76 protein-coding genes, 14 pseudogenes and 1 riboswitch are annotated in these 86,176 nt (G+C 59.1%); of the genes and pseudogenes, 49 read left to right on the forward strand and 41 right to left on the reverse strand.

The features are described from left to right. The 6 genes and pseudogenes from CK215_RS24800 to CK215_RS24830 form a co-directional block, all read right to left on the reverse strand. A partial coding sequence (locus CK215_RS24800; protein ID WP_170950377.1) for an amino acid adenylation domain-containing protein occupies nucleotides 1–2,783 on the reverse strand: 2,783 nt, incomplete at its 3' end. Between the two features lie 800 nt (nucleotides 2,784–3,583). Next, entirely contained in the window at nucleotides 3,584–4,231 is a 648-nt protein-coding gene (locus tag CK215_RS24810; protein ID WP_095779850.1) for a 4'-phosphopantetheinyl transferase superfamily protein, read from the reverse strand. 151 nt (nucleotides 4,232–4,382) lie between these two features. After that, a pseudogene (locus CK215_RS24815) lies at nucleotides 4,383–4,557 on the reverse strand (aminocyclopropane-1-carboxylate deaminase/D-cysteine desulfhydrase family protein); the annotation flags it as partial. Between the two features lie 143 nt (nucleotides 4,558–4,700). Beyond that, entirely contained in the window at nucleotides 4,701–5,240 is a 540-nt protein-coding gene (locus tag CK215_RS24820; RefSeq protein ID WP_095779851.1) for a nuclear transport factor 2 family protein, read from the reverse strand. Nucleotides 5,241–5,447: 207 nt separating this feature from the next. Beyond that, nucleotides 5,448–5,693: a ferredoxin gene (locus tag CK215_RS24825; RefSeq protein ID WP_095779911.1), complete on the reverse strand. Its 246-nt coding sequence runs from the start codon at nucleotides 5,691–5,693 to the stop codon at nucleotides 5,448–5,450. 44 nt (nucleotides 5,694–5,737) lie between these two features. Next, complete coding sequence (locus CK215_RS24830) at nucleotides 5,738–6,955, reverse strand: cytochrome P450 (protein WP_095829664.1); 1,218 nt, start codon at nucleotides 6,953–6,955, stop codon at nucleotides 5,738–5,740. Between the two features lie 867 nt (nucleotides 6,956–7,822). Between CK215_RS24830 and CK215_RS24835 the strand changes: the two are divergent. The 3 genes and pseudogenes from CK215_RS24835 to rpoN all read left to right on the forward strand — a co-directional run. Beyond that, a pseudogene (locus CK215_RS24835) lies at nucleotides 7,823–8,045 on the forward strand (transposase); the annotation flags it as partial. Between the two features lie 722 nt (nucleotides 8,046–8,767). Then, nucleotides 8,768–9,316, forward strand: coding sequence for a peroxiredoxin (locus CK215_RS24840; protein WP_095779853.1), 549 nt, complete (start codon nucleotides 8,768–8,770; stop codon nucleotides 9,314–9,316). Nucleotides 9,317–9,380: 64 nt separating this feature from the next. Then, nucleotides 9,381–10,835 carry an RNA polymerase factor sigma-54 gene (gene rpoN, locus CK215_RS24845; RefSeq protein WP_095832501.1) on the forward strand — a complete coding sequence of 485 codons (1,455 nt, stop codon included), beginning with the start codon at nucleotides 9,381–9,383 and terminating at the stop codon, nucleotides 10,833–10,835. Here the strand turns inward: rpoN and CK215_RS24850 are convergent. The 4 genes from CK215_RS24850 to CK215_RS24865 all read right to left on the reverse strand — a co-directional run bounded on the left by CK215_RS24850 (nucleotide 10,832) and on the right by CK215_RS24865 (nucleotide 14,410). Then, on the reverse strand, nucleotides 10,832–11,485 hold the full coding sequence (locus tag CK215_RS24850) for a nitrogen fixation protein NifQ (RefSeq protein ID WP_095779855.1): 654 nt from the start codon (nucleotides 11,483–11,485) through the stop codon (nucleotides 10,832–10,834). The two genes, rpoN and CK215_RS24850, sit on opposite strands and share 4 nt — an antisense overlap. Beyond that, nucleotides 11,482–11,793 carry a ferredoxin III, nif-specific gene (fdxB, locus tag CK215_RS24855; RefSeq protein WP_095779856.1) on the reverse strand — a complete coding sequence of 104 codons (312 nt, stop codon included), beginning with the start codon at nucleotides 11,791–11,793 and terminating at the stop codon, nucleotides 11,482–11,484. Before fdxB ends, CK215_RS24850 begins: the two co-directional genes overlap by 4 nt. Then, entirely contained in the window at nucleotides 11,790–11,987 is a 198-nt protein-coding gene (locus CK215_RS24860; protein WP_095779857.1) for a CCE_0567 family metalloprotein, read from the reverse strand. The genes fdxB and CK215_RS24860 overlap by 4 nt, the downstream gene beginning before the upstream one ends. 530 nt (nucleotides 11,988–12,517) lie before the next feature. Next, complete coding sequence (locus CK215_RS24865) at nucleotides 12,518–14,410, reverse strand: ABC transporter ATP-binding protein (RefSeq protein WP_245322503.1); 1,893 nt, start codon at nucleotides 14,408–14,410, stop codon at nucleotides 12,518–12,520. Here CK215_RS24865 and CK215_RS30910 point away from each other — a divergent pair. From CK215_RS30910 to CK215_RS24925, 13 genes and pseudogenes are all read left to right on the forward strand, one after another. Next, entirely contained in the window at nucleotides 14,382–14,597 is a 216-nt protein-coding gene (locus tag CK215_RS30910) for a hypothetical protein (RefSeq protein ID WP_141245524.1), read from the forward strand. The two genes, CK215_RS24865 and CK215_RS30910, sit on opposite strands and share 29 nt — an antisense overlap. A 506-nt stretch (nucleotides 14,598–15,103) precedes the next feature. Further along, nucleotides 15,104–16,255: pseudogene (nifS, locus tag CK215_RS24870) on the forward strand (cysteine desulfurase NifS); the annotation flags it as partial. Nucleotides 16,256–16,306: 51 nt separating this feature from the next. Then, nucleotides 16,307–16,690 carry a nitrogenase stabilizing/protective protein NifW gene (gene nifW, locus CK215_RS31950; protein ID WP_095779859.1) on the forward strand — a complete coding sequence of 128 codons (384 nt, stop codon included), beginning with the start codon at nucleotides 16,307–16,309 and terminating at the stop codon, nucleotides 16,688–16,690. A 184-nt stretch (nucleotides 16,691–16,874) separates the two neighbouring features. Beyond that, nucleotides 16,875–17,726: an electron transfer flavoprotein subunit beta/FixA family protein gene (locus tag CK215_RS24880; RefSeq protein WP_095809156.1), complete on the forward strand. Its 852-nt coding sequence runs from the start codon at nucleotides 16,875–16,877 to the stop codon at nucleotides 17,724–17,726. 19 nt (nucleotides 17,727–17,745) lie between these two features. Then, nucleotides 17,746–18,852: an electron transfer flavoprotein subunit alpha/FixB family protein gene (locus tag CK215_RS24885; protein WP_095779861.1), complete on the forward strand. Its 1,107-nt coding sequence runs from the start codon at nucleotides 17,746–17,748 to the stop codon at nucleotides 18,850–18,852. A gap of 11 nt (nucleotides 18,853–18,863) precedes the next feature. After that, nucleotides 18,864–20,171: an FAD-dependent oxidoreductase gene (locus CK215_RS24890; RefSeq protein WP_095832502.1), complete on the forward strand. Its 1,308-nt coding sequence runs from the start codon at nucleotides 18,864–18,866 to the stop codon at nucleotides 20,169–20,171. Nucleotides 20,172–20,183: 12 nt separating this feature from the next. Beyond that, the gene (locus CK215_RS24895) at nucleotides 20,184–20,483 is read left to right on the forward strand and encodes a ferredoxin family protein (RefSeq protein ID WP_095779863.1); all 300 of its coding nucleotides are present in this window, start codon (nucleotides 20,184–20,186) and stop codon (nucleotides 20,481–20,483) included. Between the two features lie 143 nt (nucleotides 20,484–20,626). Continuing rightward, complete coding sequence (gene nifA / locus CK215_RS24900) at nucleotides 20,627–22,387, forward strand: nif-specific transcriptional activator NifA (protein ID WP_095832503.1); 1,761 nt, start codon at nucleotides 20,627–20,629, stop codon at nucleotides 22,385–22,387. A gap of 252 nt (nucleotides 22,388–22,639) precedes the next feature. Further along, entirely contained in the window at nucleotides 22,640–24,121 is a 1,482-nt protein-coding gene (gene nifB, locus CK215_RS24905; protein WP_095779865.1) for a nitrogenase cofactor biosynthesis protein NifB, read from the forward strand. Nucleotides 24,122–24,152: 31 nt separating this feature from the next. Next, nucleotides 24,153–24,347 (forward strand): 4Fe-4S binding protein, encoded by a 195-nt coding sequence (locus CK215_RS24910; protein ID WP_095779866.1) that lies wholly within the window; start codon nucleotides 24,153–24,155, stop codon nucleotides 24,345–24,347. An 88-nt stretch (nucleotides 24,348–24,435) separates the two neighbouring features. Beyond that, nucleotides 24,436–24,762, forward strand: coding sequence for a nitrogen fixation protein NifZ (locus CK215_RS24915; RefSeq protein WP_095809154.1), 327 nt, complete (start codon nucleotides 24,436–24,438; stop codon nucleotides 24,760–24,762). Next, nucleotides 24,759–24,971, forward strand: coding sequence for a putative nitrogen fixation protein NifT (nifT, locus tag CK215_RS24920; protein ID WP_067318665.1), 213 nt, complete (start codon nucleotides 24,759–24,761; stop codon nucleotides 24,969–24,971). Before CK215_RS24915 ends, nifT begins: the two co-directional genes overlap by 4 nt. A 40-nt stretch (nucleotides 24,972–25,011) precedes the next feature. Continuing rightward, nucleotides 25,012–25,923 (forward strand): SIR2 family protein, encoded by a 912-nt coding sequence (locus CK215_RS24925; protein ID WP_095809158.1) that lies wholly within the window; start codon nucleotides 25,012–25,014, stop codon nucleotides 25,921–25,923. Nucleotides 25,924–26,385: 462 nt separating this feature from the next. Here the strand turns inward: CK215_RS24925 and CK215_RS24930 are convergent, their stop codons facing one another. The 4 genes and pseudogenes from CK215_RS24930 to CK215_RS24945 form a co-directional block, all read right to left on the reverse strand. After that, the gene (locus CK215_RS24930) at nucleotides 26,386–27,354 is read right to left on the reverse strand and encodes a GDP-L-fucose synthase (RefSeq protein ID WP_095779868.1); all 969 of its coding nucleotides are present in this window, start codon (nucleotides 27,352–27,354) and stop codon (nucleotides 26,386–26,388) included. A gap of 73 nt (nucleotides 27,355–27,427) precedes the next feature. Continuing rightward, nucleotides 27,428–28,528 (reverse strand): GDP-mannose 4,6-dehydratase, encoded by a 1,101-nt coding sequence (gmd, locus tag CK215_RS24935; RefSeq protein WP_095809153.1) that lies wholly within the window; start codon nucleotides 28,526–28,528, stop codon nucleotides 27,428–27,430. A 125-nt stretch (nucleotides 28,529–28,653) separates the two neighbouring features. Beyond that, complete coding sequence (locus CK215_RS24940; RefSeq protein ID WP_095779870.1) at nucleotides 28,654–29,643, reverse strand: nodulation protein NodZ; 990 nt, start codon at nucleotides 29,641–29,643, stop codon at nucleotides 28,654–28,656. Between the two features lie 599 nt (nucleotides 29,644–30,242). Continuing rightward, nucleotides 30,243–30,689 (reverse strand): annotated as a pseudogene (locus CK215_RS24945) (transposase); the annotation flags it as partial. A 62-nt stretch (nucleotides 30,690–30,751) separates the two neighbouring features. Here CK215_RS24945 and CK215_RS24950 point away from each other — a divergent pair. The 10 genes and pseudogenes from CK215_RS24950 (at nucleotide 30,752) to panD (ending at nucleotide 42,059) form a co-directional block, all read left to right on the forward strand. Beyond that, nucleotides 30,752–31,096 (forward strand): hypothetical protein, encoded by a 345-nt coding sequence (locus CK215_RS24950; protein ID WP_067318669.1) that lies wholly within the window; start codon nucleotides 30,752–30,754, stop codon nucleotides 31,094–31,096. A 1-nt stretch (nucleotide 31,097) separates the two neighbouring features. Then, complete coding sequence (locus CK215_RS24955; protein ID WP_067318671.1) at nucleotides 31,098–31,664, forward strand: DNA-binding protein; 567 nt, start codon at nucleotides 31,098–31,100, stop codon at nucleotides 31,662–31,664. A 557-nt stretch (nucleotides 31,665–32,221) separates the two neighbouring features. Beyond that, the gene (locus CK215_RS24960; protein ID WP_095809152.1) at nucleotides 32,222–33,655 is read left to right on the forward strand and encodes a dicarboxylate/amino acid:cation symporter; all 1,434 of its coding nucleotides are present in this window, start codon (nucleotides 32,222–32,224) and stop codon (nucleotides 33,653–33,655) included. A gap of 425 nt (nucleotides 33,656–34,080) precedes the next feature. Continuing rightward, a complete protein-coding gene (locus CK215_RS24970) occupies nucleotides 34,081–35,112 on the forward strand; it encodes a LacI family DNA-binding transcriptional regulator (RefSeq protein WP_095809151.1) in 1,032 nt (343 codons plus the stop codon). A 547-nt stretch (nucleotides 35,113–35,659) separates the two neighbouring features. Then, the gene (gene nifA / locus CK215_RS24975) at nucleotides 35,660–37,402 is read left to right on the forward strand and encodes a nif-specific transcriptional activator NifA (RefSeq protein WP_245418797.1); all 1,743 of its coding nucleotides are present in this window, start codon (nucleotides 35,660–35,662) and stop codon (nucleotides 37,400–37,402) included. Between the two features lie 413 nt (nucleotides 37,403–37,815). Beyond that, complete coding sequence (locus tag CK215_RS24980; RefSeq protein WP_095832504.1) at nucleotides 37,816–38,736, forward strand: hypothetical protein; 921 nt, start codon at nucleotides 37,816–37,818, stop codon at nucleotides 38,734–38,736. A gap of 62 nt (nucleotides 38,737–38,798) precedes the next feature. Beyond that, a complete protein-coding gene (nadA, locus tag CK215_RS24985) occupies nucleotides 38,799–39,773 on the forward strand; it encodes a quinolinate synthase NadA (protein ID WP_095809149.1) in 975 nt (324 codons plus the stop codon). Then, nucleotides 39,770–41,311, forward strand: a complete 1,542-nt coding sequence (locus CK215_RS24990) for an L-aspartate oxidase (protein WP_095779877.1) — start codon at nucleotides 39,770–39,772, stop codon at nucleotides 41,309–41,311. Before nadA ends, CK215_RS24990 begins: the two co-directional genes overlap by 4 nt. A gap of 83 nt (nucleotides 41,312–41,394) precedes the next feature. After that, a pseudogene (locus tag CK215_RS31955) lies at nucleotides 41,395–41,560 on the forward strand (3-oxoacyl-[acyl-carrier-protein] synthase III C-terminal domain-containing protein); the annotation flags it as partial. Between the two features lie 46 nt (nucleotides 41,561–41,606). Next, nucleotides 41,607–42,059, forward strand: a complete 453-nt coding sequence (panD, locus tag CK215_RS25000; protein WP_095796152.1) for an aspartate 1-decarboxylase — start codon at nucleotides 41,607–41,609, stop codon at nucleotides 42,057–42,059. 360 nt (nucleotides 42,060–42,419) lie between these two features. Here the strand turns inward: panD and CK215_RS25005 are convergent, their stop codons facing one another. Both CK215_RS25005 and fabG read right to left on the reverse strand, forming a co-directional pair. Continuing rightward, on the reverse strand, nucleotides 42,420–43,010 hold the full coding sequence (locus tag CK215_RS25005; RefSeq protein WP_095779879.1) for a NodA family N-acyltransferase: 591 nt from the start codon (nucleotides 43,008–43,010) through the stop codon (nucleotides 42,420–42,422). A gap of 480 nt (nucleotides 43,011–43,490) precedes the next feature. Further along, the gene (gene fabG / locus CK215_RS25010) at nucleotides 43,491–44,228 is read right to left on the reverse strand and encodes a 3-oxoacyl-[acyl-carrier-protein] reductase (RefSeq protein WP_095779880.1); all 738 of its coding nucleotides are present in this window, start codon (nucleotides 44,226–44,228) and stop codon (nucleotides 43,491–43,493) included. A gap of 168 nt (nucleotides 44,229–44,396) precedes the next feature. On the opposite strand from fabG, the pseudogene CK215_RS31960 reads away from it, so the two are divergent. Beyond that, a pseudogene (locus tag CK215_RS31960) lies at nucleotides 44,397–44,551 on the forward strand (LysR family transcriptional regulator); the annotation flags it as partial. On the opposite strand, the gene CK215_RS25015 reads toward CK215_RS31960, so the two are convergent. Next, complete coding sequence (locus tag CK215_RS25015) at nucleotides 44,538–45,746, reverse strand: beta-ketoacyl-[acyl-carrier-protein] synthase family protein (protein WP_095779881.1); 1,209 nt, start codon at nucleotides 45,744–45,746, stop codon at nucleotides 44,538–44,540. The pseudogene CK215_RS31960 and the gene CK215_RS25015 sit on opposite strands and share 14 nt — an antisense overlap. Next, nucleotides 45,747–46,025 carry an acyl carrier protein gene (locus CK215_RS25020; RefSeq protein WP_067318693.1) on the reverse strand — a complete coding sequence of 93 codons (279 nt, stop codon included), beginning with the start codon at nucleotides 46,023–46,025 and terminating at the stop codon, nucleotides 45,747–45,749. It lies immediately after the preceding gene. Nucleotides 46,026–46,584: 559 nt separating this feature from the next. On the opposite strand from CK215_RS25020, the gene CK215_RS30915 reads away from it, so the two are divergent. Further along, complete coding sequence (locus CK215_RS30915; RefSeq protein ID WP_141245525.1) at nucleotides 46,585–46,791, forward strand: hypothetical protein; 207 nt, start codon at nucleotides 46,585–46,587, stop codon at nucleotides 46,789–46,791. Between the two features lie 252 nt (nucleotides 46,792–47,043). Here the strand turns inward: CK215_RS30915 and queE are convergent, their stop codons facing one another. The 9 genes and pseudogenes from queE to panB form a co-directional block, all read right to left on the reverse strand. After that, complete coding sequence (queE, locus tag CK215_RS25025) at nucleotides 47,044–47,778, reverse strand: 7-carboxy-7-deazaguanine synthase QueE (protein ID WP_095809148.1); 735 nt, start codon at nucleotides 47,776–47,778, stop codon at nucleotides 47,044–47,046. Continuing rightward, on the reverse strand, nucleotides 47,775–48,131 hold the full coding sequence (gene queD, locus CK215_RS25030; protein ID WP_095779883.1) for a 6-carboxytetrahydropterin synthase QueD: 357 nt from the start codon (nucleotides 48,129–48,131) through the stop codon (nucleotides 47,775–47,777). The genes queE and queD overlap by 4 nt, the downstream gene beginning before the upstream one ends. After that, entirely contained in the window at nucleotides 48,131–48,829 is a 699-nt protein-coding gene (queC, locus tag CK215_RS25035; protein WP_095779884.1) for a 7-cyano-7-deazaguanine synthase QueC, read from the reverse strand. The genes queD and queC overlap by 1 nt, the downstream gene beginning before the upstream one ends. A 545-nt stretch (nucleotides 48,830–49,374) precedes the next feature. Beyond that, complete coding sequence (locus CK215_RS25040; protein WP_095779885.1) at nucleotides 49,375–49,623, reverse strand: helix-turn-helix transcriptional regulator; 249 nt, start codon at nucleotides 49,621–49,623, stop codon at nucleotides 49,375–49,377. A gap of 455 nt (nucleotides 49,624–50,078) precedes the next feature. Beyond that, nucleotides 50,079–50,709: pseudogene (locus CK215_RS25045) on the reverse strand (acyl-homoserine-lactone synthase). A gap of 77 nt (nucleotides 50,710–50,786) precedes the next feature. After that, nucleotides 50,787–51,002, reverse strand: a pseudogene (locus CK215_RS25050) (helix-turn-helix transcriptional regulator); the annotation flags it as partial. Nucleotides 51,003–51,651: 649 nt separating this feature from the next. Next, nucleotides 51,652–51,867, reverse strand: coding sequence for a hypothetical protein (locus tag CK215_RS31420; RefSeq protein ID WP_141247142.1), 216 nt, complete (start codon nucleotides 51,865–51,867; stop codon nucleotides 51,652–51,654). Nucleotides 51,868–51,946: 79 nt separating this feature from the next. Then, nucleotides 51,947–52,705, reverse strand: a pseudogene (locus CK215_RS30920) (pantoate--beta-alanine ligase). A gap of 28 nt (nucleotides 52,706–52,733) precedes the next feature. After that, nucleotides 52,734–53,470 (reverse strand): annotated as a pseudogene (gene panB / locus CK215_RS25065) (3-methyl-2-oxobutanoate hydroxymethyltransferase). 174 nt (nucleotides 53,471–53,644) lie between these two features. On the opposite strand from panB, the gene CK215_RS25070 reads away from it, so the two are divergent. From CK215_RS25070 to CK215_RS25150, 16 genes and pseudogenes are all read left to right on the forward strand, one after another. Further along, nucleotides 53,645–54,613, forward strand: coding sequence for a hypothetical protein (locus CK215_RS25070; protein ID WP_095809145.1), 969 nt, complete (start codon nucleotides 53,645–53,647; stop codon nucleotides 54,611–54,613). 82 nt (nucleotides 54,614–54,695) lie between these two features. Further along, nucleotides 54,696–54,845: pseudogene (locus CK215_RS31965) on the forward strand (quinolinate synthase NadA); the annotation flags it as partial. Nucleotides 54,846–54,997: 152 nt separating this feature from the next. Continuing rightward, the gene (gene nadC / locus CK215_RS25080; protein WP_095779889.1) at nucleotides 54,998–55,876 is read left to right on the forward strand and encodes a carboxylating nicotinate-nucleotide diphosphorylase; all 879 of its coding nucleotides are present in this window, start codon (nucleotides 54,998–55,000) and stop codon (nucleotides 55,874–55,876) included. Between the two features lie 186 nt (nucleotides 55,877–56,062). Then, the gene (bioB, locus tag CK215_RS25085) at nucleotides 56,063–57,043 is read left to right on the forward strand and encodes a biotin synthase BioB (protein WP_095802547.1); all 981 of its coding nucleotides are present in this window, start codon (nucleotides 56,063–56,065) and stop codon (nucleotides 57,041–57,043) included. Beyond that, on the forward strand, nucleotides 57,040–58,179 hold the full coding sequence (locus CK215_RS25090; protein ID WP_095809144.1) for an 8-amino-7-oxononanoate synthase: 1,140 nt from the start codon (nucleotides 57,040–57,042) through the stop codon (nucleotides 58,177–58,179). Before bioB ends, CK215_RS25090 begins: the two co-directional genes overlap by 4 nt. Beyond that, nucleotides 58,176–58,811: a dethiobiotin synthase gene (gene bioD / locus CK215_RS25095; protein WP_095779892.1), complete on the forward strand. Its 636-nt coding sequence runs from the start codon at nucleotides 58,176–58,178 to the stop codon at nucleotides 58,809–58,811. Before CK215_RS25090 ends, bioD begins: the two co-directional genes overlap by 4 nt. Then, the gene (locus tag CK215_RS25100; RefSeq protein WP_095832515.1) at nucleotides 58,811–60,076 is read left to right on the forward strand and encodes an adenosylmethionine--8-amino-7-oxononanoate transaminase; all 1,266 of its coding nucleotides are present in this window, start codon (nucleotides 58,811–58,813) and stop codon (nucleotides 60,074–60,076) included. Before bioD ends, CK215_RS25100 begins: the two co-directional genes overlap by 1 nt. Beyond that, nucleotides 60,073–61,056 carry a beta-ketoacyl-ACP synthase III gene (locus tag CK215_RS25105; RefSeq protein ID WP_095779893.1) on the forward strand — a complete coding sequence of 328 codons (984 nt, stop codon included), beginning with the start codon at nucleotides 60,073–60,075 and terminating at the stop codon, nucleotides 61,054–61,056. Before CK215_RS25100 ends, CK215_RS25105 begins: the two co-directional genes overlap by 4 nt. 350 nt (nucleotides 61,057–61,406) lie before the next feature. Continuing rightward, nucleotides 61,407–63,053 (forward strand): MFS transporter, encoded by a 1,647-nt coding sequence (locus CK215_RS25110; protein ID WP_095779894.1) that lies wholly within the window; start codon nucleotides 61,407–61,409, stop codon nucleotides 63,051–63,053. 196 nt (nucleotides 63,054–63,249) lie between these two features. Further along, nucleotides 63,250–64,244 (forward strand): annotated as a pseudogene (locus CK215_RS25115) (porin); the annotation flags it as partial. Nucleotides 64,245–64,522: 278 nt separating this feature from the next. Beyond that, a riboswitch (TPP riboswitch) is annotated at nucleotides 64,523–64,633 on the forward strand. Nucleotides 64,634–64,830: 197 nt separating this feature from the next. Then, on the forward strand, nucleotides 64,831–65,037 hold the full coding sequence (locus CK215_RS31970) for a hypothetical protein (RefSeq protein WP_245418795.1): 207 nt from the start codon (nucleotides 64,831–64,833) through the stop codon (nucleotides 65,035–65,037). Between the two features lie 57 nt (nucleotides 65,038–65,094). Beyond that, entirely contained in the window at nucleotides 65,095–65,292 is a 198-nt protein-coding gene (locus CK215_RS30925) for a hypothetical protein (protein WP_141245526.1), read from the forward strand. Then, a complete protein-coding gene (locus CK215_RS25130; RefSeq protein ID WP_095832505.1) occupies nucleotides 65,292–65,531 on the forward strand; it encodes an RNA-binding protein in 240 nt (79 codons plus the stop codon). The genes CK215_RS30925 and CK215_RS25130 overlap by 1 nt, the downstream gene beginning before the upstream one ends. A gap of 75 nt (nucleotides 65,532–65,606) precedes the next feature. Further along, entirely contained in the window at nucleotides 65,607–66,149 is a 543-nt protein-coding gene (locus CK215_RS30930) for a hypothetical protein (protein WP_141245527.1), read from the forward strand. Nucleotides 66,150–66,152: 3 nt separating this feature from the next. After that, the gene (locus CK215_RS25145) at nucleotides 66,153–67,271 is read left to right on the forward strand and encodes an XRE family transcriptional regulator (protein WP_095832508.1); all 1,119 of its coding nucleotides are present in this window, start codon (nucleotides 66,153–66,155) and stop codon (nucleotides 67,269–67,271) included. Nucleotides 67,272–67,316: 45 nt separating this feature from the next. Next, nucleotides 67,317–68,213, forward strand: coding sequence for a DDE-type integrase/transposase/recombinase (locus tag CK215_RS25150; RefSeq protein WP_210201689.1), 897 nt, complete (start codon nucleotides 67,317–67,319; stop codon nucleotides 68,211–68,213). Between the two features lie 45 nt (nucleotides 68,214–68,258). On the opposite strand, the gene CK215_RS32315 is transcribed toward CK215_RS25150, so the two are convergent. After that, the gene (locus CK215_RS32315; protein WP_280953088.1) at nucleotides 68,259–68,387 is read right to left on the reverse strand and encodes a hypothetical protein; all 129 of its coding nucleotides are present in this window, start codon (nucleotides 68,385–68,387) and stop codon (nucleotides 68,259–68,261) included. A 27-nt stretch (nucleotides 68,388–68,414) separates the two neighbouring features. Here CK215_RS32315 and CK215_RS25160 point away from each other — a divergent pair. From CK215_RS25160 to CK215_RS25170, 3 genes and pseudogenes are all read left to right on the forward strand, one after another. Continuing rightward, a pseudogene (locus tag CK215_RS25160) lies at nucleotides 68,415–68,943 on the forward strand (phosphomethylpyrimidine synthase ThiC); the annotation flags it as partial. A gap of 563 nt (nucleotides 68,944–69,506) precedes the next feature. Next, nucleotides 69,507–70,259, forward strand: coding sequence for a carbonic anhydrase (locus tag CK215_RS25165; protein ID WP_095832511.1), 753 nt, complete (start codon nucleotides 69,507–69,509; stop codon nucleotides 70,257–70,259). A 157-nt stretch (nucleotides 70,260–70,416) separates the two neighbouring features. Then, entirely contained in the window at nucleotides 70,417–72,924 is a 2,508-nt protein-coding gene (locus CK215_RS25170; RefSeq protein ID WP_095832512.1) for an ATP-binding protein, read from the forward strand. 116 nt (nucleotides 72,925–73,040) lie between these two features. On the opposite strand, the gene virB11 is transcribed toward CK215_RS25170, so the two are convergent. The 12 genes from virB11 to CK215_RS25230 all read right to left on the reverse strand — a co-directional run bounded on the left by virB11 (nucleotide 73,041) and on the right by CK215_RS25230 (nucleotide 82,786). After that, complete coding sequence (virB11, locus tag CK215_RS25175; RefSeq protein WP_095779897.1) at nucleotides 73,041–74,081, reverse strand: P-type DNA transfer ATPase VirB11; 1,041 nt, start codon at nucleotides 74,079–74,081, stop codon at nucleotides 73,041–73,043. Further along, nucleotides 74,065–75,207 carry a type IV secretion system protein VirB10 gene (virB10, locus tag CK215_RS25180; protein WP_095832513.1) on the reverse strand — a complete coding sequence of 381 codons (1,143 nt, stop codon included), beginning with the start codon at nucleotides 75,205–75,207 and terminating at the stop codon, nucleotides 74,065–74,067. The genes virB11 and virB10 overlap by 17 nt, the downstream gene beginning before the upstream one ends. Continuing rightward, nucleotides 75,204–76,085 (reverse strand): TrbG/VirB9 family P-type conjugative transfer protein, encoded by an 882-nt coding sequence (locus CK215_RS25185; protein ID WP_095832514.1) that lies wholly within the window; start codon nucleotides 76,083–76,085, stop codon nucleotides 75,204–75,206. Before CK215_RS25185 ends, virB10 begins: the two co-directional genes overlap by 4 nt. Next, nucleotides 76,082–76,795: a type IV secretion system protein VirB8 gene (locus tag CK215_RS25190; RefSeq protein WP_095779900.1), complete on the reverse strand. Its 714-nt coding sequence runs from the start codon at nucleotides 76,793–76,795 to the stop codon at nucleotides 76,082–76,084. Before CK215_RS25190 ends, CK215_RS25185 begins: the two co-directional genes overlap by 4 nt. After that, nucleotides 76,792–76,950 (reverse strand): type IV secretion system lipoprotein VirB7, encoded by a 159-nt coding sequence (locus tag CK215_RS25195; RefSeq protein ID WP_095779901.1) that lies wholly within the window; start codon nucleotides 76,948–76,950, stop codon nucleotides 76,792–76,794. Before CK215_RS25195 ends, CK215_RS25190 begins: the two co-directional genes overlap by 4 nt. Nucleotides 76,951–76,977: 27 nt before the next feature. Continuing rightward, on the reverse strand, nucleotides 76,978–77,865 hold the full coding sequence (locus CK215_RS25200) for a type IV secretion system protein (RefSeq protein ID WP_095779902.1): 888 nt from the start codon (nucleotides 77,863–77,865) through the stop codon (nucleotides 76,978–76,980). Between the two features lie 58 nt (nucleotides 77,866–77,923). After that, nucleotides 77,924–78,607, reverse strand: a complete 684-nt coding sequence (locus tag CK215_RS25205; RefSeq protein ID WP_095779903.1) for a type IV secretion system protein VirB5 — start codon at nucleotides 78,605–78,607, stop codon at nucleotides 77,924–77,926. 13 nt (nucleotides 78,608–78,620) lie between these two features. After that, a complete protein-coding gene (locus CK215_RS25210) occupies nucleotides 78,621–80,990 on the reverse strand; it encodes a VirB4 family type IV secretion/conjugal transfer ATPase (protein ID WP_095779904.1) in 2,370 nt (789 codons plus the stop codon). After that, nucleotides 80,990–81,322 carry a type IV secretion system protein VirB3 gene (locus tag CK215_RS25215; RefSeq protein ID WP_095779905.1) on the reverse strand — a complete coding sequence of 111 codons (333 nt, stop codon included), beginning with the start codon at nucleotides 81,320–81,322 and terminating at the stop codon, nucleotides 80,990–80,992. The genes CK215_RS25210 and CK215_RS25215 overlap by 1 nt, the downstream gene beginning before the upstream one ends. Then, a complete protein-coding gene (virB2, locus tag CK215_RS25220) occupies nucleotides 81,315–81,620 on the reverse strand; it encodes a pilin major subunit VirB2 (protein ID WP_245322506.1) in 306 nt (101 codons plus the stop codon). The genes CK215_RS25215 and virB2 overlap by 8 nt, the downstream gene beginning before the upstream one ends. A gap of 74 nt (nucleotides 81,621–81,694) precedes the next feature. After that, nucleotides 81,695–82,477: a type IV secretion system lytic transglycosylase VirB1 gene (locus tag CK215_RS25225; protein WP_095779907.1), complete on the reverse strand. Its 783-nt coding sequence runs from the start codon at nucleotides 82,475–82,477 to the stop codon at nucleotides 81,695–81,697. An 87-nt stretch (nucleotides 82,478–82,564) separates the two neighbouring features. Next, on the reverse strand, nucleotides 82,565–82,786 hold the full coding sequence (locus CK215_RS25230) for a hypothetical protein (RefSeq protein WP_095779908.1): 222 nt from the start codon (nucleotides 82,784–82,786) through the stop codon (nucleotides 82,565–82,567). A gap of 690 nt (nucleotides 82,787–83,476) precedes the next feature. Between CK215_RS25230 and CK215_RS25235 the strand changes: the two genes are divergently transcribed. Both CK215_RS25235 and CK215_RS31975 read left to right on the forward strand, forming a co-directional pair. Then, nucleotides 83,477–84,196: a response regulator gene (locus tag CK215_RS25235; RefSeq protein WP_095802551.1), complete on the forward strand. Its 720-nt coding sequence runs from the start codon at nucleotides 83,477–83,479 to the stop codon at nucleotides 84,194–84,196. A 27-nt stretch (nucleotides 84,197–84,223) separates the two neighbouring features. Beyond that, a pseudogene (locus tag CK215_RS31975) lies at nucleotides 84,224–84,710 on the forward strand (ISKra4 family transposase); the annotation flags it as partial. A gap of 106 nt (nucleotides 84,711–84,816) precedes the next feature. Here CK215_RS31975 and CK215_RS25245 read toward each other — a convergent pair. Next, nucleotides 84,817–86,176, reverse strand: a 1,360-nt coding sequence (locus tag CK215_RS25245) for a Ulp1 family isopeptidase (protein WP_245418796.1), incomplete at its 5' end; no start/stop codon positions are given.

The following is an 86,176-nucleotide window of genomic DNA, read 5'->3' on the forward strand; positions in this document are numbered from 1 at the left end:
CCAGCCACAAACGGGCTGGCAATGAAGCGCTCGGCCGTCAGCTCGGGCCGGTTGAGATAGCCGCGCGCCACGCCCGCCCCGCCGATGTAGAGCTCGCCCACCGCCCCGAACGGAACCGGCCTGCCATGAGCATCCAGCAGATAGACCCGCGTGTTCGCGATCGGGCGGCCGATCGGGACATTTAGGGCCTTCTCCTGCATTGGATCCACAGTATAGGTAGCCGCAAATGTTGTCGTCTCGGTCGGACCATAGCAGTGAATGAGACGTACAGGGCCTTCTTCTCTCAGCAACCTTAGGAAGGCGGAGGGGTCATTCCGCTCGCCTCCACAAAGGAGGTATTTAAGTTGTGATAACGTCGGGGCAATCGATGACGTATACTGGTTGAATAACGCTGTTGTCAGAAACAGAGATGTCACTTTCTGACGTTCGAGCGCCTTGGAAAAACTCGATGCATCTAAGACGGTGGTGGCATTCATTACAACCACGCAGCCCCCGTTAAGCAGCGGCGCCCACACTTCAAATGTGCTGGCGTCGAAGGCGGGATTGCCCGCCCAGGCTACACGGTCGCCGGCACCGATTGTCAAATATTCATTATTGATCGCGAGCCGGTTGACAGCACGGTGAGGAACAACAACTCCCTTAGGAAGGCCGGTCGAGCCGGAAGTGTACATCACGTAAGCGGCATCTTCGGGGCTCAATCTCAGCCCAGGATCGGTGCTCAGTTCTGGATCGGCCGCTAATGGCTCAATAGGCACAACAGGGATCGTCACCTCGGCGAGATCAACCCGCTTACTCTCGCTGAGAACCAGGCGTGCAGCACAATCAGCCATCAGCCATTCTTGTCGCGCGAGTGGAACAGCGCGATCGATCGGCACATAAACCGCGCCCGTTTTCAGAATGGCCAACTGCGCCACCACAAGCGTGACGGAGCGGTCCAGTAGTGTCGCAATGCGATCGGCAGGCTTCACCCCAAGCCCGATCAGATGATGCGCCAGCCGGTTGGCGCGAGCATTGAGCTCGTCATAGCTCAGCGCTTCGGCCTCATGCACCAGCGCCACCCTGTCGGGCCCCTGACGCACCTGCGCCTCGAACAGCTCGTGGATGCACTTGTGCGACGGATAGTCCGCTTCCGTCCGGTTCAGCTCCTCCAAAAGGTAAGTCCGCTCCTCGCGCGGCAGCAGCTCGATGCGGCCCACCGGCTGCGCGGCATCGGCCACCACATCAGCCAACAAGGTCTCCAAATGCCGGGTCATGCGATCGATCTGCTCCGGGGCCAATCGATTGGCATCGAAATGCCACCGAAAGCGCCTGTCGATGGCGCAAACCTCGAATGTCACCAGCTCGCCCGGCAGCGCTGCCTCGAATCTGCCGGTCGAAGCTGAGTTGGGACCGACAGAACTGTTTTGTCCCGCAATCGCCACACCAACCGGCCAGGGCCTTTGCGACCGCAGCGCCTCGATATGGCGCAATGGCGGAGACCGACCGACAAGATCGCGCGCAAAGCTGTCGTGCTTGCTGAGATCAGCGATCTCGGCCGCGACTGCCTTGCGTGTTTGCTTGAAGTCCCATGCGGGATCGAGGGTGACTTCCATTGGCACGGCGGAAGCGATAACTGCCCCCGCCGCCTTCACCCTGGCTCGCGCCGGTTTCGGCGCTGGCCTCCATCCCAGTTGAAGATCTATCTGGCCCGAAACGAGGGCCAGATAGATCAGCCATGCCGTAAGCAGGTATTCCACCCCATCGGCAGGGGGAAGCTCCGCCACGGCATTCGACACTTGCCAGGAACTCGACTGCCAGGCCGGCGGCGCATTTGCTGTGCCGGACGACAGGTAAGGCAGCTGCACAGTTTTGAACTGCTCAAGCCGTCGTCCCCAAAAAGCCTCCGAAGGCGCTATTTCTTCGTGGATGGCTGTCAGGCGTCGCGCCTGATCGTCGCTGAGGACAGGAAGGGCATCGCCTTCAGCCAGATCATTGCGGCTGGCGAGTGCTTGTGCCTCCAGCGGCTCACCGTCCAAACTGCCAAACCAGACCTCTACATCGTGCGTAGCCGTCGCCACACGCCAATGGCTCGGATGGATTTCAAGCAGGCGACCTGCCTCAAAGCCCGAGCGGCGAGGCAGCACGTCCAAGCGCCTGACGGCGACAACCTCTTCCGCTACCAGGGCCTTGCACAAACACAATGGATTGGAATGATGCGGCCCAAAATCCAAGGCCCGCGCCATCGCCGACAGATCTTGCGCGGATCGATCCCAGCGCAGAATACCCGCCGCATCTGGCCGCTGGCGCCTGGGAAAATAGCTTCTGTATTCCCGCGCCTGTGGACGGGTAGTGAGCTTGCCCCCCGCCAAGCCACCCAGCAGCTCGCGGAAGCCCTCGACGGCGGCCTCATGACATTTGAGGTTCAGGGTCAGCGCCGTTTCGGTAGGCGCAACCAGCACTTTGCGCTGAACCGCTATATCACCTGGATTAAACCCATCATTGATGCAATGCCAGGTGATGGCATGCTCGCTCTCTTGGGCCAGCAGCGCCCAAGACGTCGCGTGAGTTCCGGCGTAGAGCGGCAAGGGACCATCATGATAGTTGAAAGCACCTTGACTGATCCGTCCCAACACATCGGCCGGCAAGATGAACGGATTGGCAACGGAAAAGAGCCACTTCACCGGCTCGGTCTTGAGGAAGCTCGACAGCTCTTCCACGCTTGACAGGCATGGGAGATTGGCGCGATCCGTCCAGTTGGCGAATGTCGCATCGGCACATAGCACCGCGCGAATATCGTGGCCCATCTCCATAGCCAGCTGCGCACAGCTGATCGCCAGCGTGCCGCCGCCGACAATAACGCTAGAACAAATTGGCCGCGTTGTAGCTTGCAGTCTACCATACCCGCTTGGCTCGCCAGCATCTGTGCGCATCGGAGGAGGTCGACGTACCATTTTCATCCCTCCGCCAATCCATCGAAGCGCATGAACTGCTTCCATCGAAGGCGCCCCGTCCGGCCTACCCCACCGGTCAGAAGCTGCTCGAAAGTTCCGTGCTGAATGCGGATTGAGTTGAGCTGGTAACCTTGCGCGACGAACGACAGCGGCGTCGCGATGGACGCGAAGTGTTTTGGCGGAACCGCACCAAGGAGTGCAGTATCTATGGCAGTGAATGGCATAAGTTGAACAAGCTTTGTATGTCTGTGTTGGGCGGCGCGACCGAGGACCGCCATAGTCCTGCGGATGCTGGTGTCTCATAGCAATCAGCGTGCCACAAACGGTGCAAAGCTTGGTTGAAAGAGCGGAAGAACGAAAGCGCTCACCCGTGTGCGGGGAGTGGTTGACGGCTTGGATAAGACCGCCGGCCGCCGATGCCGGTGATGGGAGACACGCCTAAAACGTTACTGTGGAATGGTGGGGTTTGGTGCTTTCGGGAGGACGCCTTCGATTCGACGGAAACCGGACGTCGGTTTTTGTGGCGCACGTCTGTGGTATCGCCCGATCGGGTGGTTCGAGGCTCACAGGTGAGGCTCTTGAGAGAGCAGACTGGCCATCGAAGGGCTTCATTCCCGCAGGTCCCGCCGGGGGGACCGGTAGTCTCGCGAACTTTACACAAAATCGCTTGAACGGAGGCCACTTTCAGACGACGCACGAGCGCTCAGATAGGCCAAACCCAGGACATTCCTTGATGGAACGAGTTTAACTGAGAAGGAACAATTTGCCTTGGGAACGGCACCTGATCCGGCGCCAATGTCGATTTCAACGTCTTGAAATTCGAGTATTTCATTGTGCGTTGGGCAATACGCTTTGTAAACCGCCTCCTTAAGGACGAAAAGGTCCCGCCGCCGAAGCAGGCGCAGGCCGTACATGCTTCGCTCTTTGGGCGTTGCGATCAAATCGATCAGACCGTCCGGAAGAGGCTCATTTGGTTCAATATCGATACCGAGTGCAGCAATATGTTTCCTGTCTGCGACGGCGGCGGCGGCCACCGTGTCGTGATGGGCCAAAGATCCAATCACGCCATCTGGCCAGATCGGAACACCAAGCCGGGTCTTCAGGATGGGCTTTGGCGAAAACCCCAGTTCGCCAAGCAGCGTTCGAGCGATGATCCTGGCGGAACCACTTCGGCGACGGACCTTCGCAACAGCTCCCCCCAGGGCAGCAATTTCGGAAGGGAACAAGGCATCCTCATCGGCGGGTTGTATCCTACGAAGGCCGATGAGGATCTCCTGTTGAGCAAACGTAATGGTCTCCATTCACTTTGACTCTTTGGCTCCTTAGCTACAATCCAGTCGATTGTCTGACGTGGCAGGCGCCGGCCGAGGAGCAATTCGCGCCCGGCCTGAGCAGGCTCGATTCAATGGATTGCGGCCACCTGTTGCTTGAGGCCTGAAGCCATTCATGACGGTATTCGAGCTTGCGGAGTTCGTTTCCGCCGAACGTCACACCGGAGTTGCAGTCCTCGCGTTTGGCATAGATCTCCACGTTACCGCCCAGATGCTTAGCCCAGCCGGTCGAGCTTCTCGATGGGTGTGGGTCCAAAGGTGAGCGGGTAACGCTCGAATTTTTCCAAACTAGCCACGCAAAACTCGTTCCATACGCTGCTTGGATTGGTGGCCGCGCTCTCCGACCACCTGATAGACGACTGGGTTCCGGGACCGCTCCCGCGATGCGTTTCTCCAGTTGGGAGCCTTGGAAAGCATTGTGGTGACATGCATTGCATTTTCATTTTGATGACAAGCTGCGGCGCTTCCTGAGCGCGTAAACCGGATCATTGGGATGGGCTGTTCCGATCGGTTGCCGCAAGCCGAACCGTTCTGCTTCGGGGACCGCTGCTGGGGTCTGCTCTTCGACCCAATCGTAAACCACGGTCCGTTCGGCAATGCGCCAAACCCCTTCCCTCTTCTGAAACAGATCGCAGTAACGGCCGCAGAGCAGTACCTGGCGTACTTCTCCGTCGTTATCTGGTCCGCGTTGCAGCGCGGTGAAATAGCTTTCGACCACGGCCTCCGCCGGATCGATGAATTCGATCAATACGTTCGTGATCTGGTGGATTAAGCGCGGTCCAGTCTTGAAGACATCAACTGCAAACTCAATGAAGCCCCCGGCTGGGCCACAATAGGCGCCGTGACTGTCATGCGCATCGGGCCAATACGCACTGCGCAGCGCAGCCGCATCCGCGCGGTCCATGCCGCGGCAGTACCGATAAAGGCAGTCGCGGATCGCCTCGCGGTCGTGCAGTCGGGTGATTTTTGCCTGGTCCATCGCTCTGTCGCAAATTCTGAGATTGGGAGGGGCGTTTGTGTCTCTAGGGGCCGTGCAAGGACGATCCGATCGGCAATTGAAGAGCCAGAAAGGAGGCAACTTCATGTGTCGCGCGTGTCATGGAGGTCTGACGCCGGAGAGAATGTAGGCAGGGAAGCGGCCGGACGCCTTGCTGGAGGGTGTGAGGCCACGTCTCGTCGATTCCACCTAAGCTTCGCCAGCTTTTGGTTGAATGGTGCCCGGATCGAACCGCGCGGCGGTTGTGCGGTCGAGTTCTAGCGCACGTTCGGGGCAGGATCGCACGGCGCGTGACGCGAGCAGTTCGTCCCCTTGCGCCACATTGATATCGCCAGGCAGGACGTATCCCTCATCATCAAGCGTGAAAATGCTTGGCGCTTGCGCCGAGCATCGCGCGTGACCCTGGCATTTGGCATTGTGGACGATAATGCGCATAGCGCTGACCTCCATTGTCTTGCCATGGCTCGGGACGGCCATGGTCATGACCAGTCCAGGATCAGATTTTCGATTCCGAACACATGGCCGCCACAGGTGATGGGCGCTGTACCTTCCTTGATCCGGAAGGTCGGAAGGCGCGCCAGCCACTCCTCCAGGCCAATGACAATCTCGCGCCGGGCAAGATGTGAGCCAAGGCAACGGTGGGGACCATAGCCAAAGGCGGCGTGGCGGTTGTGCTCTCGCGCCAGATCGACCGTGTTGGGGGATTCAAATTCTTCCGGGTCGCGATTTGCAATCATCGTGGCGCAGGAAACGTAGTCCCCCTTTCGGATCGGCGCGCCTTCGAAGTCGACATCTTTCGTAGCCACGCGGATCAACTGAATGGGCGGATAGGCCCGCAGCAATTCTTCGGTTGCGAGCAGGATGCGATCTGGTTCGCTGCGCAGCAGTTCCTGATCCTTGAGGTTGCGCGCTAGATAAGCCAGGTCAAAGCCTATAGCTGCTGCCACGGTGTCAAGTCCCGCGACGAAGACAAGCACGCCGATGCCACGGATTTCCGCCTCGGTTAGCCGGCGGCCCTCGACCCGTGCGTGCACGATGAATGTCATGAGATCGTCGGCCGGATCCTTGCGGCGATTGGTTGCAAGTTCATCGATGAAGGCCACAATCTTGCGGGCAGCCACAGGTCGTTCCACTTCGTCGCCGTGGAGCAGATCTTTCGCCCAGCCGACAAATGTATCCAGTCCCTGATCCGGCAACCCCAGAAAGCGGAGGAAGATGCCGACAGTGAACGGAAAGGCAAAATCCTTCATAACGTCGCAGCTGGTGCCTGATGCGGTGATCCCGTCGATCAGGGCGCTCGCTAGCTCACGGACAGCAGGTTCCAGTGCCGTCACACGCTTGGGCGAAAGCAGCGGACTAAGTAGCGAGCGAAAGACGCCATGGGCCGGTGGATCGAGCTCAAGCGGGATCGTCGGCCAGGTTTCGCCCAGTATGGAGGAGAAGATGCTGCGATGGCTGGAGAAGGTATCAGCGTCCTGGAGCACCTTACGCTGGTCTGCGGCGCGGGTGATGACCCAGGTACCCCGGCCATCTTGCGTGTTGTAGGGGGAATAGAAGATCGGAGGCCCGTCATGTGCGCAAGCGACCGCTGCGTGTGGATCCCCGTTGGGCGTTGGTGGCATGCCTGGCGACGTGAACAGGCTGAAGTCCCTCACCATTTCGGGCGGGACATGATCTGGAACCGGGTTGATCGCCATTGGATTTCTCCTGCCGTCTAATCCCTAACTAAGGCCGCGCGGCATGGCATCTTGGCCATCCGGCTAGCTTGCAACCCTCTTGGCCAGACCGCTGCCTGCCCCGCCAAAGAGCGACGAGCAATTAGTCGGAGACGCGGCATTTTCCAGCTTCGACCGGCGAGCCGGAAATAAGCTCTTCTCCACAACGGATTCAGGCCAGTCATCTCTTCAGGATGTCCGTAGCACGGCACGCGAGAGGCGGTGCCCGTCGACATCACTTTCCTCGATTTCCACGAGCGCACGCCATGAGGGCGTGAGCAAACATGCGGGTCGAATCTCATCTCCTCTTCGATCGATGGCCGTTGGCCGTTGCCAGGCGAACTGCGGGTGTCCACGCCAGTCACGCCGGTCGGGCTTTCACAGGCAGTGCCTTGGAGCCGCTCGACGCGGACCCGACATGTTGTGTTCCTTGGCTGCATTGATCGCGATGTCACCCACAACATGAACGCTACGCGGTAGCTGCCGCCGTCTCACGAGAGAGCTTCAAAAGTCGTGCCAGCGGCGCGGAAAGAGCCCTGCAGGAGATTTCTACATATCCTTCAAGGCTTGAACGAATGCGCAGCCGCAAGCTTGGCGGAGCACAGCCGTGTCGCGGACATGACAAAGCCGACAGCAAAGTCGCGGCAGATTCAAAATGCTCCGCGAGTGCACGGCGGTTTCCCGTCACCTCGGGACCGTGCCCGCATCACGCGGGCGCCGTTCAGGAAGATGCACATGGGACCTTGCCAATGGACGTGTTGGGTTTTTTGTAATCATTGTCAATTTCGAAGCTTTGTGGAGAGCGGGGCGTGTCCCATCAGGTGGTGTAGCTCGGCGGTTATGAAGCCGCACTCGACGCATCCGTTCGAGCGTCTCAACGGCGAGATCAAGCGGCGCACCGAGGTCGTCGGAATCTTCCCAAATGACGATGCGATCAGCGCGCCTCGTCGGCGCAATCCTGCTCGAACAGAACGATGAATGGGCAGTGCAGCGGGCCAGATATATGACCCTGGAAACGATCAGCCAGATGAGCGATGATCCCCTGATCAGCCTGCCAGCCGTGGCGCGCTGACCAGCCCGGCCCTTGCCGGGAGAGCACGGCGACCAATGCCGCCAGCCACACCACCCGCGGGACACGATCGGAGAGCGTCGACAGGGCGAAACGCGTAAGCCCCGTCAGCCGTCTCAAACCTGAGAACGAAGGCCACAGGGACCCTCGTCGGGTTAACCCCGATCGACTCCTGTGATCAGCCCCAGATTTCTCCGGTTCTAATTTGAGCCACCTGTTCTCCGCGCCGAGGCCCCCCCTGTCCGACTTCCGACATTTTTGTCCAGCTACGGACAAAAAAGGTTTGAGGCTTGAGCGTATAAAGGGGCTGCGCTCTAGCCAGAGCTCACGATCAGGTGATCGTGGGGGCATTCGGTCCTGGCGAAGGTACGGTCCTGGCCGCTCAAGGCAAAGAGTGTCGCTGCAAAAACCAGTGTGACCCCGGCCTTAAAATCGAATGGCATGGCGCTTGCGTCTTACTCGGCAGAACCCATCACAAGGTGGCCAGGAGTAAGACCATTGCTGACATCGCGACACCCCGTACAAGAGCGTAGTGAAACCGTTCTCGTTGCCGCCGCAAATAGAGACCTCGTTTTCTTCAGCCGCCCGTGCTCGCGAGCGGTTTTGCCACGGCTGATCCAAGGCCGACACTCAAACGCGCGGCGCTCGGCCGAATTGCCGGCCGAGACCGATGCAGTTTCAAGCGAAAAAGCAGCGCCTCAATTTTTACTCCAGGAGCAACATTGATGACCGTCAAAAAAAAGGTTCCTTTCGTCACCTTTCTAACGCGTGTTCGCGATGTTTCAGTCCAAGGGCCAAATCCATACCGTTGGGAAGAAAAGACATCCGACGACTACTTTGTCGGCAAGCGCGTCATACTGTTCTCGCTGCCAGGCGCCTTCACCCCGACCTGCTCGACCTACCAGCTGCCCAACTTCGAAGAGCTCTATGACGAATTTGAGAAGCTGGGAATTGAAGCGATCTACTGCGTCTCCGTCAACGATGCCTTCGTCATGAATGCGTGGGGGAAGGCCTTGGGGCTGCAGAAGGTCGAGCTCCTTCCGGACGGCTCAGGCGAGTTCACGCGCAAGATGGGCATGCTGGTCGCCAAGGATAATCTCGGCTTCGGTATGCGCTCCTGGCGCTACGCCGCTCTGATCAACAATGGCTTGGTGGAGCGGTGGTTCGAGGAGGAAGGTTTTTCTGACAACTGCGAGACCGACCCCTATTGCGTCTCCTCCCCCCAGAACATTCTTGAAACGCTGAAAGCCGCCAAAGCCGAGACGGCTGCATGACCTACGTCTCGAAAATCCCATTGCACAAGGCCAAGGGTCGCTCGGTAGGAGTTTCACGCTAACCATGCAGTCCTCAGCAAGCCTGCTTCAGCGTCAGAAGCAATCGTTGGTTTTGACGCCGCAAATGATGGAGTCCATTCGCCTGTTGCAACTGGCGCATCCCGAACTGCATCAGTTCGTCGATCAGGAAATCGAGAAGAACCCCTTTCTGGAACGGGCATCAGACCAGGCGCCGAAGGACATTCCTTCGATTTCGGCCGGAACCCCGCACATCGGGCCAACGATGGGCGGAGTATCGGATCGGGCCTCGCAGTGGAAATCAATCCGCGGCAAAAACAATGTCGCACCCGGGGGAAACAATGCTCTCGAAAACTACTGCGCCTCCACCGAAACACTGCACGACCATGTCGCTCGTCAGATCGCTCTCAGCGCATTTGCGCCGCTGGAGCGGCGAATAGCTGGCGAGCTTGCCGGTCATCTGGAAGACACCGGATACATTCAGGTGAACCTTTCGGAACTGGCCAGCAGCCTGAATGTCCGGGAGGCTGACGTGGAACGGGTTCTCGGAACTTTGCAGCAGTTCGATCCACCGGGGATTTTTGCGCGAACTCTCAGCGAATGCCTTGAGATACAATTGCGGCAGCTAGACAGGTTCGACCCGGCGATGGCAGCGCTGGTCGCCAATCTTGAAGCGCTAGCGCGACGCGATTTTCAAACATTGAAGCGCCACTGTGGTGTTGATGAAGACGACCTTCTCGACATGTTGCACGAAATCCGCGCGCTCGATCCCAAGCCTGGAAACCGATTCCAATCCGGGGGGCCTGAATCGATCATAGCAGACGTCTTGGTCCTGCCCTCGCCCGGAGGTGGGTGGCAAATCGAACTCAATCCAGACACGCTGCCCAGGCTGCTGATGAACCAGAACTATTTTGCCGAAGTCTCCCGCCTTAGCGCCCAAAATTCCAAAGACCAGTCATTTCTCAACGAATGCCTCCAAAAAGCGAACTGGCTAATCCGCAGCCTTGATCAGCGCGCCAAGACGATCCTCAAGGTAACGGCTGAAATCATCCGCCAGCAGGACGCCTTTTTTGAACATGGGGTCGCCCACCTGCGGCCTCTCAATCTCAAGACTGTCGCGGATGCGATCAACGTGCACCAATCGACGGTAAGCCGGGTGACGTCCAACAAGTACATGCTGACCCCGCGCGGCGTGTTCGAACTGAAGTATTTTTTCACCGTCGCGATCGGCTCCTGCGAAAGCGGCGACGCGTACTCCGCCGAAGCTGTCCGCCATCAAATCAAGACGATGGTTGCCGCGGAATCGTCCGACGAAGTGCTTTCTGACGACGACATCGCCACCCGGCTCAAGGACACCGGGATCGACATTGCTCGCCGCACCGTTGCGAAATATCGTGAGGCGCTGAACATCCCATCCTCCGCGCGACGTCGCCGGGAGAAGCGCGTGCGGCTTCGATGCCAATCAAGCCCAGGCGGAGGCGGCGACGAAGGCGGCTCTTAATCCAAAGCGAACCCGTTCTTGATCCGTGCCAAGTGGCTTTCGCCTTCCTCCGGGCCAAAACAGCTTTCGAAATCGCGGCATTCCTGACAACTGGGCGCGGTGCATAGCGAAAAGCCTTCTGCCTCGCATAGCTTACGATAGAAATATTTCTTCCATTTCATATTTTCGGTGTTCCCGGCCGCCAGCGCCGGGAAATGCCTGGCGATCAAGCGGCTGAGTTCGGCCCGATTGAAAAGGCCAAGGTCCTGCCACAGATGGTCATTGCGCAAACTACGCCTGGCGATGATCTTGGCGAAGAGGGTGCTCGCCGGATCGCCCGGCCTGGCATGCCCAATGAGCAGGCCGCGCAGAAGCTCTTCCTCCACATCCGGCTCAGGATCGGCCAGCTTTTCCAGCGCCAAGGCGTTGACGGGCACAGTCGGGAAATAGCGTGTCATGACATCTCGCAGGTCGGCACGCGAAAGGCCGGTTGCTTCGGTCGCGGTCGCCTTGCCTGCCTCGACCTCCTCGAACGCGAGGTAGGCAACACAGGCAAGCGCATGCCGGTCGAACGCCGCCCCCAAGCCTGTCGGCGGCCATTGGCTGGTGCTGAAACAACCACGGTGATCGGCGACTGTGGCGCCGTTCTCCTGGTCGTGTCCCCAGCTCATGCAGCAAGCTTGTCAGCCGTAAGGTGGGTCTGGCAGTTCTTCGGGCAGACGCGGCCGCAGGCGCCGCAGCCAATGCAGCGGCCGGCTTGGTCGACAACCATGACCATGCGGTTGAGCTCGCCGTCGAAGTCGTCATCCTCGCCCGCGCAGATGCCGAGTATTTCGCCCGCGTCATCGACGCCATGAAGGTGCATGACCTCGCGCGAGCAGACCTTGAAGCAGCGGCCGCAACCGATGCAGGTCGCGCCATCGATCGCCGTCAGATAGTGCGGCGTCCAGGGAGAGCCGTCGCGGGTGACGTTCGTCATTGTGAATTCTCCAACGCCGCGAGTTGTTCCTTTGCGGCATCCAACTCGGCAAAAATCTCGAAGGCTTTCCTGGCCACCGCCTCGATCTCGGTCCAGTTGACCGCCAGGTCCTCGGCAAGGTCGTGCAAGTCCATCTTGGCGTCTCGGGCGCGCGCCTGCAGCTTGCGGAGCTTCTTCATCTCCAACTCTGACATGTTCCCTTCCTCGCAAGCCGGGTTTCTTACGCTCGCCATCTCGGGACGCGCTTCGATGGCCGCGACCGCATCGCCGGCGTGCCGGCCTCGGCGATTTTCCAGAACGTCTCGAGTTCGGCATAAGTTCGGTGGGTCGCAGCCGACATTCAAGATCTTGTGCCCGATGTCGACGCAGGCGGTGAACGATTGCTGGGGGGCGTCGATTTTGGCGACACCCAATTCCAGAGAACGCGTGTGCAGCGGGGACCCCGCGCGTTGCTTTCCTTCTCTCCATTGATGGCATCAACGGGAATCTAAGTGATCGCTCGTCTGCCGCCTCAGGAGTAAGTCTCGACCTCCGCGACGGGAACGCAGGGAGAAGTTCATAAAAAATTGTCTGCATTCCAGTCATCGGTTTACTCGAGAGCGCGGCAGGAGAAAGGTCGGCCCCAGGCGTGTCGTGGGATCGAAAGATCCAACGACAGTGGCGGCCGCCTTTCAAGAACGGTCCGACAGGATTGCTGGGGAGGCAAGTTGAAGTCACGCCGCCTTCAACCGCGCTGCACAGTCTCATTCCAGCCCTTTGTCTGCTCCAAGACCTGCCGCTCGAACAGGCGGCGATAGATGCCGTCGCGACGGATCAGTGCGGCATGGTCGCCCTGCTCGGTGATGCAACCACGGTCGAAGACAAGCAGCCGGTCGAGTTCGCGCACCGTGGAGAGCCGGTGCGCAATGACGAGCGTGGTGCGCCCGACCATGAGGCGCTCCATCGCGTTCTGGATCAGCACCTCCGATTCCGAGTCGAGGCTCGATGTCGCCTCGTCCAGAATCAGGATCGGGGCATCGGCGAGGAAGGCGCGCGCTATCGCCACACGCTGGCGCTCGCCGCCTGAAAGCTTCACGCCGCGTTCGCCGACCAGCGTACCGTAGCCGTTCGGCAGACGCGCGATGAAGTCATGCGCGCTGGCGAGCCGCGCCGCCTGCTCAACGTCGGACCGAGAAGCACCCGGCCGTCCATAGGCTATGTTCTCGGCCAGCGAGCGGTGGAACAGGAGAGGCTCCTGCTGCACGATCGCGATCTGCGAGCGCAGCGAGCCCTGCGTCACCCGCGAAATGTCCTGCCCATCGATCAAGATTCGTCCAGCATCTAGGTCGTAGAGCCGCTGAATGAGCTTGACGAAGGTGGTCTTGCCGGAGCCAGAGGGGCCGACCAGACCGATCCGTTCGCCGGCCTCAATCGAAATCGACAAGTCGCTGTAGAACGGTGACCAATGATTGCCGTAGTGGAAATGGACGCTCTCAAAATCGATGTGACCCTTCGTGATCCGGATCGCCTTGGCGCCCGGAACATCCGCCACGTCGGGCGGCTGGCTACAGGTTTTGACCAGTTCCTCCATCTCATTTACAGCTTGCTGGATGTTGCGCACGTGTCTGGAAACATCACGCAAGTAGCCATACAGGATGGTGAAAGACGCGAGCACAAAGGCGATGTCGCCGGGGGTAGCCTGGCCGCGCGCCCACAAAAATAAGGCATAGCCGATCAAAGCCGCTCTCATCGCAAGAAGCATGATGCCCTGGAATGCAGCACTGATCGTGCCGCGCACCCACGTCCGGCGAGTGCGGTGCCGCCACTTGGAGATGACTTTCGCGAGGCGATGATCTTCCCGCACCTCGGCGCCGAAGCCTTTGACCACCGCGTTACAGCTGATCGCGTCGGCAAGCGAGCCGCCAAGCTTCGTATCCCAATTATTGGCAAGGCTTGCCGCTGGCGCTACGTAGCCGAGCGACAGCGCAACGATCAGCGCCACATAGCCAACAGAGCCGCAGGCGACGATCAGCCCCATCATCGGCCAGTACCAGCCGAGCAGAATGCTCGAGCCTACGAGCATAATGAGCGAAGGGAACAACGCGAAAAGGATCGTGTCATTGAAGAGGCAGAGCGCCCATATGCCGCGCGTGATCTTGCGCACCGTCGAGCCGGCGAAGGTTTTCGCATGCCAATCGGCCGAAAAGCGCTGGACACGATGGAACGCGTCGCTGGCGATGTCCGACATCATCTTCAGAATGAAGTCATTGATGGCAATGAAGGCGATGTTGCGCATGACGACGGCGCCGAGTGCGAGCGCAATCAAAATCGAAAAGGCCGCAAGTGCCGCATCCCACACGATCGCGTCGGCTGCCGCTCCTTGGGCGACCGCGTCTACCAGCCGTCCGGAATAGAGCGGCGTCAGAACGTCAAGGAGCGTTGCGCCAAGCACCGCGATCATAATGATCGCGAGCCGGATCGGCTGCCTGCTGCAGTGGCGCACGGTGAAGGCGAAAACGTCGCGAAAGGCGGCGCCGCGCAGACCGATGTGAAAACGACGCCTGGCTTTGAACGAGCGCACGAGGACGCCCGGTCTCAAGAAACCTGAAATGGAAGATCTGAGTGAGGACGAAAACATCGCCCGGAACGCGGGTGGCCGATCTGGACCTGACATGTTGCTTTCTTTCCTTCGTTCCATCGACCGCGATGTCACCAGCGAGATGAATATCGGCCACGGGCACGCGCTGCCTTACGAGGGGAGAATCGCAATGGCCGTGCCAAAGGCTCAGACAGCCCAGAAGAATTTTCTGCATATTCTTCAATGACAACGAGATTTCAGCAGGCGACGGGGGCGGACAGCGCCGCGTCGCGTGCTCGACAAACCGGCAGGATGCATCGGTCGCGCGGGGCATCCTTGGCGAACAGCCCGACAGGATTGCTCCTCACGCGAAGCGGAATTCACGCCCAATCCAACGGCGTTCACCGTCGAACAATGCCCGCCGATGTCGGACATGCGACATAGCAGTGTTGGAGCCACCTTATTGTTTCGAAATGATCTCCTTGTTTGGCACGGTCCATGCGTAGCTGTTCGAGGATGCGTCCCGGCCTGAAGGAGAAACAGTCCACGCCCAGCGGACCGAAAACGCCGTGGCCTAAAGACCGGGCCTTCCCAGGCCGGTGCAGGGCTGGCGCACTAAGTCGAGGCGAGTGGCCGCGTCGACCCCAAGAACCGCGGGCCGAATATGGCCGCGGCAACTCCTTCGGTTAGCCATCATCATGACAGTCAGGGCGTGCGCTTTGCGTAATTGCCCTCAGGAGAAGGATCACATCCATGAGGCCTGTTTATCTGGACAACAACGCAACGACACGGGTCGATCCTGAAGTCGTTCAAGCAATGCTGCCGTTTTTTACCGAGCAATTCGGCAATCCTTCGTCGAGCCACGATTTTGGTGTTTCCGCCGGGGCGGCGGTGAGAAAGGCGCGCCTGCAGGTGCAAACGCTGATCGGCGCGGAGTTCGACGACGAGATCACCTTCACCTCCGGCGGGACGGAAAGCGACAACACGGCGTTCCTTTCGGCGCTCGGGGTGATGCCTGAGCGCACTGAGATCGTGACTTCCGCAGTCGAGCATTCGGCCGTGCTGACGCTTTGTGCCCACCTTGAGAAGACGCGCGGCATCAAGGTGCATAGGATTCCGGTGGATCGTCACGGCCGGCTCGACCTCGACACCTATAAGGCCGCCCTCACCCCGCGCGTGGCGATCGTCTCGATCATGTCGGCGAACAACGAGACCGGAACGATCTTCCCGGTGGTCGAGCTTGCTGAGTTGGCCAAGGACGTCGGCGCCCTTTTCCATACCGACGCGGTGCAAGCGGTCGGCAAGCTTGCGATCGACTTGAAATCGACCGCAATCGATATGCTGTCTCTCTCCGGTCACAAATTACACGGACCGAAAGGGGTCGGGGCACTTTATGTAAAGCGCGGCGTGCGCTTCTGTCCGCTGATCAAAGGGGGACGCCAGGAGGGCAACCGCCGCGCGGGCACGCAGAATACGCCAGGCATCGTCGGCCTCGGCGTGGCAGCCGATCTTGCCTTGAAGTTCATGGACGACGCGAACACACGGGTAAAGGCATTGCGAGACCGCCTCGAGAAAGAACTTCTCCAGCACATCCCAGACGCCTTCGTGGCCGGCGATTTACGAGCGCGGTTGTCGAACACTGCAAATATCGCCTTTGGACACATCGAAAGTGAGGGCATACTGCATTTCCTCAATCGCGAGGGCATCGCCTGCTCCTCTGGCTCTGCATGCGCCTCCGGCTCGCTGGAGCCGAGCCATGTCTTGGTGGCGATGAATATCCCCGATAGCGCGGCACACGGCGCAATCCGTTTCTCCTTTTCGCGCAACAACGGCGAGGAGGATGTCGACCGGGTGCTCGAGGTCATGCCCGGGATCGTTAAGAAGCTGCGTGACCTGTCCCGGTCTTCACCAGCGACGACGCAACCCCGACCGCCGTCTCCGGCCAAGGAAAATGCAATGCGCAGCTGTTTTGCTGAAAGCCGTGCCATCGATGTCACCGACATCCTCGCCCGGCTGAAGAGCCTGTCGGCTGCGGAGGAGTTCTTCGAGGTCCTTGGCATCTCTTATGATTCGAAGGTGCTCAATGTATCGCGGCTCCATATCATGAAGCGCATGGGCCAGTACCTCGCTGAAGAGGATTTCGCCGGTCTTCCCGACGGGGTGATCGCCGCGCGGGCGCGTGCGACGTTGGAACGCGCTTATGAGGATTTCGCGACATCCTCGCCACTCACGCAACGGGTCTTCAAGGTGCTCAAAGAGCACGATCCGGACAAGCCCGCCACTCGGGACCGCGCCTTTGTACCGTTCGATGCGATCCTGAGGCGTTTCGGGACAGAATGAGCGCGACAAAGTTGCGACGCGACAATGACGAAAAGCCGACAAAACCGGTCATCACGACGGCACCTTCGGAACAAAACGACCCGATCTCAAGGAGGACAGAGCAGCGCAGAACGGTTGGCACGAATGATGCTGCTTAGGAGATGAACGCCAGGGCGGCTTGCGGACTAGAGCCGAGAGGGAAGCAATGCACATTGTAGTCTGTATCAAGCAGGTGCCGGATTCCGCGCAGATACGTGTCCACCCGGTGACGAACACGATCATGCGCCAGGGCGTGCCAACCATCATCAACCCTTACGACCTGTTCGCCCTCGAAGAGGCACTGAGATTGCGCGGCGCCCATGGCGGCGAGGTCACCGTGCTTACCATGGGTCCGCCGATGGCAGAAGATGCGCTGCGCAAGGCGCTCACCTATGGCGCTGACCGCGCGGTACTCTTGACCGACCGCTGCTTTGCCGGCTCCGACACGCTGGCGACGTCCTTTGCGCTTTCTCGGGCAATTGTGAGAATTGGCGAGACCTTCGGCGCGCCGGACATCGTCTTCGCGGGCAAGCAGACGATTGACGGCGATACCGCCCAAGTCGGGCCCGGCATCGCCAAGCGCCTCGGCCTCCTGCAGTTCACCTATGTGCCGAAGATCGCCTCTATCGATCTCGACGCGCGCGAGATCACCGTCAAGCGCCGTTCGGAAGGCGGTACGCAGACGCTGAAAAGCCGGCTGCCTTGCCTCATCACAATGCTGGAAGGCACCAACGAAATCCGCAGGGGCTCGCTCGACGACGCCATGCGCGCCGCACGCAGCCAGATCGTGAAGTGGAGCGCGGCCGAAGCTGGCATTGAGGACCTCACCAAATGCGGCCTGCACGGCTCGCCGACGGTCGTCAAGCGCGTTTTCGCCCCTACCACGCGGGCGGAAAAGGCGACGCAGATCGACATGACCGACAAGACGCAGCATGGCGTCGCTGACGAACTGATTGCCGCAATCTTCACCCGCCAGCCAGCGCTGGAACACGAACTCGCCTTCGACGGCGGCCAGTGACGGGACGGCAAGGAGAGAGATGTTGAAGGCGAAACGCGAAGCTCCTCCGTCCGCCGGCCGTGCCGGAATCAAGAAGGAATTGCCTGAGCACTTTAGGGACTATCGGCATGTCTGGGTTTTCATCGAACTGGAACGCAGCGAGGTCCATCCCGTCTCCTTCGAACTGCTTGGCGAAGGCCGCAAGCTCGCCGACAAGCTTGGCATTCAGCTTGCGGGAATCGTGCTCGGACCGCCGGGTGAGGCCACCCAGCATGCCGTTGCCGAGGCCTTCGCTTACGGGGCCGACCTTGTCTACCTCGTCGAGGCACCGCTGCTTGCTGACTATCGCAACGAGCCTTTCACCAAGGCGATGACGGATCTGGTCAATACGCACAAACCGGAAATTCTGCTTCTCGGTGCGACCACGCTCGGCAGGGATCTCGCCGGCTCAGTAGCAACGACCTTGCTGACAGGGCTCACTGCCGACTGTACCGAACTCGATGTGGATGTCGACGGTTCGCTCGCCGCGACCCGTCCGACTTTCGGCGGTTCCTTGCTATGCACGATCTATACGCTCAACTACCGGCCGCAGATGGCCACCGTACGACCGAGGGTCATGGCCATGCCACCGCGAACGGATAAGCCGGTTGGGCGTGTCATCCGTCACAAGCTGTCGATGACCGAGGAAGAGATCATTACCAAAGTCCTTGGCTTCAAGCTCGATCGCCAATCGGCAAAGGCAAATCTCGCCTACGCTGACATCGTGGTTGCCGGAGGCCTCGGCCTCGGCTCAGCGGAGAATTTACAGCTTGTGACGAATTTAGCGCGCGCAATCGGCGCCGAATATGGCTGTTCGCGCCCGCTGGTCCAGAAGGGCTGGATGCCGGCCGATCGGCAGATTGGCCAAACGGGCAAGACCATCCGGCCAAAGCTTTACATTGCGGCCGGGATTTCGGGCGCTATCCAGCATCGGGTTGGCGTGGAGGGGGCTGATTTGATCGTAGCCATCAACACCGACCCGAACGCCCCGATCTTCGACTTTGCCCACCTCGGCATCGTCACCGATGCGATCCGTTTCCTGCCGGCATTGACGGAAGCTTTCACCCGGCGGCTGTCGCCGCACAGCCACGACAAGCTTGCGAGCTAAGGGAGACGGCCATGATCGAAGAAGAATTCGACGCCATCGTCATCGGCGCCGGTATGTCCGGAAACGCGGCCGCCTACACTATGGCAAGACAGGGCCTGACGGTGCTGCAATTGGAGCGCGGCGAGTATCCGGGCTCCAAGAATGTCCAGGGCGCCATCATGTACGCAGACATGTTGGAGCAAATCATCCCGGATTTCCGGAATGATGCGCCTCTCGAGCGGCATCTGGTCGAGCAGCGACTTTGGGTGATGGACGACACCTCCCACACCGGGATGCAGTATCGATCGGACGATTTCAACGAGGCGAAGCCTAATCGCTACACAATCATCCGCGCCCAGTTCGACAAGTGGTTTTCGCGCAAGGTGCGCGAGGCCGGCGCGACGGTTCTGTGCGAGACGACAGTGACCGACCTAGTCCGCAATGCCAAAGGTAAGGTGATCGGCGTGCGCACCGACCGGGCTGGCGGGCCGATCTACGCGGACGTCGTCGTGCTCGCAGAAGGTGTCAACGGACTGCTCGGTACACGGGCCGGCCTGCGCAAGATGCTGAAGCCACAAAGCGTGGCGCTCGCTGTCAAGGAGATGCATTTCCTACCCGATGAGGTCATTGAGCAGCGATTCGGCCTCCAAGGGGACGAAGGCTGCGTGATCGAAGCGGCGGGCACGATCTCCCGCAGCATGGCTGGACTTGCGTTCCTCTACACCAATAAGGAGTCGATTTCTCTGGGCATCGGCTGCCTCGTCTCCGATTTCGCCAAGACAATGGAGAGCCCATACGTCCTCCTCGATGCTTTTAAAAACCATCCTTCGATCCGGCCGCTCATCGCGGGCTCTGAAGTCAAGGAGTATTCCGCGCATCTCATTCCCGAAGGTGGCTACAAGGCAATTCCGCAGCTCTTCGGCGACGGTTGGGTCGCGGTCGGCGATGCCGCCCAACTGAACAACGCTATTCACCGCGAGGGTTCGAACCTTGCCATGACTTCCGGTCGCATCGCGGGCGAGGCGATCATTGAGATCAAGGGCCGCAACCAGCCGATGATCAGGAAGAACCTGGCCCTCTACAAGACCATGCTGGACAAGTCCTTCGTAGTCAAAGACCTGCGGAAATATAAGGACATGCCGGCCCTGATACACACCAACTCCCGAAATTTCTTCATGACTTACCCGCAGTTGATGTCGCAGGCCGCGCAGAATTTCATGCGCGTCGACGGCACTCCGAAAATCGAGAAGGAAAAGGCGACCACTGCTGCCTTCATCAAGGCGCGTTCGCGCTGGGGGCTGATCAGCGATGTGGTCCGCCTGGCACTCGCATGGCGCTGAAGGAGAAACAGGATGACGATCGCTGTGACGAAGTTACGCGTCGAGGAGAAGCTTTATCAGAATCGCTATCTAGTCGATCCGGGCCGCCCGCATATCAAAGTGCAACCGCACGAGAGGCCGAGCGCGAACCTGCTGGCGCTGACATACATCTGCCCGGCCAAGTGCTATGAGGAGAACGACAAGGGCCAGGTGGAGACCACTTTCGACGGCTGCATGGAATGCGGCACGTGTCGCGTGCTTTGCGAGGCCAGCGGTGAGATCGTGTGGAATTACCCGCGCGGCGGCTTCGGCGTTCTCTTCAAGTTCGGATGACTGGCGCAAAGTGCGAGAACGAGAGGTTCGCAAATTGCGGTCAAACCGTCAATATTGGTCGCAATTACCGACTATGTTTCTCGAACGCAAAATACAAAAAGGGCGCGGGAGGGACCACCTTAGACAACGCTTGAGGTGTTCGCATGGCTCACATGCCTCCAGATCAGGTCGGTGAAATTGGATCACGACACACTCCGCCTGAACCTGCGGTCGAAGCGGTGCGCGGCGCGGACAGCTTGCTCGGGGGAATCTACGAGATATCGAAGGTTCTGACTGCCCCGGCCCGGCTGGAGATTACGCTTACCAATGTCGCGAATGTCCTCTCCTCGTTTATGCATATTCGTCATGGTGCAATCGTCGTCCTGGGCGCTGAAGGACAGCCGCAGATTAGCGCAACCAGCGGCGGCACTGTCACTCAATCAGGCGCCGGCAGCGTCGTACCCCAGGCCGTAATAGACAAAATCGTCGCTACTGGAGTGCCGATTGTCATACAAGACACAAGCACGTCAGAGCTATTCCAGGCTGATCCTCAATCCAGCAGCGGTACGATCGCAACTGCCTTTATCGGTGTCCCGCTAAAGGCTGCGGAAAGGATCTTCGGGACACTATCGATTGACCGCGTCAAGAACGATACTACCATGTTCGGCTGCGAGGAGGACCTACGCTTCCTGGCCATGGTCGCCAATCTGGTCGCTCGGACCATCCGCCTCCATCGCACTTTGAGCACGGCTCGTCAGTCACTTATCGAAAAGCAACCGAGACCAGAGCAGTCGCTCGACGAGGACGGGACCCATCCGGCCCGGCATCGGCATGTCAAGATCGACGGAATCATCGGAGAAAGTCCCGCGCTCAAGCAAGTGCTCGAGATCGTCTCGGTCGTGGCCAGGACCAATTCCACCGTGCTTCTGCGAGGCGAAAGCGGTACCGGAAAGGAGTTCTTTGCACAGGCCATCCATAAGCTTTCGCACAGGAGGGAGAAATCCTTCGTCAAATTGAACTGCGCCGCACTGCCCGAAAGCGTTTTGGAATCGGAGCTCTTTGGCCACGAGAAGGGCGCCTTCACCGGGGCTATCCTGCAGCGCGCCGGCCGGTTCGAATTGGCTAATGGCGGAACCCTGCTGCTTGATGAAATCGGCGAGATTTCGCCTGCCTTTCAAGCCAAGCTGTTGCGCGTCTTGCAGGAAGGAGAACTGGAGCGAGTGGGTGGCACCAGGACCCTAAAGGTTGACGTGCGGCTCATATGCGCCACCAACAAGGACCTCGAGACGGCTGTCCGGAATGGAGAGTTCAGAGCCGACCTCTATTACCGCATCAACGTGGTGCCAATAGTCCTGCCTCCCCTCAGAGAACGCCCGGGCGATATTCCGCGCCTTGCGAAATCTCTCCTCGACCGATTCAACAAGGAGAACCATCGCGATCTTGCCTTCACGCCGTCGGCGCTTGACCTGATCTCGCAATGCTATTTCCCTGGCAACGTGCGTGAGTTGGAGAATTGTGTGCGACGGACGGCCACACTTGCGCGCTCAAAGACAATAAGTCCGGCGGATTTTGCCTGCCAGAACAGCCAGTGCCTTTCTTCTCTTCTGTGGAAAGGAGTCGGCGGTTCGCAAGGCGGCTATGCCGTCGACGAGTTCGCACGTGGCAATATGATGCCGGTTGGGTCACCGCTGCCTGCCATGCGAGGCGGCGCTTCCCACAATGAGGCATCGCCCGGCAAGACCTGCGACCCCAACCATCCCGCCTGCCCTGCAATGAACCCGCGTCTGACGGAACGTGACCGACTAATCGAGGCTATGGAAAAAGCCGGCTGGGTTCAGGCCAAGGCGGCTCGTTTCCTCGGTCTCACGCCGCGGCAGGTCGGCTATGCTTTGCGCAGGCATCGTATCGGCGTGAAGAAGTTCTAAACGTCATTGATGCACCACATTTGGGGGCACGGCTGCTCCCCGCAATAGGCGAAACTGAGACAAACACGGGTACGTTTCGCGACCACGTTTTGTCCGTCGTCGGGGACCTGACACAACCGTGTCGCAGCGAAACGGACACAGTGGGGCACAAAGGCGGACGTAAAGCCAACATTGACGGACAAAACCCGCTTTTGGAGTTGGCATATCTCTTGCGCTCGGACGTGCGGAGTCCACTACGCACGGAGCCCTTCAATGTCCGCACCGATGATTTCGCTGAAGGGCCTTTCCGGCACGACATCCTTCGATCAGTTGCCGGCCAGAGCGAGGTCCGCTGGCTGCGCATCTTCATCCTGCGGCTCCTCCGCAAAGCCGCACGAGATGGACACAGCTGTGTGGGAGAAGATCAAAGATCATCCCTGCTTTTCAGAGGAAGCGCACCACTATTTCGCGCGCATGCATGTGGCGGTCGCGCCGGCCTGCAATATCCAGTGCAACTACTGCAATCGCAAATATGACTGCGCCAACGAAAGCCGGCCCGGGGTCGTCTCGGAGAGGCTGACGCCCGACCAGGCGCTGCGCAAGGTGATCGAGGTCGCCAACGAAGTGCCGCAGCTTTCCGTACTTGGCATCGCCGGACCGGGCGATGCCTGTTACGACTGGAAGAAGACGAAGGCGACAATTGAACTGGTCGCCAAGGAAATCCCCGACATCAAGCTGTGCATCTCCACCAACGGCCTCGCGCTTCCAGACCACGTCGCCGAGCTTGCCGAAATGAATGTCGATCACGTGACGATCACCATCAACATGGTCGACCCGCAGATCGGTGCCAAGATCTACCCATGGATCTTTTATGATCACCGCCGTTATGCCGGCGTCGAGGCAGCCACGATCCTGCACGAACGACAGATGTCGGGGCTGGAGATGCTGACGGCGCGCGGCATCCTCACCAAGATCAATTCGGTCATGATCCCCGGCGTTAATGACGAGCACCTAATCGAGGTGAATAAATGGGTCAAGGAGCGCGGCGCATTCCTGCACAATGTCATGCCGCTGATTTCTGACCCGGTACACGGTACGCACTACGGCTTGAGCGGGCAGTGCGGCCCCACGGCAATGGAGCTGAAGACCCTTCAGGATCGTCTCGAAGGCGGCGCCAAGCTCATGCGCCACTGCCGGCAGTGCCGGGCCGATGCTGTCGGCATGCTGGGCGAGGATCGTGGCCAGGAATTCACGCTCGACCGGCTTCCCGACAAGGTCACCTACGACGCCAGCAAGCGCGAGGCCTATCGGACGGTGGTCGCGCGCGAGCGGGGCGATCGCATGGCGGCCAAGAGCGAGGCGCTCGGGATGGTCAAGACCGCGGGCTCCGGCAAGTCGCTTCTGGTCGCGGTAGCGACCAAAGGTGGCGGCCGCATCAACGAGCATTTCGGCCATGCGAAGGAATTCCAGGTTTACGAGGCCTCGCCGAAAGGGATCAGCTTCGTCGGTCATCGCAAGGTCGAGCAGTATTGCCTCGGCGGCCGGGCCGAGGACACGAGCCTCGACGGCGTCATTTCTACGCTCGAAGGCGTAGACATCGTGCTGTGCGCGAGAATTGGAAATTGCCCCGAGGATCGACTCAAGGAGGGCGGTATCCGAGCAACGGATGCTTACGGGTATGACTACATCGAGACCGCCATCGGCGCGCTTTACGCAGCCGAGTTTGGGGGTGAGCCACTGGCTGCGACGGCCTGAGCCGTCTCATTCAAACCGACCGGAGTTGAAAATGGCCTATAAGATCATCGCGTCCCAATGTACCCAGTGCGGCTCCTGCGAGTTCGAATGCCCTTCCGGCGCGATCAAGTTCAAGGGCGAGAGCTACGTGATCGATCCAAAAAAGTGCACCGAATGCGAGGGGGCCTTCGAAACGCAGCAATGCGCCTCGGTATGTCCGGTGTCGAAGACTTGCGTCCCCGCCTGACCCTCCATTTCGGCTACCGACCGGGTCAGGCCTCCGAAGGACCATCGACCTCCTGTTGGAAAGCTGCAGCCGAGAGAAAGGAACGGCCATGAGCCTCGGACGCGAACAGGACATCGAAATCCGTACACCCCCGCGATTCATGCCGGGTGAGCGGGTCCGCGCCACACGCCACATAAAAAATGACGGCACCTATCCTGGCAAGGAGATCGGCGAAAACCTGGTGCGCAAAGGCGACGAGGGCTATGTGCGCGACATCGGCACCTTTCTCCAGCAATTCTACATCTATGCGGTCGAATGGATCGATCGCGGCACCATCGTCGGCATGCGTGCGCGTGAACTCATGAGCCTTGAGACGGCTGGGATTTCTTGCACTGCCGAAATCGATGCTGGTTTTGACGAAGGAACGACCCGATGAGGGTAATGATCCGCAGGACTGGTGCTGGCTTGTCGGCATATATTCCCAAAAAGGATCTCGAAGAGCCGATCATCAAGGTCGACAACGAACACTTGTGGGGTGGGGCTGTGACGCTGAAGAACGGCTGGCGGTTAGTCTTGCCAGACCTTCCGCGGGATACCGCTTTGCCCATTACCGTGGAGGCAAGAAAGATTTCCGACGAGGACTGACTCCGGGTTGACACAAAGAGAGCGGCAAAGGGATACGAGCATGAACACAATGACCTCGGGCCACCTCGTGGTCGTTCGGGACAGTTTTGCCGAAAGGCAGCTTGACCTTTTGAAGAAAGCGCTCGCGGCCGACGAGGTCATCCCCTATCTCGGCCCAGGTCTGCTTGAGATCCGCTCCGCGGGGCCGCCCGTACCGCATACCCCCGAAGCCGTTGCCGCAGCGCTCAACAAGCGCACCCCAGCCCCTTCGAAGATTCGCACCAACATGTGGTCGGTAGCGCAGTATATCGAACAGCGCCGGCACCGCCGGACCCTTCAAGTTTGGATGGCCGAAATATTCGCGACCCCTGTGGTTCCGACCATCTTGCATGCCTGGCTTGCAACGCTGCCGCTCTCACTGATCGTCGACAGCTGGTACGACGGTGCTATGCGCGCGGCTCTAATACAGACCCGCCGAACGGACGTCGTCGAAATACAGGGCGTGACACGGGCGCACGAGATCGGTGACATTTGGACGAAAGCCTACGATTTGGCCGGGATATTACTCGAACCCGCACCAGCGGCGAAGACGGTTCTCTACGCCCCTCACGGCGGTGCCAGGCCGGCGGCAAACTTCCTCGTCGCAGATTCCGACTACGTTGAAGTGCTGAGCGAAATCGACATCCAAACGCCGATCCCTGACCTGGTGAAGGAACGGCGAGCCAGCCGTGGTCTATTCTTCCTCGGCTGCCGCTTCAACGATCAGATGCTGCGCACCTATGCCCGACAGATCATGAAGCGCTCCCATGGCCCACATTTTGCGGCAATCGATACAGCAACGCTGACCAGGAACGAGCGGCGCTTCCTTGCAGAAAGGGCAATCACGGTCATTGACATGCCGACGGGTCAAGCGGCGGCCCGTCTGGTCGGACTGGGCAAGACATTGCATGAAAGCAAAAGTGCAATCGCTTGATCCATTCCCAGACGGAGAACACGGCGACCAATGCCGTCAGCTACACCACCTAGGGGGACACGATCCCGCGGCTGCGAATAGCATACATCCACGTCCGCCATTACCGGACCGCCTTGGGATAAGCCCTGCCCGAGGCATGGCGGGCCCCGGTTGCGTTCGTAGCGATGGCAGGTTCCTAAGCAGCGGCTCCCGCGAGGTCGAGCAGTCTAACCGGCGGCTTGAGTCGACGGCGCTCACGCACAGCCTCCAGGTGCGGCCGGTAATGCGGCCTCCCCATTGGTTTGGGCAAGCTTCCGACTGATCCCCTGCATCGCCGGTCGCAAAGAGGTCCGGTTTGCACCGTTAGCGCAGGCCAATATTGTGGCCGCCTAGGCCGTATGCGTCCCTCTCTTCTATTTGGCCTGACTGAACAAGCTTGCACCCGTTCGGGCACGCAGTCCGACCAGGATGCGCGCATCAACATCAAGCCGCATGAACGCGGAGAAAATCCTCATACATCGCTCGCAACCCGGCACCAAGGGACGTTTTGGCTTTCCAGCCAAGGTTACGCATGCGCGTTACGTCCAGTAACTTGCGCGGAGTACCGTCTGGCTTCGTCGTGTCGAATACCAAATTGCCCTCCCAGCCGACCGCCGCCTTGACGAGTTCCGCCACTTCGCGAATCGTGACGTCCTCGCCAACGCCAACATTGATCAGGGGCGCAGTGTCAGGAGCCGTTAAGGCGTCAAAATCTGAATCTGGCAGGCCAAGGAGGAATGCTATGGCATCGCCTACATCCGACGAATACATAAACTCTCGCCGCGGGTTTCCGGATCCCCAGACCTCAACCGAGGAGTCGCCGTTCATTTTAGCTTGATGAAAACGGCGTATCAGAGCAGGCAGAACGTGGCAATTTTTGGGGTCATAATTATCGCCGGGACCATATAAGCTGGTCGGCATCAACGTGAGATAGCGCGTCTGGTACTGCCGGTTAAAAGACCAGCATGATTCGATTCCTGCGATTTTTGCCAAAGCGTAGGGACGATTCGTCGCTTCAAGCGGACCGGTTAGAAGGTATTCCTCACGTATCGGCTGCGGGCAGTCGCGTGGATAGATACACGAGGAGCCAAGGAAAATCATCCGTTCGACGCCGGAAGCGTAAGCGGCATCAAAAACACTGAGTTGAATCGCCAGGTTGTTATGAAGGAAATCGACGGGGGAGCTCGCGTTCGCCAGTATACCACCAACCTTTGCGGCGCACATAACGACGTAATCAGGCCGCCGCGACATGAAGAACCTGCGCGTCTCGCTCCGATCAAATAGATCCAATTCATCGTGAGTGCGAGTTATTATTTCATAGGATCCCAACGCCTCGAGGGCTCTCATCGTGGCGGATCCAACAAGGCCGCGATGGCCTGCTACATAAACTTTCTTCATTTTTTTATTTTCCATTGATCGCGCTCTAAGCGCTCCTTAAGAAGGCCGCCATAGCACTTGACAACAAGCCCGCATGGCGCCGCCGTTGTCAGCATAACTCTCGTGGACTGTGTGAATAATAACCTTGCTTCATCAGCACTGCGTCACGCTCTGCCATGCGCAAATCTTCCCGAACCATCTCCCTAACCAATTCAATGAAGGAGATTTTGGGCTCCCACCCAAGTTTTTCCCTGGCCTTGCGCGCATCGCCAAGAAGTGTCTCGACTTCCGCAGGACGAAAGTAACGGGGATCTATCTTTACGATCAGAGCGCCGGTCTTTGCATCGTACCCCTCTTCGTCGACCCCTTCCCCCACCCAACGAATATCCATGCCGAGTTCAGCGGCCGCGACGGTGACGAATTCGCGCACCGAATGTTGCTCACCGCTAGCGATCACAAAGTCTTCAGCTTGCTCCTGCTGAAGCATCAACCACTGCATCTGGACGTAGTCTCGCGCGTGCCCCCAATCACGACGCGCATTAAGGTTGCCCAAGAAGAGGCTCCGCTGCATTCCAAGCTTAATCCGAGCCAAGGCGCGCGTGATTTTGCGCGTTACAAAGGTTTCTCCGCGCGCCGGTGATTCATGATTGAATAAAATGCCGTTACATGCATACAAACCGTAAGCTTCTCGATAGTTCACGGTCATCCAGTGAGCATACAATTTGGCCACGGCGTAGGGGGACCGGGGATAGAACGGTGTAGTCTCGGTCTGTGGCGTTTCCCGCACCAGCCCGTAAAGCTCGGAGGTCGAGGCCTGATAGTAGCGCGTATGCTTGACGAGCCCCAGGATCCGAATTGCCTCGAGGATACGCAGCGCCCCCAACGCATCGGAGTTCGCGGTGTATTCTGGTTCTTCAAAGGAGACTGCGACATGGCTCTGAGCGGCCAAATTGTAAATCTCGTCCGGCTGAACAAGTTGGATCACGCGCGTAAGGCTGGACGAGTCCGTCAAATCACCGTGATGAAGTGTAAGGTTCACACCACTTTCATGAGAGTCATGATAGAGATGGTCAATACGATCTGTATTGCAAAGGGACGAGCGTCTCTTTATCCCGTGCACAGAATAGCCTTTTTTCAAAAGCAGTTCTGCAAGGTAGGAACCGTCCTGCCCCGTGATCCCGGTGATCAAAGCTACTTTTCTCTGCGACAAGCTTCAATCCTTTTTTGATTTTGACGGGCCCAAGAACCTGCATGCCTGCGGCGGGGTTGCGTGGCGAGAAGGGGACGAATTGGGCAAGGCGAACGGCGACGCTGCGCAAAGGCATGCCAACGCTTTCATGGAGCCGGGGAACGTTCGAAGGCCTTATCACTCGAGATCAAACGACGTGGGTCATTCAAATCGAATTCAATAATGCGCGGCACGAAGAGGCGGGCATAGCGGCTGAAGGCGCTAGTCGGAGGAAAGCGAATTGCAGTGTCGCATCGACCAAGGAGATACATTTCAACGAGAGCGGAGAAACCCCCTTCCGCGCCCAGTGCTGCACTGTGTAGCGGGCCGGCCTGATCCGCCTGGAAGCGTTTTGGGACAGTGAAAAGTTCGGGAAATGCGCCCGACAAGTGATCAACAACCTTGGCGCTGTCTGTGCACAAGAACACCCTTACAGGCTTTGGATGCGGTTGCGCTTTGGCCATACGAATGGCAGTGCATACCTGCTCTAAGGCAATCTTTTGATCAGCCCAGTAGGGGGCGTGATCCATAATATTCTCGCCGTTGCCGTGGCGGACATGGACTCCAATTACGCTGTGGCCGGCAAAGTGTTCTTGGTAAAGCGCTTCAATCCGATCCTCGATTTCGGCCCTCGGCGTGATGCTCCGAAATATCGTTCGCTCGGCTTCCTCATCGCAACGCCACATCAAACAAGCATCACAAATTACCGTGTTCGCTTCACAATCATCCTGGGCTCGGAAGAGACCGCTAAGCTCATCACGTTCTTGGAAAATCTGCTCATCCGGACGGTACACGCAGTCAATGGATGGCTTGTTCCACCACGACGGGAAGAACGGTCCGGGGAATGAGACGTGGTTGATTTGGTCATCGCAAATGACCGGTACACCACCGATCTCCTCAATTGGCTTGAAGAAAACCGGAAAGGCATTCGCAAAAGGATCGTCAAGGTAGCAAGAGCCGCGCCAATCTATTCCTAAAGCTCGTCCCGTCCGACGTGCGTAGTCCCAAGCCGATGCGAGAGACCACAGGCAGTCACCGAGACCCTCGCGCCGTCGAGAAACAACGAACCGACCCATTCTCGAGCCATTAACACGCATCTACATTGTCTCCTTCAGAACACCATAAGCATTAGGAGGGTTGGCTGTCTCGCTCCCGCGCGGACCAATAGCCAACGATAGTGGTCGTTGCCAATTGCATTTGCATAGTCTTCGTATCACTGCCTTGAACTGGCCAACCCATTTTCGTAGAGGCCGCTGATCCTTTCGGCCCTTGACCGCTGTGTTGATGGATACTACAGGATCTATGTGGCGCAACCGAACGCAGCGCTGCTTCCGCAATTGCCGCAGCTCCTTTGCGAGAGCTCCACGCCTGGTCTGCCGTCGATCGGTTGAGCAGATCTGCAAGCACGGTTTAACCGGACCTCAGCCGTGCACCGGCGCAACGTCGAGCCTTCGAACGGTTTTGCGTTAAAGACCCCGGCTGGCTCGCAGTGTTCTCAAGAAATCAGAGAGTTCGAGGTGGGTCGGCAATCTGCAACTCATTCTCCCAGCAATTGGATTCGTTTGTGCACCTCACGCGATAGAGCAGCGGCGGTGCATGTCACTTAGCCGGTCTATGTACGACAGGCTCGGATTGGTAAAATCGATTGTTTAGATCGCGAGCATCCACGCTATGGATAAGGGATAGGCTGCTCGTCTAAGTAAGCAAACGGCCCGCGAAGCGGGCGCTCGGCAAAGGTCTTCAGGCTCGTGCAGTCGCTTGTTGATGGCCAAGATCGATGAGGCCGCCCAGGACGCATGGCCGCACAGCTCAGCCGTGATCACCCTGACTTTCCTGGTCGACACGGCCTGCACATACATCTCCGCTAGGGTGGCCACCGAGGCGCTTCGAACACTCGGTGGAGAAGCGGCCGGCGCGATCCTGCGGAACCCGCAGCTCAAGCTTGCCGACACGGGTGACGGGGGTGCGGCCATAATAGCCCGAGAGATAGCCCAGCTGCTCCCGTGTGCGTTCCCCATGAGATGCCGGCGCGCTCGCCATTGGCGGTCCAGGAGGCGTTGTTGACGGCATCAGTCCGCGGGCCTTGCCTCAGGTCGGCCGGCGAGAGGATCGGGATGTCTTCGCACCTTTCGATTTGAAAAATTCACCCTGCCTGCTATGTTCACTAAATTCGAATTTTGTTAAACGGACATGCGAGGAGTCGCGATGACGAAGACTGCTGTACGTATGCGTCGCGGCCGAGGGGCAGTGGGCAAGCGGACGAGAACCCTTCCCAAACTGGCTGAGAAATTGCAGGTCCGTCGCTTGGCCAGGATTAAGGCCGTCCTGCAGAGGGCGGAAGAATCCGGCCTGCGCGCTGAGAAGGACGGCAGGATTGCGGGGCGGGTGAGTGCTGATCTAATCAAGAAGGCCAAAGCTCGAACCGGATTGATGTCTGATACCGAACTCGTCGAATTTGCGTTGGCTAATGTGGCTTTGGAAGACAACTTCGCCGAGACCTTCAGGAAAACACGGGGAACTGTGGATCCGACGCTGAAGCTCGGATTCTGAATTGGCCGATTTCGACTTTAGTGTGGCCGTAAGATGGTCGCGATTTGATCCACAAAAAACCTTAAGCCGCCGCCCCGACATGGAACTGCCGATCATCGGCAACCTGGTCGGGGCGGGGCAAGAACTGCTGCTGGACACCTGCGTTTACATCGACGGTTTGCAAGGCCGGGCGCCTGAAGCAGTTGCCGACCTCCTCGATGTCAGGCAGATCAACCATTCCACCGTAGCGATCCAAGAGCTGATGCACACAGTCGGTGTCCTTGACCCGAAACATTCGGGCACCGGCAAGGCAATCAAGCAGATCGGGACCATGATCAAGGATATGCCGCCCCATCGGGTTTTTGCGCCAGATCCCGATGTCTTGGGCCGAGCCGCCCTTCTGTCAGGAATGCTGTGTCGCCTCCAAGGCTACAAGCATGATTCAAGGCTTCGGGCACTTCAGGACTGCGTGCTGTTCCTGCATGCGCAGAAATTGGGATTTACCGTTCTAACGGGCAACATCAGCGATTTCGACTATTTACTGCAGCTGATCCCGACGGGTCGGGTTCTGATGTATCGACCAATCTGAAAGGGTTCGCCGCCGGACAAGCCGCCCAAATTTACGGCGGCAAGGCCAGGTTTCCGACGGAGATGTCGATCTTGGTTGTCGCTTGGAAGTAACGGAGTGCGCTAGTAGCGGCGGAAGGACGGTCAACTGCTTACTCACTGCTAACACCTGACGGCTGCTCATCTCGAGCATAGCGAGGAAGCGCTCGCTCGGAGTTTCGCCCGCCTCTACGCCGGAGCATTTCCCCCGTGGCGAACCACCGTCTAAGACGACCTGTTGTGAGCCTGGCAGAACCATGTGCACGCGCTTTGGGTCCTTCAAAGTCAGAACTTTGCGTTGCTGGAATTAACCATTGCAAGCGGGCTGGTTCGGAACTTTGGGTCTCCCGCCAGCGATCAGTGCACAAAACCACCCAATCTTGCTCTGCAATTGTAGCAAATACCTGAGACCGGGCGATTTCTTGGCTTGGCACGACTGTTGCGACCGGGACCGAAGCAGCGTTCGACCGGAGCGCCGCGATGGGAGAAGCACGGGAAGGGAGGAAGGGCCCGCCCCAAACCGGTCAGGGAGAGAATAACATGTTGACCCCACTGGCCCCCGGCGCAAACCGCGCATCCGGCAAGACTCTTTGTGCCAAGCCTTACGTGCAGGTGCTTGTCGCAATCATCCTCGGAGTTGCAGTTGGCCATTTTTATCCGCAAATCGGAGAACACCTGAAGCCGCTCGGCGATGCCTTCATCAAGCTCGTCAAGATGATCATCGCGCCCGTTATTTTTCTGACCGTGGCGACCGGAATCGCCGGCATGAGCGATCTTCAGAAGGTCGGCCGTGTTGCCGGCAAGGCGATGGCTTATTTCGTCACCTTCTCGACGCTCGCTCTTCTCGTCGGCCTCATCGTCGGCAATGTCATTCAGCCTGGGGCCGGCCTCAACATCGATCCGGCCTCGCTCGACGTCCAAGCCGTCAATGGCTATGCCGCAAAGGCCCATGAGCAGTCCGTGACCGGCTTCCTGATAAACATGATCCCGACCACGATTGTCGGCGCCTTCGTGGAAGGCGACATTCTCCAGGTGTTGTTCTTCTCCGTCCTCTTCGGCATCGCGCTGGCGATGGTCGGGGAATCGGGCAAATCGGTTCTTTCCTTCCTTCAGGACCTCACTGCACCCGTTTTCAAATTGGTCAGCATCCTCATGAAAGCCGCACCGTTCGGCGCTTTCGGAGCAATGGCCTTCACGATCGGCAAATACGGCATCGGTTCGGTTGCCAACCTTGCGATGCTGGTCGGGACCTTCTATCTCACCGCCTTTGTATTCGTGTTCGGGGTTCTCAGTGCAGTCTGCCGTTACAACGGCTTCTCGATCTTTTCTCTTATCCGCTACATCAAGGAAGAGCTGCTGCTGGTTCTCGGAACCTCCTCCTCCGAGGCCGCGCTGCCCTCTCTCATGGAGAAAATGGAAAAGGCCGGGGCCAAGCGCTCGGTCGTGGGCCTGGTCATCCCGACCGGATATTCCTTCAATCTGGATGGCACCAATATCTATATGACCCTGGCGGCCCTTTTCATCGCGCAGGCGACGAATACGGATTTGTCAGTTAGCGATCAGGTCCTCCTGCTGCTCGTCGCAATGCTTTCCTCGAAGGGTGCAGCAGGTGTCACAGGTGCCGGCTTCATCACGTTGGCCGCTACGCTGTCCGTAGTGCCGACCGTTCCCGTTGCTGGAATGGCGCTGATCCTTGGCGTCGACCGCTTCATGTCGGAATGCAGGGCACTCACCAATTTGATCGGTAACGCGGTGGCATCGCTTGTCGTCGCCCGCTGGGAAGGCGAATTGGATCAGGCGCATTTGCAAGCTGCCTTCTTCGGCCACCAGCCCGCCGAGACATCAACCGGCCAGCCACTGACGGCGCCCGCACCGTGCAAGGCGGCAGCATCGCCACCGGTTGAATCGCCTGGCTGGTCGCAAACGCCTGACAATCGAGCCGCGGGTTCCAAACAGCCTCGCGCGGGCCAATGAAATCAAGAATCCCAACATGCGGTGAGTGCAAAATCATGTGTGCCTTGCGAAGGTCCCGCACTGGTCACGACACACAAGCCATCGACGACGCGCTTAAGGGCTTACGAAGATTGCGACGGTTCATGAAACCGGGCGCGGAACTCAATCGGAGCCCCGCGGTCAGCTCTCGTCGACACGGCTGAGCAATTCGCCAACGCTCTACGCAACGAAAGCGACCTTGGCACAGAGGGATCAATGATCTATGGGCATCGATGATGTCGAAGACGGTCGGAAGGCGCGTGGTTCAGGTTTCGGCTTCTGCCTCCCACCCCGCCACGACAAGAATTCCCGGTAGCGAACAGGATCATGCAGGAATGACAGATTTTACTGAAAAATCTTACCTTTACCGGGTTTCTTCCTGATGTCGTTTTAATCAGACTCAGACCATGGCGAAGCGACCCACAATTGCTGATATCGCCCGGGAAGCCGGGCTCAGTGTTGCCACCGTTGATCGAGTTCTGAATGCCCGTCATCCGGTGCGGGAGGAGACTGCGCAGCGGGTCTTAGCCGCGGCACAGGCCATCGGATATCACGCCGCAGGTCTTATCAAGCAGCGCCTGCAGCGGGACCTGCCGCAATATCGGCTTGGCTTCATCCTGAGAAAACCGACTCACCACTTCTACCAGCGCCTCGCGCTTGAGGTTGAAGCGGCGGTAAACGCGGCGAAGTGCTTCCACGGCACTTCGCTCATCGAATTCGCGCCGTCGCACATGCCGTGCGACCTTGTTCCACTGCTCAAGGAATTCGGCGCGCGCTGCCACGCGATCGCCATGGTGGCGCCGGACCATCCCGCGATCACGGCAGCCGTCCAAGAACTCAAGGCAAAAGGCATACCGGTTTTCTCGCTGCTTTCCGATTTTGCCGAAGGTGTTCGTGAGGGCTATATCGGCCTCGACAACCGCAAGGTCGGGCGGACGACAGCGTGGATGCTTTCGAAGGTTGCAAGACGGCCGGGCAAGGTGGCGATTTTTGTCGGCAGCCACCGTTTTCAGGGGCAGGAGCTGCGGGAGGTCGGCTTTCGCTCCTATTTCCGTGAGAATGCACCGACATTCGAGCTGCTCGATCCGCTCGTGAACCTTGAGGCACGGCAGATCACCTACGAGGCAACGCTGGATCTCATGCAACGGGAACCCGAACTCACCGGCTTCTATGTGGCCGGAGGAGGTATGGAGGGAGCGATCTCCGCGCTCCGTGAAGAAGGCGAAAGCCGGGGCCTCGTCGCGATCGTCAACGAGATCACGCCGGAGTCGCGGGCAGCACTCGCAGATGGCACGATCACGATGTCGGTCGGCACGCCCCAGCGCCTGCTTTGCCAGGAATTGATGACGCTGATGGCCCAGGCCATCAAGGTCGGCACTTCGGAGACCCCTGGGGAGACTTTTCTACCATTTGAGATCTATCTGCCGGAAAACGTCTGAAAGAGTGATAAAATACTATCATGAGAACCTGATTTCCTTTCATCGATGAAAGAAAGGCGGCGGGAGTTTGGTTGACTCACCTCCGTCATTCCGGTCTCGTTTAACAACGAATGATTGCTGCGCGGCGCAAGCAAGTCATCGGAGAACGACGACCCGCACTTCATGGAAGAGAAAGGAAAGCCATGCGTCAAGCAGCGCTCCGCTTTGCGGTTGACCGCATGACGCCGCTCCAATTTGCCAGGGCCGCACTTGCCCGCGGCCCGGGCCGATCAATCGTCAAGACTGTCTTCATCAACGCCTTTTCCTGCTTAAATGAATTCCCGCGTACCAGGCCGAGGCGAGCAAACTCGCCGATTGTGCAGTGGCCTGCAGAGCGAAGACGCCCGCCAATGCGATTGGCCAAGAATATCCGCGCGCCGGACAATAGGCGCACTTGCCTCGAGCAACGATTTCACGGCGCGAGATGGATGATCATATGCAGCACGATGCTCGCAGCTGCGAGCATCGTGCCAGGCAGATCTCGTCACGCTGCATATCGCTTCCAGAAATGAAAACACCTAATTCAAAGTCCGAGACGAATCACGTGGTGTCTCTTGTGCCGCTGCGCGAGAGGGCGCCAGATATCTTCGAAACATCGAAAGCACTCACCGCCCCCGCTGCGCTCGAAGCCACGTTGGCCAACGTCGTCGGTCTCCTGCCATCGTTGTTGCAGGTGCGGCACGGCATCATCTCGCTCTTCAACGGTGCCGGCATACCGGACATGATCGTCGGCGCCGGCTCGAGCGAAGGCAGCGATGATCGCCACCGAAAGCATCTGCCACGGGCGGCGATCGACCGGATCATAACGACGGGCATGGCGCTCGTCGCCGAGAACATAGCGGTGGATCCGGCCTTCAACGCCGCCGACAAGGACGCGCTCGGGGCGTCCGACAACGTGAAAGTGTCGTTCATCGGCGTCCCCATTCGCATCGATGCGAACGTCGTGGGCACGCTGACCATCGATCGCATCCTGGACAACAAATCAGCCTCCCTCCTCGATTACGACCTCCGCCTCCTCACCACGATCGCCAATCTGGTTGGGCAGACAGTGAAGCTGCATCGCCTGTTCGCGTCCGACCGCGAGCGACCGATGGCCGAGAAAATCCGGATGCAAAAGCAATTCGGCGAGCTCAAGCAGCCTGGGCACGAGGGCAAAAGGGCTCATGTCAAGGGGATCATTGGCGACAGCCCGGCGCTGCGCAGGCTACTTGAGAAGGTCGCGTTAGTAGCCAGGTCCAACAGTACCGTTTTGCTGCGCGGGGAATCCGGGACCGGCAAGGAGCTGGTCGCCAAGGCCGTTCACGAGTTGTCGGGGCGCGCCAAGCGGCCGTTCATCAAGCTCAATTGCGCAGCGCTCCCTGAGACCGTCCTGGAATCCGAGCTGTTCGGTCATGAAAAGGGTGCCTTTACCAGTGCATTCAACTCGCGCAAGGGGCGCTTTGAGCTCGCCGACAAGGGAACGTTGTTTCTGGATGAGATCGGCGAGATTTCTGCCTCGTTCCAGGCAAAGCTGCTGCGCGTTCTGCAGGAGCAGGAGTTCGAACGCGTCGGCAGCAACCAGACGATTAAGGTCGACGTTCGCGTGATTGCTGCCACGAACAGGAACCTGGAAGACGCTGTTGCAAGGAACGAGTTTCGCGCCGACCTTTATTATCGCATCAGCGTTGTTCCCTTGCTGGTGCCGGCATTGCGCGAACGGCGCAGTGATATTCCGCTGCTTGCCGCTGAGTTTCTCAAGAAGTTCAACAGCGAGAACGGCCGCAGCCTGGTCTTCGATGCGAGTGGGACTGAAGTGCTGATGAACTGTGCTTTTCCCGGAAATGTCCGCGAGCTTGAAAATTGCGTGCAGCGGACAGCGACCCTGTCAGCGGGAGCGTCAATCGTCAGAAGCGATTTTGATTGCTGCCACGGCCGATGCCTTTCCGCGATGCTCTGGAAGCACGCATTGACGGAGACTGCGACGAAATCGGAGCCGATCGCACCATCGCCACTGAACCCGGCCATGCAATCGCCTGGTGCTGTTGCTTCGGCCGCCTTTGGGGCCCCGCCTGTTTACAGTGATCTGGCACTGCCAGCGCCTGTTCGGGTGGCCCTCGTAAGCGAGGGGAAGATGACCGATCGCGAGCGTCTCATCGCGGCCATGGAAAGATCCGGCTGGGTACAGGCAAAGGCAGCGCGCCTGCTTGGACTGACGCCGCGCCAGATTGGCTACGCCCTGAGGAAACACGATATCGAGCTCAAGTGTCTCTGAGCCGGCCTTCCGACATGCCGGGGCCGCAACATACCGAGCGAGGCGAATAGCTGGGACAAATCAAGGATTGGCTGTTCGGCTCCGACTCGGTGAGGCGGTGCGGCCTTCCTGTTGACGCCGGCTGCTATCAAGAACAGCCCGCTTTCGGCGAGCTTTGGTGCTGCCACGCGCCGCTCGGCCGACAGGCTGAGATCGCTCAATCCACGTCTCTCCTCACCCGGCGTTACCCATGGCGACTGTCGCGTTTGGCATATTATTGTCTGGGTGCGAAGAGATATAATCGCCACTCGCGTGGTGTTGACGCGACGAGTGGTATGATAAAACACAGAGCTAAATCGGTTTAGACGGGGCGGAGCTCTGCCAAGTAGGCCAGGACTTATGACTAGGCAAAGGGACCGAGGAAAGGCAGAGCTATAGGCAAGACCAACGACGTCAACGCGGACCTGATCGCAGTCGTCGTCGCCGTGAACGACGCTGGACCATGTGTTCTGACCATCGAACAAGGGGCCGCCCTCCCCTCGGGCCCGTTTGAACTCGCTCATCGTTCGCTCCAGTCGAGCCTCAGGGCATGGGTGGAACTGCAGACCGGCCAGCCTCTCGGTTACATCGAGCAGCTCTACACCTTCGCCGATCGCGATCGGACCGGCGGCGACGAGCGCGTGATCTCGATCAGCTATCTCGCACTCACCCGCCAAGAAGATGCGGGCGCCTCGGGCAGGCGCAGCTGGGCGAGCTGGTACGACTATTTCCCCTGGGAGGATCATCGCTACGGCAGGCCCCCGATGCTGGAACAATTGTGGCCGCGCCTCATCGAATGGGCGCAAGGCGCGGACGACGGCGCGACGCGGTTCGAGCGCCGGCGGCGAGCGGCGGTCGCCTTTGCCATGGACGACCGCGCATGGAACGAAGAGCTCGCGCTGCAGCGCTACGAGCTGCTCCACGAAGCCGCCCTGGTGGAGGAAGCAAAGCGCGGCGGAGATTCTGCCATCCTCGCGCCGGTGCCGGGGAGATCGATGAGGGCCGATCATCGCCGCATTCTGGCAACGGCTATTGCGCGGCTGCGCTCCAAGATCAAATACCGGCCTGTTGTGTTCGAACTGATGCCGCCGCTCTTCACGCTTTTACAGCTACAGCGAACCGTGGAGGCGCTCTCCGGCAGGCTCATCAACAAGCCGAACTTTCGCCGGCTCATAGGGCAGCAGGAGCTGGTTGAGAAGACCGGAGCGACGACCGCCGAGACCGGCGGCCGGCCGGCGCAGCTCTACCGCTTCCACCATGCTATTCTAGACGAGAGGCCTGTGGCCGGCACAAAATTGCCGCTCGTACGGGGTTGACACCACTTATAGTCACAACGATTATAGGCCTTATAATCGCGTTGACTATAACTGGAGGCTCGATGAGCGCCGTCCTGCCTTCGAGCGCCTCGCTATACGACCGCGTTCGGCGCGTTATCCCACCGATCGAGTGGCCGGTCTTCGTTGACGACATCGACGCGATACTGAAACTGAAGCGACAGCGCAACGCGGTCATCCTGGCGCACAACTACCAGACGCCGGAGATTTTTCACTGCGTGGCTGACATTGTAGGCGACAGCCTGGAGCTGGCCCGCAAGGCGATGACAGTCGACGCGGATGTGATCGTACTAGCCGGCGTGCATTTCATGGCTGAAACAGCCAAGCTCCTCAATCCCGACAAGACCGTGCTCATCCCGGATCTCGCCGCCGGCTGCTCGCTGGCCGACTCGATCACGGCCGAAGACGTGCGCCTGATGCGGCAGCGTTATCCCGGTGTTCCGGTCGTCACCTACGTCAACACCTCCGCCGCGGTGAAAGCTGAGTCAGACATCTGCTGCACCTCAGGCAACGCGCTCGCAGTGGTGAAGTCGCTCCGGGTGCCGCGCGTGATCATGCTGCCCGACGAATATCTGGCGAAGAACATCGCGCGACAGACGAAGGTTGAGATTATCGCCTGGAAGGGGCACTGCGAGGTGCATGAACGCTTTGAAGCGGCCGACATCCGCGAGCTGCGTGAGGCGCATCCCGGCATCAGCGTACTTGCCCATCCCGAATGTCCGCCCGCGGTCGTGGCCGAAGCCGACTTCGCCGGCTCGACGGCGGCGATGTCCGACTATGTCGCGCGGCATAGGCCGGCGCGTGTGGTGCTGATGACGGAATGTTCGATGAGCGACAATGTCGCGGTCGAGCATCCGGACGTGGATTTCGTGCGTCCATGCAATCTGTGCCCGCACATGAAACGCATCACGCTCGCCAACATCCGCACCGCGCTCGAAGAGAACCGTCACGTCATCACCATCGATCCGCACGTCACTGAACGGGCCCGCTGGGCTGTGGAACGCATGCTCTTCGTATGACGCCCGCCATCCATGACATTGGTGGGGCGCCGGTCATTATCGGCGCTGGCCTCGCCGGCCTGCTGACGGCGCTTCATCTGGCGCCCCAACCGGTCGTTCTGCTCTCCAGAACCCCGCTCGGAACCGACACCTCGAGCACGCTTGCACAGGGGGGGCTCGCAGCCAGCCTCGGCGAGGACGATACGCCGGAACTCCACCTCACCGATACGCTTGCTGCCGGCGACGGACACTGCGACGAACAGATGGCCAGGCGGGTGATTGAGGCCGCACCTAAAGCCATCGAGAATCTCATCCGTCTCGGCGTTCCCTTCGACCGCTCACTCGACGGGAGGCTGCGGCTCGGCCTGGAAGCGGCGCATTCGCGTCGCCGCATCGTCCACGCCGCCGGCGACGCAACCGGCCGCGAGTTGTTTCGGGCGCTGCTCGGCGTGGCGCGGCGAACCCATTCGATCACGATCATGGAAGGCATGACAGCGCTTCGCTTGGTTGTGTCGGAGGGCAGCATTGTGGGCTTGGTGGCAGTCTTGCACGGCGGCGTGCTCGCATTCCCCACACGCCGCGTGGTGCTGGCGACCGGTGGGATAGGCGGGCTGTTTTGCGACACAACGAACCCGCTCTCCTCATTCGGGCATGGTCTTGCGCTTGCCGCCTGTGCTGGAGCGGAGCTCGCCGATCTCGAATTTGTGCAATTCCACCCGACCGCGCTCGATGGTCCGCGCCGGCCAATGCCGCTTGTCAGCGAAGCGGTACGAGGCGAAGGCGCGGTGCTGATCGACGAAGACGGCCATCGCTTCCTGGCCGACACACCCGGAGCAGAACTCGCATCGCGCGACGTGGTTGCGAGGGCGATCTCGGATCAGCTCGCTGTCGGGCATCGCGTCTATCTCGATGCCCGACATTGCCTCGGGCAGAAATTCGCAAGACGCTTTCCGGCGATCGACGCTATTTGCAAGCAGGCCGGCATCGATCCGGCTGTGGAGCCTATTCCCGTGCGTCCCGCCGCTCACTATCATATGGGCGGAGTGGCCGTTGATGCCGAAGGGCGCAGTTCCGTTGGCGGCCTGTGGGCCTGCGGCGAAGTCGCATGCACGGGACTGCATGGCGCCAACCGGCTTGCCAGCAACTCTCTCGCGGAAGCTGTTGCGACAGCAGTCTGGGTCGCGGCAAGCGTGGCTGGATCTTGCGCGGGTTGGCAGTGGCCCAGGCTTCCCGCAACCATTCCCGTCCGGCCCGACCCTTCACCCATACGCCCGCTCGTGTCGAAAGCGCTTGGCATTGTTCGGAATGGCAAATCTATGCGCGATACGGTCGCGACACTGCTGCCGATCTCTGTCGGCGAGACGGTCGCGGCCGATCCGGCGCTGGTGACACTGTTGATGGCTATCGCAGCCCTTCGACGCGAGGAGAGCCGCGGTTCACATTACCGATCCGATTTCCCCCGGCGCCATGCTGCTGCCCTCCCCTCACGACTGACGCTCTGCACAGCCTTTGAGAATGCCGTCACGATCAGTTGGCAAACATCCGAACGGAGCTGTTGATATGACTTCACCTGCACCGCTACCTCGATTGGTTCGTGCATCATCAGGACCAATGTTCGATTTTTCGTCGTGGTCGGGAGAAACTCGGCATAGCCGATCGCGCAATCGTCACTATGGCAACTCTTCCGCCGCGACGATCCGATCTTGCTCTCGCTCGCCCATCGGGCGCAGCCATTTTGGCCGGGCGATAAAATTCTTTTGGGGGCGGCGGGTGCGGGTCTCAGCGGCGGTGCGCTGGCCGTTGTGATTAGCCGGGCGTTGCCAAGACTCACCTCGTATGCTGATGAGGACAACAATGCGAAAAATAGTGGCCGGCAAGCTGCACGGCATCCACGTCACCGAAGCGAACCTCAACTACCACGGTTCGATAACGCTCGACCCCGACCACTGCGAGGCAGCCGGCATCCTGCCGATGGAATTCGTGGAGATATGGAATAGAAATTCCGGTGCGCGGATTTCGACCTATGTCATCCTCGGCGAGCGCGGTTCACGCTGTTGCATCCTGAACGGAGCGGCGGCTCGTACCTGTCAGCCCGACGACCCGATTATTGTCTGCAACTCCATCTACCTGGACGAAGCGCATATCACCTCGCTGAAGCCGCGGATCGTTACGTTCGACCAGGATAACTACATACTCGACCGCCTGAGCTACTCCGTCGATCTTGACACAGATGGCCGGTACAGTTTCTCCATTCTTGACGAGGCGAATGAGCCTTTGATCATTCCTGCCCTCGTCTCCGGGGCGTGAGCCGCGCTCAGCAGATGTGCGAGCTTCTTCGCCTCGTTGCAACTTGCTCGGCGCCGAAGAGCGTCTTCCACGAAGTGGCTGACGCTCAGCTTCGAAAGGCCGACCCACAGCGCTTTCGGCACCGCATGCCTTCGTGGGATGCCGCAATGTCTCGCATCTGGTGACGGCGAAGAGGGTCCGGAACGTCTGTGCGCGCGGAACCCCGCGTCCGGACGATTTAGATGCGCGGATTTTGCATGTTAATTCAGCCTCGATTGCCCACAGCTAACGTGAATGGGATCGCGTATTCAGTCCGAGCAGCTCTGCAAAAACCCGCCGCTGCGGTGCCTTCAGTGCGATCACCCGGCACTTCAAGATGTTTCATAGCTCCGGACCGTTCCGATCAATCAGGGTGCCGGATGGCCACTCGCTCATCGAGCGTCCAATCGGCACAACCACGACGAGCACGTCCTCGACGCGCGTGGGCGGCAGGTCCAGATACACATCTGGGAGGGTGGACCGCACGCGAACGCCCGACACAATCGCCGCCATGCCGTCTCTGCAGAACCTCTCCATATGGTTCCGCATCGCGCGCCGGACGGTGCCGAAAGCGAATGGAACCCCAAGCTGCCGCAATACCGGATATACAACGCGCATTGAATGACTGATCCCTTGTCCCTCAAGATCCGGACGCACCCCGTACAGCCCCAGGTCGGCCACCAGGAGTTCGACCTCGTCAACCTTGATGAAACGGCGGAGTATGCCGATATGAGCCGCTACGCCGTGCGCGTCGTAGCCGATTGCGCGGAGCTCCGGCCTCGCACCGGCCCAGCTACGGCCGCCTTCGAATGGCTTTGAGTTGAAGGCCCCAGTCGGTCCGTAGGTTTTTTGGAAGAACTCGGAGAGTTCGACATGGTCGGTCTGTTGCAAGTCGCTTTCCCAGCACAACCTCCACCGCACGTCAGAGCACATGGAAACACCTCATCTTTGTTGCTGTTTTGTTGGGAAGCGCCTAGCAGGGGGATGCTTGTCGCATCGAGCCGGCTCGATGCAACTTGCGCAGGTCACCGAGGAAACTAGCCGCAATGACCAAGCGACTCCGTTGTGTTGCGAGCACACCGTCAGGCGTACGCCGGAAAAAACTGCTCGGAGCCAATACAACATGGATAATTGCCCTTTGGCTTGCATTCTTTGAAATCTCGCTATGCGACGTTTTGCAGAATTGGCAAAATCGTTTGTTTCGAATGAATGCATCCACGCTATGGATAGGAAAGCATGCGCTTCAAAGAACTTGATCTAAGCCTCCGCCCAAGGCGGCCTTGATCACGACGCTCGACCTCGCCAGTTGCCCCACCGACCGGGTCGTCAGTTCCAGACCAACCGACCGCTATCTGGGTGGGAACCTTCCTGCCCTGTTGATACGCGTCATCGGGGCGCACTGAACTTTTTAGGCTAAATCATTGCCATGCCGCCGTTGACATGAATGGTTTGGCCGGTGATGTACGCGGCCTCGTTCGAGGCTAGGTAGACCACAGCCGAGGCGACTTCCAAGCCGGTGCCCATGCGCCTGGCCGGAATGGCGGCCATGATCGCTTCTTTCTGCCTGTCGTTCAGCTTGTCGGTCATGGCCGATTCGATGAAGCCCGGCGCCACGCAGTTCACCGTCACGCCGCGTGTCGCGATCTCCTGCGCCAGCGATTTCGACATGCCGATCATGCCAGCCTTTGAGGCGCAATAGTTCGCCTGGCCGGGATTGCCGGCTACGCCGGACACGGAGGTGATGTTGATGATGCGGCCGTTGCGGCGGCGCATCATCGGATGGGTCAGTTCGCGTGTGAGCCGGAACACGGCGGTCAGGTTGACCTCGAGTACCGCGTCCCAGTCCGCGTCCGACATGCGGACAAAAAGCCCATCCTTGGTGATGCCCGCATTGTTGACCAGTATGTCGACGCCTTCGAGTTGGGCTTCCGCGTTTGCGCCCAGGGCCTTGACCTCGTCGCGGTTCGAAAGGTTCGCCGGAAACAGTTTTGTCCGCCCGCCAAGTTCGGCAGCCAACGCCTCGAGCTTTTCGACACGCGTGCCGTGCAGGCCGACGGTTGCGCCGTGCGCGTGAAGCGCCCGCGCCACGGCCTCGCCGATTCCACCGCTTGCTCCGGTGACGAGCGCCTTGCGGCCGGTCAGATCGAACATTTATCGATTCCCTTTCTAAGGACCGGCTTCGCACGGAAGCGGTCACTGGCGGCCCTGCGTGCCTCCAGACATTGTCGGGTAAAGCTTTGGACAAACCCTCGAGCCGAACCGAAGGCGTCGCTTAACCTTCCGCGGTACGTCCAAATCGCTTCAGTTGAGAAATCTGCAAAAACGGGGCCCAGGCTCGTCGAGCTTCCGCTGCCACTTGGCGCATTCACCGAAACGGTCCAAAGGCAGCCCCTCACAACTGTGATCCGGCAAGCATTTGGATACGAGAGGTAGAGTTACGGGAGGCATTTCGCATGGGTTCTACACCTGCTTGAATGCCAGCACCGCGTTCAAGCCACCCATGGAGAAAGCATTGCTCATGGCCACGTGCACCTTGCGCTCGCGGGCAACATTGGGGGTGACATCGAGATCGCATTTGGGATCCCGCTCGCGATAATTCGCGCTCGGCGGAACAACACCCTCTTGGATCGCCATCACACAGGCGATCATTTCGAGCGCGCTCGCTCCCCCGAGGCAGTGGCCGTGTGTGGACTTGGTGGAGGAGACGGACAGCGAGTTAGCATGGTCACCGAAGACGCGCTTGATCGCCGCCGTTTCTATTTCGTCGTTGGCCTTGGTGCCGGTGCCATGCGCGTTTAGGTACTCGACATCCTCGGCATTCAGCCCGGCATCGGCAAGACAGGCGCGCATCGCCGCTTCCGGTCCATGGACAGCCGGCGCGGCGATGTGGAAGGCATCAGCGGAAAGGCCGATGCCTGCGATCTCGGCAAGGATCGTGGCGCCGCGCGCCGTGGCATGCTCATAGCTTTCCAGCACGGCCATGCCCGCACCCTCGCCCAGCACTACGCCCCTTCTGTCGGCGGAGAAGGGCCGGCAAGTATCCGGAGCGAGTACGCGCATGGCGTCCCATGCCTTCACCACAAAAAATACGAAGGGCGCGTCGCTGCCTCCGGCAAGCATCACGTCGGCTCGCCCGTACCTGATCTGGTCGACGGCCGATGCGATCGCATGGTTGGCCGAGGCGCATGCGGAGGTGGTGGCGAAGACCGGCCCACGCAGGCCGAGGCTCATGCTGACATGGCAGGCAGCTGCGCTCGGCATCCCCTTTACTCCAGTCAAGAGACCCACGCGCGCCGCGCCGTCCAGAAGGAGGGCGCGGTAGGCCTTTTCGGTCGCCTCCCAGTCACCGAAGCCGACGCCCACTGTAGCGCCGAAGCGATGGGCATTTCCTTCATCGCAGGAAAGTCCGGCCTGGCGCATGGCTTCGTGCGCCGCAAGCACGGCAAGCAGGCTGCAGCGGCCCATGGAGACGAGTTGCCTGGGCTCAATGTCGTGCTCAGGCAATGCTTTGATCTCGGCGCCGATTATGCCTTCCAGACCATGAAGTTCTGAATTGACAATCGGGCCGATGGCCGAGCGGCCTTCGCGCATGCCTGTCCAGATCGAGGTGGCATCGGTGCCTAGCCCGCACAGCCCGCCTATACCGGTGATGACAACGCGTCTGTCCATTCAAGCGGCCTTGGCAAGCAAGCTGCGGATAGCTTCCACGATGCCGCCGACATTCTGGACACCCGACCAAGCCTCGGCCGAGTTCATTTCGATCTTGATGCCATACGCCTGCTCCAGGTCCCAGAGCACGTCCGCTAACCCCAGTGAATCGATGCCGAGGCCAGTCAGTTCCGTCGTAGTGGTTATTTCGCCGACGGATAGCTTGGTCCCCTCACCATTCTCTGACTCGACGCGTTTCTTTATTATGGCAATGATTTCCGTTGTGAGTTGATCAGTCATTTCCGTTCCTTTCCATTTCACCTATTTTGACGTGGAGCGCGGCGCCATGCCTCTGCCACGCGTCGCGAAAATCGTCCCTGACTAGGCTTGTGCCACTCACGAGTACCGATTGATTAGAGATGGTCTGCGGGGTAGGGGTCGATGACGAAAGCCTTGCCGGCACCCGATTTAGCGCCGGCACGCCGGCATCCCGGATGTGCAAAGTGGACCGTCGTCAAACGACTCGGCCGCCTTCGAGTGGGTCTGGATGAAGACCCCAGTCAGTCCATAGGTTCTCCGGGAAGTCGGAGAGTTCGAAACGGCGGCCAGCTACAACTCATTTTCCCAGCACAACTTCCGTCGCACGTCTGAGCTCATGGATAGATTGTCCTTTCCGGCCCTTTTTTCGCAGTCGTTCACGATAGTGGTAGCGGGTGATCAGTGTGTTGTAAGGTGCTGTCGTCAGATGCGAGATTCCGGAGGATTGATAAAATCGTTTGTTTCGATGAGACGCATCTACGCCGTGGATACATTTCAAGCGATCCGGTAAGCCCTCTGGTTGCGGGAGATAATGCTACAGATGCATCCCGCATTGGCACCCCACGCAAAGCTCGGCACGGGGCACTCCTACATGCTCAGCGCCTCGCGCTCGCTTTCCGATTTCGACGAAACGCTGCCGGATAGCGCAAGGCACAAAGGTCACCTTCCGCAGGGCAAGTTCATGCTGTGGGTCGGGCTTGCGAACACCATCGAACTCTTTCAGGCCTGCATCGCCGGGACATCGTGATCGCCCAAGGAAGATGTTCAGCGCTATCGGCGAGAAAGAGCTGCGACAAGCCGAAATTTTCGACCGGCCAATCCCCCAGGCTGGAATTCGACACGGAGCAACGACGATCGGGGACTTGCCTTCTGTCGAACTCTGTCGGCGGCCGAAGCCGCTGCCTGGCCTCAAGCACCTCCGCAAGTACTCGGCAGCGCCGCCAGATAGGAGCCACCGTCGAACCGAAGATCCGCAGGCGCATTTCCCGTACAGGCGAGACTAGACGCCTCGCTTGTTTCCCCAGAGCATAACGTGCAGCTGCGGCAACACGCGCGCTTCGAACCACCTGTCGCGTGTCACCTTTTCCACAAGCCACTCCATGCGTATGATTATTCCGTTCAGGTCGACAGGTGCGTCTCCATTGCCAAGGCGCGGTGGCGTGTGATTGCCGGGTTGCAGATAAACCGGAAGGTGTGGAAATCGCGCGGCAGCATCTTTGGCGTATGCGTAGTCACTCTCGTCGAAAACAACGAGCTTGAGCACGATTTGCGGCTTGTCCTGCGCCGCTTCTGTGCACGCTTTGAATGCAGCCCAATCCGTCTTCATCTCGCTTGACGGCGGCTTTGGGCTGAGAACCAGCACGTCAAGATCCGCAAACCAGTCCCTGGCCACCGAACCTTGGGTTTCCAGCGCAAAACGGTAGCCTTCACCATGGCCAAGCTTGATCAGCGTAGCGAACGGCTGAATCGCCGGATTGCCGCCTGACAGCGACACCATCACCGGCCGGCCACCGGAAAGCCCAACGACGCTTTGCCACACCATATCGATCGGCATCATCTCCCATTCGCGGCGGAATTGGTTGTCCACCGCATGGAGGCTGTCGCACCAGGAACACCGGTAGTCACACCCGCCGGTTCTGATGAAGACTGTAGGCAAACCAATGAGCACTCCCTCGCCCTGGACGGTGGGCCCAAATATCTCGCTCACACGAATTGCAGGACGCGTGTCCGTCACGGCCGGTATTCCGCCCAGGTTTTCGGGGTTTCGCTTACCCGCACGGCGGCGGTTTCCGGCAGACGTTCCTTGCACCATTCATAGAAATGTCTGGCCAAGTATTCCGCCGTGACTTGCTCATGTCCCAGCACTTCGTTGAGGTGCCGATGGTCGAGGCTGTCGTCTATATAGCGTTTGAGCGGCGCCAGATCGTGATAGTCGCGCACGAAGCCGTGCGCGTTTAGGTCCTTGGCCGATAGCTCCACTTCGACGATGTAGTTATGCCCGTGCAGGCGTGCACACTGATGATCGGGTGGCAACGAGGTTAGTTGATGCGAGGCCGAGAAGTGGAATTCCTTGGTGATGCGGAACATCAGGCCCTCCTCCTCCGCAGCGCCTCGAGCCAGAAGTTGGCGTCTTCGTAGTCGGTTGGATCAGCGTGCCTCGCGAGATGAAACGCCTCGCGCCGCTCCACGCAGGTCCCGCACCGTCCGCAGTGAAGCTCGCCGCCCTTGTAACACGACCAGGTCTCCGCAAATGGGGTTCCGTTTCTTGCTCCATCCCCGACGATGTCGCCCTTCGTGAGGTTGACGTAGGGGGTATAAAGGCGAATGTCGGCGTAGCCGTCGAGCGCGCGGTCTTGCATCACCTGGAAAGCTTCGATGAAGGCCGGACGGCAATCTGGATAGATGAAATGGTCCCCACCATGTACGGCCATCGCCACCGCTTCGGCCTTGTGCGCGGCGGCGAGACCGAAGGCGATCGCCAACATGATGGCGTTCCGGTTCGGCACCACCGTGATCTTCATCGTGTCTTCGGCGTAGTGTCCGTCCGGCACGTCGACATCATCGGTCAGCGCTGAACCGGAAAGGCCGCGGCCAATTTCGGGGATGTTGATGATCTGGTGCAAAGTGTTCAGTCGCTCCGCGCAGAGAGCGGCAAAGCCCAATTCTTTCCTGTGCCGTTGGCCGTAATCGAAAGACAGGAGGCCGGCGAGTTCGTGCTCCGCTGCCACGCTGTGAGCAAGGGCAACGGAGTCTAATCCTCCGGAACAGATAACGAGAGTCTTCATTGTGGGATCCTTGTTTTGACCGGGTAAGGCTGCGACCGGAGATTTCTCTGCGCTCCTCCTATCTCAGCGAGTCAATGTTGTGAACCCGGTGTTAGTCTGATGCGCTATGCGCTGACGTGCCGTGGTGCAGAAGGTGGTGCAGCAGGGTTCCCGACAGCGGGGCTGAGCCTCGTTCGTGGATTCCAAGCCCAAGCGTATGCTCAGCCGGAAAAGCGCAATTCGGGCGCGCCCGAACTCTGCACAAGAGACACGCTTCAATCCGCGTGCCGCCGCTTTAGAGCGGCGTGTTGATTATCGAGTCTGGAGGTTGTGCGATCGCGCAACTCCTCGAGCCAAGGCCGGCGCTTCGGCGAAAGCGCCGTTCCGTGCTGCCCGGTCGTCTAAAATTGACAGATCAGCAGTGGTAGCTTGAGAGGGAAAGATGCATCATGTGCTTGCCGGTGGTTCCGTTCTGTTATTAATCCTGTCGCCATCGGAACACCAATTAGTTGGTTCGTACGCGACCTGCTCCCCACAGACCTAACGGGCAACAAGTCTTCCCCTGATTAGGCCGCGTCAAGTATGTCCGCCTCAAGAATTCCCACGGGTAGTGACAGCGATTTCGCGATCCGATCTCGATAACCCTTGTTGTATCTCAGACCGGACTCAATGTTCAAGATTTCCTCAGCGGCTAGGCCGCACGCCACCGCCAGGTCGTCGACGGAATATCCAAGGTGCTCACGATAAGCACGGATGATGTGGGTTCCCCCCAACATAGCCTTCAAGACTGGCTCGGGAATGCGCGGATCTTTCATATATCACCTCGAAGGAGAGCAGAGGCGCCTGACAGCTCGGGAGAGTTCCACCCGAGTTGGCGCTCGTAGCAAGTCGAATAGATGGACATCAATTCGACCGGTTCGGTCTCGTCCATGGGCAACCTGAATGGCGGCCGGACCGGTATATGGCGGTTCAACTGGTTCTGATCAAGTCCGATGAACCTGCCTGCCTAAGATGGCCTGAGCGGCTGTACCAGTCGCTGCGCGATCCCGGCGGCTGGTCATCGCCGAACCTCTTGGGCAGGAATTCGACGCTTGCGGAGCGCTGAATCCAAGGCCGTCGTGACAGCTCCCTGGCCATGTCGGAGCCACCATTCACCCGTCGATGAATTGACTGGAAGGTCGTAACCTTCGCAGCTACGCCAGTCTGGTCAGCAATCGACAGTTCGTAGCGCCCGCGGGCAGGAGCATTGGTCAGGCTGAGCATCGTTAGCCTATGCCGACAGGCCGAAAACCGGTTGCCATAACACCGGTCCGTTCAGACGTCCCTTCCAGCGGATGCGCAAGAGGCTAGCGTGGGAAATCTCGAGAAAGCCGGCGACTGCCTCCGTGTTACCGACTGGCTTTGGCTGTCCGATGCGCGACAACGGCCACGTTGCAAGACGCAGGATCCGCTCCATGCGTGTATCGGTCACTGTCACAATCCGAGTGAGATTGTTCGCCAAGCCAAATTCGATCATGCCGGCGAAGAGTTCGTAGGTTGCTTGCGCCAGTCCACCAGCCTTAGGCGCTGATGGAGGCAGATCGAGTGCGAAACGACTGCTCTCCCAAATGCAGGCACTCGCGGGCGCCTCAGTCTCACCCAGCAGCATCGGAAATGTGTCGCGCAACATTTGTCGGTCCGGTAGTCGGCAGAAGACGGACGCAACCGCAAATTCGCCAGTCGGATCCCTTGAGAAGCAGATAGACGGGGTTCAGGCTGTCAAATGCGTCTGTTTCCATCTCGCTTTCGGTCTCAACTTCCCAATCCAGCCTTTCCTTGAAGACCCGATGCCGGATCCCGTGCATTTCTTTGAGCTCGTTTGGAAACTCGCCGTAGAGTTCAGGTGTTATCAGCTGCATCATTTGTCGCCTCCGGGCAGGATATGTTCCCGCCATTGAAGAGCAAAGCCGACATTGATGCAGCCTGTAGACCTTTACAGCTATCGGACAAAAAAGGGGTCAGGATTTCCACTGGCGGAAGCAGTCAGTCGCGCCACGCACTGGTTGATGGTTCGCACGCCAAGCTTTGCCTTGGTGTTTTCCAGGTGGAACGTCACGGTGCGCTTCGAGACGGCAAGGATCCGGCTGATATCCCAGGCCGACTTACCGCGCGCTGCCTATGTCCGTGATTCAAACTCCCGCGGCGTCAGCCAAACTCAGCTGCTTTTTCCAGAATTTCCTGCTGTGAGGGACGTCTGGCCGGAGGCGCACGGGTGAAATAGGCGAAGAGCGGAAAATTGAATCCGGCTGCGGCGGCATTGCCTCATGGAGATCGACAGCATCGACGCTTGCAGAGAGTTGCTCGACGAGTTTTCAAACACGCGATAGATCTGCCCTTTGCGCAACCTTCTCAAGTGTTGCTCGATGATTAGGCTGAGACTTGGTCTAACGACCCCGCACCGACGCGACGGGGACGACTTCGCCATCATCGCCTTGCTTGTCGCGGCTTGGCTCGGCGACACACGCCTCATCGATAACGTCTCAACATCCCCGGTTGGCACGTGGCCAGCTTCGCGGTGTTCGCTTCAACCGGAAACAGCAAAGTATTGGCAAGCTGGCGCACACCCCGCCAGACCCAAAACACAGGCCGACTGGAAGAGGAAAAAAGTCCGCGATGAGCGGGCTTTTTGATGGAGAGGACCAATGGACCGTTCAAACGAAAACGCTTTGCTACAGCTTGGAAGAGATTCAGGAGCATATCAATGCTGCGTTAACTGAAGCAGAGCATGCCGATAATTTGCGAATCAGTGTCAAAAGGCCTCGGTGGCCACCGATTGCTAGCCGTTTCAATCGACGACCATGATCCTACTTCCCCGTGAAGTGTTCGTTATTATCGATGTGCTGAGCGGCTCTTAGGAGCTTGAAGCGCGGGTGAGAGCAGCCGCGACATGGCGGAAACGTCTTTTCGAACACGCAAGTCACTTCATGTTCCTTGGCATGGTTCTTGTCGTGAACAACTTGGTAGATACCAGAGTGCTGAACTTTGTCACCAGGTTTGAAAATATCGCCAATTGCAGCCATCGAATCGCTCCAGTTGTAATCCGGCGCGTTACTACCGACCATCGGTCTGTTTGTAAAGTAGATAAGCGCCCAAACTTTGCTAATGGCTGCAGGTCCGTCTCCCCACGGAGTTCCAGGTACTCGACCCCGCGATAACCCGCTGGCAGAATTGCTGCACGCGCTTCATCAAGCATGGGCAGGACAGGAAAGCCGCGCGCAAGCCGCTCCGCCGTGTCGAGCAAGACCGAAGAGCCTTGGGGCGATGACGCGTTCTGCTGGCGAGAGCCGGACGTTGCGCGACATAGCGCAAGACCATCGGGTTCGCGGACTGTTGGACATGCGACCACGGCGTCGGAATATCGAGGTCCCGGACCATGCGCCTGACAAGCTGAAGCTGCTGGAATTTCTTTTCGCCAAACAGGCGAAGTCAGCGCCGTCTGCAGGGAGAGCTTGGCCACGACCGTCGCACACCGTCGAAATGGCCGGACCGGAAGGCGCCGCACAGGCCCTCGCTGAGAGTGGACACCGAAACGGTCGTGTCAAAGCCAGCTGGATACAACTCGTCTTAATCCGGCACATAGAGCAGATGTGCGCCTGTCGTCACGAGCTCGGCGGCATCTTCGTTTTCCGGGCGGGGATAGGCGGCAAAGGTCGGCGGCACTGTTGAACTGCTTAGGATTGACGACAGCGTCACGACTACCGCCTCAGCCTTCTGAAGCGCGGCGCGCACGAGGCTCAGATGGCCTTCAGGCAGGCCCCCCATGGTCGGCACAACGGCGACACGGGCGCCCTGAGCACGATGCCATCCCGCTGCAACAGCGCGGAGCTCGGCAACGGTTCCAACGATCGGCACGCTCATGTGAGGTCTCCGGCCTTGGTCTCGTTGGCTAAAGATGTTCGGCCGCCGGAAAGCGCCGTTCCCTCACGCCGGCGGCATAAGCCGCAATCGCGGACAGGGGTAAAGAGGCCGAGCATGTCGTCGCTCACCAGAACTGGCCGCCGCAGGCTGGCGAGGCGCCGATGCCGATAGTGGGGATTTCGATCTCTGCGCTAATGCGGCGTGCGATCGGGTCGGGGAATTTCTCCAAACACCACTGAGAAAGCGCCTAACTACGTGACCGCAGCAGCGTCGCGCCTGATCCGCTCGGCATCGTCTCCCCGCCGCTGGACACGGTAGCCGCCGAAAATGTTGACTGCCTGCGGGGTCAAGCCGACAAGGGCCATTACAGGTACACCGCGGGCGGTGAGAAGGCGAATTGTATGGGCCATGGACCGGCCGCCCTCGAGCTTCACCGCTGCACATCCGGTCTCTGCGATAAGGCGGCCGCTTTGCGGAAGGCCTGCTGCGGCCCCTCTTGGTAGAACCGAACGGCATGTCGACGACCATCAGCGCGTGTTGCAGGCCGCGGCCGTGCATGATCATCCTTTCGAGGCTGCCCCCAGCGCCGAGGATAGCCTGTGCATTATCATGCCGACGCTGTCCCCGACGAGGCCAATGTCGCAATGTCGATCGGCCATCCTGGCGACCGGGGTGTATAGGCAGTGAGGCGGACGAGTGGGGCCTGGCCTTCCGCGAGCGGATATCCGGTGGCGTATTTGCGTTCGCATCACTCGGAGCGCTCAATCTAGGCCTCCTTCCGTTGCGTTACCAACCGCCGGAGTCGCGTTTGGCACATTTTGGTGCAAGTGCGAAGAGATAAGAATGCCGTCCAGCTGTGGGGTGTTGACGTGCAGGAAGTCACGCTTACACTAAATCGATTAGAGTCTCGCCGAGCTGGGGCCAACCAAGTTCGCAGATATGGAAGAGCAACGAACACGACCCGGGAAAGACAGAGCCGAGGATAAGGCCGACGAAGCCAAAGTGGACCTGACCGCGGTGGTCGTCGCCGTAAATGGCGGTGAGCCCTGTCTTCTCACAATCGGTCAGGCGGACACCTTGCCCTCCGGACCATTTGCGCTCGAGCACCGATCACCGCAATCCGGTTTGAGGGGGTGGGTCGAACAGCAAACCGGCCATCCCCTTGGGTATATCGAGCAACTCTACACGTTCGCCGATCGGGACCGTGCCGGCCCCGAGCGCCAGCAGCGCGTCATCTCGATCAGCTATCTCGCACTCACCCGGAAGGAACAGGGGACGACCTCATCCACGTGCGGCTGGCAAAGCTGGTACGAATATTTTCCATGGGAGGATCACCGCTCCGGCTCGCCGCCGATGGGCCTGGATATTCTGCGAGCGCGCTTGATGGAATGGGCAGACGGCGCTGGCGATCCGGCCAGGCAGCGCGAACGCCGGCAGAGGGTGGCGATCGCCTTCGGCTTTGACGACCGCCATTGGAACGAGGAGCTCACGCTCCAACGCTATGAGTTGCTCTACGAAGCAGGATTGGTCGAAGAGGCTAGCGACGGGAAGGCCGCGCCTCCGTCTGCGGCCGTCTCAGGCAAGGCGATGGTCGCTGATCATCGCCGCATCCTGGCGACAGGCGTTACGCGGTTGCGCTCCAAGATCAAATACCGGCCAGTCGTATTCGAGCTCATGAGACCGACTTTCACGCTGCTCCAGCTGCAGCGGACGGTGGAAGCATTGGCTGGCAGACTGATCGACAAGCCGAACTTCCGCAGGCTTGTTGAGCAACAAGAGCTGGTCGAGGAGACTGGCGACACTTCAGTCGATACGGGTGGGCGGCCCGCAAAGCTCTATCGCTTCCGCCGTGCCGTGCTCGATGAAAGAGCTTTCGCCGGGACAAAATTGCCAATGTCTCGGGCTTGACACAGCTTATAGTCAAGCTAGAAATATTCCCCTTATTGTCACATCGAATATAATCGGAGGCGCTGATGACTGGGCGTTACCTATGGCCGCGTCCCTAAATGAGCGCGTCAGGCGGGTGATCCCGCCATTCGAATGGTCGGCTTTTGCCGACGACATTGAAGCGACCCTCGCGCTGAAGCGCGCGCGCAATGCGGTCATCCTGGCGCACAATTACCAGTCGCCGAAATCTTTCACCGTGTGGCTGACCAAGAGAGCCGTGGTTCGCACTTCCGCACTGATTTCCCTGGCGCGATGCAGAGGCGTGCCTCGCCAGGCTGACACTCCGCGGCGCAGTGCGGGTCGCACTCGCAATTGGGTGGCAGGCACGGACACGGAGCACCTGATATGAAACCGTTCGCACCCCTGCCCTCGACCCTGATTGAACCGATCGTGCGCGGTGCGCTCCTGGAAGACCTGGGCAGATGCGGCGACCTGACCAGCGATGCGGTGATCCCGCATGATTGCACGGCCACTTTGATGCTCAAGTCGCGCGAAACGGGAATCATCGCCGGCCTCGATCTGGTTGCGTTCGCCCTGCTGCTCGTCGAGCCTGCGATCCAAATGCAAATCTGGCGCCCGGACGGCAGCGATGTCGCGGCCGGCGAGATCATTGCCAAGCTGTGCGGACCGGCGCGTGGCCTGCTCACGGCCGAGCGCACGGCGCTTAACTTCCTTTGCCGCCTGAGCGGCATTGCCACGGCCACAGCCGCGATGGTCGAGGCTGTGCGTGGCCATAAGGCAAAGATCGTATGCACAAGAAAAACGACGCCCGGTTTGCGCGCACTTGAGAAGTACGCCGTGCGTGTCGGCGGCGGCGCCAATCACCGTTTCGGGCTCGATGACGCCGTGCTGATCAAGGACAACCACATCGCCATCGCCGGCGACATTCGCACGGCAATAGAGCGAGCGCGCGCCGCCGCGGGCCATATGGTGAAGATCGAGGTCGAGGTCGACACGCTGGAGCAGCTTGATATAGCGCTCGCGCTGGGAATCGACGCAGTGCTGCTCGACAATATGTCGGTCGAAGATCTTGCGCGCGCCGTGGCGACGGTCGATGGCCGCGTCATCACCGAGGCTTCCGGTCGGGTGACACCGATCACGGCCCCGGCGATCGCGGCGACCGGAGTAGATCTCATCTCCGTCGGATGGCTGACACACAGCGCGCCGATCCTCGACATCGGCCTGGATATGCCGGCCCACGGGTACGGCTGCAGCCTGAACTGATGGAAACGAAAAAGGAAGAGCCTCGCAGCTGCAGGCGCAGACCAGGTGCTGCAGGAGCCTGCACCCCGCGCATTGCGCTGATCGATGGCTCATGTCGTAACAGGCTCGCCGACCGACAGACTTCGGCATGCGTTCGTGGACCAGAAACAAAGAATTTTTGACGATGACGATTGGAAAGAAGTGGGGATGAACAAAGCCCTGGGACCGATGGACAGAGTGCTGGCGCGATGGAACCGCAAAGAGGCCGAGGCTATCTACGGCATGCCGTTCAACGACCTGCTCTTCCTGGCACAGACCATCCATCGGCAGAACTTCGATCGAAACCGTGTGCAGCTCAGCCGGCTGCTGAGCATCAAGACCGGCGGCTGTCCGGAGGATTGCGGCTATTGCAGCCAGTCTGCGCATCACGCAACTGGCCTGAGAGCGTCGAAGCTGATGGAGGTCGAGCGTGTCATCGCCGAGGCGGCCAAGGCGCGTGAGGCCGGAGCCACGCGCTACTGCATGGGCGCTGCCTGGCGAAAGCCCAAGGCGCGCGACATGGATGCGGTCGTGGCGATGGTCGAGGGGGTCAAGGCGCTCGGCATGGAGACCTGCATGACTCTCGGCATGCTCGATCTTGAGCAGGCCACACGTCTAAAACAGGCAGGCCTCGACTACTATAACCACAACATCGACACCTCCGAGCGCCATTACGGTGGGGTCGTCTCGACCAGGACCTTCGCCGACCGGCTGGAAACGCTTGAGCATGTGCGCGAGGCCGGCATGAAGGTCTGCTGTGGAGGCATTGTCGGGATGGGAGAGGAAAAGGCCGACCGCATCGACATGCTGATCACGCTCGCAAATCTGCCTGAGCCGCCCGAAAGCGTGCCGATCAACATGCTGATCCCGATCGATGGCACGCCGCTCGGCCAGTCCAAACCCATCGATCCGATCGAGTTCGTCCGTACCATTGCGCTCGCCCGCATCTTGATGCCGAAGTCCTATGTAAGGCTCTCCGCCGGTCGCACCGGCATGACCGACGAGACGCAGGCGCTGTGCTTCTTTGCCGGCGCCAACTCGATCTTCGTCGGGGACACGCTGTTGACGGCGGACAATCCCGACGAGGACAAGGACAGGCTTCTATTTCAGCGTCTCGGCATCGAGCCGATGGAATGTGAGGCCAGATGAACGAGCCGCCGCTTGCTCGCTTTGAGGCGACCTTGCAGGGGTTGGCGCGCAAGGATCGCCTGCGGACGCTTTCGCCCCGCACCGGGCTCGATTTCTCCTCGAACGACTATCTCGGACTTGCCGCCTCCAGGAGACTTGGCGATGCTGTCGCGGGGGCGATCGGACGGGGTACTCCGGTCGGCGCTACCGGATCGCGGCTATTGCGCGGCAATGCACCCGAACACGAGGCACTGGAGGTGGACGCGGCGGCATTCTTCGGGACCGAACGCGCGTTGTTCTTCGGCAGTGGCTACATCGCCAACTTTGCACTGCTGAGCACATTGCCGCAGAAGGGCGATCTGTTGATCCTCGACGCGCTCGCCCATGCCAGCATGCACGAGGGCGCGCAGGCCGGACGCGCCGAGTTCAAGCTGGCCGCACACAACGACGTCAACGCCGTCGAGGATGCGATCACCAGTTGGCGCTCCGAAGGCGGCATGGGGCGCGTCTGGATCGCGGTCGAAAGCCTGTACAGCATGGATGGCGACCGTGTGCCGATGGAGAGCCTCGTCGAGCTTGCCGATCGGCACGAGACATTCCTTATTGTCGACGAGGCGCATGCCACCGGCGTCTGTGGGCCAGGTGGCCGGGGGCTGGCCGCTGCGTTCGAGGGCCGCGACAACATTGTCGCGCTCCACACATGCGGCAAAGCACTCGGCGCGTACGGCGCGCTTGTCACAGGACCGCGAACGCTGTGCGACTATCTCATCAACCGGTGCCGGCCATTCATCTACGCCACCGCACCGTCGCCCCTGATGGCGGTCGCGGCGCGCGAAGCGCTCGCCATCCTGTCAGACGAGCCCACGCGCCGCGCTCAGTTGCGCGAGCGCATTTCCTTCGCGGGCCGGCAATTGGCCGAGCAGTGCGGCGTGACGCCTAGCGGCTCGCAGATCCAGCCGTTTGTCATCGGCGATGTCAGGCGCACCATGGCGGTGGCGGCGGCACTGCAGGCCCGCGGTTTCGACATACGCGGCATTCGTCCGCCGACCGTGCCCGAGGGTACATCACGCCTGCGCATTTCGCTGACGCTCAACGTCGGCGAAGCCGGCATTTGCGCCATGGTCGAGGCCCTCGTCGAGGTGTTGGCGACGGCATGACCAAGCGCCTCGTCGTCACCGGAACAGGCACCGGAATTGGCAAGACGGTATTTTCAGCGGGAATCGCCGGCTTGCTTGACGGCTTCTACTGGAAGCCGGTGCAATCGGGCCTCGACGAGGAGACCGACAGCGAGGTCATTGCCCGGCTTTCCGGCTTGCCCGCGGGGCGCGTCCTGCCGGAGGCCTATCGCCTGAAAAGCCCGCTCTCGCCGCATCGCTCGGCCGAGATCGATGGCGTCGCCATCGAAGCGGCGGATCTTGCCTTTCCGGTTTTACCGACACCGCTCGTAATCGAAGGCGCCGGCGGGCTGATGGTGCCGCTCAATCGACAGACAATGTTCATCGATATATTCGCGCAGTGGGGGCTGCCGATCATACTGTGCGCCGGCACCGCGCTCGGTACGATCAACCACACCTTGCTCTCGATAGAAGCGCTGCGGGCCCGTTCCATCCCGCTCCTCGGCATCGCCTTCATCGGCGAAGAGGTGGCCGATACCCAAAGGACAATCGTGGAGTTGGGCGGCGTGCAACAGCTCGGCAGGCTGCCACACCTCCATCCACTGACGGGTGAAACGCTGAGAGACGCGATGGTTGCCGGCTTCGACGTTGCCCTGATCGCCGGAGGCGAATGATGCTGGGGTCCCATGTCTGGCATCCGTTCACCCAACACGCGCTTGAACCAGCCATCCCTGAAATCGTACTGACCGAAGGCGCCTATCTCCACAAGGCCGACGGCGCGCGCATCCTGGATGCGATTTCTTCCTGGTGGGTCGTCACGCATGGGCATCGCCATCCCCGCATCAGGAAGGCCATCGAGACGACCGCGTCGAGCCTCGACCAGATCATCTTTGCCGGCTTCACCCACGAGCCGGCCGAAAGGCTGGCCGAAGCGCTCGTCGGCCTTGCTCCTACCGGCCTCGACTGGGTGTTCTATTCCGACAGCGGTTCGACCGCCGTCGAAGTCGCATTGAAGATGGCGCTCGGCTATTTCCGTAACATCGGCGCGCCGCGCTCGCGCATCGTCGTCATGGAGCATAGCTACCATGGCGACACGATCGGCACGATGAGCGTCGGCGCCCGCGGTGTATTCAACGCCGCCTACGAGCCCTTGCTGTTCGAGGTCGACACCATCCCCTTCCCGGCCGCAGGGCGTGAGCAGGAAACCCTGGATGGTTTCGAAGCAGTCTCGCGCGACCAGCGCGCGGCTGCGCTGATCGTCGAGCCGCTCGTGCTTGGCGCCGGCGGCATGCTGATGTACCCGGCCTGGGTTCTCAGCGAATTGAAGAGGATCGCCGAGGCCTCCGGCACCATGCTGATCGCCGACGAGGTGATGACCGGCTGGGGACGCACCGGAACCATGTTTGCCTGCGAGCAGGCGAACATCTCTCCTGATATCCTGTGCACGTCGAAGGGCTTGACCGGTGGTGTCATCCCGCTGGCGGCCACGCTCGCCACCGACGCCATGTTCCAGGCTCACTATTCGACGGACCGGCAGAAGACCTTCTTTCATTCGAGCTCCTATACCGCCAATCCGATCGCCTGCGCGGCCGCACTTGCCAATATCGAGATCTGGCGTGACGAGCCGGTGGCCGAGCGTATCGCGGCCCTGAGCGCGAGACAGGCCGCCGGGGTTCGGCGCTTTGGGGACAATCCCTACTTCGCCGACAGCCGGGCGACCGGCACGATCGCGGCCCTCGACCTGCGCACCGGCTCCGCCGGTTATCTGGCTGAGATCGGGCCCAAGCTGCGAACATTCTTCCTCGACCACGGTCTGCTCGTGCGCCCGCTCGGCAATGTGCTCTACCTCCTGCCGCCCTATTGCATCACTGGCAACGAGCTGGACGGGCTCTACAACGCGATCGAGGAAGCCGGCGAGCGCTTCGGTTCGAATCCGTGAACAGGTCGTCGCGCCTTCTCGGGTTTGGTCATCATGCACCAACGCGCAAGGTCGAGAACCCGGAGATCGAAAACAGTCTCGGGCTTGAACCCGGCTGGATCGAACGGCGCACCGGGATTCGGTCGCGCTTTTGGGCAGCGGACGAAGACACGCTGTCGGGCCTTGCCGCCTCTGCCGGCGAGATGGCGCTGGCGAACGCCGGCATCGACCGCAGCGACATCGGTCTGCTGTTGCTTGCCACCTCGACGCCCGACCATCTTCTGCCGCCAAGCGCGCCCCTGGTCGCACATCGGCTCGGACTCGGCCGCGCCGGTGCGGTTGACCTCACGGGCGCCTGCGCCGGCTTCATCTATGCCTTGATGTTCGCCGACGGATTCACCCGCGTCCATTGTAAAGCGACCCTGGTCATCGCCGCCAATATCCTCAGCCGCCGCATCAATCCTACCGAGCGCGCCAGCGCCGTGCTGTTTGCCGATGCCGCCGGCGCCGTGGTGATTGGTCCGTGCAAGGATACCGACCAAGGCATTCTTGGCGCCGCGATGGATTCGGACGGCTCGCGCTACGGGCTGATCCAGATACCCGCCGGAGGAAGCAACAGACCGTTCCATGGTGGCCTCGACCTTGCGCAAACGCGTATGACGATCGCCGACGGCGGCGAAGTATTTGCTAAGGCCGTGGAGATGATGACCGCATGCTCGCAAGACGCACTCACTGCTGCCCGAATGCGGCCGCAGGACATCGATCGGTTCGTGCCACATCAGGCCAACGCCCGGATTTTCGATTCCGTCGGACGGAACCTCGCAATAGCGGATCAGGTAATCGTCAAGACGATCGCCGAGTACGGCAACTCTTCCGCCGCGACCATCCCGCTCTCGCTGTCGCTCGCCCATCAAACGCAGCCATTTCGGGCGGGCGAAAAGGTTCTCCTTGCGGCGGCGGGTTCCGGCCTCACCGGAGGCGCGCTCATCCTCGGAATTTAGGGGTACGACGGCCATGAACAGGATTGGTCACGAATGATACTAGCAACACGAACCCAATGCGAAAAATTACTCGCCGGCAAGTTACATGGGCGCTGGCTCGGTGAACAAGAGCGATCACCCTGCAGACGGTTCTTGTCGAGCAGGGACGATCGGCGAGGCTTCCTTGCTGGGCGAGAAGTGGTTGGCGCCGGTCCAGGAAAGCGGAGCTATCTGAGCTCATGCGGGCCATCCTCATTGCGATGAAGTCATCCGACTCGATAGGTCGGCCCTTCTGATGCATTGATCAACATCGTAACGGCAGTAGGGCAGTCCTGAATTGAATAAGCGGCCGCTGGAAGGCGTCAATCGTCATGCAGTCCGAAAAAAATGCTCATCTGCCTGTCTCAACAACGCTCGCTCCATTTCGAAACCAGGTGTTTCGCTCGATCTGGACGGCCACGCAAATATCCAGCCTCGGATGGCTCGTGCAAACGGTCGCCATCAGTTGGCTGATGGCCACGATTTCCGCTTCGAATCTGATGGTTGCACTCGTGCAGGCCGCATCGACGTTGCCGGTGTTCTTTCTTTCGATCTTGGCCGGAGCCATCGCCGACAACTTCAGCCGCCGATGGGTGATGTTTGCGGGACACTGCCTGATAGCATTGGCGTCAACGACGCTGATGATTTCCGTGGGCCTGGGATTTGCCGGTCCCTGGCTAATTCTCGGATTAGGGTTCCTGGCCGGCTGCGGCTTTGCCTTGAATGATCCGGCCTGGCACGCTTCGGTTGGCGATATCCTTCACAAGCGCGACATCCCGGCCGCTGTGACGCTTATGTCTGTCGGATACAACATTGTGCGCAGCGTTGGTCCGGCTTTGGGTGGCGTGGTCCTGGCATTTTTTGGACCGCTGGCCGCTTTCGCGTTGGCAGCGCTGAGCGACCTGGCGCCGCTAACCGCAATATGGCGTACTACATGGGATGTTCGCACGTCACCTCTCCCGCGTGAGCGAATGACGATGGCAATTCATGACGGAGTGCGCTTCACGCTCATGTCGTTGGAAATCAGGGCAGCGATTGCCCGTGCAGCCCTTTTCGGGTTGGCAAGTATCTCCATCCTTGCGCTGCTCCCGCTATTCGTCCGGGACCAGCTGAAAAGCGGCCCAATCATCTACGGCATCTTGCTGGCGGGCTTCGGCATGGGTGCTTTCATGGCCGGCATGAGCAATAGCTTTCTAAGGCGGATCACGTCTCAAGACAGGCTGGTGTCGTTCGCCTCTGTTGCTTGTTCAGCATGTTGCCTTTCCCTTTCCCTGACATCGTCAGTCGCTGTGGCGGCCATTTCGCTGGCACTTGGTGGCGCGGGTTGGCTTATCACCTGGACGGGCATTGACGTGTCGGTTCAGCTGGCAAGCCCAAGGTGGGTGGTGGGCCGCACACTATCGATCTACTACGCCTTGAGCGCAGGCGGGATGGCGGCCGGCAGCTGGATCTGGGGGACTATCGCACAGAACTACTCCTTAGGCTGCGCTTTGGAGAGTGCCGCGGGCGCTCTGTTGCTCGTTGCTGCTGCGGGAATAGTGTTGCCGGTCCGTCCATGGGAAGAAACGGATCAGGAGAGTTCGGATTTTCACCCGCCTGAGCTGGCACTCGAGTTGAAGCCCAGGAGTGGTCCCATAGTGGTCAAGGTCGAGTATCTTATATCGGAAGACAATATCGAGTCCTTTCTGGGTTACATGCGCGCAAGGCGCCATGTTCAGAGCCGTGCCGGGGCGCGAAACTGGACACTGCAGCGCAATCTTCAAGCGCCTTCGATTTGGACAGAGACATTCCGCACGCCAACCTGGATGGACTTTCTTCGCCTGAATCATCGGCTCACGGCAGCGGATAAGGAAGTCAGCCAGCGTCTCCTGGCGCTGCATGATGGAGAGCGTCCTCCACAAACAATGCTTTCGATCGAACGAACGACTGAGGCAGCTCGAACCCGTGCCTCAGCAATCGTTTCTCGTCCTCCGAGGTGACGTGATCACGAACCCATCGCGCATTGGGACCTGCCGCGCCGGTCGACTTCGAGCAGCGCGTAAGCCCGCATCACCGGTAGGCGAGGCTATGCGTACGTCCCTCTCTCGCGAATATCCATGCCGCGGCGGGCCTCGAGGCGGCGCTTGACGGAAGGGGGGCATGGGTCCTGCGCTGCCGCGCCCCCTGCGCACCGACACCGAGACCTGCCTGCGCATCGGGGGCTACATCCGTTACGACGTCGGCTTCGGCGATGTCCGATCGTATGACGGGGCAAGAACCACCGATGTGAGAACTGGCGAGGTTCAGGGCACCACAACACGCGTTTCACGTTCAAAACTTGGACGCGCCAGGAGACCGAGCTCGGCGCACTGAGGACCTACACTGAAAACCGCGTGAATTTCGGCAACCGCAACGCTTATCCAGGCCCGGACAGTCCTCAGAACTATGGCTTCAATAGCGGCGTCAAATTGACTTCCGCCTGGTTCCAGCTTGGTGGCCTCCGAGTTGGTAAGGACCATTCGCCCTTCGACACGCTTACAGGCTACGCCGGAAACGTCCTCATCAACGTACTCGTTCCGTACGGCGACTTCGATACCAACGTGGCCCAGTATTACTTCGATGCCGACAATGGCCTTTCGGCTCTGGTTTCACTTGAACAAGGGTCGGGTGTAGTCGGTACTAACCAGAGCCATGTCCCGCACGTCGTCTTCGGCGTAAAACAAACGCAGGGTTGGGGCGCGATCACCAGCGTAATCGCTCGTGACAGCAACTACGATGCTTTGGCCGGCAAGATCCGCGTCGATGTCAATGTCACGGATGTGCTGTCGCTATTCGGAATGTTCGGCTATGGCTCCATTGGCGTTACCAACGATGATCCAACCAGTGCAATCGCCGCTCACGGTCGCGGCTTCTACAAAACTTGGAGCGGCAACTGGGCTTTCTGGGCCGGCTCCACTTACGCACTCGACGAGAAAACTTCGTTCAACCTTCAGATCTCGGGCGGTCAGTTCAAGAACTATGGTGTGGGCGCAAACGTCGTCTACACGCTCGTTGCCGGTTTCACGGCGACGGTCGAAATCGACTACGGCCACTACGGCATCGGCATGGTCGACCCTTCGAACGTGAATTCGACGAAGGCTGACAAAAAAGATTGCCTCGGCGGCATCCTCAGTTTCCAACGCTCATTCTAATTGAATGAAAAATCTCTCGGTGGTCGATTGCGCGACTAGACTTTCTCGCCAGCTTGGCGACCATGCCCTTGCTCGAAAGCGAGCGCGGCTACAACACCACAATCGCTGCACCCCAGATCGCACTCAACCGGACTATGATCTTTGCAGAGCGCAACTTCGTGGCAGCACCTCTCTCTATCGGTTTACGCATCGGCGGTGCGGCCGAGTTCGGAGGATTGCGAGCCAGCCCGAATTTTGCTCGCTCGAAAGGCTTGGTTGAGCTTGCAAAGGCTTATCTCCGCAGTCACCAGGGGGTCCCGGCAAGGGCTGAGATACTGCTGGTCGCGGCGCAGTGACCCGTTGAACCTGATTCAGTTCATACTGGCCTAGGATGGTGCAAGCGCTTCGCGGGGTTTACGCCCTAGGTCCTGTTTCGAGCAGAGCGACCAAAGCGTCTTTTCATCCTTCCGGCACAGAGCTGGGTCTCCAATGCATGAGCAAAGGAGCCTCAAGAGATTGCCCTCACCCCCGCCGTGTCGACGGGACCACTGCCCACCTCGCGAAAATCCACAAGCCCGGTGCCATCCACCCGCACATCAGGGTGCCGATGCGCGAGATCTCCCTCCATCCGACGGCCGGCGAGCCGCCCGTGGCCGTTTACGATCCATCCGGCCCGTACACCGACCCGGCTGTCGAAACCTGCATCGAAATGGGCCCTGCCCGCCCATGCCAGGAATGGATCATGGCGCGCGGCGATGTCGAGGCCTATGACGGCCGGGTAGTGTCTCAGTTTGAATTATGCGAAAGCGCCTAGCGAATTTGAACCGATAGGCGAAAGCGCCTATGCTTAGCGGAAAGCATAGGAGATTTCATGCCCAAGCCGACAAACGCCGCCGACATGGCAAGAGCCGTTGGCGTCGATCCGAAGGCGTTCCGCCAAGCGTTGCGGAACAAGAACTTCCCTTGGCATAAGCACAACGATGATTGGGTCGTCGATCTGAACAGCGATGAGCATTCAGCCATGCGCACCGTTCTGGTAACGCTCTTGCGTCGAAAGAAGGACACCTGATGCCCACCGGACCTAAAGGCCAGAAGCGCCCCGCCGACGTGATCGGCAATGCCGTCCGCGTCATGCGCATTGCCACCGGCGAGGAAGCCGACGACACGCCGGATGACGGCAAGAGCGCCGCCGCCAAAGAGCTTGGCTCGAAGGGCGGAAAGAAGCGCGCCGCCAATATGTCACCGGAGCGGCGCGCCGAGATCGCCAAGAAGGCGGCGGAAAAGCGGTGGGCAAAAGGCTCGGAATAATTTCCGGAATATTTTTCTTCGTTTTTGTCGCGCGATGATGTAAGCTGCCGAGCAGAATCATCAGGAGTGCGGCTCGTGGAAACAGACATCGACGTCATTATGGATCGGTTGTCGCCTTATCTGGATCGCATCGACGCGATCCTTCGGCACGGCCACGCGACTTATGAGCGTTACGCGCCGGAAATAGTTCTGGACCACGATGCCAGCACTCAGGCCCACTGCACCTTTCGGCACACTTTGGCCGAAGCTCACAGAATTTTGGATGATCTGCCGAATGTCCGCCATATGGAAATCCGGGGCCAAAATCTGTGGCTGATCGAGGCTGCCAATTCTGTAATCCGCTTCAAGAAGACGGACGAAGATGGCGTGTCTTCCAACTACCCGACACCGCAAGCCGTTGCCTTCGACGAAGGTGAGGAATTGCCTGGTCTGACACCAAAGCCCACGCGCCTAACTGCCGGATATCTTCTTGATGCCACAGGCACGGGGTTCATGAGGTCGCAAATATCGCTTCCGACTAACAAGGGCGCGATGTGGTGTGCGGCGATTGTTCCGTTCGAATCGAGGGCAGCCGACGAAGCTGCTTGGTATGAGGTAACCCGGCAGCGCCGGTTCTAAAAAATGCAGCAGATTGAAATGTTTAATCGCCACATGATGGCGCTCGCCCGCGATTCTCGCGGGTTCAATCAGTCTGTGCTTGCCGACAAAATGGGAGTAGCCCAAGGCACGATTTCAAAGGTCGAAGCCGGCTTGATGTCGGCACCGGAAGATTTCATAACTGCGCTGGCTGACACACTCAGTTACGAGCCAGATTTCTTTTTCGAAACTGGTCGCCCCTATGGGATGCCGCCTTTCCACTACAGAAGGCGAAAGAAGCTCGGCCAAAAGCCGCTCGACAAGATGATAGCGGAAATGAACATCCGCCGGATACATCTTGGGGTACTGCTAAAATCTGGCGGCGTGAAATCGAATGGTTTCATCCCGGAAATCGACCGGGACGAATACCAAGGCGCGACCTCTCGCGGGTTCAGCATTGAAGATGCCGCTCGACAACTGCGCGAAACCTGGATGCTGCCAGATGGCCCCATTGAGAATGTAACCGCCCTGATTGAGGATCACGGCGGCATCGTCATCCCCTGTAATTTTGACAGCGACTTGATCGACGCGGTGAGCCAGAGGATCGATGGTCTTCCGGTCCTATTCTTCGTGAACATGAACGCTCCTGCCGACCGGATTCGGCATACCCTCTGTCACGAGCTGGCGCATATGGTTCTGCATACGACCACGTTTTTAGATGATGAGGTCATGGAACAAGAAGCCGACCAGTTCGCAGGCGCGTTTCTTTTGCCAGCGAAGTCAATTCGGCCTCAGTTGACCAAATTTGAGTTTAGACAGATTGCCAATATGAAGAAATATTGGAAAGTTTCAATGTCTTCAATCGTCATGAGAGCAGATCGCCTGAGTTATGTTACGCCATATCAAAAGAAATCGTTCTTCATTCAGATGAGCAAGCTTGGCTATAGGAAGAACGAGCCTTACGAGCCTCCGAAAGAATACCCTATTAAGATAAACAAACTTATTGAATATCATAGAAGCGTACTTGGATATTCCAGTAAAGAACTAGCAAAAACTCTGTACATATCCGAGGCGGAATTTGACCGCATGTACGGTTCACAGATGCTTGGTCCACACGGCGCGGGAGGTCATACGGGGAGGCCGGCGCTTCGCATTGTGAGGTGAACTTTCATGCTTGACACTAAGCATAAAAGTTCACATATTAGGGGCATGAACAAGCTGCCCCTGCAAACCCGCGTCCAAATCCTCTCGATGCTTTGCGAGGGTAGCTCGATGCGGTCGATCTCCCGCGTTGCCGATGTATCGATCAATACGGTTTCCAAGCTGCTGGTCGATGCCGGCAAGTTCTGCGCCGACCTACATGACCGCGAAGTCCGCAATGTCACTTCCAAGCGGATTCAGTGCGACGAAATTTGGAGCTTCGTTGGCGCGAAGGCCAAGAACGTTTCGACCATGAAGCAGCCCGTTGAAGGCGCTGGCGACGTGTGGACCTGGACTGCTCTGGACAGCGACAGCAAGCTTATCGTGTCGTGGCTGGTCGGCGGTCGCGACGGCGAATATGCGCTGGCCTTCATGGATGACGTGAGGGACCGTCTTGCGAACCGCGTCCAGCTTACGACCGATGGTCACCGCGCCTATCTCGATGCGGTCGAGGAAGCCTTTGGCGCCGACATCGACTACGCGATGCTCATCAAGCAGTATGGCGAGCCGGAAGGCAACAAGTCGCCAGAGCGCCGCTACAGCCCGGCTGTCTGCACCGGTGCGGTCAAGACCCGCGTTGAAGGCAATCCCGACCCGGAGCATGTCAGCACGTCGCATATCGAGCGCGCCAACCTCACCATGCGCATGGCGAACCGTCGCTTCACGCGCCTTACCAATGCGTTCTCAAAGAAGTTCGACAATCACGTTCACATGGTCGCGATCTACACGGTCTGGTACAACTTCATCAAAATGCACAAGACGTTAAAGATGACGCCGGCCATGGCCGCTGGCGTGTCGAAAACTCTCTGGTTGATGGAAGACCTTTGCGAGAAGACGGACGCCGTTGCGCCGAAGCCGGGCAAGCGCGGCCCGTATAACAAGCGCGAGAAAGCTGCTATCGCTTAAGCGATGAGGAAAACCGTCTTAACGATGTTGGAGCAGCATGTGCTCCTAGGCGAGCGCCACATTGCGCGCCAGCGTGAGATTGTCGCCGACTTCCACCATAAGGGCTTTAGGACGGACTTGGCCGAAGAGCTTTTGACCTTGTTTGAGCAGATGCAACTTCTGCACATCGCTCACCGGGATCGGCTTTTAAATTCAAACTGAGACACTACCGACGGCCGCCATGTCAGGCCGGAGGACAATGGATCTGCGACGGGCGAAAGCCTGACGCTGGAATTTCCGATGCGCAACCGGCCGCTGCGAGCGAAGTCCGCCAAGGCCGTGACGCAGATTGCCTATGCGCGCCGGCATCATCACGCCTGAGATGGAGTTCGTCGCCATCCGCGAGAACCTCGGCCGTGAGCAGTTGCGTTCGAAACTTCAACGCGAAGGCGAAAGCTTTGGCGCCGCGATCCCTGACTTCGTCACGCCGGAATTCGTGCGCGACGAGGTGGCGCGCGGCCGCGCCATCATCCCGTCCAACATTTACCACCCGGAAAGCGAGCCGATGAGATTATCGGCCGCAATTTCCTGGTCGAAGATCAACGCCAATATCGGCAACTCCGCCGTCAGCTCGTCGATGGCCGAGGAGGTCGAGAAGATGGTGTGGGCGATCCGCTGGGGCGCCGATACGGTGATGGACCTCTTGACCCGGCGCAACATCCACAACATCCGCGAATGGATCGTGCGCTCCGAAGCGAGAATGGCAGGGTGCTCGCTTGATGCGGTCACGGGTGCCGAATCGAGACTCGCCGTCAACAGCTTCGACACGGGGCGGCCCTGAGCTGCTTGAGCGGGCGAAGGTTCGATAGCACCCGCCGAAGTGAGGCGGTCAGTACCGCGGATTGCGCGTGAATGCATCCAAAACGTGAATGTTCGTAATTGAAGCAATCGATTTCTCTGGTCGACGGATGATGAATATGAAGGCGTCACGAGGCCGAGGATGCGATCTGGATACCCAGGCCACCAGAGGGTCGGGGAAGCAACAACCACGTATTGGCGCAGATAGCTCGGACCAGGTGAGAATGGCCGCTACCAACCGCATACCGTCGGTGAGGACAATGACAAGCTCAGCGGCGGTCCCGACGAGGATGTCGTCTATGCGCCGACATGAAGCGCTGCGTGACGCGCTGGTCGTATGCCGAGTTGTTCGGGGTAGTTGCGATCATGTTGCCACACCATGGTGGTTGCGAGCGCAGTTCCCGCCATGCCAACCGCAAATGATAAACTCAGTTCACGTCCAGGAGCGAAAGCAATATGCATCGTCGTAGTCTGATCAAAGGGTTCGTTGCAATCGGCGCGTGTCCCATTTGCGCTGATGCCGCGGGGGCGGCGAGCACCCATTGGGGATATGCCGGCCCGGCCGGGCCCGAACACTGGGGCGATCTGGATAAGACAAATTTCGTCTGCTCGGCGGGCACACAGCAATCGCCGGTCGATATCAAGGGCGCGGTGAAAGCGGATATTCCGCGCATCGCCATAGGTTGGCACAGCGGCGGCGGCAGGATGGTGAACAACGGCCACACCATTCAGATCAACCTGCCGCAAGGCAGCACGCTCACTCGAGGGGATCGTGTGTATGAGCTGCTCCAGTTCCATTTCCATGCGCCAAGCGAGCACCACGTCGCGGGCAAGAGCTTCCCGATGGAAGCGCATTTTGTCCATAAGGACACCGACAGCGACACTCTGGGTGTGCTGGGCGTTTTTCTAGTGCCAGGCGCCACAAATGCCAGCTTTGCCAGGCTTGCTGCAGCATTTCCCGCAACATCAGGCGAAGAGGCAGCCGTCGACGAGGTCGACCCGAACGGGCTTCTGCCGGCTTCGCTTGGCTACTGGACATATGAAGGATCTTTAACGACGCCGCCATGCACCGAAAACGTCGACTGGATGGTGGCGACGGAACCGGTTGAGGTCGACCCAGCGGACATCAAGCGCTTTACCTCGCTCTATCCCCGGAACGCGCGCCCTATCCGTTCGCCCAATCGGCGCTTCATCCTGGGCCTCCCCTGAGGCCCCTGCCGCCGTGAGGGAGCGAAGCGCCGCCTGCGCGGAGATTCATCTGCTTCCAAGATCGTAAGGCGCCCGTTGGGCGCTCATTCTGGTCCTGGAAGCGGACCATGACCAAATTCGGCAACGGTGTTTAAGCCGTCCAAGGAGAGAGGTAGGTGTGGCTTTCCTGTTCCAGCAGCATCCGGCCGCATACCGAACCCGGGTGGCGCCGGAATTCTCGTCGGACCGCCGCCAGGCGTGCACGACGGATCAAACGCCGTTTCCTTGGAAAACATGGCTCAGTTCCGATAAGGCAATTCTAATTGGCCTAGCCGCCTCGGTTGCGCTCTTGGTCGGAACCCAGTGGCAGGCTCCCGAGATCAACGACGCGGTCCTAAGCCAGCTGCGTACTATTCAGATCAACGATGCATTGCTCCAGCGGGACGTCGCTCGCGCGCGAACCGATATGGCATTGGACTTCCGTTCGGTTGCGTCTACGGGACAGGCGCTGCAAAGCGACGTCGAAAACTTGCAACACCATTTGGAGATTTCGCCAGATGAGAGCTCCAGGGAATCCGCACTGCTCGCGCAGCTTAAAAACTCGATCAAAAACACTGAGGCGGCCATCTCAGCCTGGGTCAAGCAAAATCAGCTCATGAAAAGCTCTGTCGCAGACCTTGCTCGCTCGATTTTTCTCCCTGGAGAGGGCAGGCTTGAACTTTCCAAGCTAGTGCTGTGGCTCAACCTCGCATCACATATGGATCATCCTCTCGAGCGATTAGCCAGGCAGGCCCGGGCTGCCGCGGATGTTGTGGGCAAGGCCGGCGCTGCGGTGTCTTCCTTATGGAGGTTGGACCAAGCTGCCAATCAGATCGCATTCCTCGACACGTCCTCCAAGGCTGCCGAGCTGGAGCGAGAGCATCTGAAAGGCTACAGCCTGGCCAGCGCGCAAGCGCAGCGTGCGCGACTTTTCTTTGGCTTGCTGTCCATATGCATCTGCTTGTCTGCGATCATTCGATCCTCCAGACGGCGTCTGCGGACGAACCGACTGAAAAGGCGGTTGGAGCTTGAAGAGGCGATGAGCGAGATCGAAGCTCGCTTCGACGACAGTAGAGCAACGAACGACGGGGCGCGCTTTTCCACCGAAGCAGCGCTCAGATTCGTTCAACGCGTTTTCGATGCGGATCAATGCGCGCTTGCTCTGGTTGATCCGAGCCTCAGCATGCATACTGAGTGCTTTGTGGCAAACACGTGCATACCCGTCTGGAACCTCGCCCTTATTGATGAAGTCGTTTCACTTGTCTGCGCCGGACGGCCAGTGTTTCGCGTAGTTCCTGCGGCCGAAGTGGTTCGGACCGCCATAGGCACTTCCGGTGTTTGTCAAATTGTTGCTTGCAGGGCCTCCGCTCAGCAGGCTGCGGTTTGCATCCTTGTTTTTGAACGAGCTCGCTCACTCCCCTCAGCTGACGACCTCCGGGTTCTTGGCAGTGCTATTGTGCGTTTGAGCCACCATCTTGAGATGCAACGTGTAAATGCCGAACGCGACCTTCTGGTGAGTCGATGTGAGCATTTGGAAAGGCTAAGGACCGTCGGCACGATCGCAAGCGGTGCCACACATGAGTTCAACAATATTTTAGGCGCAATAATCGGATATTCAGAGGTTGCCCGAGGTCTTGTACGTCGTCCCTCTAGAATTCGGAACCACATCGACCAAATCATCTTAGCTGGACACCGAGCCAAGCTGATCGTTGACCAGATCTTGTCACTCAGCCGAAATCAAAAGCGCGTGGCAGCGCCTATCAGCGTCTCCGAGATTGTTATGGGTCTTGCGCCATTGCTGCGGGTTACAGTTGGTGCGGGTATTCAGTTGAACTTCAAGATCGACGAGTGGCAAACGGTGGTCGAGGGGAGCCCAACCGAGATACAGCAGATCCTTATGAATTTGTGCAAGAACGCGTCGGAGGCTGTCTTGAACCAGGGCCGTGTCGAGATTAGCGTTTCTCGCGCCCAGGTGTGCCAAACAAAGCCGCTGGCTCAGGGCACCTTGAGACGTGGAGATTACGTTCTCCTCTCCATCAGCGACGATGGTCCAGGAATTGCAACTTCGATACTTCCGCGTGTCTTTGAGCCCTTTTTTACCACCCGCTCTCGCGTCGGCGGGACCGGGCTGGGTCTTGCTGCGGTTGACAGGCACGTGAGCGCGCTCGCAGGATGCCTCGACGTCACCTCGGCTGTTGGCCGAGGTACCCGCTTCGATATCTACTTACCGGCCTCCGAGGAGGAGCCAGTCAGCGCTGACATCGCGGTCGGCCCATACGACGGATCACTTGGCAGCGGAGAAATCATTGCAGTCGTGGAGCGCGACCCAGCAGAGTTGGAGACCTACACGAAGAAAATCGCCGCGCTGGGTTATAAGCCGGTCGGCTTCGCGACCTTCAAAAGCCTTTGCGGCTGGATCGAGAGTGGGAAGGCAGCCGACCTGCTGATCTTGGGTAAAGCGCCTTTCCTCGAGCGAGTACAGGCCGAACCCATATGCCCCACCCTCATGGCGGTGCCTGTCATAGTCGTCGGTGAGATCGACCCCATGCCGGTCACATTTGATAATCAGGCCTTCGTCTTTTGGTTATCGGAGCCTGTCTCGTCCCGGACAATGGAGCATGCGGTTCGTACCATGATGATGGCATGATGCCGCCGACTTGTTCAGGCTACCCAAGCAATCTGACAAGCCCCGTCAAAAGAGATATCGATGCAGAACAAATGACGCGTCTCGTCGCCGACTTATGGATCTACGTTATTCCAGCCTTAGTGCTTGTTGAGAAGGTCGGCTACTGTCTCTCCCCGTCGACGGGCATCGGCGGCGAGCCATACCTCTCCCACCTCATACACGTCGCCTTGGGTACGGAACGGTACAATGACGTCAATAGCAGCCGATAGCATGTCCAGAAGCGTGCGGTCTTCCACAGCGGCTCCTTGCGCGCTGCTCTTGACGAGTGAAAAGAGCTTTTTAAAACCTTGGACCGGATCAGCCCCATGAATCGTTGATATCGATCCCGCATGGCCGGAGACGACTTCGCTAAGGTAGGCCCAAGCAGCATCATCGCGCATTTCGCCAAGCAATATTCGATCAGGGCGCATGCGCAAGCTGGCTTGCAATAGCTGCTCGGCTGTCACCGTACCAACGCCTGCTCGGTCCTTCGGATAGAGTAACCGGACATGGTTCTCGTGTGGGATTGCAAGTTCGAGCGTATCCTCGATACTGATCAACCTCTCTTGCGGGGGTATAGCGTCGATCAGAGTCTTGCTCATTGTCGTTTTGCCGCTTCCAGTAGGTCCGCAAAGCAGCATGGTAAGTCGCCCGCAAACGCAGGCCCGCAGAAATTCCTCCAAGTCACCATGGTCGTAGTGCTGAAGAATCGTTTCGTCCTGCCGCTCCTGGCGCTCTTTTCTTGACCGCCATTGATTCCAACGCGAGTATTCGTAGCGAGAAGAAACTTCCTTGAGTTCGGTCACACGACTTGAGGGACGCCGTATCGTCAGGCTTATTGTTCCTGAGGGTACTGCGGGCGGCAAACAGATCTGCAGCCGCTCTCCGTTCGGCAACTCAGTCGCACATAGGGGGCTTTGGGGTCCGACATCTTGCTTGCGCAACGCTCCAGCGAGTATCGCGATGTCTTCCAGATCGTCATAAGATAGCGGTAGCGGATGTTTCGTGAAAACGCCGGCCTGTCGGACAAAGGCTTCCCCAGGCCGGTTGATAGCGACCTCTTCGGTTCTTGGCTCCTCAAGCCATTTTAGAACGGGCTCAAGAAGCAAACGCAACTGAGGGTCAGCCTCCGATCGCATTGTTGTCTCTCCTGCGTTCGCGATGTTGGCGGCTTGGCGCCGCGGCAGTGGCTCTAAGATCGTATACATCTGAGAAATCGAGGTCGCGAGCCACAAAGATGGATACTGCATCTCCCTGGTTTTTCTTCAGCGTTGGCGGAATGTTGACCGTCCCTCTCAGTGTCGCCTCGACCGCTTGTCCACCATTGCTCTGGAAGCTGTTGATGCCGCTTCCTCCGCCAGAGCTGGCCGCGTATTGACCGGCCGCCTGAAACGCGCCTTGGATGACGCTCATGAGAATCGCGCCGCCAAAGCGTTCCCGGAAGTGACTGTCCACCGTGCCAGGCATTCCGGAGCGGCCGAGCTCGTCAGCGCCGGGCGATGCTATCGAAACGAGGGCATGGTCGGGTGTTTCGATGCGCGTCCACAGCACGAAGACACGCGCATCCCCCTGCTGGAGACCGCGCTGGATTTCGCCAATCACGGTCGTCCCGCGGTCCAAGAGCACGACATTGTTGGTTGTGCCGCGGACGTCCTTAGGTAAGACGCACTTCACATAGCCGGGCAAATTTGTATCGACCGCCGTCTGCAAAATGCAGGAAATGATCGTTCCTTGAGTGATCACGAGATCAGGGTGCGGCAAAAGTGTGGCCCGGCTCGGCTCCTGTATATCGGGCTTCAATCGGCCTGACAGCTCGCCATCGATTGAAATCTCATCCTGTGTCGTGGGAGCATCCTTATGGTTGTCTTCGCTCCGCTGACCGTCACTGGGCATTTGACTGCTGCTAGTGTATGCGAAAATTGGTGTTTCCTCCGGCGGCGCATCAGTTGGCGCCGTTGGGGGCGACGTGGATGGTGCAGGATCTGCCGCCTGCACCGCCTGTTCGGGTGCTTGAGGTTCGGGAGCAATCTCAATTGGCGCGGGGCGGAATGGCTCGGCGTTGGCGACAATTGGCGGTTTTGGCTGAGATGGCTCGTCTTGTGTGCTGGAACGACCTCCGAGCCAGATGAGCGATAGAGATGAGACGAGAACAAGAGCAGCGACGGCCAACTTTTGCGATCCCGAAACATGCCGGCGGGTCGGCTCCGAGACCATCGATCCGGATGCATGGACATCATGTCCCGCCTGTGGGCCGGTTTCATTCATCGGCCCGAGGCTTTCAAAACGCGCCACACGTCGGGTGTCACTGTACCGGTCACTGGCGCTCGTCCCAAAGAATCATAAGCCCTGTTGAAAATGGACAAGACCGTATTTCCATCTCTCAGACGCCATTCCCGGGCGACTGCGGATACTTCAACATAATCCCCTTTGACCGTGTAATTGGCAGCTGCTTCCTTGCCGTCGGGATTGATTACGTAGAGAGAGGGTATGCGGGAATTTCTTGCGAAGCCAAATACGGTCGTAAAGCCGTTATCGAAAACTTCTAGCGGCGCCAGCGATCGATCGCCCTTTGCGACGTAGTGGAAATTGCTTTCGTCCGGACTGGCCGTTGCCGCAGGCCGATTGAACAAATCCTGAACTCTCTGTTGCTGCAGCACTTTCGCGCGGGCCTGACCAAGACTCGCGCGCCTTTCTGCTTCCTTTCTCTGAGCAGCAGCCTCATCATCAGGATAGGTGAACTGCACACTGTAGTATAGGTCAGGTTGCTTCTCGTCGAGTTTTGGCATCGCTCTGGTTGAAATACTGAAGACGTATCTCCGTGTACCCGACTCACTCTCGGCCAGCACAATGACCGGCTGCGGCGCGAGGATCCGGCTGGCCTTAAAAAAGAGGTAGTTGGCACGTGGGAGCGCAGCCAGGTCTTTGCTATTGGACACGGCCACGGCTGCGACGGTCTCGTTGGCCGCGAATGTGACAACCAGCGTTGCCCCCACGGCGGTCGATAGGTGCACCACTTCGTCAGGCCGGTAAGCAAGGTAGCGCATCCGAGCATCATGCTTGCCGGCAAGTGGTGTGTCTTCCGCAAACGCCTGCATCGTCAGGAAGAGTGAACAAGCCAGCGCGAGAAACGCTCTTTTTGTCATGGCTGCGCATTGCCCAGGTTGGATACGGTATCTTCCGAGGCCTGATAGGACGTGACCAGTAGACCTCCCGGATTGGTGAGCCTGGATTGCCCCGGCAGACCCGTCAGGCGCTCGTAGCGGATGGTAGCTGTCCAGGTGGTCACTATCGGCGACTGCCCATCGATAACAAGCATACGTTTGTATCGGATCTGCTGAACGTCGGGACTGATGTCGTTTGAAGAAATATGCCCGACCTCGAGCTTGCCGCGCTTGCCGACCGTGACTTGCGGCGAAGTGGGATTCGGATAGTTGAAGAACTCTTGATATTGCTGTTGCACGGCCGGTGCGCTGAAACTGGATACGAGGTCATAGGCGTATTGGGCCGTATCTGCCGTGTAGCCCTCGCGCAGGCGTACATATTCCCACAGCGAAGCATTTATGACGGCTCGGTCTTGGGTTGCGGGCAGTTGAGAAATTGACACTTCGCTGTCAATGGTCCCGTCCGGCCGTACCCAGAGGAACACAGGTACGAGCTTGGCCAACGGGACCATGGCAGCGATGGTAAATGCTTGGGCAACGTTTCCTAGCACCGCCACCGCCGCAAAGGCTATAAGGGCCTTTGACAGGCGCCGCGCAGACTTCGCTCGTGTAGTTTGAAACGCTTCCACCTTCTTGTAGTGAGCGGCTAGCGTTTCTCTCTCCACCAGAAGGGCATGTTCAGGAAATTTCACTTGGGCTCTTCCGCGCACTCGACCTGAAGATCCTCAGGGGTGGTTTCCCATTGTCCCGCGTTCAGTTGGAATGGCGTACCCGTGCAAGTCGCAAGCCGATCGGTTGTCTTGCAGGCCGCCAAAGCGAGGATTGACAAAAGTAGAAAGCGTTTCATGTTTTTCGCACCGCGCTTGTTGAGTGATTAACGACCCGCCGTTTTGGCAAAGTGGCGATTGAGGTTGTTTAAGGATCGGTTCGCCCCTGCCCAAGAGCCGCCGGCGATGCTACTGGCGATCGTCGGAAGTGCGATGATCAGAGCGTCGCCAGCCAAGAAAAGCATGTCGAGTTCGTAAAGTCCGATGATCTTGGCTGCTGTCGTGCCCGAGAGTCTGATCATCAAAAGCATGGCTACCAGCGAGGCTGCTTCGGCCGCGATAACTATAGTCGCAACGATGTTGAGAAGGAGAAGCAGCAGCCCGTACGAGAGCAGTTGGCCGATCCATCTGGTGGCCATGTCTCGAGTGTGATCAAAAAGGTAGCCGACAAGAACCAGAGGGCCGATCGCCAACAGCACCTTCGTCAAAATTCCAACGGCATCATAGATTTCGAATGCTGTCCACAGCGAGCCGTAGAAAATCCATTGCGCTCCCTCAAAAGCAATTATGTCCTGGCTGTTCATTGGCCCAATTTCGGAAGCAATCATCTGGAAGGCATACTGAGTTGACGCAAACATCCAGTCGAGCTTCTGAGGAATATCGATGAAAGGCAAGTTGCTGCCACTGATGCCGTGAGCAAATCTCGGAATCGTTTCGTCGAAGACCGTTTCAATGTATATCTGGTAGTTGGCCTGTCCTAAGATAAGGCTGACGACAATCGACACCATGATTACGCGCGTGATACCTCCACGCGCATCGACTTGACCCCGCATGACCAGACAGCCTTGGATTATTATCCAAAGCGTCACACACGCGACCAGAGGCGCGCTGATCGCCTCTTGGATTTTTTTAAGCACGTTGTGCAGCCCTGACGTAAAGGCCAGATGAAAGATCGTGTGTATGGCCGTGAATGGCGCTGGAATCTTGAAATTCATGGCCTGAGCCTGATTTGTCCCTGATCAGCGCAACTGAGCCGGATGAACTCTGCGTCGTTCACGGGAGGATGTTGAACATCTTGGCGGTGTCCTGGCGTTCGCGACGCTGCGTTGCGGCCTCCTCCACGGCGTGAAGGCTCCCTTGTGCAGTGGCCATCGTCAGCAGACTCGTGGCCTGGACATTTTGGATGATCGCATCGTGAATCTGCTTGAGGACCAGACCGTTGGTCACTGTGGCCTGCACAATATTTCGAGAGCGGGAAAGCTGATCAAGCGTGTCGGCGTTGTTCTTAAGGCGCTTGTCCATTACTTCCAGAGTGTCGGCTGCAAGAGCTGCGGCATTGGCGGCACCAGTGATTTGCCCCTTTAACAGTTTCCCTTCCGCATCGGTGCCGGTGACTATCCTAGTTGGGTCCTGCGCAATGTTACGCGCCATGGTAGAAACTGGCGCCCGAGCATCAAACATCTGCCCCTCCAGTTTGTTGCTCGACGGATAGTGATTTCCTTGGTTCAGTGCACCCAGCAGTCCCGTGACGCCAAATGACGACTTCAGCAACTCAACCATTTCGATCGTGGTAGCGAGCGTCTGGGCTGACTTTATAAGGATCGCCGCAGTGGAACCCGCTGTTAAGGCCGATTGTAATTCTGTTGCCGGGTCGCTGACAATGAATTGCGACCGGGCCTGCGTGCTCAGCAGAAAGGAAGCAGCAATCGTCGTTGCTGCAAGCTTGGCAAATCTCATGAATATTCCTCCGTCAGTCTTGAACTTCGTGATAACGAGCCATGAACTTGTCGAGCCACGCACTTGGGGCATCTCCGTGCTGGTCACGAAGCTGGTCGGCAAAGCGCACGGTGTTGGCCCGCCCCGAGAGCACAGCTACATATTCGCGCATCTGGCCAAGATCGAATTCGCAAACGACACTCCCGCTGTCGCGCTTGAGCAAAAACTTGCGGCTGCCAATTGCCATTCCCTGGCGGATTGCCTCGAACTCCTGCGTGGTGCACTTCAAGCCATCGACATACGCAGCCCGATCCGCCGTCGGTGATGGGTAGAAAATCTTCGTCATGCATTGTGCAACGAGACTGGCTCCGAGGGGCGATTCAAGCACGTGTTCAGGCTGCTGCGTTGCGAGTATCAACATCCCGTTGTTCTTGCGGACTGTGAGCAAGAACTTGTCGATAACAGCCGAGAATTGGGGGTTAAGCAGATAGAAGCGAAATTCGTCGCAGCTCATGACGAACCGGCGGCCATCGACAACAGCGCCCACGCGGTGCAGAAGATATGCGGCGGCCGGCGCACAGACCTCCTCAAATTCCAGGAGCTGTGTCATGTCGAAGCCCGTAATGGAGGCATCCAGCCTTACTTCGTCGACATCGCCGTCAAAGGCCCATCCAAGCGCATTCCCTCTACACCACCGCTGCAGCCGCGCTCCTGCGCCCTCGGAGGCGCCGTGCAGTAGGAATTCGCGCAGGCCCGCAATTGAGCGCATGACGGGTTCGAACGAAAGTTGACGAACAATGCCACGTTCCAGTCGACGGCTTTCCTCCGGCGAGATCGGGCCACGGCCGTCACTCTCGATTAGAGCCACCAGCCATTCGCGCAGAAAGTCCAACGAGGCGGAGGTATTGTCCAGTCCACGCAGAGGGGCCAAGCCGCTCGGAGCGCCTCTGCGCAACGCTAGATATGTCCCTCCGGTGGCTCGCACCAGCAGTTCACCACCCCGGTCCTTATCGAAAAAGACGATGGCACCATCGCGATCGAGCATGCTTTGCTCAAGCATCGCGAGGATAAAGGTCATCAGCGTCGTCTTGCCTTTGCCGACAGGCCCGAATATCGCCGTCATGCCGACGTCATTCTCATGGGGGATGTAGTCGAAAGAAGTTCCACCGTTGGTGCGAAAGCGCGCAACAGCTTTGCCCCAGTGGCCGGAAATGGAACCACTTGGGAAGTTCTCAAAAGAGACAAGCCCGGCAAAATTGTGCGAGGTGATCGCGCCGGGGCGCGTGCGCCACTTGTTGTTCCCCGGAAGTTGGGACCAGTACGCGGCCTCCATGCCGATACCCTCTTGGACGATAACGGCGCCCGCGTCGGCCAGCCTTGCGCGGGCATTTGCTGCCCGATCTGCAAGGCTGTTGAGGCTGTCGGCATAGACGCACAGACTCAAATGATGTGAACCCATGACGAACTCGTTACTTGCCAGTGCGTCCTCTGCTTCGGCCAGTTCATTGATCTGGGTGAGAGCCTTGTCGCCGGCGCTCGTCATCTGGCTGGACTTAAGGCTAAGCTTCGCATGAGCTTGTGGCCGAGTGAGGAAGGAAAAGCTCTGGCTGAGGACAAGCGGGAAATTGGCGGACAGCAACGGATTTAGCATGCCTGGCCGTGTCTTCGCCGGATATTCACGGAACGAAAACAATGACCCCACCGAGCTACCGCCGGGACTTCGAATCTCAAGCGCCCGCTTCCCGCAGATGACCTGGTCAGTGTAGATCGAGGCGCCAAGTGAGCCGGTAACCATCGGAACCGGAAGAAACCGGCAAGTCATTATCAGCCGAAGTGCCTCACCGATTTCGGTGAAGAGCACGTCGCCTTTCTCACGAATACCCAACCGGCGCAGACCGTAACCGCCGAGTGACCCAGCAATGATCTGCCAGAGGTCCTCCAGGCTTCGCATTTGTGTGGCCAGATCGTTGTCATTGCGCCTGGCGGATTTGGCAATGCGCCAGCCGATCTTGCCGATTGCGGTGCGGGGGAACACGACGACAGTGAGGAAGTGATCGTTGCGAAAGAGCTTGCCCGACAGCACACGGCTCTCGTAGGCCTCGCTTAGACTGCCAGCGAATGCACTTTGAAACTGGCGCGATCCCGGCTCCGGCACATCCTTGTTTCGCACAAGATGAGCGTATAGCGTGACATTGTCATCGGCGATGTTGCGCAAGAGAGTGTTGAACGCGCGGCAGCGCGAGTTGCGCATCTCAGCGTCTTCCAAATCAAAGGGCAGCCCGTTCACGTGTGCCATGGCCATGATCGACCCGTCTTCCAGAAGGACAACCTGGTCACTTAGATGACCGACATATGGAAGATAGATCTCGCCAGATCTTTCGGTCCGGCCACTGGCGCCAAACATTACACCATTCCTCTTCCGCGTTTCGGCACTCTGATCGGATTGGCGCTTACGCTCGCGCCGCCCCACACCTGCCCGTCCACGCTTCTGCCGGCCGTCTGCAAATAGAGGAACGCGACGCTTGCGGCGTTATAGTCACGCTCAACAATCAGCCGTGCTCCGAACCAGAGTGGCACAAGCACGACTTCATAAAGTGGGTTCTTGAGGATAATGATGACGAGCCCCGCCAACATCATCAGCAATCCGGCCAGCGTGAGCGGCACCCCTAGAAACAGTGCGGGGCGTGTCGCCGCCACATAGAGGGTGCTCACTTCTAATCGTCGCTCATCAGCCACCGCCTATGAGCGCCTTGCCCAGGAAACTGGCGCCAAACATGATGACGATCCCTCCAACGACACCCGCAACCAGGCCAAGTGAAGCACGACCGAACATCCAGGAGATACCGATAGCCACCAGCCCGAGCACGGCCAGTGATTGTCCGAAGGGGCCAAGGATGAAGGTGCAGATATTCTGGATCATCTTGGCAGGATCCGTCCCTCCGGTCACCTGGGCCGCGGCTGGCCCGCTGGAGAAGACCGTCCACGCCACGCATGCAGCAGCGGCCGGTACATATTCAGCCGTCATGCGCAGCATGGAAAAAGGAGAAGGAACACGCGCTTTAAGCGCACGGAGTATTCTGAGAGGCTTCATCATTGTAACTCCACGATTCAATCGAATACGAGCTTGTTCGGGCTCGAGGTTTCCAGTTCTTCCGCAGCCTGCCTGCCGGTCGGACCGGAGGGTTCGACCCCGGAGCGGTTTGGCTGATAGGAGCCCCAGATGTCCCAGGACTTTTGGTTGGGCTGCTTTGTATTGGCCTGTTGGCTCTGTTGGAGCAGAGACGGCACGGCTTTGCGACCTGGTGCCTCAAGATGTGACGCATCTCGGGCGGTCGGCTCCAGCATTCGCTCAAAGTGACTTGAGATGTCCTTTGCGGCCGACTCTACCTTGCGTACATAACCGTTGGCGAAGCCACGCGTGACGTCGCCGGTGTTATAGGCCGAGATGGCACGGCGAAGCGCCAGTTGCTGCGCCGGAGCAGTCGTGCCGCCGGCATACCGGCTTTCAAGCAAGTGGCCGGCAGCCGAAAGGGAGGCGCAGGGCTCGAAAGCCTTTTCCGGCGTGAGACTGAGCATGGGAAAGTTCTTGCTGTTTATCTGCATCAATCCAACATCGACAGAATGTTGTGCTTCGAGGCGGTCCTTGATGCCCCGCGTGGCTTCCAGGTGATTTATCCAGCGAAGCTGCTCGCCTGTGGTGTTGTCATGAGCCACCAGCGTTTCAAAGCCACTTTCAATCTTGGCAATCGCGGCAAGGGTGGACGGCGCAACCCAGGGAGCGCATTCGCGCGAAAGGCGATGGAACTCACGGGGCGAAAGTGGCGCGGGCTCGGCCGGAAGTGACATGGACGTCAACAGGGCAATAGCCAGCGGCCAAACTGCAATAAACATTTCCTCTCACCTACCTTTCCAAGCCGCCGGACAGCTTCTTGCCCTTCCGGCACGCTCTTATCGGGGAGGTTTGTTACTGTGTGATGTTCAAGTTAAGCCTTTTGGTATCAATTGAAACAAAAGACATTTGTTCAGGGCGAAGGCGCTGGGCTGAGTTGGCAGCAGTATGATGAGCATGCGGAACTTCTGGAAGGAGCCGGAACAATCGCAGCCGAGGTGGGCATAAAGGCCGTCCATGCCCAAGGTCACAGAGTGACGCTGGGGAACCTCGTTCAGCTGTTCGGCGGTGCTCTGAAATGAGGTGATCATACAAGATCCCATCGGCAGAAAACCGCAGGCCTTTGACGGAATCCGACGGGCTATCGCCAGCCTCAATCACGAGATTCGATTTTGGCGCTATCGAGTTCGAGGTGCTGCCCGTAACGTGACAGGCTCAATGTGGAGGTCTCGCGTAAGATGAGAAATGTTAGGTCGGACGGTGATCGTTCTCTGCCAAAAAAAGATGCGATGCCGCCGGCCATCTCGGAAGAACCCGGCTTGGCAGGCGACATGCTATTTGGCACAAAACCGCTATAGCGAATCACGTTGGTCCTTACGCCGACGACCTTTCAGGGAGAACGCGGCGCTGCTCAACCACGTCGGACTCACACGAGTCGGACGATGTCGATTAGGGCCGCAAGCGCCACATAACGTGACGATCATGCAACCACATTGGAGGCGAGTCGGCACCGTCGAACCCGAATAGTGTGAGCAGGCCCGTATCCAAACTGACAAAACGGGGAATCACGGCGCTTGAACCTGTCTGGCCTCACGGCTGGATGCATGTCGCCAATTCGCGATCGACAAGACCAGCTTTGTTACCGATTTTGGACGACCGAGGCCCTCGTTGCTGGCCGCCTGCAGCCGCGGGTGGGACCAAGGGGCAGCTGTTGTATGTCGGTGCCCTAGAATTGCTCGGCAAACAGCTTAGACCAGTGATTCGAGATTGAAGGTGAGCCGTTGAAACATGTTCTTGTCATCGATGACGATGCCGCAATGCGGCGCCTCATCGCCGAGTACCTCACGATGCATGCCTTGAAAGTAACCGTGGTGCCCGATAGCAAGCAGTTTGACTATGTTCTTGCACATGAGCCAGTCGATCTCGTGATTGTTGACCTTAACCTAGGCCGGGAGGATGGACTTGCGATCGTCCGCAATCTGGCGACAAAGTCGGACGTTCCGATCATAGTGATTAGCGGCGACCGGCTAGATGAGGCGGAAAAAGTGGTTGCACTGGAGCTCGGCGCAACCGATTTCATTGCCAAGCCTTTCGGAATGCGCGAATTCTTGGCCCGCATTCGCGTAGCGTTACGCGAGCGCATTCCGCGAACCAGAGATCAGCGCTCATTTCGCTTTGGGGCCTGGAAGCTCAGCGTCAAGCAGCGGCGACTGATCTGTGAGGTGCGTGGCGAGGTCAAGCTTACCGCATGCGAGTTCAATCTCTTGATGGCGTTCCTGGAGAACCCACGCAACGTGTTATCCAGAGAACGGCTTTTGCTCGCGAGCCGTGTGCGTGGAGAAGAGGTCTTTGATCGAAGTGTGGATGTCATGATCATGCGCCTGCGCCGAAAGCTGGAGGTTGACGCGGCCAATCCTCGCCTGGTCAAAACATCCCGCGGTGCAGGGTACTTCTTCAACGCTGACGTGGATGTCAGCTACGGAGGCACCTCGGCCGCTTGACCGGGAGCTATTCTGGAGTTTCCCGAGTACATCCGCCACCGTGGTGATCGGAAGAAAAATCAAGCTGATCGCCGGCCGCTCGCTACCTGAAGACGGCGCTTCGCGCTACATCGGTTTCGTCCACGGCGATGATCGCGAGCTGCAACGGCGCATTCTCGACCATCCAACAAGCAGGCGTCCAGGCTTACCTTCATCATACCTTCATCACCGACGGTGGGAAGAAGTCTGCTCGCTCACGGAAATGATTGCACCGGCGAGCGAGCATGCCCTCGATTGATTCCTTATCAGCATGCGCATCACGATCCTTCGCCAGTTCGTGCAAGGGCTCGAAGACCACGACGAGCAGGCCGGACAGGACCTGCTTGAAACCTTGCGCAGGATCAAATGGCATCTCTGGCATCATAACGTCTACTTGCCCGTGACGAACTCGCTGACCAGCATCTCGAAGCAGGCTAGTCTAGCGAACATGCGCAAGTTCCTGACTGCCGTTGGCGGGTTCCAAGCCTACATCGCCTTCCAACAGTGCCAGCCTGAAAAAATTCGGCAAGAGCTCCGGTCTGGAGATTGCGTCAGCGCCTCTGTCGTCGAAAGAGCTGTTCTGCTTGACCCACCCATGGAGCTCAACGTCCCGCGTCGGAGCGCTCTCTGCTTCTGGAGGAAGCCATCAGGGCAGCTCGGGCTTGATCGGGGGCTTGGCTGATGGACGTTGCGGTTCCTTCGCCCAGCTGCCCGATGGCGAGGCTTTGCCGATTATCGGTCTTCTGCCTCTCCCCTGGTCTCAAAAGCGCTGTGTAATGTTCATTGTTGATGATGACGCCCCCGCTGTTCACGCGGTTGCTCCTGTCAAGTGTACTCGTCATCTCGTTCTTGGCCCCGCGCGACTTGCTCAAGTGCTGGTCAAACGGCGCTGACGCGACTTGTCGGGCTTGCTGCTCTTGCAACACGGCGTGTTGCACCTGCGACCCGACTACTCCAAGAGCCTCCGCGCGGACTGCGGCAAGCTCGTGCGGCAAGCGGCCCTGCCTCAGTCGGTTTTGCAGCGCCTGCCGATCGGCGATGAGGTTGTCAAGATGCAGCGGCCGCTGCCGTTCCGGCCACTCTTGGTTCGCCAATCTCTGAACCAGCGCGCGCGTACCGTCCACCACGAAGACGCCGCAATCAACACCGTTGTTCTGCCGGGCCATGGCGGGTGTCACCAAGGTGGTCGCGTCCAGTCTTGCTGCGAGCTCTCGTGCAGGTGCGTCATTGTACCCCCGTCCATCGCGCTGAGGGATCGAGTCGTAGTGATAGGCGACCGCTCTTTCCGGGTCGCGGCGATCAACGAGAAGCAGCGACCAATGCTCAGGGGGTCCTTCATTCTCCACTGTAGCCAAGGGATTGCCACTGTTCACGGGCAGGAACACGAAGTCGGCTGCGACGTCGCTGTGATGATAGATGGACCGCAATGTAAGTTGTGGGTCCCGGTCGGGACGGCGCAGTTGCTGGGAGACCAAGGGATCAACCAGTCGCGTTCGGGCGGCGAGAGCTGGGTGGGCCGCCTGCAGGTTCTGCTCCAGCAACTGGTAATCCCTGCTGATATGGGCGTCATCCAGCAGCTCGGGGCCGAGCACCGCCCCCGGGGGGAAGTTGGACGAAGCTGACGGAAGCGCTCCCATCCGAGCATCGGAGGAGGTGGTCAGATCGACCAACGGAACACCGCGATAGGTGTCTGACAGTCTGGCGGTCGCTGGCGAGGCGGGCCCCCTTGGCGGTACTGCTGCCGCTGCAGCTTCATTCGTCCGACCCCGATCGACCAGCCAAAAGTCGTTGCGCCCTTCCGGCCTCTCGGCGGTGTTTCCGTGGCCTTTGATCTCGTAGTTCCATTCCGGCTTTTCCGCATCCGGCAGGAGGCCATGGCGGTTCAAGAAAGGGAGCATCGCGTCTGGGACGCGTTGGGCTCCATGGGAGAAGCCTTTGGGGACGGCGAATGAAACGTTTATA

This window comes from Mesorhizobium sp. WSM3864 (assembly GCF_002294955.1).
In the GTDB taxonomy this organism is placed as follows: Bacteria; Pseudomonadota; Alphaproteobacteria; order Rhizobiales; family Rhizobiaceae; genus Mesorhizobium.

Bases quoted from the DNA above. Each gene is read 5' to 3' on its own strand.
- CK215_RS24810 (WP_095779850.1), bottom strand. From the start codon at position 4,231: ATGGAGACCATTACGTTTGCTCAACAGGAGATCCTCATCGGCCTTCGT.
- CK215_RS24820 (WP_095779851.1), bottom strand. From the start codon at position 5,240: ATGGACCAGGCAAAAATCACCCGACTGCACGACCGCGAGGCGATCCGC.
- CK215_RS24825 (WP_095779911.1), bottom strand. From the start codon at position 5,693: ATGCGCATTATCGTCCACAATGCCAAATGCCAGGGTCACGCGCGATGC.
- CK215_RS24830 (WP_095829664.1), bottom strand. From the start codon at position 6,955: ATGGCGATCAACCCGGTTCCAGATCATGTCCCGCCCGAAATGGTGAGG.
- CK215_RS24840 (WP_095779853.1), top strand. From the start codon at position 8,768: ATGACCGTCAAAAAAAAGGTTCCTTTCGTCACCTTTCTAACGCGTGTT.
- rpoN (WP_095832501.1), top strand. From the start codon at position 9,381: ATGCAGTCCTCAGCAAGCCTGCTTCAGCGTCAGAAGCAATCGTTGGTT.
- CK215_RS24850 (WP_095779855.1), bottom strand. From the start codon at position 11,485: ATGAGCTGGGGACACGACCAGGAGAACGGCGCCACAGTCGCCGATCAC.
- fdxB (WP_095779856.1), bottom strand. From the start codon at position 11,793: ATGACGAACGTCACCCGCGACGGCTCTCCCTGGACGCCGCACTATCTG.
- CK215_RS24860 (WP_095779857.1), bottom strand. From the start codon at position 11,987: ATGTCAGAGTTGGAGATGAAGAAGCTCCGCAAGCTGCAGGCGCGCGCC.
- CK215_RS30910 (WP_141245524.1), top strand. From the start codon at position 14,382: ATGGAAGATCTGAGTGAGGACGAAAACATCGCCCGGAACGCGGGTGGC.
- CK215_RS24865 (WP_245322503.1), bottom strand. From the start codon at position 14,410: ATGTTTTCGTCCTCACTCAGATCTTCCATTTCAGGTTTCTTGAGACCG.
- nifW (WP_095779859.1), top strand. From the start codon at position 16,307: ATGCGCAGCTGTTTTGCTGAAAGCCGTGCCATCGATGTCACCGACATC.
- CK215_RS24880 (WP_095809156.1), top strand. From the start codon at position 16,875: ATGCACATTGTAGTCTGTATCAAGCAGGTGCCGGATTCCGCGCAGATA.
- CK215_RS24885 (WP_095779861.1), top strand. From the start codon at position 17,746: ATGTTGAAGGCGAAACGCGAAGCTCCTCCGTCCGCCGGCCGTGCCGGA.
- CK215_RS24890 (WP_095832502.1), top strand. From the start codon at position 18,864: ATGATCGAAGAAGAATTCGACGCCATCGTCATCGGCGCCGGTATGTCC.
- CK215_RS24895 (WP_095779863.1), top strand. From the start codon at position 20,184: ATGACGATCGCTGTGACGAAGTTACGCGTCGAGGAGAAGCTTTATCAG.
- nifA (WP_095832503.1), top strand. From the start codon at position 20,627: ATGGCTCACATGCCTCCAGATCAGGTCGGTGAAATTGGATCACGACAC.
- nifB (WP_095779865.1), top strand. From the start codon at position 22,640: ATGTCCGCACCGATGATTTCGCTGAAGGGCCTTTCCGGCACGACATCC.
- CK215_RS24910 (WP_095779866.1), top strand. From the start codon at position 24,153: ATGGCCTATAAGATCATCGCGTCCCAATGTACCCAGTGCGGCTCCTGC.
- CK215_RS24915 (WP_095809154.1), top strand. From the start codon at position 24,436: ATGAGCCTCGGACGCGAACAGGACATCGAAATCCGTACACCCCCGCGA.
- nifT (WP_067318665.1), top strand. From the start codon at position 24,759: ATGAGGGTAATGATCCGCAGGACTGGTGCTGGCTTGTCGGCATATATT.
- CK215_RS24925 (WP_095809158.1), top strand. From the start codon at position 25,012: ATGAACACAATGACCTCGGGCCACCTCGTGGTCGTTCGGGACAGTTTT.
- CK215_RS24930 (WP_095779868.1), bottom strand. From the start codon at position 27,354: ATGGAAAATAAAAAAATGAAGAAAGTTTATGTAGCAGGCCATCGCGGC.
- CK215_RS24940 (WP_095779870.1), bottom strand. From the start codon at position 29,643: ATGCGTGTTAATGGCTCGAGAATGGGTCGGTTCGTTGTTTCTCGACGG.
- CK215_RS24950 (WP_067318669.1), top strand. From the start codon at position 30,752: ATGACGAAGACTGCTGTACGTATGCGTCGCGGCCGAGGGGCAGTGGGC.
- CK215_RS24960 (WP_095809152.1), top strand. From the start codon at position 32,222: ATGTTGACCCCACTGGCCCCCGGCGCAAACCGCGCATCCGGCAAGACT.
- CK215_RS24970 (WP_095809151.1), top strand. From the start codon at position 34,081: ATGGCGAAGCGACCCACAATTGCTGATATCGCCCGGGAAGCCGGGCTC.
- nifA (WP_245418797.1), top strand. From the start codon at position 35,660: ATGAAAACACCTAATTCAAAGTCCGAGACGAATCACGTGGTGTCTCTT.
- nadA (WP_095809149.1), top strand. From the start codon at position 38,799: ATGAGCGCCGTCCTGCCTTCGAGCGCCTCGCTATACGACCGCGTTCGG.
- CK215_RS24990 (WP_095779877.1), top strand. From the start codon at position 39,770: ATGACGCCCGCCATCCATGACATTGGTGGGGCGCCGGTCATTATCGGC.
- panD (WP_095796152.1), top strand. From the start codon at position 41,607: ATGCGAAAAATAGTGGCCGGCAAGCTGCACGGCATCCACGTCACCGAA.
- CK215_RS25005 (WP_095779879.1), bottom strand. From the start codon at position 43,010: ATGTGCTCTGACGTGCGGTGGAGGTTGTGCTGGGAAAGCGACTTGCAA.
- fabG (WP_095779880.1), bottom strand. From the start codon at position 44,228: ATGTTCGATCTGACCGGCCGCAAGGCGCTCGTCACCGGAGCAAGCGGT.
- CK215_RS25015 (WP_095779881.1), bottom strand. From the start codon at position 45,746: ATGGACAGACGCGTTGTCATCACCGGTATAGGCGGGCTGTGCGGGCTA.
- CK215_RS25020 (WP_067318693.1), bottom strand. From the start codon at position 46,025: ATGACTGATCAACTCACAACGGAAATCATTGCCATAATAAAGAAACGC.
- CK215_RS30915 (WP_141245525.1), top strand. From the start codon at position 46,585: ATGCATCCCGCATTGGCACCCCACGCAAAGCTCGGCACGGGGCACTCC.
- queD (WP_095779883.1), bottom strand. From the start codon at position 48,131: ATGTTCCGCATCACCAAGGAATTCCACTTCTCGGCCTCGCATCAACTA.
- queC (WP_095779884.1), bottom strand. From the start codon at position 48,829: ATGAAGACTCTCGTTATCTGTTCCGGAGGATTAGACTCCGTTGCCCTT.
- CK215_RS25040 (WP_095779885.1), bottom strand. From the start codon at position 49,623: ATGAAAGATCCGCGCATTCCCGAGCCAGTCTTGAAGGCTATGTTGGGG.
- CK215_RS31420 (WP_141247142.1), bottom strand. From the start codon at position 51,867: ATGGCTGCAATTGGCGATATTTTCAAACCTGGTGACAAAGTTCAGCAC.
- CK215_RS25070 (WP_095809145.1), top strand. From the start codon at position 53,645: ATGGAAGAGCAACGAACACGACCCGGGAAAGACAGAGCCGAGGATAAG.
- nadC (WP_095779889.1), top strand. From the start codon at position 54,998: ATGAAACCGTTCGCACCCCTGCCCTCGACCCTGATTGAACCGATCGTG.
- bioB (WP_095802547.1), top strand. From the start codon at position 56,063: ATGAACAAAGCCCTGGGACCGATGGACAGAGTGCTGGCGCGATGGAAC.
- CK215_RS25090 (WP_095809144.1), top strand. From the start codon at position 57,040: ATGAACGAGCCGCCGCTTGCTCGCTTTGAGGCGACCTTGCAGGGGTTG.
- bioD (WP_095779892.1), top strand. From the start codon at position 58,176: ATGACCAAGCGCCTCGTCGTCACCGGAACAGGCACCGGAATTGGCAAG.
- CK215_RS25100 (WP_095832515.1), top strand. From the start codon at position 58,811: ATGCTGGGGTCCCATGTCTGGCATCCGTTCACCCAACACGCGCTTGAA.
- CK215_RS25110 (WP_095779894.1), top strand. From the start codon at position 61,407: ATGCAGTCCGAAAAAAATGCTCATCTGCCTGTCTCAACAACGCTCGCT.
- CK215_RS31970 (WP_245418795.1), top strand. From the start codon at position 64,831: ATGCGCGAGATCTCCCTCCATCCGACGGCCGGCGAGCCGCCCGTGGCC.
- CK215_RS30925 (WP_141245526.1), top strand. From the start codon at position 65,095: ATGCCCAAGCCGACAAACGCCGCCGACATGGCAAGAGCCGTTGGCGTC.
- CK215_RS25130 (WP_095832505.1), top strand. From the start codon at position 65,292: ATGCCCACCGGACCTAAAGGCCAGAAGCGCCCCGCCGACGTGATCGGC.
- CK215_RS25145 (WP_095832508.1), top strand. From the start codon at position 66,153: ATGCAGCAGATTGAAATGTTTAATCGCCACATGATGGCGCTCGCCCGC.
- CK215_RS25150 (WP_210201689.1), top strand. From the start codon at position 67,317: ATGAACAAGCTGCCCCTGCAAACCCGCGTCCAAATCCTCTCGATGCTT.
- CK215_RS25165 (WP_095832511.1), top strand. From the start codon at position 69,507: ATGCATCGTCGTAGTCTGATCAAAGGGTTCGTTGCAATCGGCGCGTGT.
- virB11 (WP_095779897.1), bottom strand. From the start codon at position 74,081: ATGCGATCGGAGGCTGACCCTCAGTTGCGTTTGCTTCTTGAGCCCGTT.
- virB10 (WP_095832513.1), bottom strand. From the start codon at position 75,207: ATGAATGAAACCGGCCCACAGGCGGGACATGATGTCCATGCATCCGGA.
- CK215_RS25185 (WP_095832514.1), bottom strand. From the start codon at position 76,085: ATGACAAAAAGAGCGTTTCTCGCGCTGGCTTGTTCACTCTTCCTGACG.
- CK215_RS25195 (WP_095779901.1), bottom strand. From the start codon at position 76,950: ATGAAACGCTTTCTACTTTTGTCAATCCTCGCTTTGGCGGCCTGCAAG.
- CK215_RS25200 (WP_095779902.1), bottom strand. From the start codon at position 77,865: ATGAATTTCAAGATTCCAGCGCCATTCACGGCCATACACACGATCTTT.
- CK215_RS25205 (WP_095779903.1), bottom strand. From the start codon at position 78,607: ATGAGATTTGCCAAGCTTGCAGCAACGACGATTGCTGCTTCCTTTCTG.
- CK215_RS25210 (WP_095779904.1), bottom strand. From the start codon at position 80,990: ATGTTTGGCGCCAGTGGCCGGACCGAAAGATCTGGCGAGATCTATCTT.
- virB2 (WP_245322506.1), bottom strand. From the start codon at position 81,620: ATGCTGCGCATGACGGCTGAATATGTACCGGCCGCTGCTGCATGCGTG.
- CK215_RS25225 (WP_095779907.1), bottom strand. From the start codon at position 82,477: ATGTTTATTGCAGTTTGGCCGCTGGCTATTGCCCTGTTGACGTCCATG.
- CK215_RS25230 (WP_095779908.1), bottom strand. From the start codon at position 82,786: ATGATCACCTCATTTCAGAGCACCGCCGAACAGCTGAACGAGGTTCCC.